Source organism: Blautia sp. MCC269, from assembly GCF_018785655.1.
In the GTDB taxonomy this organism is placed as follows: Bacteria; Bacillota; Clostridia; order Lachnospirales; family Lachnospiraceae; genus Blautia_A.
Genome location: NZ_WQQE01000105.1, coordinates 1 through 112,901, shown reverse-complemented (window position 1 = coordinate 112,901; position 112,901 = coordinate 1). Strand labels below are relative to the sequence as shown.

Annotated in this window: 98 protein-coding genes, 1 pseudogene and 1 riboswitch; of the genes and pseudogenes, 84 read left to right on the top strand and 15 right to left on the bottom strand. The window is 43.5% G+C overall.

The annotated features are described in order from the left end of the window. Positions 1 to 241 precede the first annotated feature (241 nt). The 8 genes from GPK88_RS18385 to GPK88_RS18350 all read left to right on the top strand — a co-directional run bounded on the left by GPK88_RS18385 (position 242) and on the right by GPK88_RS18350 (position 6,458). Positions 242 to 979 (top strand): hypothetical protein, encoded by a 738-nt coding sequence (locus tag GPK88_RS18385; protein ID WP_148445207.1) that lies wholly within the window; start codon positions 242 to 244, stop codon positions 977 to 979. A gap of 43 nt (positions 980 to 1,022) precedes the next feature. Then, positions 1,023 to 2,150, top strand: a complete 1,128-nt coding sequence (locus GPK88_RS18380) for an SGNH/GDSL hydrolase family protein (RefSeq protein WP_174095762.1) — start codon at positions 1,023 to 1,025, stop codon at positions 2,148 to 2,150. A gap of 254 nt (positions 2,151 to 2,404) precedes the next feature. After that, a complete protein-coding gene (locus tag GPK88_RS18375; protein ID WP_174095761.1) occupies positions 2,405 to 3,562 on the top strand; it encodes an MATE family efflux transporter in 1,158 nt (385 codons plus the stop codon). A gap of 177 nt (positions 3,563 to 3,739) precedes the next feature. Continuing rightward, positions 3,740 to 4,237 carry a nitroreductase family protein gene (locus GPK88_RS18370; protein WP_215708125.1) on the top strand — a complete coding sequence of 166 codons (498 nt, stop codon included), beginning with the start codon at positions 3,740 to 3,742 and terminating at the stop codon, positions 4,235 to 4,237. 109 nt (positions 4,238 to 4,346) lie between these two features. Continuing rightward, positions 4,347 to 4,952 carry a hypothetical protein gene (locus GPK88_RS18365; protein ID WP_021977529.1) on the top strand — a complete coding sequence of 202 codons (606 nt, stop codon included), beginning with the start codon at positions 4,347 to 4,349 and terminating at the stop codon, positions 4,950 to 4,952. Between the two features lie 108 nt (positions 4,953 to 5,060). Then, complete coding sequence (locus GPK88_RS18360; protein WP_021977530.1) at positions 5,061 to 5,300, top strand: hypothetical protein; 240 nt, start codon at positions 5,061 to 5,063, stop codon at positions 5,298 to 5,300. A 178-nt stretch (positions 5,301 to 5,478) separates the two neighbouring features. Next, the gene (locus GPK88_RS18355) at positions 5,479 to 5,619 is read left to right on the top strand and encodes a hypothetical protein (RefSeq protein ID WP_252197821.1); all 141 of its coding nucleotides are present in this window, start codon (positions 5,479 to 5,481) and stop codon (positions 5,617 to 5,619) included. Between the two features lie 17 nt (positions 5,620 to 5,636). Then, positions 5,637 to 6,458 (top strand): protein-ADP-ribose hydrolase, encoded by an 822-nt coding sequence (locus tag GPK88_RS18350; RefSeq protein ID WP_174095759.1) that lies wholly within the window; start codon positions 5,637 to 5,639, stop codon positions 6,456 to 6,458. A gap of 96 nt (positions 6,459 to 6,554) precedes the next feature. Here GPK88_RS18350 and GPK88_RS18345 read toward each other — a convergent pair whose 3' ends face one another. After that, entirely contained in the window at positions 6,555 to 7,043 is a 489-nt protein-coding gene (locus GPK88_RS18345) for a DUF2798 domain-containing protein (RefSeq protein WP_173772171.1), read from the bottom strand. Positions 7,044 to 7,686: 643 nt separating this feature from the next. Between GPK88_RS18345 and GPK88_RS18340 the strand changes: the two genes are divergently transcribed. Beyond that, complete coding sequence (locus tag GPK88_RS18340; protein WP_173762017.1) at positions 7,687 to 9,384, top strand: carbon starvation CstA family protein; 1,698 nt, start codon at positions 7,687 to 7,689, stop codon at positions 9,382 to 9,384. Between the two features lie 268 nt (positions 9,385 to 9,652). Here the strand turns inward: GPK88_RS18340 and GPK88_RS18335 are convergent, their stop codons facing one another. Further along, positions 9,653 to 10,855, bottom strand: coding sequence for a helix-turn-helix domain-containing protein (locus GPK88_RS18335; protein ID WP_173762018.1), 1,203 nt, complete (start codon positions 10,853 to 10,855; stop codon positions 9,653 to 9,655). Positions 10,856 to 11,070: 215 nt separating this feature from the next. Here GPK88_RS18335 and GPK88_RS18330 point away from each other — a divergent pair, with 215 nt between their 5' ends. From GPK88_RS18330 to GPK88_RS18295, 8 genes are all read left to right on the top strand, one after another. Then, positions 11,071 to 13,362 (top strand): glycoside hydrolase family 3 C-terminal domain-containing protein, encoded by a 2,292-nt coding sequence (locus GPK88_RS18330; protein ID WP_173762019.1) that lies wholly within the window; start codon positions 11,071 to 11,073, stop codon positions 13,360 to 13,362. 11 nt (positions 13,363 to 13,373) lie between these two features. Continuing rightward, on the top strand, positions 13,374 to 14,762 hold the full coding sequence (locus tag GPK88_RS18325) for an MFS transporter (RefSeq protein ID WP_173762020.1): 1,389 nt from the start codon (positions 13,374 to 13,376) through the stop codon (positions 14,760 to 14,762). Positions 14,763 to 14,835: 73 nt separating this feature from the next. Beyond that, the gene (locus GPK88_RS18320) at positions 14,836 to 17,604 is read left to right on the top strand and encodes an alpha-L-rhamnosidase (protein ID WP_173762021.1); all 2,769 of its coding nucleotides are present in this window, start codon (positions 14,836 to 14,838) and stop codon (positions 17,602 to 17,604) included. A gap of 26 nt (positions 17,605 to 17,630) precedes the next feature. Next, complete coding sequence (locus GPK88_RS18315) at positions 17,631 to 19,421, top strand: S8 family peptidase (RefSeq protein WP_215708124.1); 1,791 nt, start codon at positions 17,631 to 17,633, stop codon at positions 19,419 to 19,421. A 127-nt stretch (positions 19,422 to 19,548) separates the two neighbouring features. Then, a complete protein-coding gene (locus GPK88_RS18310) occupies positions 19,549 to 19,896 on the top strand; it encodes a TnpV protein (protein WP_015541855.1) in 348 nt (115 codons plus the stop codon). Between the two features lie 111 nt (positions 19,897 to 20,007). Next, a complete protein-coding gene (locus GPK88_RS18305; RefSeq protein ID WP_227189162.1) occupies positions 20,008 to 21,846 on the top strand; it encodes a DNA primase family protein in 1,839 nt (612 codons plus the stop codon). 196 nt (positions 21,847 to 22,042) lie between these two features. Beyond that, a complete protein-coding gene (locus tag GPK88_RS18300) occupies positions 22,043 to 22,966 on the top strand; it encodes a ParM/StbA family protein (protein ID WP_215708123.1) in 924 nt (307 codons plus the stop codon). Positions 22,967 to 23,013: 47 nt separating this feature from the next. After that, positions 23,014 to 23,376, top strand: a complete 363-nt coding sequence (locus GPK88_RS18295) for a hypothetical protein (RefSeq protein WP_252197820.1) — start codon at positions 23,014 to 23,016, stop codon at positions 23,374 to 23,376. A 53-nt stretch (positions 23,377 to 23,429) separates the two neighbouring features. On the opposite strand, the gene GPK88_RS18290 is transcribed toward GPK88_RS18295, so the two are convergent. Then, the gene (locus GPK88_RS18290) at positions 23,430 to 23,663 is read right to left on the bottom strand and encodes a helix-turn-helix domain-containing protein (protein ID WP_015540886.1); all 234 of its coding nucleotides are present in this window, start codon (positions 23,661 to 23,663) and stop codon (positions 23,430 to 23,432) included. 106 nt (positions 23,664 to 23,769) lie between these two features. Here GPK88_RS18290 and GPK88_RS18285 point away from each other — a divergent pair, with 106 nt between their 5' ends. From GPK88_RS18285 to GPK88_RS18250, 8 genes are all read left to right on the top strand, one after another. Then, positions 23,770 to 24,033, top strand: coding sequence for a hypothetical protein (locus GPK88_RS18285; RefSeq protein WP_055158244.1), 264 nt, complete (start codon positions 23,770 to 23,772; stop codon positions 24,031 to 24,033). Between the two features lie 717 nt (positions 24,034 to 24,750). Next, complete coding sequence (locus GPK88_RS18280; protein ID WP_442860244.1) at positions 24,751 to 25,164, top strand: plasmid mobilization protein; 414 nt, start codon at positions 24,751 to 24,753, stop codon at positions 25,162 to 25,164. Then, positions 25,113 to 26,354, top strand: coding sequence for a relaxase/mobilization nuclease domain-containing protein (locus GPK88_RS18275; RefSeq protein WP_215708120.1), 1,242 nt, complete (start codon positions 25,113 to 25,115; stop codon positions 26,352 to 26,354). The genes GPK88_RS18280 and GPK88_RS18275 overlap by 52 nt, the downstream gene beginning before the upstream one ends. Further along, positions 26,290 to 26,979 carry a DUF6040 family protein gene (locus GPK88_RS18270; RefSeq protein WP_252197823.1) on the top strand — a complete coding sequence of 230 codons (690 nt, stop codon included), beginning with the start codon at positions 26,290 to 26,292 and terminating at the stop codon, positions 26,977 to 26,979. Before GPK88_RS18275 ends, GPK88_RS18270 begins: the two co-directional genes overlap by 65 nt. Before the next feature lie 197 nt (positions 26,980 to 27,176). Then, positions 27,177 to 28,253, top strand: a complete 1,077-nt coding sequence (locus tag GPK88_RS18265) for a helix-turn-helix domain-containing protein (protein ID WP_252197818.1) — start codon at positions 27,177 to 27,179, stop codon at positions 28,251 to 28,253. Between the two features lie 111 nt (positions 28,254 to 28,364). Continuing rightward, positions 28,365 to 29,135: a hypothetical protein gene (locus GPK88_RS18260; protein WP_215708118.1), complete on the top strand. Its 771-nt coding sequence runs from the start codon at positions 28,365 to 28,367 to the stop codon at positions 29,133 to 29,135. Between the two features lie 73 nt (positions 29,136 to 29,208). Beyond that, a complete protein-coding gene (locus tag GPK88_RS18255) occupies positions 29,209 to 31,026 on the top strand; it encodes an ABC transporter ATP-binding protein (RefSeq protein ID WP_215708117.1) in 1,818 nt (605 codons plus the stop codon). After that, positions 31,019 to 32,767, top strand: coding sequence for an ABC transporter ATP-binding protein (locus tag GPK88_RS18250; RefSeq protein ID WP_019162562.1), 1,749 nt, complete (start codon positions 31,019 to 31,021; stop codon positions 32,765 to 32,767). The genes GPK88_RS18255 and GPK88_RS18250 overlap by 8 nt, the downstream gene beginning before the upstream one ends. Positions 32,768 to 32,870: 103 nt before the next feature. Here the strand turns inward: GPK88_RS18250 and GPK88_RS18245 are convergent, their stop codons facing one another. Further along, the gene (locus GPK88_RS18245; RefSeq protein WP_215708116.1) at positions 32,871 to 33,431 is read right to left on the bottom strand and encodes a helix-turn-helix domain-containing protein; all 561 of its coding nucleotides are present in this window, start codon (positions 33,429 to 33,431) and stop codon (positions 32,871 to 32,873) included. Between the two features lie 644 nt (positions 33,432 to 34,075). On the opposite strand from GPK88_RS18245, the gene GPK88_RS18240 reads away from it, so the two are divergent. From GPK88_RS18240 to GPK88_RS18200, 10 genes are all read left to right on the top strand, one after another. Beyond that, positions 34,076 to 34,321, top strand: a complete 246-nt coding sequence (locus GPK88_RS18240) for a DUF6870 family protein (RefSeq protein ID WP_173907272.1) — start codon at positions 34,076 to 34,078, stop codon at positions 34,319 to 34,321. 129 nt (positions 34,322 to 34,450) lie between these two features. Then, the gene (locus GPK88_RS18235; RefSeq protein ID WP_252197817.1) at positions 34,451 to 35,860 is read left to right on the top strand and encodes a recombinase family protein; all 1,410 of its coding nucleotides are present in this window, start codon (positions 34,451 to 34,453) and stop codon (positions 35,858 to 35,860) included. Then, complete coding sequence (locus GPK88_RS19935; RefSeq protein ID WP_252197816.1) at positions 35,861 to 36,124, top strand: hypothetical protein; 264 nt, start codon at positions 35,861 to 35,863, stop codon at positions 36,122 to 36,124. After that, positions 36,125 to 37,780: a recombinase family protein gene (locus GPK88_RS18230; protein ID WP_215708115.1), complete on the top strand. Its 1,656-nt coding sequence runs from the start codon at positions 36,125 to 36,127 to the stop codon at positions 37,778 to 37,780. Next, positions 37,773 to 39,335, top strand: a complete 1,563-nt coding sequence (locus GPK88_RS18225; protein WP_215708114.1) for a recombinase family protein — start codon at positions 37,773 to 37,775, stop codon at positions 39,333 to 39,335. The genes GPK88_RS18230 and GPK88_RS18225 overlap by 8 nt, the downstream gene beginning before the upstream one ends. Before the next feature lie 278 nt (positions 39,336 to 39,613). Continuing rightward, positions 39,614 to 39,745, top strand: a complete 132-nt coding sequence (locus GPK88_RS18220; protein WP_118071794.1) for a helix-turn-helix domain-containing protein — start codon at positions 39,614 to 39,616, stop codon at positions 39,743 to 39,745. Positions 39,746 to 39,769: 24 nt separating this feature from the next. After that, positions 39,770 to 40,738 carry an alpha/beta hydrolase gene (locus tag GPK88_RS18215; RefSeq protein ID WP_118061855.1) on the top strand — a complete coding sequence of 323 codons (969 nt, stop codon included), beginning with the start codon at positions 39,770 to 39,772 and terminating at the stop codon, positions 40,736 to 40,738. A 239-nt stretch (positions 40,739 to 40,977) separates the two neighbouring features. Next, entirely contained in the window at positions 40,978 to 42,366 is a 1,389-nt protein-coding gene (locus GPK88_RS18210; protein ID WP_117688437.1) for a condensation domain-containing protein, read from the top strand. A 27-nt stretch (positions 42,367 to 42,393) separates the two neighbouring features. Further along, positions 42,394 to 42,624, top strand: a complete 231-nt coding sequence (locus GPK88_RS18205) for an acyl carrier protein (protein ID WP_117688436.1) — start codon at positions 42,394 to 42,396, stop codon at positions 42,622 to 42,624. Between the two features lie 43 nt (positions 42,625 to 42,667). Beyond that, entirely contained in the window at positions 42,668 to 44,212 is a 1,545-nt protein-coding gene (locus GPK88_RS18200; protein WP_118061856.1) for an AMP-dependent synthetase/ligase, read from the top strand. A gap of 62 nt (positions 44,213 to 44,274) precedes the next feature. Here the strand turns inward: GPK88_RS18200 and GPK88_RS18195 are convergent, their stop codons facing one another. Then, positions 44,275 to 44,853, bottom strand: a complete 579-nt coding sequence (locus GPK88_RS18195; protein ID WP_118061857.1) for a TetR/AcrR family transcriptional regulator — start codon at positions 44,851 to 44,853, stop codon at positions 44,275 to 44,277. 98 nt (positions 44,854 to 44,951) lie between these two features. Here GPK88_RS18195 and GPK88_RS18190 point away from each other — a divergent pair, with 98 nt between their 5' ends. From GPK88_RS18190 to udk, 10 genes are all read left to right on the top strand, one after another. Continuing rightward, a complete protein-coding gene (locus GPK88_RS18190; RefSeq protein WP_118061858.1) occupies positions 44,952 to 45,266 on the top strand; it encodes a hypothetical protein in 315 nt (104 codons plus the stop codon). A gap of 385 nt (positions 45,267 to 45,651) precedes the next feature. Continuing rightward, complete coding sequence (locus tag GPK88_RS18185; protein WP_174096211.1) at positions 45,652 to 46,671, top strand: DUF4428 domain-containing protein; 1,020 nt, start codon at positions 45,652 to 45,654, stop codon at positions 46,669 to 46,671. 245 nt (positions 46,672 to 46,916) lie between these two features. After that, positions 46,917 to 48,485, top strand: a complete 1,569-nt coding sequence (locus GPK88_RS18180) for a histidine kinase N-terminal 7TM domain-containing protein (RefSeq protein ID WP_252197815.1) — start codon at positions 46,917 to 46,919, stop codon at positions 48,483 to 48,485. Continuing rightward, entirely contained in the window at positions 48,482 to 49,825 is a 1,344-nt protein-coding gene (locus tag GPK88_RS18175) for a sensor histidine kinase (protein WP_252197814.1), read from the top strand. Before GPK88_RS18180 ends, GPK88_RS18175 begins: the two co-directional genes overlap by 4 nt. After that, entirely contained in the window at positions 49,773 to 50,399 is a 627-nt protein-coding gene (locus GPK88_RS18170; RefSeq protein WP_178704724.1) for a response regulator transcription factor, read from the top strand. Before GPK88_RS18175 ends, GPK88_RS18170 begins: the two co-directional genes overlap by 53 nt. A 113-nt stretch (positions 50,400 to 50,512) precedes the next feature. Then, the gene (locus tag GPK88_RS18165; RefSeq protein WP_118752731.1) at positions 50,513 to 51,037 is read left to right on the top strand and encodes a hypothetical protein; all 525 of its coding nucleotides are present in this window, start codon (positions 50,513 to 50,515) and stop codon (positions 51,035 to 51,037) included. A 420-nt stretch (positions 51,038 to 51,457) separates the two neighbouring features. Continuing rightward, a complete protein-coding gene (gene rsxC / locus GPK88_RS18160) occupies positions 51,458 to 53,422 on the top strand; it encodes an electron transport complex subunit RsxC (protein WP_118168771.1) in 1,965 nt (654 codons plus the stop codon). Position 53,423: 1 nt separating this feature from the next. Beyond that, the gene (locus GPK88_RS18155; protein WP_215708112.1) at positions 53,424 to 54,044 is read left to right on the top strand and encodes a methylenetetrahydrofolate reductase C-terminal domain-containing protein; all 621 of its coding nucleotides are present in this window, start codon (positions 53,424 to 53,426) and stop codon (positions 54,042 to 54,044) included. 63 nt (positions 54,045 to 54,107) lie between these two features. After that, complete coding sequence (locus GPK88_RS18150) at positions 54,108 to 55,007, top strand: methylenetetrahydrofolate reductase (RefSeq protein ID WP_330626729.1); 900 nt, start codon at positions 54,108 to 54,110, stop codon at positions 55,005 to 55,007. A gap of 175 nt (positions 55,008 to 55,182) precedes the next feature. After that, positions 55,183 to 55,803 carry a uridine kinase gene (udk, locus tag GPK88_RS18145; RefSeq protein WP_021976352.1) on the top strand — a complete coding sequence of 207 codons (621 nt, stop codon included), beginning with the start codon at positions 55,183 to 55,185 and terminating at the stop codon, positions 55,801 to 55,803. A gap of 111 nt (positions 55,804 to 55,914) precedes the next feature. On the opposite strand, the gene GPK88_RS18140 is transcribed toward udk, so the two are convergent. Then, positions 55,915 to 57,048, bottom strand: coding sequence for an ROK family protein (locus GPK88_RS18140; RefSeq protein WP_215708111.1), 1,134 nt, complete (start codon positions 57,046 to 57,048; stop codon positions 55,915 to 55,917). Between the two features lie 247 nt (positions 57,049 to 57,295). On the opposite strand from GPK88_RS18140, the gene GPK88_RS18135 reads away from it, so the two are divergent. The 6 genes from GPK88_RS18135 (at position 57,296) to GPK88_RS18110 (ending at position 67,477) form a co-directional block, all read left to right on the top strand. Next, complete coding sequence (locus GPK88_RS18135) at positions 57,296 to 58,912, top strand: mannitol dehydrogenase family protein (protein ID WP_215708110.1); 1,617 nt, start codon at positions 57,296 to 57,298, stop codon at positions 58,910 to 58,912. A 154-nt stretch (positions 58,913 to 59,066) separates the two neighbouring features. Next, positions 59,067 to 59,459, top strand: a complete 393-nt coding sequence (locus GPK88_RS18130; protein WP_119239387.1) for a VOC family protein — start codon at positions 59,067 to 59,069, stop codon at positions 59,457 to 59,459. 302 nt (positions 59,460 to 59,761) lie between these two features. Beyond that, on the top strand, positions 59,762 to 60,772 hold the full coding sequence (locus GPK88_RS18125) for a leucine-rich repeat protein (protein ID WP_215708109.1): 1,011 nt from the start codon (positions 59,762 to 59,764) through the stop codon (positions 60,770 to 60,772). Then, entirely contained in the window at positions 60,769 to 62,121 is a 1,353-nt protein-coding gene (locus tag GPK88_RS18120; RefSeq protein ID WP_173741321.1) for a vWA domain-containing protein, read from the top strand. The genes GPK88_RS18125 and GPK88_RS18120 overlap by 4 nt, the downstream gene beginning before the upstream one ends. Before the next feature lie 145 nt (positions 62,122 to 62,266). After that, entirely contained in the window at positions 62,267 to 64,681 is a 2,415-nt protein-coding gene (locus GPK88_RS18115) for a glycoside hydrolase family 94 protein (RefSeq protein ID WP_015526176.1), read from the top strand. A gap of 96 nt (positions 64,682 to 64,777) precedes the next feature. Next, a complete protein-coding gene (locus GPK88_RS18110; protein WP_215708108.1) occupies positions 64,778 to 67,477 on the top strand; it encodes a GH36-type glycosyl hydrolase domain-containing protein in 2,700 nt (899 codons plus the stop codon). A 137-nt stretch (positions 67,478 to 67,614) separates the two neighbouring features. On the opposite strand, the gene GPK88_RS18105 is transcribed toward GPK88_RS18110, so the two are convergent. Continuing rightward, on the bottom strand, positions 67,615 to 68,355 hold the full coding sequence (locus GPK88_RS18105) for an AraC family transcriptional regulator (RefSeq protein ID WP_118061871.1): 741 nt from the start codon (positions 68,353 to 68,355) through the stop codon (positions 67,615 to 67,617). Positions 68,356 to 68,528: 173 nt separating this feature from the next. Between GPK88_RS18105 and GPK88_RS18100 the strand changes: the two genes are divergently transcribed. From GPK88_RS18100 to GPK88_RS18055, 10 genes are all read left to right on the top strand, one after another. Then, positions 68,529 to 69,896, top strand: a complete 1,368-nt coding sequence (locus GPK88_RS18100; protein WP_015526173.1) for an ABC transporter substrate-binding protein — start codon at positions 68,529 to 68,531, stop codon at positions 69,894 to 69,896. Between the two features lie 72 nt (positions 69,897 to 69,968). Then, positions 69,969 to 70,922, top strand: a complete 954-nt coding sequence (locus GPK88_RS18095) for a carbohydrate ABC transporter permease (RefSeq protein WP_215708107.1) — start codon at positions 69,969 to 69,971, stop codon at positions 70,920 to 70,922. Then, the gene (locus GPK88_RS18090; RefSeq protein WP_044961860.1) at positions 70,922 to 71,767 is read left to right on the top strand and encodes a carbohydrate ABC transporter permease; all 846 of its coding nucleotides are present in this window, start codon (positions 70,922 to 70,924) and stop codon (positions 71,765 to 71,767) included. Before GPK88_RS18095 ends, GPK88_RS18090 begins: the two co-directional genes overlap by 1 nt. Positions 71,768 to 71,787: 20 nt before the next feature. Next, positions 71,788 to 74,247 carry a glycoside hydrolase family 3 protein gene (locus GPK88_RS18085; protein WP_215708106.1) on the top strand — a complete coding sequence of 820 codons (2,460 nt, stop codon included), beginning with the start codon at positions 71,788 to 71,790 and terminating at the stop codon, positions 74,245 to 74,247. A 153-nt stretch (positions 74,248 to 74,400) separates the two neighbouring features. After that, positions 74,401 to 76,002, top strand: a complete 1,602-nt coding sequence (locus GPK88_RS18080) for an ATP-binding protein (RefSeq protein ID WP_215708105.1) — start codon at positions 74,401 to 74,403, stop codon at positions 76,000 to 76,002. A 177-nt stretch (positions 76,003 to 76,179) separates the two neighbouring features. Further along, positions 76,180 to 76,914 (top strand): FadR/GntR family transcriptional regulator, encoded by a 735-nt coding sequence (locus GPK88_RS18075; RefSeq protein WP_118070577.1) that lies wholly within the window; start codon positions 76,180 to 76,182, stop codon positions 76,912 to 76,914. Between the two features lie 128 nt (positions 76,915 to 77,042). Further along, positions 77,043 to 78,218, top strand: coding sequence for an Ldh family oxidoreductase (locus GPK88_RS18070; protein WP_330384883.1), 1,176 nt, complete (start codon positions 77,043 to 77,045; stop codon positions 78,216 to 78,218). Positions 78,219 to 78,274: 56 nt separating this feature from the next. Then, a complete protein-coding gene (locus tag GPK88_RS18065; RefSeq protein WP_118061875.1) occupies positions 78,275 to 79,450 on the top strand; it encodes an NAD(P)-dependent malic enzyme in 1,176 nt (391 codons plus the stop codon). 195 nt (positions 79,451 to 79,645) lie between these two features. Then, positions 79,646 to 80,704, top strand: coding sequence for a histidinol-phosphate transaminase (gene hisC, locus GPK88_RS18060; protein ID WP_173762036.1), 1,059 nt, complete (start codon positions 79,646 to 79,648; stop codon positions 80,702 to 80,704). Positions 80,705 to 80,720: 16 nt separating this feature from the next. After that, positions 80,721 to 81,221, top strand: a complete 501-nt coding sequence (locus GPK88_RS18055; protein WP_059086725.1) for a COG2426 family protein — start codon at positions 80,721 to 80,723, stop codon at positions 81,219 to 81,221. Positions 81,222 to 81,297: 76 nt separating this feature from the next. Here GPK88_RS18055 and GPK88_RS18050 read toward each other — a convergent pair whose 3' ends face one another. The 8 genes from GPK88_RS18050 to GPK88_RS18015 all read right to left on the bottom strand — a co-directional run bounded on the left by GPK88_RS18050 (position 81,298) and on the right by GPK88_RS18015 (position 87,697). Continuing rightward, positions 81,298 to 82,365, bottom strand: a complete 1,068-nt coding sequence (locus tag GPK88_RS18050) for a type IV pilus twitching motility protein PilT (protein WP_148445188.1) — start codon at positions 82,363 to 82,365, stop codon at positions 81,298 to 81,300. A 4-nt stretch (positions 82,366 to 82,369) separates the two neighbouring features. Continuing rightward, positions 82,370 to 82,855 carry a hypothetical protein gene (locus GPK88_RS18045; RefSeq protein ID WP_148445187.1) on the bottom strand — a complete coding sequence of 162 codons (486 nt, stop codon included), beginning with the start codon at positions 82,853 to 82,855 and terminating at the stop codon, positions 82,370 to 82,372. After that, on the bottom strand, positions 82,855 to 83,304 hold the full coding sequence (locus GPK88_RS18040; protein ID WP_148445186.1) for a hypothetical protein: 450 nt from the start codon (positions 83,302 to 83,304) through the stop codon (positions 82,855 to 82,857). The genes GPK88_RS18045 and GPK88_RS18040 overlap by 1 nt, the downstream gene beginning before the upstream one ends. A gap of 189 nt (positions 83,305 to 83,493) precedes the next feature. After that, positions 83,494 to 84,657 (bottom strand): RNA-guided endonuclease InsQ/TnpB family protein, encoded by a 1,164-nt coding sequence (locus tag GPK88_RS18035; protein ID WP_195567434.1) that lies wholly within the window; start codon positions 84,655 to 84,657, stop codon positions 83,494 to 83,496. Between the two features lie 135 nt (positions 84,658 to 84,792). Further along, positions 84,793 to 85,335, bottom strand: a complete 543-nt coding sequence (locus GPK88_RS18030) for a DUF4860 domain-containing protein (protein WP_195567433.1) — start codon at positions 85,333 to 85,335, stop codon at positions 84,793 to 84,795. Then, positions 85,332 to 85,688: a hypothetical protein gene (locus GPK88_RS18025; protein WP_148445183.1), complete on the bottom strand. Its 357-nt coding sequence runs from the start codon at positions 85,686 to 85,688 to the stop codon at positions 85,332 to 85,334. Before GPK88_RS18025 ends, GPK88_RS18030 begins: the two co-directional genes overlap by 4 nt. A gap of 12 nt (positions 85,689 to 85,700) precedes the next feature. Continuing rightward, positions 85,701 to 86,744 (bottom strand): type II secretion system F family protein, encoded by a 1,044-nt coding sequence (locus GPK88_RS18020; RefSeq protein ID WP_148445182.1) that lies wholly within the window; start codon positions 86,742 to 86,744, stop codon positions 85,701 to 85,703. Between the two features lie 29 nt (positions 86,745 to 86,773). Further along, a complete protein-coding gene (locus tag GPK88_RS18015) occupies positions 86,774 to 87,697 on the bottom strand; it encodes a transglutaminase-like domain-containing protein (protein ID WP_173763073.1) in 924 nt (307 codons plus the stop codon). Between the two features lie 137 nt (positions 87,698 to 87,834). Further along, positions 87,835 to 87,924, top strand: a riboswitch (cyclic di-GMP riboswitch). Positions 87,925 to 88,126: 202 nt separating this feature from the next. On the opposite strand from GPK88_RS18015, the gene GPK88_RS19070 reads away from it, so the two are divergent. From GPK88_RS19070 to GPK88_RS17900, 23 genes and pseudogenes are all read left to right on the top strand, one after another. Further along, positions 88,127 to 89,080 (top strand): anthrax toxin lethal factor-related metalloendopeptidase, encoded by a 954-nt coding sequence (locus GPK88_RS19070; protein WP_252197813.1) that lies wholly within the window; start codon positions 88,127 to 88,129, stop codon positions 89,078 to 89,080. A gap of 245 nt (positions 89,081 to 89,325) precedes the next feature. Then, a complete protein-coding gene (gene rho, locus GPK88_RS18005) occupies positions 89,326 to 90,867 on the top strand; it encodes a transcription termination factor Rho (protein ID WP_177290392.1) in 1,542 nt (513 codons plus the stop codon). Between the two features lie 106 nt (positions 90,868 to 90,973). Next, positions 90,974 to 91,177, top strand: coding sequence for a 50S ribosomal protein L31 (rpmE, locus tag GPK88_RS18000; protein WP_015526151.1), 204 nt, complete (start codon positions 90,974 to 90,976; stop codon positions 91,175 to 91,177). A 94-nt stretch (positions 91,178 to 91,271) separates the two neighbouring features. Then, entirely contained in the window at positions 91,272 to 92,270 is a 999-nt protein-coding gene (locus GPK88_RS17995) for a DUF1385 domain-containing protein (RefSeq protein ID WP_173763074.1), read from the top strand. Beyond that, on the top strand, positions 92,257 to 93,132 hold the full coding sequence (prmC, locus tag GPK88_RS17990; protein WP_148445179.1) for a peptide chain release factor N(5)-glutamine methyltransferase: 876 nt from the start codon (positions 92,257 to 92,259) through the stop codon (positions 93,130 to 93,132). Before GPK88_RS17995 ends, prmC begins: the two co-directional genes overlap by 14 nt. 39 nt (positions 93,133 to 93,171) lie before the next feature. Next, positions 93,172 to 94,248 carry a peptide chain release factor 1 gene (prfA, locus tag GPK88_RS17985; protein WP_021976368.1) on the top strand — a complete coding sequence of 359 codons (1,077 nt, stop codon included), beginning with the start codon at positions 93,172 to 93,174 and terminating at the stop codon, positions 94,246 to 94,248. A gap of 74 nt (positions 94,249 to 94,322) precedes the next feature. Further along, on the top strand, positions 94,323 to 95,240 hold the full coding sequence (locus tag GPK88_RS17980) for a nucleotidyltransferase family protein (protein ID WP_173772501.1): 918 nt from the start codon (positions 94,323 to 94,325) through the stop codon (positions 95,238 to 95,240). Between the two features lie 14 nt (positions 95,241 to 95,254). Beyond that, positions 95,255 to 96,601, top strand: a complete 1,347-nt coding sequence (gene glmM / locus GPK88_RS17975) for a phosphoglucosamine mutase (protein WP_021652113.1) — start codon at positions 95,255 to 95,257, stop codon at positions 96,599 to 96,601. An 8-nt stretch (positions 96,602 to 96,609) separates the two neighbouring features. After that, positions 96,610 to 97,668 carry a tetratricopeptide repeat protein gene (locus GPK88_RS17970; RefSeq protein ID WP_215708104.1) on the top strand — a complete coding sequence of 353 codons (1,059 nt, stop codon included), beginning with the start codon at positions 96,610 to 96,612 and terminating at the stop codon, positions 97,666 to 97,668. Between the two features lies 1 nt (position 97,669). After that, positions 97,670 to 98,905, top strand: coding sequence for a GTPase HflX (gene hflX / locus GPK88_RS17965; RefSeq protein ID WP_173763077.1), 1,236 nt, complete (start codon positions 97,670 to 97,672; stop codon positions 98,903 to 98,905). Between the two features lie 214 nt (positions 98,906 to 99,119). Next, positions 99,120 to 101,492, top strand: a complete 2,373-nt coding sequence (locus GPK88_RS17960; protein ID WP_215708103.1) for a ribonucleoside triphosphate reductase — start codon at positions 99,120 to 99,122, stop codon at positions 101,490 to 101,492. 935 nt (positions 101,493 to 102,427) lie between these two features. Further along, positions 102,428 to 102,892, top strand: a complete 465-nt coding sequence (locus tag GPK88_RS17955) for an ACT domain-containing protein (RefSeq protein ID WP_215708102.1) — start codon at positions 102,428 to 102,430, stop codon at positions 102,890 to 102,892. Then, positions 102,889 to 103,560, top strand: coding sequence for a response regulator transcription factor (locus GPK88_RS17950; RefSeq protein WP_118061884.1), 672 nt, complete (start codon positions 102,889 to 102,891; stop codon positions 103,558 to 103,560). Before GPK88_RS17955 ends, GPK88_RS17950 begins: the two co-directional genes overlap by 4 nt. 7 nt (positions 103,561 to 103,567) lie before the next feature. Continuing rightward, on the top strand, positions 103,568 to 104,584 hold the full coding sequence (locus GPK88_RS17945; RefSeq protein WP_215708101.1) for a sensor histidine kinase: 1,017 nt from the start codon (positions 103,568 to 103,570) through the stop codon (positions 104,582 to 104,584). Between the two features lie 218 nt (positions 104,585 to 104,802). Next, complete coding sequence (locus GPK88_RS17940; protein ID WP_021976913.1) at positions 104,803 to 105,570, top strand: ABC transporter ATP-binding protein; 768 nt, start codon at positions 104,803 to 104,805, stop codon at positions 105,568 to 105,570. Next, on the top strand, positions 105,563 to 107,584 hold the full coding sequence (locus GPK88_RS17935) for an ABC transporter permease (RefSeq protein ID WP_215708100.1): 2,022 nt from the start codon (positions 105,563 to 105,565) through the stop codon (positions 107,582 to 107,584). Before GPK88_RS17940 ends, GPK88_RS17935 begins: the two co-directional genes overlap by 8 nt. A gap of 210 nt (positions 107,585 to 107,794) precedes the next feature. Continuing rightward, positions 107,795 to 108,514 (top strand): AzlC family ABC transporter permease, encoded by a 720-nt coding sequence (locus GPK88_RS17930; protein WP_148448482.1) that lies wholly within the window; start codon positions 107,795 to 107,797, stop codon positions 108,512 to 108,514. Further along, positions 108,504 to 108,818, top strand: a complete 315-nt coding sequence (locus GPK88_RS17925; RefSeq protein WP_118168807.1) for a branched-chain amino acid transport AzlD family protein — start codon at positions 108,504 to 108,506, stop codon at positions 108,816 to 108,818. Before GPK88_RS17930 ends, GPK88_RS17925 begins: the two co-directional genes overlap by 11 nt. 346 nt (positions 108,819 to 109,164) lie before the next feature. Then, positions 109,165 to 110,436, top strand: a complete 1,272-nt coding sequence (locus GPK88_RS17920) for an RHS repeat domain-containing protein (RefSeq protein WP_524536005.1) — start codon at positions 109,165 to 109,167, stop codon at positions 110,434 to 110,436. A gap of 112 nt (positions 110,437 to 110,548) precedes the next feature. After that, positions 110,549 to 111,583, top strand: coding sequence for a hypothetical protein (locus GPK88_RS17915; protein WP_215708098.1), 1,035 nt, complete (start codon positions 110,549 to 110,551; stop codon positions 111,581 to 111,583). Between the two features lie 398 nt (positions 111,584 to 111,981). Further along, a complete protein-coding gene (locus GPK88_RS17910) occupies positions 111,982 to 112,200 on the top strand; it encodes a DUF3791 domain-containing protein (protein ID WP_021977916.1) in 219 nt (72 codons plus the stop codon). Continuing rightward, positions 112,197 to 112,545 (top strand): annotated as a pseudogene (locus GPK88_RS17905) (DUF3990 domain-containing protein). Before GPK88_RS17910 ends, GPK88_RS17905 begins: the two are co-directional and overlap by 4 nt. Next, positions 112,535 to 112,759, top strand: coding sequence for a hypothetical protein (locus GPK88_RS17900; protein WP_021977914.1), 225 nt, complete (start codon positions 112,535 to 112,537; stop codon positions 112,757 to 112,759). The pseudogene GPK88_RS17905 and the gene GPK88_RS17900 overlap by 11 nt, the downstream one beginning before the upstream one ends. Positions 112,760 to 112,901: the final 142 nt, after the last annotated feature.

Below are 112,901 nucleotides of genomic sequence, written 5' to 3'. Positions count from 1 at the left end.
GGGGGGGGGGGAGGATGTCGGATTATGGGATAATTTTTGGAATAGTTTTGGATGATTTTCAGGGTGATGCGTGGTATGGTTATTATATCTTATAAGATCTTTGTCTGTATGGACATTCTTGGAGCTTCATATTCTGGAGCATTTTCCATTTTGAGTTACTGTAGAGTTTGTGAAAATCCATTTTATGGGGTTTTTATGTTTGGGTGATGTGGTATAATTTTATATACCAGTAGGAGTGTTAATGACCAACAATACTATATTCGATGATGTTTTCCGGACAATGGCGGTCAGAATGGTTGAGTATGACTTTGCAATTGCATTGGAACACAGAAAAAAAGTTGATGGGAGATATTGTGTAGAATTTCCCAGATCTTGCGTACTATATTTGAGAAATGGAAAAAGAACACCGGATTTTCTGGAGGTAGAGTTAATCCTTCCAGATTCTCAGATGTGTGTATATCGGGTTCCGACGGTGAAAGTGGAGAATTATACAAAAGATAGTATTTTTGAGAAAAAGCTTCTGATGCTGCTTCCATTTTATATTATGAGATATGAGAAGGTTGCGGATATAATAGAGAAAGATTCGGAAAAACTTCAGAGATTATTAAGTGAATATGAAGATATACGTAATAAACTGGGGAAAGAAATTTCGATTTCTGGGAGGGCAGAATTATATACAGATCTGAATAGGCTGATTATCAGAATATCGGATTATGTTTTCAGGAATAAAGAAAAAGTTCGGAAAGGAGTTGGCGAGGTTATGGGTGGAAAAGTTTTGCAGTTGGAATCTGAGAGGCTTCGCGAGGAAGGAATGGCGATTGGAAAAGCGGAAGGAAAAGCGGAAGGAAAAGCAGAGGGTGAAGCGAGATTGAGTGCACTGATCAATCGACTGTTTCTGGAAGGACGGTCAGATGAAGTACAGCGTGTGGTGACGGATGTAAAATGGCGTCAGAAGCTGTATGGTGAGTATAATCTGTAAGAAGTGATGTGTTAGCTATAAACCAAAATTAAGGGGATATTTTATGTGGATTTCTGCCAATGATGAGAGGATTCGATATACGGGGAGGATTGACTGGAGTGTGGAAGGGGAGCCGGTTTGGGTGTTTCCGGGGTCTTCGGCGGAGTTTTGGTTTTCGGGGGAGGTGCTGAGGATTCATGTGGAGAATTTTAATGAGTACTGGCAGAATTATCTGGGGTGTATTCTGGATCAGGTGCAGTCGGCGTTTTATTTGAAAAAGTTCGGTGAGACGGTTATTGAGGTTAAGGTGCCGGAGAATGAGTCAGGGGTGCATCATGTTTTGTTTTTTAAGCGGCAGGATGGGTGTCATGAGTTGAAGATCCTGGGGTTTGAGATCGGGGATGGGGAGAGGTTGATTTATCTGCCTCCGGTTTCGGGGCGGAGGATTGAGGTTTATGGGGATTCGGTTTCTGCCGGGGAGTCGGTGGAGGCGATTGATTTTACTGGTAAAACGGATATGGAGCATGAAGGGGGTTTTTCTAATTGCTGGTTTTCTTTTCCTTGGCTGACGGCCCGGATGTTGGGAGCGGAGCTTCATGATATTGCTCAGGGTGGGATCGCGCTGATGGATGGTCAGGGGTGGTTTCACAGGCCGGTGCAGACGGGGATGGAGACTGCGTGGGATAAGGTGCATTATAATTCTGTGTTTGGGGAGATGACGGAGTGGGATTTTTCGAAATTTGTTCCTCAGGTGGTGATCGTGGCTCTTGGGCAGAATGATAATTATCCGGTGGATTATATGAAAGTGGAGGCTGAGAAGAAAGCGCAAGGTGTCTGTGTTTACGAACAAGAATCAGATCAGGTGACGCAGGTGGAAAATGGTTATTCATATTGTTGTGAGATGGCTGATAAATGGCGCAATCACTATAAAGATTTCCTGAAAAAGCTCCGTGGTGTTTATCCGGAGGCGTGGATCGTCTGCTGTACGACGGTTTTACAGCATGATAAGAGCTGGGATGATGCTATTGACCGGGTTGTAGATTCCATGAAAGATGAGAAGATCTCATATTTTCTGTTCAGCAGAAATGGTGTGGCTACACCGGGGCATCCCCGTATTCCGGAGCAGTTTGAGATGGCGCGGGAGATGGCGGATTATATCGAAAATGTGCTGGGTGTATATAAAAATAAATGAGATACGTAATGTGCAGCTGCAGACAGAAGAGATTACATTTTTGAAACTGAATTGCGTAAGATCAAGGTTGACGTAAAAAATTGCATATAGTATACTGTGAATGTTCATCGGAGGATTGATTGTTCGACGGAAACAATGGCTGGATAAGATGACAGGCTGAGATGCCTGTTGCTTATCCAGCTTTTTTAACGTTTATTAAGAAGAGGAGGATAAGAATGGAAAAAAACAACACTTTTACATAGGGCAAGATCCTGATGACGCTTACCAATCTTGTGAGCAGTTTTGCCATGGGAACGACAGTGCTCCTGGGACAGCAGATCGGCTGTGGGGAGCGGAAACAGGGAGGCCGGACGGTTGGAACTGCGATTGTGATGTTTACGGTGATCGCGCTGGTCATGACTGCGGTGCTGGTGATCTTTGCGCCTCAGGTCAGCAGCATCATGAATGCGCCGGAGGAAGCTTTTGACAAAACAGTTGCTTATGTGCGGATCTGCGGCGGCGGTATGCTGGTGATCGTGGCGTATAATCTGATCGGTTGTATTTTCAGGGGGATTGGAGATTCCAGAACGCCGTTATTTACAGTTGCCGTTGCATGTGTATTCAATATTGCAGGGGACCTGATCCTCTGTGCGGGATTTAAGATGGGAACGTCAGGAGCTGCTTTTGCAACTGTATTTGCACAGGTTATCAGTGTGATCGTTTCCTTTGGCGTTATCCGCAAAAAAGAGCTGCCTTTTGAAATGCATAAAACGGATATCGGGGTCCACGGCCGGACTCTCCGGAAAATGGTGGGGCTTGGTGCGCCTATCGCATTACAGGATCTTCTGGTAAGCATTTCTTTTCTGATCATTCTGGCCATTGTGAATTCCATGGGAGTAACGGCATCTGCAGGCGTCGGCGTTGCAGAAAAAGTCTGTGCGTTTATCATGCTGATCTCATCTGCGTTTATGCAGTCCATTTCTGCTTTTGTGGCGCAGAATTACGGAGCGGGACGCATGGACCGGGCAAAAAAAGCTCTGCATTATGGTGGGGCGGTTTCTTTTGCCATTGGTGTTGGAATGTTTTTCCTGTCATTTTTCCATGGAAATGTGCTGGCGGGAATTTTTTCCTCCGATGCAATGGTCATCGAGGCAGCGGCAGATTACCTGAAAGCTTATGCCATTGACTGTCTGTTTACGGCAATCTTTTTCTGCTATATCGGATTTTATAATGGAATCGGTATGACGAAGTTTGTAATGATCCAGGGAATCATAGGTGCTTTCTGTGTGAGAGTTCCGGTGTCATGGTTTATGAGCCGCAGAGCCGGTGCGACGCTGTTTGATATCGGGCTGGCAACACCGTTTTCTTCGATCCTGCAGCTGGTGCTGTGCCTGGGATGTATGTTGTATCTGAGAAAGAAAAAATGGGTATAGGATACCGTGTAAACGTTTTCAGGAATGTGGTCTGTCCGTCTGCAAAAAACTGTGCTAAAATGAGCAAAGAGGATTTTGTCAGAGAAGGATATGATTAAAGAGACAGAATGTGGAAGTCCCACTGACAAAATAAAACCAGAAAAGTAATGTAGATCATAAAGACGAGGAGGAAATATCATGGAGAATATTTTTCACAGAGTAAGTATCCGTAAATATGAAGATAAACCCGTGGAGAAAGAGAAAATCCTTCAGATCCTGAAAGCCGGTATGCAGGCGCCAAGTGCATGTAATCAGCAGCCGTGGGAGTTTTATGTTGTGACAGATAAGGAGAAGATCAGGGAACTTTCCAAAGCGACTCCTTATTCCGGATATGCGGCAGGTGCGCCGGTTGTGATCGTTCCGGTATATCGGAAAGAGGGACTGGTTGTGCAGGACATGGCGCAGATCGACATGTCTATCGCCCAGGAAAATATCTGGCTGGAAACGGATGCGCTGGGACTTGGCGGCGTTTGGATCGGAATCGCGCCGATGCAGGATCGCATGGATCTGGTCCATGATATTCTGAAACTTCCGGAGAATGTGGAAGTTTTTTCCCTCTTTGCCCTGGGATATCCGGCAGAGAGCAGGAAGCAGCAGGATCGTTTTGACGAGAGCAGGATCCACTTTGTAGAATAATGTATGCATCGGGCTGTGTCAGAATACAATGAAGAATGGCAGAACATATGGTTTTCTGGTACAGCAGGACAGATGTGATAGATAGTAGAACAGAATCGAGGACAGAAAAATGGAACATATAGCAAGAGACGAAGCATTTGCATTATTAAAAAAATACAACAAAGATCCTTTTCACATCCAGCATGCACTGACTGTGGAGGCAGTGATGAAATGGTATGCAAAAGAGCTGGGCTATGGCGATGACGCAGAATACTGGGGCATTGTAGGTCTGCTCCATGATATTGATTTTGAACTTTACCCGGAGGAACACTGCCTGAAAGCACCGGAACTTCTCCGTGAGGCAGGTGTGGGAGAAGATATCATTCATGCGGTGGTTTCTCATGGATATGGAATTACTGTTGGCTGTGGAGCTACTATTGAGACTGCGCCGGAGCATGAGATGGAAAAAGTCCTTTTTGCAGCGGATGAGCTCACCGGTCTGATCTGGGCCGCGGCGCTGATGCGTCCGTCCAAGAGTACCAAGGATATGGAGCTGAAATCCCTGAAAAAGAAATATAAAAGCAAAGGTTTCGCGGCAGGCTGTTCCAGAGAAGTGATCCAGCGAGGCGCAGATCAGCTGGGCTGGGATCTTGCGAAACTTCTTACTATGACACTTCAGGCTATGGCAGAAAGCGAAGATGAGATCCAAAAAGAGATGGATGCGGAAGAAGCCTGAATATAGTGAAAGACACCAATAAATCTTCTGATATTTTGTGCAGAATACATTTTGCAGAGCCGGGATTTTTGCGATAAAATATAAGTATAGGAACCGGAAAACTGCATTATGAAAGAGGTGAAGGGTATGAAGGAATACGAGATCATTATTGAAACCATTAATCCCTGTGGTGGTGATCGCCATTCTCAGCAAGAGATCGTTGAAGCAAAGATTGAGAGCCCGGAAGCTTATGTCAAAGAAAAAGGAAGATTTCCAATCATTGATAAGATTGAGAATCCCGACGGCGGGGTTGTGATCGTGACCGGTGATGGAAAAGGATACATGGTAAGATATACATTTTCTGAATAATGTGTAATGCGGCGTATGTGACGGAAAACGGATCATAAAGTGGAGTATGGATCTGTTTTACATATATGCCGCATTTTTATTGCTTTTTCGTGATCGGGCAAAAAAATCCTTGACCTAAAGCAAGGAGCTTGGAGTTGGTTTTAACACCCCATCCATTATCCGTTTTCCATTTGAAAAAATGGTGCGGGAGAATAAGAATGTAAATCTGGTGCGGCTGAACCTGGATGAGGCAGTGATACCGGAGAGCTTTGGTAAAAGGGGAATCGGGATCAACCGGGATCTTTGTGAGAGCTTGGATGATATCAGGAAGAATATGTAATAGGAGGGGAGAATCTTATGGAGCAGAAACAACGTCTCGATTATCTTGTAGAAAAATTTAAAGAGGATTCTGGAGAATACAGTGATCTTGTAGTACCGGATTCCGAGCCGGAGAAACGAAAGATCCTCCGGTCTTTAATGAATATCCGCATGCCCCGTCATCTGGATGCTGAGGTGCAGGAAGTACAGGATGCATTTCTTCAGGAAGATGCCCGGGAAAAAGGAATCGTGACTCTGGACCAGATTCCCACAGTAAAAGACAGCTGCAACAGCAGAGATGTTTTTGCAGAAAAAATCTCTATCTGGCAGGGAGACATTACCAGACTTCAGGTGGGAGCTATTGTCAATGCTGCAAACTCCCAGATGCTGGGGTGTTTTGTTCCATGCCATCGATGTATTGACAATGCGATACACTCTGCGGCCGGAGTAGAGCTTCGGGCGGAGTGCAGCCACCAGATGAACCAGAAGCGCATCCGATATGGGCGAAACTATGAAGAACCCACAGGCCAGGCTATGCTGACAAAAGGCTACAACCTGCCGGCGGATCATGTGATCCATACCGTTGGCCCCATTGTATATTATGAGGTCACAGATGCACTTCGCCAGGATCTTAAGAACTGCTACGAAAACGTTCTCAGATGCTGCATGGAACATCAGATCCGGAGCGTAGCGTTCTGCTGCATTTCCACAGGAGAGTTTCATTTTCCAAATAAAGAAGCCGCAGAGATAGCAGTGGATACAGTAAAAAGATTCCTGGAAAAACACGGAGATGCTTTTGACCGGGTGATCTTTAATGTGTTTAAGGATATGGATCTGGAATATTATATGCGACAGTTTTAATTGAATCAGATAAGTCCTTAGCGAAGATGCGAAAAGTAAGAAACAACGAATGCGAATGATTTTATCTGTCTGAATATGAAAGGAAGAAGTTTCTGCTTAAGCAGCTTCCGGTGCAGCATTATCCGCCAGCTGACTGCGGAACAGTGTTCGGAAGATCAGTCTCACAAGCGGTCCCACAAAGAAAATCTGCAGGCAGAAAGCAACCGGGAAACAAAGCACTGCCAGCTGCAGCCAGTTGGTAAACCAGTTTTGTACACCGTTATGCAGAAATGTTGCAAACAATGTAATAGTCGGAACAATGAGACATACAGTAAAAGACTGAATGGCAAGGATGATAAAAATCGGTTTATCCACGCCAGGAGTGACAATACGGAAAGCTAGTTTCTGAGCAGTTTTTGTGATCAGGAAAAAGATCAGGCAGAAAACAACCACATACTCAACCCACATCTCCCGGATCGCCATGGAAAACACTTGTGGTGTCAGACTGCCCATATTCAGGGAAATCGTGTAGCAGGTCATGGAAAACACCATAAAGAAAACCATGATCAGTGTAAAAATGATACTTTGAAATTTTGTTTTTGGCATGATGAGCCCTCCTTGTTTATTGAATGAAAGTATGAAATAGGATTTCAGCACAAAAAAAGACACCAAATATGCCCCGGCCATCAGACATCAGCCAAAGCGATATTTAGTGTCAGAAAAATCCATATTCAATTTGCACGAGGATTATTATAGCAGATTTTTTCAGGAAAAGTAAAGAGAAAAATTCTGCGAGAAATAGATGCCTTTTATTTTTGAAATTGAAATGTGCACAAAAAAACGCATGCAAATTTATAAAATATGTATAAATTATTTGTTGAAATTTTATAAAAAAAGGAGTAAAACATTAGATAAATAAAAAAGAGAAATGCATGGAACAGGACAGACCACAAAAAGCATGCCGGATTACAGAGAGCCGCAGGCTGATGAGAAGCGGCAGAAGGTATTTTGTGATATCACCTGGGAGCATCCCGCTGAATAGAAATCTTTAAGTAAGCCGGGACGTAGTCTTCACGTTACAGAAGAGGCTGTTTGAAGAGACAGCACTAAGTGGTTGTATTTAGTGATAAATATGATAATACAAAGTGGTACCACGGAACATTCCGCCTTTGTTATCCGAAAGGATAGCAGGGGCTTTTTTAATATATAAAATAAAAGTAAAAAACACAAAGGAAAGAGAGTTGATATTATGAACGGAATAACAATGATGATCATAGCCATTGTAGTTCTCGGAGGCGCATATCTTCTGTATGGCCGTTATCTCCAGAACAAATGGGGTATTGATCCAAAAGCAAAAACTCCTGCTTATGAGCTGGAGGACGGAGTTGATTATGTACCGGCCGATACAAATGTAGTATTTGGCCATCAGTTTGCATCCATAGCAGGTGCGGGCCCGATCAACGGACCTATCCAGGCCGCAATTTTCGGCTGGCTGCCGGTTCTGCTCTGGATCCTCATCGGTGGTGTGTTCTTCGGAGCTGTGCAGGATTTTGCATCCATGTACGCATCTGTAAAGAATAAAGGACGTACTATCGGATATATCATTGAAGAGTACATCGGAAAACTTGGAAAGAAATTATTCCTTTTATTCTGCTGGCTGTTCTGCATCCTGGTTGTAGCCGCATTTGCAGATGTAGTTGCAGGAACCTTTAACGGATTTGCCACAAATGATGCAGGAGCTGTTACAAAGGTAGCCGCAAACGGAGCTGTTGCAACAACTTCCATGCTGTTCATTCTGGAAGCTGTTGCACTTGGATTTTTCCTTAAATATACAAAGTTCAATAAATGGATCAACACTGCAGTAGCAATTATATTACTGGTAGCCGCAATTGTTCTGGGACTTAATTTCCCGATGTATGTAAGTCTTGGAACCTGGCATATCATCATTTTTGTATACATCCTGATCGCCAGTGTCGCTCCTGTATGGGCACTGCTTCAGCCACGTGATTATCTGAACAGCTATCTGCTCATTTTCATGATCGTCGGTGCGGTTATCGGTGTATTTGTTGCCAATCCTTCCTGTAACCTGAAGGCATTTACAAGCTTTAACGTAGACGGACAGTATATGTTCCCGATCCTGTTTGTAACCATCGCCTGCGGTGCTGTTTCCGGTTTCCATTCACTGGTATCCTCCGGTACTGCATCCAAGCAGATCAAAAATGAGAAAAATATGCTTCCTGTTTCCTTTGGAGCAATGCTGATGGAAAGTATGCTTGCCATCATCGCGCTGATCGCAGTTGCATCCTTTGCAGACGGCGAGGCAGCAGCACAGGGGCTTACAACACAGCCGCAGATTTTTGCAGGTGCTATCGCAAACTTCCTTTCTGTAGTTGGCCTTCCACATTCACTGGTATTTACCCTGATCAACCTTGCAGTATCTGCATTTGCACTGACCTCTCTTGACTCTGTAGCCAGAGTCGGACGTCTGTCATTCCAGGAATTTTTCCTTGATTCTGATACAGATGAGGAAAACATGAGCCCGTTCCTGAAGGTGGTGACAAATAAATATTTTGCAACAGTTATCACACTGGTACTTGCTTACATGCTTACAAAAGTAGGTTATGCGGAGATCTGGCCGCTGTTCGGTTCCGCAAACCAGCTGTTATCTGTACTCGCTCTTGTAGCCTGTGCAGTATTCTTAAAGAAAACAAAACGTCAGGGCTGCATGCTCTGGATCCCGATGGTATTCATGATGGCAGTTACCTTCACAGCACTTGGCATGACCATCACAAAGCTTTCAAAGGCACTGGTAACAACAGGGCTGGATCTTGGAAACACCTTACAGCTTGTATTTGCAGTATTACTGCTGATCCTTGGTGTACTGGTAGCGATTCAGGGTGTGAAGAAGTTGCTTGAGAAGACAGATGATAAAAAAGCAACAGCATAATATTATCGGATGAGATCACGGATATCTGTTTAGCTGAAGAGGCATGAGTCATATAAAAGACTCATGCTTTTTTGCATCCATGGAACCTTGAGATATCTAGTACATCGTTTTCGAAATAACTATACCACTCACTTGTCTGCGAATCCGATTGCACAGGTCTAAAAGCCTCAGCGTAGCCCGCTACGCCTGCGTTTTTATACCAGCACACTCGAATCCGCATCCTACGCGATTGGTATAGTTATTTACGAAACGATGTACTAGAGACGATTTATGACCCCATGCGCCTGCATTCATTGGGAGTCATTCCAAATTGCTTCTTAAAAGCAGTCTGAAAGTGACTTTGGCTGGAAAAGCATAAAAAGGTGCTGATCGTACTGATGGATTTGTTGGTATATTGCAGCAATTCCTTACCTTCCTCCAGTTTACAGCGCAAAATAAATGCGCTGACGGAAAAACCAAGAGTCTTTTTAAAATAAGAAGAGAAATAGGATTTGCTGAATCCTACATAGGCTGCAACATCACCTACCGTAAGATGCTGGTTTGTGTTTTGCTGAATGTAACGGATCGCTTTCTGAATGCATTCGTCTGTGGAGACGGGTGCTTTTGAATTTGCTACTTTTTCCGCAAAAGAATATCCGATTTTTGACAGAAGGTCATACAGTCTCTCAATGCTGTTCAGCCTCTCTGAGGACTGGATAAAATAATCGGAAAGCTTATAAGCGCTGTCATAATCCAGGCCACCCTCTATTGCAGCCCTGGTGCAGATGGTAGTGGTAATGATTATGTCATTCCTAAGCTGACGAAGCGCAGTAGAGCCGGTAATACCGAGATGATAATTGCTGTCACTGAATTCAATATTTTTAAATCCCCGATAGTTACCGGTCCGTACAAGTCGTAAGATCTGTTCTTCAATTGCATAAGTCTGATTATGCTGTTCGTTCTCCTTGGTCTGGTAGGTTTCCTCCAGTAAGGAAGCGTCTGTCAGCGATATCTGCATAGAAGCGTCCGACTCTGAAGCTGTCAGATGCTCAAGAGTCAGTAATTCTTCATGGATACAATAATTAAGGAACAGACATTTTTTTAATAAGGAATTCATGGAAAGACAGGGAATCTGGCGGAGAAAGCTGTTAAAGTCCGTACGATCATTATTCGGAACTGTGTAATCCCTGTATAATTGCTGCAGGTCAGATTCCGTGTACGGAATATTAGTCACAGGTCCAAAAATAAGAGCTCCGTTTTTCAGATGATCTATCTTTAATGAACAGAAAAAAATGCCATATTTCGTGGTGCAGTATGAAATTCTTTTTTCCTGATCCAGAAGTTCCGCTGTATATTTCTCCGGGGGATATGTGAGATTCGTCTGCTCCGGCATACAAAAGATACAGTTTCCACCTTCAAAAAGATACATCGGAATGTTGGAATCCAGATAATATATTTTAATAAAATCTATCAGATTATATGAATCCTTCATAACAACCCCCATATCATGCATTTATATACTCCATCGTAGTTAATTTTCGCATATAAGTCAATAAAAAAACACTCAATAAAAGTATAAAAATATAAAAAATAGTTTAAATATGAAATAAATATATGCTGCTTCAGGCTATTATAAAATCACGATAAAGATAAGACCGGACAGAACGAAATCATACATACAGCATCGTAATAAACGGAGGTAATAGCATGAAGAAAGAGAAAATCCAGGAACTGATCTCCCGGATGACATTGGAAGAAAAAGCAGGAATGTGTTCCGGAGCCGACTTCTGGCATCTTAAGGGGATCGAACGCCTTGGAATTCCCCAGGTGATGGTAACAGACGGACCTCACGGAATCAGAAAACAGGCAGAAGAAGCCGATCATCTTGGAATCAATGAGAGCGAGAAGGCAGTCTGCTTCCCGGCCGGCTGTGCAACTGCATCCAGCTTTGACCGAGATCTGATCCGCAGACAGGGAGAAATCCTTGGCCAGGAATGCCAGGCAATGAATGTCAGCACGATCCTGGGACCGGCAATGAACATCAAACGTTCCCCATTATGCGGAAGAAATTTCGAGTATTATTCAGAGGATCCATTTGTGTCTGCAGAAATGGCAGCTGCAATGATCGAAGGTGTGCAGAGTAAGCATGTGGGAACAAGCGTAAAACACTTTGCGGCAAACAATCAGGAAAAACGACGGATGACAAATTCCTCGGATATGGATGAGCGGACATTAAGAGAAATCTATCTGGCATCCTTTGAGGGGGCTGTGAAAAAATCAAAGCCATGGACTGTCATGAGCTCCTATAACCGCATCAATGGAAAATTTGTCGGAGACAGCAAGGAATACCTGACAGATATCCTCAGAGAGGAATGGGGATTTGACGGATATGTGGTTTCCGACTGGGGTGCGGTCAACGACAGGGTTTCTTCACTGTCAGCAGGACTGGATCTGGAGATGCCTCCGGGGGATTACGAAAATGACAGACTGATCGTAAAGGCTGTTCAGGAAGGTAAGCTTGATGAAAAGACTGTGGATCTGGCATGCGAGAGAATCCTGGATGTGATTTTCCGTTATACAGAGAACCGTGATGAAAACGCTGTATTCGAATATGAAAAGGATCACAAGGCAGCAGCCGATATCGCAGCGGAATGTATGGTACTCCTGAAAAATGATAACCATATCCTTCCTCTGAATGCAGAAAAAAAGATCGCTTTTATCGGAAAATATGCCAGAGAACCGAGATATCAGGGCGGCGGAAGCTCTCATATCAACAGCTGGAAGGTGGAATCCGCACTGGAAGCTGTAAAAACAATTCCGGAGCTTGCAAATGTAACCTTTGCAGAAGGCTATCAGGATGAAAAAGATGAGGTTGTAAAAGACCTTCAGGATGAAGCAGTCAGAACAGCGGCTGATGCTGACGTTGCAGTTCTGTTCCTGGGACTTCCGGACAACTTCGAATCAGAAGGCTATGACAGAAAGCATATGGAGCTTCCGAACTGCCAGAATGAACTTGTACAGAAGATCCTTGAAGTGCAGAAGCATGTGGTAGTTGTCCTTCACAACGGTTCTGCTGTACTTATGCCATGGAAGGATCAGGTAGAGGGTATCCTTGAGGCATATCTTGGAGGAGAGGCAGTTGGAAGAGCAACGGCAGAGATCCTCGCAGGCAAAAAAAATCCATGCGGACGCCTGGCTGAAACCTTCCCTCTTCGTCTGGAAGATACCCCTTGCTATCTGACTTACGGAAAAGGCTTTGACAATGCTGATTATCAGGAAGGTGTGTTTGTAGGCTATCGCTATTACACCTCCAGAAAAATGAAAACAGCATTCCCGTTTGGTTACGGATTATCCTACACAACCTTTGAATACAGTGATTTTCAGCTTGATAAAAAAGAAATGTCTGATAAAGATACTTTAGAAGTAAGCGTCAAGGTAAAGAATACCGGAAACCGTGCAGGTAAAACAGTAGTTCAGCTTTATGTAGAAGCACCTGAGACAGAAGTCATCCGTCCGGTCAGAGAACTGAAAGGATTCGAAAAGATTTTCCTGGAAGCAGGAGAAGAGAAGACAGTTACATTTACACTGGATGAGAGAGCATTCGCTTACTGGAATACATTGATCCATGACTGGTATGCAGAGGAAGGAACTTATAAAGTGATGATCGGTGAAAATGCAGATCAGATGTGCAAAGGTGAAGAGATCACAGTACATACTACGAAAGAACTTCCAAAGACCTATTCATTAAATACCTGTCTTGGAGAGCTGATGCGCGATCCGAAGGCACAGGCTGTGATGGGACCTTTCATGCAGGGAATGGCACAGAATGATGCAGCAAAAGATATGGCAGAAGCACAGGAGAATGATACATCAGGAGCTGTGAATCAGGAAATGATGGCAGCGATGATGGAAGGAATGCCCCTTCGTCAGCTGTTAAGCTTCGTTCCCGGAATTAAAAGAGAAATGCTGGAACAGATGGTTGATGCTTTAAACGCTTAAGGAGAGAAAGAATGGGAAGGACAAAGAAGGAACTTGGTCTGGATTCCATGGGAATCCAGAAGTCAATGAGATTAACGGATTATCTTGGAGATGGTATCGGACAGCTGCCGCTGAATATCATGAGCAGCCTTGTGGGACAGCTGACTTACTTTTATACCGAAAAGGTAGGCCTTGCAGCAGGAATGGTTGCCACCATGCTTCTGATCGCAAAGATCTTTGATGCATTTTCAGATCTTGCAATGGGAAAGATCATGGATGCAGGCAGATCACCAAAGGGAAAATGTCGTCCGTGGTTTTCAAGAATGGCAATCCCGGCACTTGTAGCTATTATTTTACTGTTTACTGTACCTAAAAATATAGGAAGTGGTTTTCAGACGGCCTATGTACTGATCACGAACGTACTGATCACAGCGATCGTATATACAGCAGTAGCGATCCCTTATGGTGCCCTGATGGCTATCCGTACGGAAAGCTTTGAAGAGCGTGGTAAAATGGGAATCTTCCGTACAGCATTCGGATACATTGCAGGAATGGTAATTGCCATCCTTCTTATCCCTATCACAAATATGCTTGGCGGAACACAGAGTGCATGGATCAAGGTAGCTGTGGTCTTTGGTCTCATCTCCATGCTTTCATTGATGATTCTTTATAAAGTATCAAAAGAAAACGTGCAGATCGTAGAAAAAAGTGAAGATGATGATGTACCGTTTGTGGAAGCTATCAAAATGCTTTTCAAAAACAAGTACTGGGTTATTATGCTTGTACTTCAGTTTCTGATAAATATTTCTTACAGCTTAACTACATCCGGTGGAACATACTATGCAAAATACATTCTTGGAAATGACAATATCGTAGCACTTCTGGGAGCAGTGGGACTGGTTCCTACATTCCTTGGATTTATTTTGACAGGTCCTCTGACTTCCAAGTTTGGAATGACAAAAACATGTAAGATTTCCTGTGTGCTTGGAGCAGCAGCCTGCCTGGTAAGAGTTTTTACACCGTACAGCATTGCAACCTGTATTGCAGGTGGAGTTGTAACTACCTTTGCCAACATCCCTATGATGTGTCTGTTTGGAGCAATGGTAAATAACTGTGTGGAATATAATGACTACAAATTCGGAAAACGCATCGTAGGTATGACAAACAGTGCCAACTCTTTCGGAATGAAGATCGGATCCGGTATCGGAGCATCTCTGATCGGATGGCTGTTGGCAGCTGCAGGATACAAAGCATCTCTGGCAACTCAGCCTGGCTCCGTTGATATGGCAATCTTTGCATTTTCCATCTATATCCCGCTTGCGATCTTTGTGATCATGTTTATCTGTCTTATGAAGAATGACCTTGAGAAGAGATATCCTGAGATCATGGCAGAACTGCAGAAAAGAGAAAAGGCAAACTAAATACTGAGACTAAAGGACGGGACTTACAATAAGGTTCTGTCCTTTTGTGGATTTATTAATTGGAGGAAATGAAATGAGATTATATGATTTAAGAACCGAATATCGGGTAAACCCTGTTGGATTAACTGCTGAAGCACCAAGATTCTCATGGAAAATGGAATCACAGGAGAAGGATACTTTACAGACTGCATATGAAATTCATGTAGCAGATGAAAATGGAAAGCTTGTATGGAACAGTGGAAAAAAAGTGTCAGATCAGTCTGTTCTGATCCCTTATGAAGGTGAAGCACTGGTCTCAGAAACGATGTATACTGTGCAGGTATCTGTTGCAGACAATCACGGAAATACAGAATCTGTTGAAGGTACGTTTGAGACAGGAATTTTTGACAATACAGAATTTAAAGCACAGATGATCACAGGTGATTTCCCGGAAGAGGAGACTGCCTGCCCGGTATTTGGAAAGACATTTGCACTGGATAAAAAGGTAAAGAAAGCCCGTCTGTATGCAACAGCACATGGCGTATATGAGGCGACCCTGAACGGACAGACTGTAGGAGACTACCGTATGGCACCGGGCTGGACAAGCTATCACAACCGTCTTCAGTATCAGATCTATGATGTGACAGAGCTGCTTGATACAGAAAACAAAATTGAAATCACAGTTGGAAACGGCTGGTATAAAGGAATCCTTGGCTTCTATTGTATGCCAGATCAGTATGGAACACAGGTGGGAGCATTTGCAGAGCTTCATGTGGAATATGAAGATGGAAGTAAGGATGTGATCGCTACCGATGAAACATGGTCTGTAAAGACCGGAGAGATCCGTTACAGCGAAATCTATATGGGAGAGACCATCGACACGGATGCACCGGAGATCACAGAAGGAAACGTTGTTGTCAAAGATTTTGACAAAGCTGTTCTGACTGCACAGGAAAATGAGCCTGTCCGCATCACAGAGAAGATTGCCGGCAAAGAGCTGATCGTGACACCAAAGGGTGAAAGACTGGTTGATTTCGGACAGATCATCACAGGTGTTGTTGAGCTGCATGTGAAAGGCGAGAAAGGTCAGAAGATCGTGATCCGTCATGCAGAGGTTCTGGATAAAGACGGAAACTTTTACCCGGAGACACTTCGCCAGGCAAAATCCATCGACACCTTTATCTGCAGCGGAGAAGAGCAGATCTTCCGTCCGCATTTCACATTCCATGGATTCCGCTATATCTGTGTGGAAGGACTGGAAGAATTTACGGCAGATCAATTTGTTGCCTGTGTGACACATTCGGATATGGAAAAAACAGGAGATTTTACCTGCTCTGATCAGAAGGTAAATCAGTTGCAGAGCAATATTACATGGAGCCAGAGAGATAACTTCCTTGATATCCCGACGGATTGCCCGCAGAGAGATGAGCGTCTTGGATGGACAGGAGATGCACAGGTATTTTCCTGGACAGCAGCATTTAATAGAAATACAGCATTATTCTACACAAAATGGATGCGTGATGTGGCAGCAGAATCTTCACTGGAAAAAGGAGTGCCCCATGTTGTGCCGGATATCCTGGGACAGTACAGTGCTTCTGCATGGAGTGATGTAGCAGTTATCGTTCCGTGGGTTGTCTATCAGATCTATGGCGATAAAGGTATCCTGGAAGAGAACTGGAAATGTATGCATGAATGGGTAGACTATATCAAAAACAACTGTGAAGAGAGCGGTCTCTGGCAGAGTGGTTTCCAGTATGGAGACTGGCTTGCTCTGGATAAAGAAGAGAGTGCAGACAGAACCGGAGCAACAGATAAGTATATGATCGCAAACGCATACTATCTGTATGTGACAGATCTTGTAAAGAAAACAGCGGAGGTGCTTGGTAAGTCAGAAGAAGCAAAAGAATATGCGGATCTGTACGAAAAAACCCTGGATGCATTCCAGAGAGAATATTATACAGAGACAGGCCGTATCGTAAGTGAGACACAGACAGGAGCGATCCTTTCCCTGTATTTTGATCTTGCAAGAGAAAAAGACAGAAAACGCATTTTAAATACGCTGCTTACGAATATTGCAAACCACAAAAATCATCTGGCTACAGGTTTTGTCGGCACACCATATATCTGCCATACACTTTCTGAAAACGGAGAGCACGAGATGGCGGCAACTCTCTTCATGAAGGAAGATTATCCATCATGGCTCTACGCAGTAAATATGGGAGCAACGACGATCTGGGAGCGCTGGAATTCCATCAAACCGGATGGAACCTTTGATGAATCCGGTATGAACTCCCTGAACCATTACGCATATGGTTCCATCGGAGACTGGATGTATCGCAAGGTTGCCGGTTTATCCCAGTTAGAGCCGGGATATAAGAAATTCCAGGTAAAACCCATGTTTGTGAAAGGCATTGAAGAGTGGGCTACAGAATTTGAATCCGTTTACGGAAAGATCGTGGCAAAGACATCCTGCAAAAATGGAAAGATCCATGTGCATGTAGAAGTACCGGCAAACACTACAGCTGTGATCGTACTTCCGGAGAAAGAAGAAATACTTGAAGTTGGTTCCGGTGTATATGATTACGAATATGCAACAGAGACATGTCTTGCAGTAGAGCGTTTCAGTATGGACAGCACCCTTGGTGAGATCGTGGCAGAACCGCTGGCAGTAGAACTGTTCAACCAGATGGCACCGGGAATGCTGGAGGGACCGATGATCCAGTTTGCTTATGGAATGACACTGGCAGAGCTGCTGGGGGCTGCACCGCAGGCGAAACCGCTTTATGAGGCAGTTGTGAATGCACTGAATCAGAAGGAAGCAGAAGCTGGTTCTTTAATTGAAAGCTATGCATATAATAAATAAAATGTATCAATGGAAATGAAAGCCTTATGCCAGACCAGAAATTAGAGAATCTTCTTAATCTTGCCATGAATGCCCTGCCACATGAGCGGGAGAAATCGGAAAATCTGAATGTGGGGTATGATCCCACCACCAGGCTGTGGGATGTGATCGTGAAGTACAGTGGCCCGGAAAGCGGACTTGGTGGTGAGAGGATTCAGGTGGTCCCGCTGCTTGGCAGCTATGCAGTAGTGACATTGCCGGAATCGGAAATTGCTGCATACTCAGGCAGAGAGCAGATCGAGTTTATAGAAAAGCCCAAGAGACTCTACTTTGAGACCTTTGAAGAGCGGGAAGCAAGCTGCATTTTGCCGGTGCAGAATGGAGTCGATGGCTTAACCGGCGAAGGGATTTTGGTGGGCATTGTGGATTCCGGAGTGGACTATTTCCATCCGGATTTCAGAAACGAGGATGGCAGTACCCGGATCCTGCGACTGTGGGATCAGAGTGTAGCTGGAAATCCACCGGAAAACTATGTATCAGGAACTGAATATACGAAGGAAGAAATTGATGAGGCGCTTGCACTCGGGGAAACCGAAGGCAGGCGCCTTGTTCCGTCTGGAGATTTCAGCGGACATGGAACAGCAGTTCTTGGAATAGCAGCAGGAAACGGGAGAGCATCGGATGGAGTGAATCGAGGCGTTGCGTATAGAAGTGATCTTCTGGTGGTAAAAATGGGAAATCCACGGGAAAATTCATTTCCGCGGACAACGGAGCTGATGGAGGGTATTGATTACCTGATACGGCAGGCAGTGAAGATGAGAAAACCGATGGTCATAAACATCAGCTTTGGGAATAATTATGGTTCACACAGAGGGGATTCCCTTCTGGAAAACTATATTGATACAGTTGCGGCCATGGGGCGGACTGTGATCGTTACAGGAACCGGAAATAACGGCAGCCAGCCCTGGCATGCAGGAGGAATCCTGCAGCAGGGGAAAACAGAAGAAATCCAGCTGGCAGTGGGAGCTTTTGAGCCCACATTAAATGTACAGTTATGGAAGGATTATGAAGATGAGATGGAAATTTATCTGGAAAGTCCGTCCGGAGAACGGATCGGTCCATTATATGAAAGGCTGGGGCCACAGCGGCATCTGCTGGAAAATACAGAGCTTCTGATCTATTATGGAAAACCCGGTCCCTATCAGCTGTCACAGGAAATCTACATAGATTTCATTCCTGAGGGGAATTATGTGGACAGCGGTGTCTGGAAAGTTCTTTTAAGTGGAAAACGTGTGCGCTCCGGACAGTATTTCCTCTGGCTGCCGGGTGGAAATGTACTGAATCGCGGAACTGGGTTTTATTCTCCGCGGGCTGTGGGAACTTTGACGATTCCTTCCACTGCCGGAAAAGTTATTTCTGTTGGAGCTTATGATTCCAGACAGAATGCCTACGCAGATTTTTCCGGAAGGGGAAGTCAGTTCCTGCCGATCCGGAAGCCTGACCTCGCAGCTCCCGGCGTATCCATCACCGCCCCGGTTCCCGGTGGAAGCTACGCCACTGTTACCGGAACCTCCTTTGCGGCACCCTTTGTCAGCGGAAGCGCAGCTCTGCTTATGGAGTGGGGAATCGTGAAAGGAAATGATCCGTTTCTTTACGGAGAAAAGGTAAAGGCATACCTGCGGAAAGGTGCACAGCGTGTGGGCGGGTATGAGGAATATCCGAATGTGGAGGTGGGATGGGGGGGAGGACGTTATAATAAGGTTACATTGAAGAAAGTCAGTAAAATCAAGTGTTTCCGTTCATTTTCCCAACACAGAAACGAAGCACTTTTACCATGATTTTGAAGAAAATCTGCCCGGGTTGGATTCAAAATGATATGGAAAGAAAGATTTGTAGCAATGACGTAACATGAACAGTTGGTTCTGTTACAGATAAAAGTTTAAACGAAAGAGAGGTCATAGGGATATGAAACTGACTTATACAAATGTAAATGGATACCTGATTCCGAATCTCACCTATAAATCCGGTGAGCAGATGGAGCAACTTGGCAAATATGGATTTCTTCGCAGAGATTATCTGAAGAACCATCGAAACTCAACGTATCAGGTGATGCTTTTACAGGATACGATTGGCGAGCATCTTCTGGAAGTGGACAAGGCAGCAAGAGAACGGGAAGAAGTAATCTTGGAGCAGTTGGAAGAAAAAGAACCACTGCCAGATAAGGAGAAAGATCAGATGGCATGGGTAAGAGCAGCTAATCAGCACAGAGCGATTGCAGAGGAGATTATCTTGAAAGAATTGATTTATGCATAAGAATTGCCAGTAACCAATCTGGCAGGTAACTGATAAAAATAGAATATTGTGAGTGAAGTAAGGCGTGAGTCATAAAATATGGCTTGCGTCTTTTTCTTTGTCTGAAAGGAAGTGATAAGTTTGAACAAGAAGTTTTTGAAGCATTATATGGAAACCAATCCGGAAGGGACAGCACAGACCTATATTTTTCTGGTGGACAATCAGGATATCGCATTGAATATTGTGATGTCAGGTTATCAGGCACTTTGTCTGGTGCAGGAAGATGATGGATATTATTTCAGTGCAGATTCTTTTATAGAGGAAATGAGATCTATTCAGTTTACTGGAAGCTGTCAGAGTGCCTATCATTATGTGACTGCCTGTACGGTGAAGTGGATGAATGATAAGTTACAGACATTTTTCAAAGACGCTGGTCTTGATGGAAAAGTGGGCTGGCAGTTGTTCAAAGAGAAGGAGTACCTTGGCAAACTGGATAATCAGAAAGAAGTTGAGAAATTACTGGAAAAGTATATTCTTCGGTTTGAGCGAGATCCGAAAGAAGAACCGGAACTGAGCCGTTTTCACTTATTTGATGCAAAAGGAAATGTGAAAGGTGTCCGGGATATGGAGATTGTAGATTACCTGGTGGAGAATGTTCAGTTTTTTGTGGTGGGAATCACACCGTATTATTATGAGCATGGTGTTTTCCTGGAAGACCATGATGGGGTAAGAATGAAATACCGTATCCAGAAGCTGATCTATCGTGACCAGGTACAGAGTGGAGTGATCAAAAGAATCTATAATCTGCTGATCGCACAGCCAAAAGTTCACCGAGAGGCATATGAACTAAATAAACAACCTGTGAGGTGGATCAACTTCAAAAATGGATATTATGATCCGGTTACGGGTGAAATGCTGGAACACAATCCGGATTATCTGACAATCAATCAGATTCCATTTCCCTATTATCCAGAGGATTGTGAGCAGGTGTTACAAGGTGGAGAAAATATCAAAAAGTATCTTGCATCGTCTCTTCCAAATAAAGAAGAACAGCAGACATTCTGGGAGTATTTTGGATACTGCATGACACAGGATACGCAGTTTCAGAAATTCCTTACACTGAAAGGAAATGGTGGAACCGGAAAGTCTGTGGCAGTATCACTGATCCAGTATGTGGTTGGAATCACCAATATGTCCAGCATTTCTTTACAGGATTTGAACAAACGATTCTATGCGACTGGAATGTACGGAAAGCTACTAAATGCCTGTGCGGATATTCCATGTAAAGCAATGGAGAACACAGATGTATTAAAGAAAGCAGTCGGTGAAGATACACTGATCTATGAGAAAAAGGGGCAGGATGCAATCCATTTTCACTCTTATGCGAAGCTACTTTTTTCTACCAATGAAATGCCGCAGAATCTTGAGGATAAATCAGATGCTTTTTATCGTAGACTACTGATTCTTGATATGAACCGAGTAGTAAAAAGTGCTGAAAAAGATCTGCACTTAAAGGAAAAGGTACAGGCAGAATCCGATTATGCAATTCATATGGCGATGATTGCATTGAAAAATCTGTACGAACAGGGAAAGTTCACGGAGAGCGAACACAGCAAAGAATGTGTAAGAGAAGTGCAACGGACGTCAGATAGTATCTGTGCTTTTATTGATGAGTCATTGGTGCGTGCCAAAGGGAAACGTCTGAAACGAAGTGAAGTGTTCCATATGTATGAGGAATACTGCAAAGAGAATGGCAGACAGGGGCATGGTAAATCCAACTTTTTCAGGAATATGACAGATAAAGGTTTCCTTCTGAAGCAGTACAATGGTGAGTTCTATTATCAGGATATTGCAGTTAAGGAAGAAGATTTTTGTCCTGTAGATCCAGAAGAAAGAATACCTTTTGAAGAAACAGATATAGATTATAAACAGTTACAATTAAATATGAATCAGGGAATTAAGGGCATTTAGGGCAAAATAAGCAAAAAGAAATGTTACCGGAGCAGGAAAAATAACAAAGATAGCTGCCAGAGTACATAAAATTTTGCTTTTTTTACACTGATTGCCCTTTTTTAGGTATCAACGTTTTAGCTGATACAAATATAGGTTTTTCCCGAATTTGGGAAAAAGTAAAAAAATAAAAATTAAGAAAGTGTGAGGTATGATTATGAGAATGATGAAAAACAACAATAATGAAACAGTTATGGTGATCGGGATTGATCATGGTTATGGAAACATGAAAACTGCCACCAGATGCTTTCCATCCGGTGTAGTCAGATATGACAAGGAGCCAATCTTTCAGAATAATCTTCTTGTTTACAATGGCATGTATTACCAGATCGGAGAGGAACACAAGGAGTTCTGTGCAGAGAAAACGCAGGATGAGGACTATTATGTGCTGACACTGGCGGCTATCGCAAGAGAACTTGATGGGAAAGGTATGAACAGGGCAACGGTACATATCGCAGCCGGACTTCCCCTTACCTGGGTAGCTACACAGAAAGAAGACTTTCAGAAATATCTTCTCCAGAATGAAAGTGTGGATTTTACATTCCGTAACAAAGACTACCATGTAGAGTTTGCAGGAGCTGATATTTACCCACAGGGATTTGCAGCAGCCTTCTACCGCTTACAGGATTTCAAAGGAATCAATATGCTGGCAGATATTGGAAATGGAACTATGAATATAATGTATATCAATAATTCCCGTCCATTAGAGAAGAAATGCTTTACAGAGAAATATGGAACGCATCAGTGTGTGCTTGCTGTAAGGGAATCCCTGCTGAAAGAACTGGGAACAGTGGTGGACGATCTGGTGATTGAGCAGGTGATCCGTACCGGGACAGCAGATATTGGTGAGAAATATCTGACAGTCATTCGTAAAGCTGCCGGAGATTATACGAAAGAAATTTTCCATAAGCTGAGAGAACGGGAATATAATCCAGAACTGATGCGTCTGTATGTGGTCGGCGGTGGCGGTTGTATGATCCAGAATTTTGGAGAATATGACAAGAGCCGGGTGACAATTGTACGGGACATCTGTGCCACGGCGAAAGGCTATGAAGCAATGACCGTAAGGAAAATCCTTTGAATCTTTGTGATGAACAGGACAGGCAGGCATGGGAATATTTGCAGACGATGGACAGGGAAAAATATAAATCGTACACCAGAGCAGTTGTAGTTGCTTTAAACGATTATTTTTCCAGAGAGTACAGGAATGAAGCAGATCCGTATCTGGAAACCAGAGAAAAGGAAGATGCTTTTCTGGAAAGAGTGGAAACAGCTGTCCGGGATGGAGTGAAAGAATCTGCCCCGATGGCTATAGCGAAGAATCTGATGGAAATGCTTGTACCGTTTGTAAAAGAATCGGTAGGAGAAAGTAAGCTGTCGGACAGAATACTAACAATGGAAAAAAAGGATGGAGAGATCGCAGAAGATAATCTGGACTGGGAGAAAGAAGCTGATATGGATGCAGCACTGGATTTTGCGGATAGTTTTTAGCTGTCTGTAAAAAGGAAAAGCAGTCCGGTTTGCATAAAATAAATCGGACTGCCTTAAGTGGAGCTATTCTTTTTTCTTGGGTAAGGACGTTTATCATCTGTCAGGTTTAGCAGATAGTCAACGCTGGTGTTATGAAATTCAGCCAGTTTAATCAGAATGTGAGTAGGGATATCGACATCACCACATTCATAATTACTGTAAATACGCTGACTGCAATTCAGAATTTCACCCATATTCTTCTGCGTAAGGTCACGATCTTCACGCAGATCCCGTATTCTCTGATACATGCGTTTCACCTCTAGCATAATAATAACTTAGCGAGATATTCACTATTGAAATATAGCGAGAAATTCGCTACACTGAATTTAAAAATGCAGGAGGGAGAAGTACAGAGTGAAAGAGAAAGTGAAAAAGGTGCTGGTGTGGATTTTTGAATTTGTTTTATTTTGTGGATATTTCTATGTTTTATTCGTGAATCTGGTATGTGGATTTGGATATGGAGGGATAAGCAGCAGAGGACAGGCAATAAAGATTTTATGTGCTTCGTTCTTCCTTGCAGTGGGACTTCCCGGATTGATCTGGTATCAGCATCGCAGACTTATGAAACTGGAGAATTTATTGCATGACCTGTTTGAAATTTGCGACAAAATAAAATAGCAGTAATAGAAAAATAGACTGACAGTAAGGAAAGCTTTACGGAAACAGAATAGCAGAAAAAGGTAATGGCAGTGATGGCATTTCTATTGGTAAAAATCAGTGAAATGTTCATGACTGCTATTTTTATGCTTTTCAGCAGAAATGGAAAGTGATTCAGAAAAAGAAAAGCAGAAATAACAGCGAAATATGGCAGAGAGGCATTTGCAGATGGAAAACGTTGTATAAGCAAGGCAAAGAAGAAATATAGAGTGCCGGATACGGCACATGATTGTCCGATACTTCGCATCGGAGTGGTGCATGACTAGCCTGTTTCAGAAAGGAAAAATCTATGGAATGTGGAGATTTTCTCTTTCTTTTACAGTCAGTTCCTGCAACACAAAACCACTGTCATCTCAATTTTGGCTTAATAACGCAGAGGAGAATGTTGCTTACTTGGTGCTGGTTCAGTGGTGGGGAGATGACAGGCAAGTTTCGCAAAGTGGCAAGCCACTCTGCACCGGAGCCAGCCTTTGGGCTGCTCCTAAACTTGCCAGAGGGCTCTGCCCCTTGGAACCCCGGCACGTTAATGGCGTAAGTATTCCTGCGAAATGTCCACCGGACATTCCTACGGAACACTTACTGATTGACTAGGGTTTCACCCTGCACCCACCAAAGGGGCGTTGCCCCTTATGGAATCCCTGTAAATTTTAGCCGAAACGCTGTGTCTGTTGATAAAGAATGAAAATGAAGCAAGGAAGGAGACAAAAGCCTATGAGAAAACGAAATCATACAGTAACCATACGGATGAATAAAGCAGAATATGAGCTACTTCAAAGCAAAGTAAAGGAATCCGGAAGAACACAGCAGGAAGTTGTAATAAAAGCAGTCGCAGATTTGAAGATAGCTTCTACAGAGGAAGTGGAAGAACTAAAAAGATTGAACCAGATGTTTGCAGATATTCTCAGTCAGCTTCGTGGAGCTACTACAAATATCAATCAGATTGCAAGAAAGCTGCATATAGATGGAGAAGTTCCAAATGACAGTACGCTGTATTTCCTCAATAAAAATATTCTTAAGTACCGGAAGGAGAGTGAAAAGATATGGCTATTAATAAGACGATTAATAAGCGGACAAATACACATGGAGCAATGAGAAATTGTATCGAATATGTATTGCGTCAGGACAAGACCAGTGAGCAGCTTACCTATATGACTGGCCCGTATTGCCATGATGCAATCAATTATGATCTTGTGTATCAGACATTTCTGGAAGAAAAGAAATTATGGAATAAAGACTCTGGAAGGATGTACGCCCACAATATTATTTCATGGCATAAGGATGAGCAGATTACACCAGAGCAGGCATTTGAATTTGGAAAAGAGTTTGCAGAAAAATGGTTCCAGGGATTCCAGACCTTAGTGGCAGTTCACAAGGATAAAGACCATATTCATTGCCATCTGGTGACGAATTCTGTCAGTTATGAGGATGGAAAGAAACTGCATACTACGAAAAAAGATCTGGAGCAGATGAAGCAGTTTACCAACCAGATGTGCCGGGAACGTGGGCTGACGGTTGCAGAAAAAGGAAAACATTTTGATGGCAGTCAGATTGAAAAGGGCGAAATCATTGCATGGAGCAAGGATAAATATAATCTGTTCCGGCAACAAGTAAAGGACAGCTTTGTGGCTGACTGTGCAATGGCGGTGTTAAAAGCACTGGAGAATTGTATCAGTAAAGAAAAGTTTATAGAAAAAATGAAACAGCTTGGATGGAGTGTGAACTGGACAGAAAAGAGGAAGCACATCACGTTTCAGAATCAGGATGGAAAGAAAGTGCGTGACAGCAATCTGTCCAAAACCTTTCATCTGGACATCAGCAAGGAGGGGTTAGAGAATGAATTTAATGGAAATTACGAAAGGATACAAGCCGAAGCAGAACGAACAAATGGATCAGACGATGTATTCGCTGGATACTACCGACAAGTGGAAGCAGCTTGCGAAGGAGCAGGCAGAAACGCTGGAGAAAGTGACGGCAGAGAGGGACGAGTTGCAGGTGAGAAATCAGAAGATGAACGAGTTTATTCAGGAATTTCAGGAAAGGACGCACAAGTTGAAAATAGAAAAACAGAAGTTGTTCTTCGAGAATCACGAAATGCAAGAAGAAATGCAAATGTCGAACGCCGAAATTCAGCGGATGACAGCAGAACTGTCCGAAATGCGGAAACTCAATCAGTCTTTACAGCAGAGCAACGACGACTTGAGGAACAGAAACGGATTGATGAGCAGGAGCGAGCAAGAGCATCTCGAAGAAGAAATAAAAGACGTTCGGGACCGGAACTCTAAATTACAGACACAGGTGAACCAATCGTCGGTGAAAGCGGTTGAACAGGCACAGCAAAAACAGGAAGAAGCAGAAAAACAGGCAAGACAGGCAGAGTATCAGGCTGAAAGGGAAAAGAAACGGGCAGATATGGAGATACAAAAAGCCAGGAGAAAAGCAAAATCGGAAATGGAGGATATGAAAGAAATACAGTTTTTCTGGACTTGGGGATATCTTTGTGTCATATTCTTTTCACTTATTCAGAATGGAGCATTTCAAAGGGATTTAATGCAACTGATCATGTTGCCAGTTAATTGGTGCAGAAAGTATGCGATATGGTTTGAACAGCTGGATTATATGGGATATTCTACGGGAGAGGTAGTTTTTGAACGAATATTTTCAAGTGCTGTGATTATGGCGGGAATTGTCGGGGGTGTATTTCTTGTATGGGGCGGAATTGAACGGTATCGAAAGATATGGGATGATATTTATAAAATGGTTTTGATAGCCAGCTTTTCCTTTATTGCGGTATTAGGAAACTTGATACGGGAATATTTGCCATTTAATCTGCTGTTTGTGATTTTTGTCATAAATGTAGGGGCTGTTCTGATTAGAATATATTTGAATAATAAGAATGTTGGCTATTGAACAATAAATCGAATTTATTTGCTATAATGAATTTCTATATTTTCTTGTCAGTCAGTCCTAACGGTGTTACACTGAAAGAGTATAGAAACTCAAACAATGTTACCTATTGTAGGGACTAGAGCTTTATAAGGTAACATTTTTTTATATGAGAAAGTTAGATGAAACTAATTACTGAAGGAGATAAGCTATGATGTTTTATGAAAGAGGAGACAAAAGTAAGAAAAGCAGCGGAAGAAAGTGGACAGTGTAATATGAGAACAGTAACAACAGAGGACAATCCATATAAGGTTGCTGGAGATATACTTTTTGCGTCTTCGGAAGTGGAATCGGATTTCAGAAGTGTTGATTTATATGGATCTTCTGTCCGGAGAAAAAAAGAAGATGCTATATGTTCAAGATTTCATCTTGAGAATGAAAGTGGTACAGGAGATATCGCCGTATATCAGACATTTCCAGGAATGGAGCTGGTCTATAATGATATGCATATGGAATATTGTAATAAGATGCAGAGTCCACGTCCTGGATTTATTGAAATTAATTATTGTCGGGAGGGGCGGTGTGAGTGTGCGTTTGGAGAGAGTAGTTATTGCTATATGGCAGCGGGAAATTTATCCATTTGTACCTTGCATAAAAAATCACATACATCAACATTTCCTACTTCCCATTATCATGGGATAACGATAACGATTGAGTTGGAAGAAATTACAGATGAGATGAGAAGAATCTTGAAACTTCTTTCTATTAATCTTACCCGAATTTCAGAGTTTGCAGGAAAACAGGATTTTTATATGGTTCGTGCAAATGAAACTGTCCAACATATATTTTCGGAATTATATACTGTTCAGGAACATATAAAGCCTAGTTATATCAGAATAAAGCTTCTGGAGCTTTTATTGATACTAACAGAAATGGATTTTGACAGGATTAAGAACGACTATGTTTATTTCTCAAAATCGCAAAGGAACTGTACCAGACAGATTCATGATTTTATTGTAGGACATATCAAAGAACATTATACAATTGAGGAGTTGGCAGAGCGTTTTGAAATATCACCTACGGCAATGAAACGTTGTTTTAAGGGAATGTATGGTGCACCTGTTTATGCGTATCTCCGGACTTATCGTTTACAAATTGCTGAAAAATTATTACGGGAGGGGAATTTATCTGTAGGTGAAATCGCAACAGAAATCGGATATACAAATCCCAATAAATTTACTTCGGCATTTCGAGGTGAATATGGAATGACACCAACGGAGTATAAAAAGAATGTCTGATTGGATAGAAACTAGTCTGCCAGGTCATTGAGTTTCATATTAGTACCAGATAAAATATGTATTGGTTAGATAAGACTGACTAATGCATATTTTTTATTTAGGAGGATTATAATGAAACAGAGAAAATTATTAACAGGTTTGTTTTTAGCAGCAACTTTGTCTATTTCTTTATTGACGGGATGTGGAAATACAAGCAGTAGCACATCTGAAACAAAGCAAACAGAAAACAGTGCTACAGAAGAACAGACTACAAGCGTACAGAAGGAAAGTGAAACTGATGAGAATCAGGATGCAGCAGATCAGCTTTTATGCGATCTGAAAGGTACTTATCAGGAACTGTGGCCGGTTATTCTGGCAGATGAATACGATCAGCTGTGGCTCGATGACAGTGCTGCAATTGTAGGAGAGGATAATGCTCAGGCGGCTGTTGAAAAAATGTCTTCTATGGTAACTGGAACAGTCACCGGTGAAGAGGCAGTGGAAACCTACAAGGATGGAAATATGGCATACGACTGTGAATTTTTACAGAATATAGATCAGTTCACGTTTGACGGAACAACAATATCTGGTGTGGATGAAGAGGGGAATGATGTATTCAGTCATTCTTATCATTACGTAGGTATGGAAGAAACGCGTGGTCTGTACATCTACGAAAGTGATGATGCTGATTCCGGCGAGTTTACCTATTTCTGTATCGCTCCGGATACGATGAAAACTACATGGCACATTGAGTTCAGATATGGAAGTGACCTGGATGCATTGGAAAAATATGATGCAGGTGAATATGCTTATTGGCTGGCAGCAGGAATTTCTGTTGACTATACGAAAGCCGATGTTGAGAACTGTATACAGTTATTCTGTAAAGAGAATCTGTCTGAATAGTGAAAATAAATTTGAGTCGGTGGAAATCGGAGAGATTCTGATGCCACCGGCTTTTTGAGGAGGATATAAGGTCATGAGCAAAAAGAAAAATGCCGAGTTATCCCGGATGTGGGGATTTGCAGGGAAACGTCATTGGTTGACTATTGCCAGCTGCATTCTGGCAGGAATATCCACGGTGCTTTCTATTATTCCATTTGTCTGTATCTGGTTTGTGATTCGGGATATCTTGTATGCGATGAAAAAGGGAGATTTGTCACTGGCAGCTTCCAGTGGGCATTATGCGTGGCTTGCAGTAGCATTTTCGTTACTTAGTATTTTATTATATTTTGTAGCATTATGTTGTTCGCATCTGGCAGCATTTCGTACAGCTACCAATATGAAAAAAGAGGCAATGCACCATATTGTCACGTTACCGCTTGGATATTTCAGTCAGAATGCCAGTGGCAGACTTCGGAAAATTATTGATGACAATGCTGGACTGACCGAAGGGTTTCTGGCACATCAGTTGCCGGATCTGACCGGTGCAGTTGTTATGCCGGTTGCAGTCATCAGTTTGTTGTTTGTCTTTGACTGGAGACTTGGAATCTGTTGTTTGATTCCACTGGCAATCAGTGTATTTTTCTTAAAGAAAATGATGGGTGGAGATAATGCCGATTTTATGTCGGGATACATGACCGCACTGGAAAATATGAATAAAGAAGCGGTAGAATTCGTTCGTGGAATCCCGGTTGTAAAGGTATTCCAGCAAACCATTTACTCATTCAAAAACTTTCATGCAGCGATTGAAGAATACAAAAAATATGCCAGTGGATATGCAATCTGCTGTCGTATCCCATTGACGGGATTTAACATTACTTTAAATGGAACTTTTATTTTGCTGATCCCGACTGCACTGATGCTTTTTTCGGCAGCAAGTGGACAGGCGGATCGTCAGAAACTGTTTTTAGATTTCCTGTTTTACAGTCTGTTTACGCCAGTTTGTACAACAATGATGAATCGAATCATGTTTGCAAGCGAACAGTTAATGGCGGCAAAAAGTGCAGTAAGCAGAATAGAAGCAATTTTGCAGGAAAAACCGCTTAAAGAATCAAATACACAAAAACAGCCAAAGGATGCTTCTGTTGTATTCGAGGATGTTTCTTTTACTTATCCAGGTGCTAAGAAAAAAGCATTGTATCATGTAAGCTTCGAAGTCCCTGATGGTAAGAAAATTGCATTAGTCGGAGCTTCCGGTAGTGGCAAATCTACAGCGGCCAGTCTGATTCCACGTTTTTATGATGTGCAGGAAGGAGACGTTTTAGTGGGTGGTGTGGATGTTCGTGAGATTGCTAAAAATGACCTCATGGATCAGATTGCATTTGTGTTCCAGAACACCCGTCTTTTCAATGATACCTTACTTGAAAATATCAGAGCTTCCAGGCCAGATGCCACACGTGAAGAAGTGATGAGAGCGGCAGAAGCAGCACAATGTCAGGATATCATAGAGAGACTTCCAAATGGTTTGGATACTATAGTTGGAAGTGGAGGAACCTATCTGTCGGGTGGTGAAAATCAGCGGATTGCATTAGCACGTGCAATTCTGAAAGATGCACCAATTATTATACTTGATGAAGCGACAGCTTTTGCAGATGCGGAAAATGAGCATCAGATCCAGCTTGCCTTTGAAGGACTGACCAGCGGAAAAACAGTACTTATGATTGCACATCGTCTGTCCACGATTCAGGATGCAGATATGATTCTGGTCTTTGGTGATGGAAAAATAATAGAACGAGGCAATCATGATGAATTGCTGAAACAGAATGGTGCCTACGCATCCATGTGGAAAGAATATCAGACACAGATTATCTGGAAGGTTGGAACGACTGTGAGAAAGGAGGAAAATCATGATTAACAGATTACAGAAAAAATACGCTCTGAGTGTCCAGGGTGCAAAGGATCTTTTTAAAGCAATTGTTTATTCTGTACTGGCAAATATCAGTCTGATGCTCCCGGTTGCCCTACTTGCAATAGTATTAAATACGATGCTTCCTATGGCTCTTGGAATGGAAGAAAAAGTGGCAGGATTTGCAGGATATACAGTTGTTGGAATTATCATTTTAGTGATTATTTTTGTCCTTCATTATCTGCAGTATACAAAAGCCTATATTGGTACCTATGAGGAAAGTGAACGTAGACGCATTACACTTGCAGAAAAGCTCAGGACGTTACCGCTTGGATTTTTCCATGAACGTGACCTTGCTGATCTGACAAGTACAATTATGGGCGACTGTGCCAGTTTTGAGCATGCGTTTTCCCATACAGTTCCGCAATTTTTTGGAGCACTTATTTCTACAAGTATTGTGTGTCTGGTACTTCTTGTTATGAACTGGAAAATGGGAATTGCTCTTTTGTGGGTTGCACCGGTGGCATTTGCAATTGTTCTTCTTTCACGCAAGTGGCAGGAACTGCTTGCAAAGAAATATATGACAACAAGAATTGATCTGTCAGAAGGAATACAGGAATGTCTGGAAACGGTACAGGATATTAAGGCATGTAATCAGGAGAAAACTTATCTGGAGAAACTGGATGCGAAATTGGATGCAGCAGAAAAAGCGCAGATTTCCAGTGAAATGGTCAGTGCGAGTCTTCTTACAACCGGTCAGATGGTCTTACGGCTTGGACTGGCAACGGTTATTGTTGTGGGAAGTTCGCTGATTTTAAAGGAAAAAATTGATCTGTTTACTTATATTCTATATTTGATCGCAGCCTCCCGTCTGTATGATCCACTTTCTGGAGCTATGGCGAATATGGCAGAACTTTTTGGTGTGAATTTACAGGTAAAACGCTTGAAAGAAATCCAGGAATATCCGTTAGAAAATGGGCAGACAGAGTATCACACCAAAGGATATGATGTGATTTTTGACCATGTGAAGTTTTCTTATGAAACAGGAAAAACAGTTTTAAAAGATGTATCTTTTACTGCAAAACAGGGACAGGTGACTGCATTAGTAGGACCATCCGGCGGTGGTAAGAGCACCATAGCAAAACTGGCAGCTAAATTCTATGACGTGGATGGTGGGAAAATTACACTTGGTGGTGCAGATATCGCAAAAATTGATCCGGTCGCATTGATGAAAGATTTTTCGATTGTTTTTCAGGATGTTGTTCTTTTCAATAATACAATTATGGAAAATATCCGTGTCGGACGAAAAGGTGCAAGTGATGAGGATGTTATTGCTGCAGCAAAGGCTGCAAAATGTCATGATTTTATCGAAAAATTGCCGCAGGGTTATCAGACGGTAATCGGAGAAAATGGTTCTACGCTTTCTGGCGGGGAGTGCCAACGTCTTTCCATTGCCCGTGCACTTTTAAAAGATGCACCTGTTATTTTACTGGATGAAGCAACTGCTTCTTTAGATGTGGACAGTGAAACACAGATACAGGAAGCGATATCTGAACTAGTCAGTGGGAAGACAGTTCTGGTAATCGCTCATAGGATGAGAACGATTGAAGCAGCGGATCAGATCGTTGTTCTGGATAAAGGTGTTGTGGCAGAAAAAGGAAACCATGATACGCTTATGAAGAAAAATGGTCTATATCGTAAGCTGGTTGATCTGCAGACGGAAGCAGCAAATTGGAAACTTAGTGTATAGAACAAAAGGCACTGAAAACCATAGAATTATTGGTTTGCAGTGCCTTTTTTGAGCAAGGAGAAAAAATACAGTGAATTTAAGTTTTGCTAAGTTTCACTAAATTCTATTCGTTTGATTTCCGCCACTGTTTTGAGGATTTCCGTTTTCCACAATCATCACAAGTCTGTGGCCAGTTAATTTTCCATTCAAAATATTCATCTCTGGTAATCGCACCAGATTTCAGTTCTTCTTTTCTAAGAGTCCATTCTTTCAGAAAATCGTTGAGAACTCTATAATTAAACCACATACCAACAGGCGAATGTGCAGGCCAGCTATCAGAATCATGGTAGCGGATAGCGGCATCGTCACTGGAATTTGATTTTTCACCTGGATATGTCTCTAGTTGAAAGAGATTAATCATGCCGGGATTAAATTCATCAATCCAGAACAGAATTTCCATCAGTTCAGAGGCGTCCATCGTGGTTGGCTCATGTAGTGTCAGTGGGTTTACGTCCAGAATCTTAGCCATTTCAGTTACCAGATCTTTGCGGGGAACCCGGTAATTCGTTTCATATTGGGCAAGACGATTTGCACCTTTATCGCCCCAACCGAGGGCAGCACCAAGTTCTGCCTGTGTCATATTCCGGAATGTCCGGATTTTTTTTATTTTATCACCGATTGTCATATCAGATTTCCCACTTTCTTTTTGATAAATCCATTTTACTACCAAAAACAGTGAATGTAAACAGAAAGATTCGCATTGAAGCGAACAAAACACTTGACATTCGCATGAATGCGAATTAAAATGACAGTACGATAAAGGTTCGCATGAAAGCGAATGTACAGATGAGGATAAATACTTTTTGCAAATTATTGCAAAATGAGGTTGGTAAAATCCTTCTGTCAGGCTTTATTAGTGAGAGGATTTTTTTGAAGTGAACAACATTTTGGTGTTTCCAGGCTGTAATAAGTGAAAGGATATTCAAAAAAACTCTTTTGCACCTTGAAAATTACATGAGCTGTATAATCTGATCTCACAGATGCCATAACCCTGTAAATGATTTTATGGGCGAGCGTCGAAGATACTCCGGAAACGACTGGTAGGCTTGCGAAGAAGCTGGCAGTATTCAGAAATACTCTGATAGAGGTTGACTGTGACGTTGACAACGGGTTATACAAATGGAAGCCAACACGCCGAACAGAATATGCAATGCCATAGTAATAGATAAAATTTGAGAACAAAATGTGAAAGGTAAGGTGATGTGATTGAGAAAATTGTAGGTATAGGACGACTTATACAAAGAATATGTTGGAAAAGAGGTGAGCATCATGGTGAATCAGTCAGTGATAGATTCCAGTGTTAATCTGGAGCAGTTAAAGGACATTGAAGATTTAATTCCTGATATGGATAAAGCTATTTCTGAAAAAGTGGAAACTTTTCTGGATAAATCTGGCGATCAGCCGTATGCTCACATGAATGAAGGGTATGTGGTGATTGTGGAGATGACAGGAGAAATGGATGCTACAGATGCTATTAGTGATTATCTAAGAAAAAGAACGGAGTTGATGTATTAGATGCAAGTCTTGAAAAAATATCTTGCGAAGCTACAGATGTTATGTTAATGTGAGGTCAGGGAAAATGAACGTGATACATGGTTTCTGACTTCAAATTCAATGGAATAAGTAAGTTGGGAGCGATGTAAAATGGAACAAATGCAAATGAATATGCCAGATATATACGATGCTGCATTGTATCTTCGCTTATCGAAAGATGACGTGGAAGAGGGCGATGCGAAGTCAGAGAGCAACAGCATTGCAAATCAGAGAGAGTTACTTCGGAGCTTTGTAAAAAGCCAGCCGGATATTCAGATCTTTGATATATATGTGGATGACGGATACTCAGGAGGAAATTTTGACCGACCTGAGTTTAAACGAATGACAACTGATATAGAAGCTGGAAAAGTAAACTGTGTGATTGTAAAAGACTTATCCAGATTCGGAAGAGAATATATAGAAGCCGGGCGATGGATCGAAAAGACCTACCCGGCTTTAAATGTGCGTTTTATTTCAGTTACAGACCAGTTTGACAGTAAAACAGCAGATTTTTCAGAGAAGTCATTTGTAGTTCCAATCAAAAATTTTGTAAATGAAAGCTATTGCCGAGACATTTCCGGTAAAGTGCGAAGCCATCAGAAAATCAAACGTGAGAAAGGTGAATTTATTGGAGCATTTGCACCGTATGGTTACTGCAAAGATCCGGAGAATAAGAACTGTCTGGTGATTGATTCTTATGCAGCGGATATTGTAAGAAAAATATTTTCATGGAAAATTGATGGGTTCAGTCTTGGAGCAATCGCAGAAAAACTGAATGTACGTCATGTGCAGTCGCCAAAAGAATATAAAAAGGCAAATGGTGAAAATTACAATTCCGGATTCCATAGTTCAGATACACCAAAATGGTCGGCAGTGCAGATTAAAAGGATTCTGACTAACGAGGTTTACATTGGAAACATGGTACAGGGCAAGCAGGAACGAATCAGCTATAAAGTAAAGCAACGTCTGGATAAGCCAGAATCAGAGTGGGTGAAAGTAGAAAATACGCATTCGGCGATTATCCGGCAGAATGATTTTGATGTGGTGCAAAAGTTACTTCAGTATGATGGCAGAGCATCGAAAACATCGGACAGTGCAAACCTTTTTTCGGGTTTTGTATTTTGTGGAGATTGCCATACACCGATGATACGCAGGGTAAATCAATATAAGGGGAAGAAAAAAGCCTTTTATATTTGCCAGACAAAAAATAAAGGTGGAGATTGCACTAGACATAGTATTCCGGAAGAGGTGCTGAAAAGGATTGTATTGAAAGAGATTCAGGCATATACGGCACTTTTCGTAGACTATCAGATGATTATGGAAGAACTTTGTGAGATGCAAGTCAGTTACGATCAGGTAATTGGTTATGATACGCAGATTAGTAAGTTGCAGGAAGAATATAACCGTTATCACAGCCTGAAAGCATCTTTGGGTGATGACTTGAAAGAGGGACTGATCAGTAAAGAGGAGTTCGATGATTTTCGGGAAAGTTACGGAAGAAAATGTGAAGAACTGGAGTAGATGATTGAAAATCAGAAAAAGCTGGTGAAGCAAATGTTTGAGGGTGGAGTGTCTGCAACTGTTCAGTTGGAGGACTGGAAGAAATCACTGGAAATCAAAGAACTGGATCGCACATTGCTGGCACTGACCGTAGATAAAATTTATATTTATGAAAATAAGCAAATTAAAATTCACATCCGTTATCAGGATATGATTGAGAAAATGAAAGTCATAAGACGGTTTTATGCGGAACACCGGACAGAGTGCAGGAAAGAGGCGAGATAAATGGCAAGGACAGCAAAAAGATATAAGAAAAACACAGAGAAGAAAGTTCTTGGGATTCCGGTATGTATGGCTGCAATTTATGCCAGATTATCCGTAGACAGTGATGAAAAAAAGTCAGAATCTATTGAAACACAGGTTACGCTGATAAAAGAGTTCATTCAGAAGCACAATGAAAATCCAGACAGAGAGTATGAAATTGCTGTATATGACATTTATTCTGATCTGGGAAAAACTGGAACAAATTTTGACAGACCGGGATTTGAACGGATGATGAATGATGTCAGGGCAGGTAAAATAAATTGTATTCTGGTAAAGGATTTCTCACGATTTGGAAGAAATTACATCGAAACTGGTAACTATCTGGAAAAGATTCTTCCTTTTATGAAAGTACGGTTTATTTCTGTATGTGACAACTATGATTCATTTGCACCGGATGCCAAGAATCAGGAATTATCCATGAATATCAAGAATCTGGTGAATGATGCTTATGCGAAAGACATTTCCGCAAAAGAACGTGCAGCGAAACGTATTGCACAGAAAAATGGTGAGTATGTGGGATCTACAGCTCCATACGGATATTGTGTGGAAAAGATAAATGAAATTTATAAGTTGATTGTGGAACCAGAAGCTGCAAAGATTGTCCGCAGGATTTTTGAAGAGTATGCTTCAGGAGATGGGATACAGAGCATTATTGACAGGCTGTTTGAGGATGGAGTACATCGTATTTCAGACTATAACCAATATCATCATGTGTACTGTAAGGACGGAGAAAAGCTTCATCAGTGGGGAAATTCTTCGATACGTGCGGTGTTGAACCGAAATAATTATTATGGTGATCTGGTTCAGAGAAAATACGAATCAAGATTTCAAAGAGGGGAAAAATGGTGTGACATACTGGATGAAAGTCAGTGGATTATTACGCCAAATGCCCATGAAGCGATTATCAGTCGAGAATTGTTTGACAAAGCACAGGTCAGGTTAAAAGCAGCACAACAGAAAGCAGCAAAAACTACAGCAGGATGGGAAGAGGATGAAAGAGCATTTTACAATGTATTCTATTGTGGAGATTGTAAGCGAAAAATGTGCACACGCAGATACGGAAATGATGTGCTTTACTTTTGCAATGCTGCCCAGTATCGGGATGAAAGGAAATGTAGTCATAAATCTATTTCCGAAGGAAAACTGCAGAAAATTGTCCGTTCGGAGCTGACCAGACAGTTTCAGTTATCCGACTTACGGAAAAAGGATATGTCTGCTATAAGCAGTGCAGTCTTTCTTGCCAAAATCAAAGAAATTCAAGCAGAGATCAGGAAACTGGATGCAGATATGGAAAAACGTTCAGAAAAACTGGCACAGGCATTCATGCAATATAAAGAGGGTGAACTTTCCAAAGAAGCCTATATAGAAATGAAAGATGACCGTAATAACTGGAAAGCATTCTGCGAAGAGAGAAAGAGAACTCTGGAGCATACCATACAAAAGCTGGAAAAACAGCAGAAAGAAGAAGCCAGATTTTTACGAAGTCTGCTGGAACTGGATGGGACAACCAGAATCAATGCGGAACTTGCGGAGAGCTTGATTGAAAGTATGTATCTATATGGTGATGGCAGACTGGAAATCAACTTCGGGTTTAAGGGGGCGGTAGAACATGAGTGATCAGAAACTGATTATTGGATATTATCGTCTTTCCATGGAAGATGATTCAGAGGGAGAAAGTAACAGCATTATCAATCAGAGAAAACTGGTAAAAGATTATATTTCCAATATCCCGGAACTGGCTTCTATGCCATTTCAGGAGTTCTACGACGACGGGTATTCTGGTTCCAGTATGGATCGTCCGGCAATTAAGCAGGTTTTGGAATTTGCCAGAGAGAACAAAGTACAGTGTATTGTGGTAAAAGATTTTTCACGTTTTGCCAGAAACTATATTGAGATGGGAACTTATCTGGAACAGATTTTTCCATTCCTGGGAGTACGATTCATTTCTATCTCAGACCGATATGATTCTAAAGATTATAAGGGAAAGAGTTCGGATATTGAAGTACAGTTTAAAGGACTGATAGCAGATTTTTATGTGAAAGACCAGTCCGTAAAGGTAAAAGCGGCAGTCAGTACCAGACGAGGAAAAGGTGAGTATTGCTGTGGCTCTGCACCGTATGGGTATCGAATCAATCCTGAAAATAAGAAAGAACTGGTGATTGTAGAGGACGAAGCGGAAGTGATTCGCAGAGTATTTGAACTGACCAATCAGCGATATTCCAAGATGGAGATTTGTAAGTTATTCAATGAAGAGGGTGTATTGACTCCCTTGCAGTCTATGAGCAGACGGCAGAAATCAGACAGCAAGAAAGCTGCATCAAGAGGATTGCAGTGGACGAGTGATATGATACGGAAGATTGTGGATGATAAGACTTATATAGGCTGTATGGTCTATGGAAAGACAAAGATTCCAGATCCCGGAACAGGGAAAGAAGTACCAGTGCCGAGAAATCAGTGGAAAGTGATGGAAAATCACCATGAGCCGATCGTATCAAAAGAAGTTTTTGAAAAAGCACAGTCCCTGCAGATCAGATACACAAAGAAAAGTAAATTTGACAGGGAAACAACACTGTTAGGTGGCTATGTGAAGTGTGGAAATTGTCGCAGAAGTCTGACTTCAAGCAGTCCGGTTCATGGTCATATCCTTTATAGCTGTGCTTACAGTAAAGGAAAAGAAGATACAGGATGTTTTGCAGGGAAAGCTGATAACAAAATGCTGGAGTATATCGTACTGGCAGAAATAAAGGCATATTTACGTCAAAATATTAGTCAGGAACAGATGCAGCAATCTATGAGAAAACAGCATGAGGACAGCATAGAAGCCTATAAGACGGAAAATGCAGATTGTGAAAAACGTCAGGAGCAGATAAAAATTCAAAACCGTCAGAACTATGAGAAATATCACGAAGGACAGATGAATCAGAAACAGTTCATGGAATCCAGGAAGCAGTTGGAAGAAGAAAGAGAACGACTGCAGAAACGTGTACAGGAACTGGAAGAACTGATAAATGGTGAGAAAGAAATCCTGATGAAAAAGAATGTTCCAGTGGAGCAGATGTTGAAGTATTTAGGCTATGAAAAGCTGACACGAGAGATGCTGGAAGAATACGTGCAGGGAATATATGTATATGATGACGGGAGAGTGGAGGTAGAGTGGAAATCATTGACTTGATTTGTAGCAATAATGTAACGTCCACTACTACTGAACTTGTAGCAATGACGTTACATCCTCCCTGCTGATTTTGTGACAATTATATAACGTCCTCTATACAGAAATATGCGGTTTTAAGCCATTTCGGTGGCAAAAAAGCCGCATATTTTTTGTGGCAATGACTTGACATCCTCGGGACGACTCTGTTTGGAAAGTAGTCTGCCAGATTAAAATATTGTATTTATAGAAAAATATGCTATGATATATACACCATGTGTGTATGTAGAGGCAGAATAAATATGGAAATAAAAGAATTACGCGAAAGCACAGGAATGAACAGAAAAGAATTTTGTGAGTACTTTGAAATTCCCTACAGAATTGTAACAGAATGGGAAAGGGGAACAAGAAAAATGCCAGGATTCTTATTCTAAAATGTGGACTGCGGGGAAATCGTGATGAAGAAAAAATTAATTAAGCCATTTGCAATACTGCTGGCTGTCTTTCTGGGATCACTGGAGGTGGGATGGCGTTTTTTTAATATGGTGGTCTGCTGCAAAAGAGGAGAGCACAAAAAGGAAAGAAAGAAATGGTTTGAACTGTCTCATATCAGGGAAAATCATCCCAGGAATGGTTATGCAAGAGAATATAATGAGAGTAAGGCCTGGTGCCTTGAACAGAAGATGCAGAACTGTTATATCAAAAGCATTGACGGATTAAAACTGCATGCATTATACCTGCCGACAGAATATGCAAAACGGATTGTCATATTAAGCCATGGATATCGTGGCAGCCGTTTTGGCACATTGTCATTCATGGCAAAATATCTGCATGAACATCAGTGTGATGTCCTGTTTATAGAACATCGCTGCTGCGGCGACAGCGAGGGAAAATATATTACCTTTGGAGCAAAAGAACAATGGGATGTGCAGCAATGGGCAGTCTATGTATCTGAACGAAACAAAGAGAAGCTTCCAATTTATCTGTATGGACAGTCCATGGGGGCGGCTGCTGTACTGATGGCAGCAGGACATACACTCCCGGCGGAGGTAAAAGGCCTGATCGCGGACTGTGGTTTTCAGTCTATGGAAGGACAGATGCGTGATATGGCAGCTAACTGGTTCCATTTGCATCATATTCCACTGCTTCTGATGGAACTGGACTGGTTCTGTTCTCTTCTGGCAGGATTTCATATGAAAGATGCAGATACTGCCGAAGCTATGAAAAAAAATACAAGACCGGTTCTCTTTTTCCATGGAGAAAAGGACACCTATGTGTATCCGAATAACTCTTTTCAGAATTATATGCTCTGCAGGGCAGAGAAGGAACTGGTGATCATACCGGGAGCACGGCATCTGTGCAGTGCCTATGTGGATCCGGAACTGTATCAGCGCAAGATGATGGAATTCTTTGAGAAATACGATTAAACGGACATAAAAAATCCTGACCGGGATTTATCAGACATAGTACATAGCAGAAATACACCTTTGAACTGTTATGTTAAATGTATGATAAGTCCCGGTCATTTTTTTGTAAAGTGTTCATTAAGTCCTGGGGGTACTGGTATTTCCTGAGAAGATATGATATTTTTTCACCTGAAGCATATATACAATGTTTTCTGTCTCGGATAAAGAAGAAAAACGGGACAATGGAGGTTATCTATTATATGAGAAATTATTATCCTTTGACGGCAGCTCAGAAGATGCATCATAACTGGATCATGGATTATGGTACACAGCAGGTATCCGGTGTAAGTGTTGTGGCTTCTGTACAGGCAGAACTGGATTTTGGATTATTAAAAAAATGTATTCAGATGGAAACAGAGCGTTCAGGCTGTACCAGAGTCCGTTTTACAAAGCCGGATAAAGATGGAAATGTAAAACAGTATATAGAGAAGCAGGATTCGCGAGATATTGAGCTGAAGGATCTGTCGGGAATGGAAAGTCTGGCAAAGGCAGATGAGCTGATGCAGCAGTGGGCTTATGAAACATTTGACGGAGATAATATCCCGATGTGTGAATTTATTATGTTGAAGCTTCCGGAAGGATACAATGGTTTCTTTTTGCATATGGATCACAGACTGATCGATTCCTGTGGGCTTGTAGTTATGATTGAAGACCTGTTCCAATTATATACGCATTACAGATATGGAACAGCCTGCCCACAGGAACTGGTTGATTTTGAGACGGTCCTGAAAAAAGATCTTGCAAAAGCGGGCAATGAAAAGCGTTTTGCAAAAGACAAAAAATTCTGGGATGACCAGCTGGATGCACTGGGTGAGCCGTTATATTCTGATATACAGGGACCGTCTGTACTGGAGGGAGCAAGAAAACGTCATGGAGATCCAAAGCTTCGTGCTTCTGATATTGAAATGAACGAGCTGTTTGTTGCAGTAAAGGATTATCATCTGGAACCGTATGCGACACAGAACCTGATGGATTTCTGTATGAATCATCAACTTTCCATGACGAATCTGCTTCTGCTTGGTATTCGTACTTATCTGTCAAAAGTAAATAACGGACAGGAAGATATTACGATCCAGAATTTTATATCCAGACGTTCTACCCATGACGAATGGACTTCAGGGGGAAGCAGAACCATTATGTTTCCGTGCAGAACAGTGATCTCACCGGAGACAGATTTTCTTTCGGCAGCTTATGAAATCCAGAATATGCAGAATCGAATTTATATGCACAGCAATTACGATCCGGCACTTATCGTGGATGAGATGAGAAAGAGATACCATACACCGGAGCATACCAGCTATGAAAGCTGCTATCTGACCTATCAGCCAATGCCGGTGAAGGTGGAGAATGAAATGCTTGGGACTGTTCGTCAGCATGCCAAATGGTTTGCAAATGGTGCCGCAACCAAAAAAATGTATCTGACCGTATCTCATACTGAGGATGGCGGCATGAACTTCTCCTATCATTATCAGACTGCTCATCTGGAAGAGCATGACATGGAACTGCTTTATTATTATATGATGCGTATTCTTTTTAAGGGGATCGCAGAGCCGGATATGAGCATCGGAGAGATTATGGAACAGGTATAGAAATCAAAAATACGAGGAGGAAATGGAATGAATCAGGAAATGGAATTTAAAAATATTGTAGCGCAGTACAGCAAAGTGAAACCGGAGGAGATGACGGGGAAAATGAGATTCCGTGAGGATCTGGGATTCACTTCTCTGGATTTCATGTCTTTTCTGGGAGAGCTTGAGGATACCTTTGACATTGAACTTGAGGAAACCGAAGTGACCCAAATTACAACTCTTGAAGAGGCGCTTAAGCTTCTGGAGGAGCTTCAGTAAGAATGAAGCTGTTGTCTGCAGAAAAGTGAAGGAGGAGAAAAACATGCTGATCAGGGATATATTAGAAGAAAGTGTACAGAAATTTGGCGAAGTCAAAGCAGTAAAATGGCTTAACAGGAAAGAAGTTCTGGAGAGAAGTTACAGCGAAATATTGAGAAACGTGATTTCCACCAGAAAAGGACTTCTTGCAGAAGACTTTGCAGGAAAGCATATTGCATTGATCGGAACCAGTTCTGTAGAATGGATCGAAAGTTATCTGGGAATTATTACAGGATGTATTACAGCGGTGCCGCTGGACGCAGCACTCCCATGTGAAGAACTGATCGATCTGATAAACCGATCCGATTCTGAAGCACTCTTCTTAAGTCCGAAACACAGACCTTATCTGGAAGCGTTCCTTGCAAACTGTCCGAAACTCCAGAAAGTATGGATGCTTCAGGAAGAGGTGGAGGATGTACCTTCAGGCGTGTACAGTATCAATGAGCTGAGAAACACAGGAATTAACGCATCAGCAGATGCTTCCTGCCCGTCAGCAGAAGATATTGCGACGATTATCTTTACGTCCGGAACGACAGGAAAGAGCAAAGGGGTTATGCTGACACAGAATAATCTGGCATCTAATGTTGAGGCAGTTAAGATTTCAGCAGAACCCGGAACTGCCATGCTCAGTGTACTTCCAATCCATCATGCATTCTGTCTTGTCATGGACTGGCTGAAAGGTTTTTCTCAGGGAGCAACTATCTGTATTAATGACTCTCTGCTTCATATGGTCAGAAATATGAGCATTTTTAAACCCGATATCATGCTCATGGTTCCGATGATGATTGAAACAATTTATAAGAGACTGGCAGCAGCTGATCCACAAATCCCGAAGGCAGTTCTTGCAGAAAAAGTTTTCGGTGGAAAACTGCAGACGATTTTTACCGGTGGCGCACATCTGGATCCGTACTATATTGATCGTTTTGCAGAGTATGGTGTTCAGATTCTGGAAGGATATGGCATGTCGGAATGTTCTCCTGTTATCAGTAATAATACGCCGGAAAATCATAAGCCGGGTTCTATTGGAAGACCACTTGAGAATGTGGAGATAAGATTTGAAAATGGTGAGATTCTGGTAAAAGGCACAAGTGTTATGAAAGGGTATTATCAGATGCCGGACGAGACAGCTGAAACACTGAAAGATGGCTGGCTGCATACTGGCGACAAGGGTTATATGGATGAAGATGGATATCTCTTTATTAATGGCCGGGTGAAAAATCTGATCATTCTATCCAATGGAGAAAATGTATCTCCGGAAGAAATCGAGAACAAGCTTGCACTGAATCCGCTTGTGGGTGAAGTTATTGTAACAGGTGAGGACAATGGTCTTACAGCCCGAATTTATCCGGAACAGGCAGTTGTGGAGGCAAAGGCACTGGATACGGAGATGATTCGTTCACAGCTTCAGGAATTTCTGGATGAATACAATAAAAATCAGCCGACCTACCGTCGTATTACAGGTCTGGTGATCCGGAAAAATCCGTTTATACGCAGCACGACAAAGAAAATCAGGAGACAGGATGTCCTGATCGATGAGCCACAGGCATAATAAAAACCCGTTTGAGTGAATTGCTCAGACGGGTTTTGCTATGCTGTTTATATGCAGGACACTCAGGATAAAAGAGGCAGCATGCCAGACAGGAAAATCTGAGTCAGAATTCCTGCAATTACTTCTGGTGCAAGATCAAAATTATCCCTTGTCCATTTGTGAAGGACACCGATCGTACTGCCGATCGCACAGGTGATCACGTAAGATATTTCCTCTTTTGTATGTCTGCCGGGTCTGGCACTGGAGGTAGTAGCGGTGACATAGTGATGAAGCATAGTCAGCATTTTTTCGAATAGATCATTCCCGTGAGGTGTACTCAGAAGACTGGAAAGAAAAGGATTTTCCATTGTATAGCGGCAGATCGTCAAAAAATAGGACTGACAGATATCGCGGTCATTTTCAGGATGAAATTTTTCCATTATGGAGAAAACATCATGGATCGTCTTTTCTTCAACAGCAGATACAAGAGAGGGGATGTCCTGATAATGATTATAAAAAGTGCTTCTCGCGATACCAGCTGTTTTTGTGATATCGGATACAGTGATCTGGTCAGGAGTTTTTTTCTTTATTAGTTTAAAAAAAGCGCCCAGGATGGCTTCATCTGCCACAGAATATCTTTCGTCAGGAACTGGATTTTGCATAGTCGCTTCCCTCCCATAGCTTATCAGCATTCTTGAATAAAGTATAACACAAATCCATTTCTTTATATAGTAAAGAAAAAGCGGAATGTGAAAAGCGATTGGAGCAAATAAAAACTCAGAACCTTCAGGGGTATGAAGAATATCGAAATGGGGAAATTACTCGAGATCAGTTCGCTTCAACCAAAACTCAACTGGAAAAAGAGAAACTAAATTTACAGAAACGTATTCAAGAAGTTGAAAATCTAATCGGTGATGAGAAAGAAATATTGTTGAAGAAAAACATACCGGTTGATCAGATGATTGAATTTATGGGATTTGAAAAGTTGACACCGGAAGTGCTTCAAAAATATGTAAAAGCCATTTATATGCATGATGATGGAAGGATAGAGATGTGTTGGAAAGAATTGAAATAATAGATTTTGTAGTCTTTATACAACATCCACTATATGAAAGTCTATAGCATTTATATAACGTCCACCCCCTGTATTTTTGTAACCTTAATGAAACGTCCTCTGTATGAAAACAACGGTTTTATGGGAAAAAAACGCAAAAAAAATAGTAAAAACTTTGTGGTTTTTACTTGACATCCTCGGGACGGTTGTGTCTGGCAGAGAGTATCCCATACGGTATATCCTGAACATATAGAAATGGACAGGATTTTTAGATACGATCCTGAGATCCTGCCATTGATGTGGAGATGAATTCAGTTACTGTCAGAGGTGCTAGTGCAAATATTGAAGCATTCACGCATAATGTAGATAAACAAAAACACAACTATAAAAAGAAGGAGGATAGGGTATGGGTTTATTTGATAAGAAGATCTGTGATATCTGCGGAGAGAAAATAGGTTTATTGGGAAACAGAAAACTGGATGACGGAAATCTGTGTAAGGATTGTGCAAAAAAATTGTCACCATGGTTTGAAGACCGGCGGCACAGTACGGTAGAGGATATAAAACGTCAACTGGAATATCGTGAAAAGAACAAAAAAGCCGTAATGGATTTTTGTATAACCCGTCAGATCAATACCAGAAATTATAATGTTTTTATTGATGATAATAAGGGGAATTTTACTGTTGCACGGAAGCTGGATGTCAATGAAAATCCGGACATAGTTCCTTTATCCGCTGTTGTGCAGTGTAGAGTTGATGTGGAACGACAGCAGAACGAGGAAACATATACAACAAAGGATGGAGAAACCGTAAGCTATCAGCCACCGGTATATAAGTATGAATTTGATTATACTATGCGTATTAAAGTAAAAACTCCATGGTTTGATGATATGGATTTTCGTCTGAATACTTTTTCCATAAGCAGCGATAACAGAGGCGAATTGATGGAAGTGGAGCAGACAGGTCATCAGATCATAGCCGCCTTGACACCAAATGCGGCTGGAATGCAGGAGCCCGGGATGCAGATGAATAACGGAATGCAGCAGCCTGGGATGCAGATGAACAGCAGAATGCAGCAATCTGGAATGCAGATGAATAACGGAATGCAGCAGTCCGGGATGTACATGAACAATGGAATGCAGCAGCCTGGAATGAATATAAACAATGGAATGCAGCAGCCCGGGATGAATATGAACAACGGAATGCAGCAGTCCGGGATGAATATGAACAACGGAATGCAGCAGCCTGGGATGAATATGAACAATGGAATGCAGGAGCCCGGGATGAATATGAACAACGGAATACAGCAACCCGGGATGCAGATGAACAATGGAATGCAGCAGCCCGGCGGTTTGTGGAAATGTCAGTGCGGTGCAGAGAATACCGGAAGGTTCTGCGAATACTGTGGCCAGCCAAGACCATTTTGAGTGATGATAGACAGAGTGGACAGAATTGTTCACTCTGTTTGTGATAACAGGGGTTGAGAATGGATGATTTCTCTGAAAACTATATAATAAAATAGAGTTTTATAGTATACTTATCACAGAGGTGTATTAATGAGAGAGGAATTTTCATGACATACAATAAAAAAAGGGCACTGTCGTATGGAGGAATCCTGATAAGTGTATTTCTGGCGTATTTCTGCAGGCTGGGAAGACCGGAAAATGTTTTTATGAGAAATCTCGCAGATCAGTGTCGTAACTGTATTTATCTGGGAATGTATTGTGCCTGGGTGATCTATCTGGAAAAGCATGTAGTGCATAGAAAAACGCGCAGATGTCTGACTGCAATTGGCTGTCTGATGGTATTCTGGTTCTTTGTGCGGACAGTAAAATTCCATATTTTTTATGATCCGCTTGGAGAACATATCTGCTGGTATCTGTATTATATTCCGATGATCCTGATACCGGTCCTTGGACTGGCAGCAGCAATGTTTCTGGGTGAAAAGGACGGCGAGAAAACAGGCAGAAAAATCATTGCGTTGCTGGCTTTTGCGGTGGTTATGATCGTCTGTGTTTTTACAAATGACCTGCATCAGCTGGTGTTTCGGTTTTCCGGGCGGCCTCCGTTTTCGGACAGAGATTACAGCTATGGTATTCTTTTTATAGTGATCCAGGGATGGATCATATTTTGTCTGATATGGATGGAAATTATGCTGATCAGAAAAAGCAGGATCCCGGGAAGGAAACAATTCTGGCTGCCGGTTATTCCGGGAATATTGCTTCTGGGATGGAATATCGGGAATTTACTCCGCCTGCCTCTGATCAAAACAATTGCCGGGGATATGACAGCAGTATGCTGCCTTTTAATGGCGGCAATTTATCAGGGGTGTATATTATGCGGCCTGATACAGACAAATAATCGATATTTTGAATTATTCCAGACCTCCGGAGGACTGGATGCAGAGATTACGGATGATTCTTTTCAGTGTTATTATCATTCCGGTGATTTTCCGGAGCTGTCACCGGAACTGCGTAAAATTGTAATAAACAGATCAGCTGTACAGGAACAGGGAATCCGGATCAACCATATTCCTATAAGAGGAGGGCATTTGTTCTGGTCGGAAGATATTTCAGTACTTTTGGATCAGTATCAGGATATCCGGGAACAGCAGGAGGAGTTGACTGCCAGAAATCGTCTGCTGCAGAAAACCTATCAGAAAGAGGCTGAGCGAAGAAAAACGGAAGAACAGAACCGGCTTCTGAACATGATACAGAATCAGACAGCCGGGCAGCTGGAATTGCTGTCACAGCTGATGGATGAGTTGGAAAGAACGGAGTCAAGGGAACACTATGACCGGATCCTGGGAAAGATCGTGGCTGTTGGTACATATTTAAAGAGAAGAAAAAATCTGGTATTGACACAATATGCATCAGACGGAAATCTGCTTACAATGGAGGATCTCAGACAGAGTCTTGCGGAATCCTGTGACAGCTTAAAATTATGCAAGATCCGGGCGGCTTATTATGTCGAAAATGGGGAAGTACAGCTGAATGCAGATGATATACTGAAATGCTATGATACCTTTGAATGGCTTGTGGAACGATTATTTGATACAATGCAGTCTGTTTTTTATCGTGTGTCGCAGATCGATGATGCTCTGCGTATTTCAGTTCATATTGTAGCAGAAGAAGATCTGCGGGGATTAATGTCAGAAAGACCGGAATTAGATGTGCAGCAGGAAGATGAAAACGAATGGTTTATCGGATGTATCGTATTCAGAAAGAGAGGCGGAAGATGACTGATTTTGCGGAATGCAGTATGGCAATGCAGGATTTTCTGATGATCCTTCTTGAAATCTGCCTGATTCTGGAATTGATCCTTCTGTTGATAAGGATAACCTGTTTTTACGGGAAAAAGAAAATTATAACAGCAGTGACTGTTTTTGCAGTTTCTTTTATGCTTATGGGCTTTCTGATGAATGATCACAGATATTGCCAGGATGAAAGTGCATATCAGCTAATGCTCCGGGGGTGTCCGGTCAGTGTTTTGATGGCAGCGATGGTGGTATTGTTGCTTTATCTTTGCCGGGCAATCTGTAGAGAGAGACGCAGATATCAACATTCTTTGTCTTACTGGTCCGTGAATGAAGCTGTTGATGATGTTCCCTGCGGGGTGTGTTTTTCGGATCCTCTTGGAAGAATCGTTTTGTGCAATACCAAGATGCAGGAACTGAGCAGGATAATGACAGGCTCCTATCTGCAGGATTATGAGGTATTGCGGAAAGTAATAGATGGAGTATCCGAAGCAAAGGGACTTCGCAGATTAAGCAGCGACAGTAATGTATTTTATTTTCCGGATGCTTCCGTCTGGATGTTTCAGGAATATCGTCTGCAGGAGCCGGATTGTGCAGGATATCTGCAGACAGTGGCAGTTAATGTATCAGAAATTTATTACAATGGTGAAAAGATCAGAGCAAATAATGAAAAGCTGGAAATCCTGAATCATAAGCTGGAGGAAATGTATGAAAAAATCGGAGATAAAATAAGAGAGCAGGAGACACTTGCCATGAAAATGCAGGTTCATGACAATTTTGGCCGAAGCCTTCTGTCAATACGCAGGATATTGGAAAGAAAAGAAACTCAGGATAAAATGGATAAACAGTTATCTGCATTAAAGCATCTGGTCTATATTCTTACAGATTCTTCTGTTGAGAATATGGAAGAATTATGCGCGGATACGATCAGGCATGCAGAAGAGCTTGGAATTTGTGTTCAGATCAGCGGAAATTTGCCTCAGCATCCCTCCTACAGGCTGCTGACAGACAGAGCGATCCGTGAATGTGTGACAAATTGTGCCAGACACGCCCATGGCAGTACGGTTCTGGTGAAGATAGACAAAGGTGCAAATGAATACAGCATCCGGATAACGAATGATGGAGATGCACCTGAAAAAAATGCAGAAGAAGGTGGTGGTCTGTCAGCACTGAGAAAAGCAGCGGAGTCAGAGAAATGTATTATGCAGGTTTCTTTTTCACCGGAGTTTTGTCTGGTGTTAAAAATGCCGCTGGCAGAAAGGATGGGAGTCTATGGTACGGATACTGATAGTAGAAGATCAGAGGATCATGCAGAAGTATTTTGAAAGTATTATTATGCGGGAACCGGAATTCCGACATGTCCAGACAGTTTCGGATGCCTGTGAAGCTGTAAAGATCTGCTCTTACTCGGCAATTGATCTTGTACTTATGGATGTGCAGACATTTCATAATCATGATGGGCTAAGTGCTGGAAAGATCATCAGGGAAAAATATCCATATACAAAGGTATTGGTCGTTACTTCGCTGATCGATCCCAAGGTGCTGGAAAGGGCAAAGAGCGGATGCGCAGACAGTCTCTGGTATAAGGATCACGGTGAAGAGGAAATACGGAGTGTGATCTACAGAACGTTAAATGGGGAGCATGTATTTCCGGATGTGTCACCGAGGGTGGAACTTAACTGGATCACAAGCGGTGATATCAGTCCCAGACAGCTGGAGATGCTGCGTCTGTACATTCACGGGATGTCATATTCCGAGATCGCAAGAAAAATGGACTGCTCTGCTTCAGGAGTGAGATGGAATTTTCAGGAAATGATCGCCAAGGCGGGATACAGCTGCAAAGAGGATCTGATAGCAGCTGCACTGGAAAGTAAACTGATCGTAACCACACTGAAATAGAAGATCCACAGAATGCAGAAACATATTCAGATAGAGGAAATTTGGCGTGAGCTGACGGAGCATTCATAAATACATCATAAAATTTTGAATAATAGAAGAAAGAGGAAACAGACATGAGCGATTTTTTGACAGAAAAAAATAAAAAAACAGGAATACTGGGGAAACTGAAATGGGTTCTTTGTGGCTTTTTTATACTTTTTTCCCTGGGAGCTATTGGCGCATCGGAGAAGTATATCCGTGAAGGGCGCTGGGGAATGGCAGCAACAGAGATCATACTTGGATTGCTGTTTCTGTATCCGACCTTCCGGGAGATACAAAAAACATTAAAGAAGAAAAAAGCCGGAGAAATTGCCTGCTGGTTTGAATCCTATGCTCAGAATACCGTCTCATTTGAAAAGCTTGAGCAGGAACTGGGAAAAGGTGCAGTGAAAAAGCTGGAAAAATTTATTGCCGGGGGATATATCCGGAATATCCAGATAGACAGAGAAGGAAATTATATTATGATCACTGCACCGAACAGACGCGTAAATGAGAAGATCTATATTACAGTTACCTGCCCCAGCTGCGGTGCAAAGAATCAGGTAATAAAAGGTCGTCTGAGCACCTGTGAATATTGCGGACAGCGTCTTACTCCATGATAAAAGACACCTTTCGGATCTGTCCTGTTAAAGGTAAAATCCTTGTGCAATATGCTCAATGTATAAAAAGGATATTTTATAAACAAAATTATATAAGTTGCATATAACTAACGTATGCAGCATAACAGAAGTTGTACAAATATCCGTACACCCATAGACGATTGGGATGAAATCATAGAATAAATTTATAAAAATAGCTAATAAAACTGGATAATATGTTCAAATTATGGTACATTTATTGTAGCAGTCAGAGGAAATATTGCGGCCTTTTTTAGGAACCGGGATTTTCGAAGGGCTGAACAAATAACATAGAACTTATTTATTTGGTTTTATTGTTTCTTTCCTGGGAGTGCAGAGAAGGAGGGAACGGATAAGAGCAGATAATCATAAGGATATAATCTTTATAAGGAAGGTGAGCAATTGGAAAACTATACTAAGTACAAGCTGAAAAGCAGTGATGAGCTTGCATCAGTGCTGAACGGCAGGGACAATCTGTTCGTAATCGCCTGTAACAAGTGTTTTAAGGAATTTGAGACCGTTGACGAACCGGATTGCGAGGAATTCCTGAAATTTGCTGCGGAGCAGGGAAAAACCGTCACAGGCAGTGCGAAATTCGATTTTCTGTGCAACAAGATGCACACAGAAAGAAAATTACAGGATCTGCTGCCGGAAGGTACAGAGAATGTAGTTGTGATCTCCTGTGGTCTTGGTATCCAGACTGTTGCAGATCTGGCCGGTAAGCCGGTGATCGCAGCAAGTAATACCCTTAACTACAGAGGACATCACGGCATGGCACTTACCAAGAAGAGCTGCGATGCATGTGCACAGTGCTATCTGAACATTACCGGAGGCGTCTGTCCTATCGTCGACTGTTCAAAGAGTCTTGTCAATGGACAGTGCGGCGGAGCAAAGAACGGTAAATGTGAAGTAGACCCGAATAAAGACTGTGCATGGGAAAAGATCTACCAGAGACTGGCAAAACAGGGCCGTCTGGAAGAGTTCCTGAACCAGCCGGTACAGGTACGTGATTACTCCAAGGTTAACTTCAAGGTGATCAACGATTACGTGAAGTCTATCAGAGAAGACAGACTGAACGGATACTATGGCGGCGTTCATCCGTCAGAGCACAAGGAATTCAGCGAGCATATCGCACTGAAGAAATTCCCGGATCCGAAGACTGTAGTGATCTCCATGTCCCAGCATCTTGGTGCACCTGCCAACCCGATCGTAGAGGTAGGCGACACTGTAAAAGTCGGACAGAAGATCGGCGAAGCTGCCGGATTTATCAGCGCACCGGTACACTCCAGCGTAAGCGGAACCGTAGTTGCCGTTGAGCCACGTATGCATGGCACAAGAGGCAGTGAAGTCATGGCTGTTGTCATTGAATCGGATGGAAAAAATACTCTGCACGAATCCGTACAGCCACATGGTGACCTTGATAATCTGACTCCGGATGAGATCATTGAGATTGTAAAAGAAGCAGGAATCGTTGGTATGGGTGGTGCAGGCTTCCCGACCTGTGTCAAACTGAAACCAGCCAAACCAGTTGATACCATTCTACTCAATGGATGCGAATGTGAGCCATATTTAACAGCAGACCACAAGGTTCTCCTTGAGTTTGCAGATGACATTATTTTTGGTCTGAAAGCGATCCTGAAGACAACAGGTGCCGAGAAGGGTATCATTGTCATTGAGGATAACAAGCAGGATGCCATCGAATTAATGCAGGAAAAAGTTGCCAATATCGGAAACATGGAAGTATTTGTCGCAAGAACCAAATACCCGCAGGGCGCTGAGAAGACTCTCATCAAGCGCGTTATGGGCAGAAAAGTTCCAAGCGGCGGTCTCCCGGCAGATGTTGGCGTTATCGTAGATAATATCAGTACCGTAAAAGCAATCTCCGATGCAATCCAGAAGGGTATGCCTCTGATCGAGCGTGTTACAACAATAACAGGCGAGAAGATCAAGAATCCTGGCAACTTTATCATCAAGATCGGTACTAGCGTAAAAGAGCTGATCGATTACTGCGGCGGATTTACAGATGACGATGTTCTGGTCAAGATGGGCGGACCTATGATGGGATTCCCTCTGAACACTCTGGATGTACCTATGATGAAGGGCTCCAACGGTATCATCGCCATTGATACAGACGAGACCAAAGAGCAGCCATGTATCAAGTGCGGACGCTGCGTGGATGTATGTCCGATGGAACTTTCTCCTCTGTATTTCGTTAAATATGCGAAAGAAGAGAACTGGCAGGGCATGAAAGACATGAATGTCATGGACTGTGTTGAGTGCAGATGCTGTCAGTATATCTGTTCTTCCAAGATTCCGATCATTAACAGTATCAAAGCCGGAAAAAATGCAGTAAGGGGGATGAAGTGATATGTTGATTACCCAGTTAAAAGCAAAAGAAACTATCGTATCACTGGCAGCCGGAAAGAAAGTTTTTATCATCAACTGCCATGGATGCAAGGAAGTTCGTTTTCCGGAAAAAGAAGCTGTTGAACTTCAGAAGGAGCTTTCCGCTGAAGGAAATGTGACAGGAATCATGACAACGGATTATATCTGTAATCCGGAAAATATGCAGTTACGTCTCCAGAAACACATGAGCAAGATCCAGGAAGCTGACCTGGTTCTGGTATTCTCCTGCGGCGTTGGTGTTCAGACCATCGCAGAATATCTGGAAGACAAGATGGTATGTGCAGCCTGCGATACATACCCGGTACCTGGTTTCCAGGGTGTAACACCGTTAGAATATAAATGTGACCAGTGCGGTGAGTGTTATTTGAACCTTACCGGCGGAATCTGCCCGATCACAGCATGTTCCAAGAGTCTTGTAAACGGCCAGTGCGGCGGTTCCAAGAATGGTAAATGCGAAGTGGACAGCGACATGGAGTGTGGATGGGAGCGCATCTACAGACGTCTGAAAGAGATCGGACGCCTTGACGCACTGAAATGCCCGACACAGATCCATAATTTCGCTACAGATGATGAAGTGAAATAAGAAGCTTGATGAAATTATGATATTGTCCGCCTGGAACATGGCGGCCAATACCCCAAATTTATAATGATTGGAGCAAAGTATAATATGAAAATGAAAGAATTATTCGACCGTGGTGAATTTGTAGTTTCTGCTGAAGTAGGACCGCCAAAAGGGATCCATGTAGATGAGCTGGTAGAAGAAGCCAAAACTTACCTGAAAGGTGTTCATGCAGTTAATGTAACAGATAACCAGTCTTCAGTAATGCGTCTTGGATCTCTTGCAATGTGTAAAGTCCTCAAAGATGCAGGAATGGACCCGATCTTCCAGCTGGCATGCCGTGATAGAAACCGTATCGCACTGGAGTCTGATCTTTTAAGTGCAGCTATGCTTGGTATCGAGAATATCCTCTGCCTCACAGGTGACCACACAAAGATGGGCGACCATCCGCAGGCAAAACCGGTATTTGACCTTGATTCTGTATCTCTTCTTCATACAGTACAGCTTCTTGAGTCCGGTGTAGACCTTGGTGGAAACCAGCTCGTTGGCGAGCCTCCGAAATTCTCCAAAGGTGCCGTTGTATCTCCATGCAGCGATTCCGTTGACGCTCAGCTTGCAAAGATGGAAAGAAAAGTTGCCGCAGGTGCAGACTACTTCCAGACACAGGCTGTATTTGAGCCGGAGAAATTCATCAAATTCATGGAAAAAGCGAAACAGTTCGGAAAACCGGTACAGGTTGGTATCATCATTCCGAAGTCTGCTGGAATGGCTAAGTTCATGAACAACAACGTTGCCGGCATTCATGTTCCGGATGAGATGATCGAGGAGCTGAAAGCTGACAAAGAGAAGACAAAAGCTGGTATCACAGGTGTTGAGATCGCTGCACGTATCATCAAAGAGTGTAAGCCATACTGCCAGGGTGTACATATCATGGCACTTGGATGGGAGTCCAAGATCCCGGCACTTCTGGAGCAGGCTGAGATCTGATCAGAACGATTGCTTTATAAAAAATAACCAGAAAAGCTGTCCGGAACCGGATGCAGGAGATGCACACCGACCGGGCAGCTTTTGTGTAAGAAAAAGCTTCTCTATACGGAAAAACTCTTCGGGAAGCCTGCGTGATCCACAGCGGAAGAATTCTAGATTAAGAGGTAAAGAGACGATGGAAAGTATTATTATCGGGATCGCCGGAGGATCAGGTTCCGGCAAATCTACATTTACAAACAGACTGAAGAAGCATTTCGGAGACGATGTGGTGGTGATCTATCATGATAATTACTACCGCAGACAGGACGGAATTCCCTTTGAAGAACGTGTGAAGGTGAATTACGATCACCCGGATTCACTGGAAACCGATCTTCTGGTAGAGCATCTCAAAGAACTCAAGGAGGGCAAAACCATCCAATGTCCGGTATACGATTACAGTCAGCACAACCGCTCCGACAAAGTGCTGAAGATCGAACCAAGACCGGTCATTCTGGTAGAGGGAATCCTGCTTCTTGCAGATCCCCGTATCCGAGATCTTCTGGATATCAAGGTTTATGTGGAAGCAGATGCAGATGAGAGGATCTTAAGACGGATATCCAGAGATGTGGAGGAACGTGGACGGGATTTAAACGGAATTATCGATCAGTATCTTACCACAGTAAAACCGATGCATTATCTGTATGTGGAGCCTACAAGGGCGAAAGCAGATATTGTGATCAACAGCGGTAAGAATAATGTGGCCTTTGATCTGTTTGTGTCAAAGATCGGGCAGCTGCTGAAAGAACTGAAAAAATAATAAGTAAAATAAAAAAAGCATGTCATACTTTAGGACAGAGCGGATCAAGTTATATCCGTCTGGCTGTGTATGACATGCTTTTTTGAGCGGTTCAGGTGAAGCTGCCTGTATTCACACGCTCTGTATAAATTTTTCCACATAATATAAAGCTGCACCAATGGCAGGTGTATACTGTCCGTGGGTACCGACCAGAATCTGATCTTTATCCAGGGTAAAGGGTGCGCCTGTGTTGATGTGTTCCAGCAGATAAGAGATGTCTTCTTCCGTAAAATAAGGTGCCAGATATCCGCTGATGATGATCGGCGCATCGATGATCAGGTTCAGGTTTTTCATGGCAAATGCCAGATGGTTCAGGTAATCTTCCCAGTGCTCAGTAAGCCGGGGAGATTTTTTTTCGCGGAGCAGCGGGAAAAATTCCTTCACAGGCATCCCCGCAGACTGTTCCAGAGCATTGGCAGAGCAGTAGGTCTCCAGACAGCCACGGTTTCCGCAGTAGCATAAAGGGCCATCCGGGTTCACGCATATATGCTCAAGGGTTCCGCTGTGCATGGAGCTTCCCTGATGGATCTGATGATTGGTGATAATGGCACCGCCCAGGTTTCGGTTCAGAAGGAACACGACAGCACTGTCGAGCTCCGGGTGATTCCACAGCTCCAGAAAAGCGGCGGATTTGGAATCGTGTTCCAGATGGCAGGGGTAAGGAAGATGCCGGGAAAAATCCTCCAGCTTCATGCCGGTATTGTTCATGATGTTTCCATAGATCACAGTGGAATTATCCGGAGAAGTGATCCCCTGTGTGGCAATGGAAATACCCAGGATCTTTTCTTCTGGATAGTGATTCTCTGCGATGAATTCCCGTACTTTATCGGTCAGCTGTCTGTAATACTCTTCTGTGTTGGAATAGGGAAGAGCAATGGTTTCTGTATAAAAAGCATTTCCATATAAGTCTATGGCTGTGATATGGAACATGTTTTTCAGAATCCCGATGCCAATGGAAATCCGAAAATCCGAGGCAATCTGGATGGCCTGTGCCTTCCTTCCGCCTGTGGAATCAAAATATCCGTTTCTGTCAATAAGCCCTTCTTTTTCCAGTAGGTTCAGATTTTGGCTTACGGTGGAAAGCCCCATCTGAAGATCCTGGACGATCTGCATTTTGGAAGTCTGGTGTGTTTGGTATATATATTGGTAAACCTTGGAGCGGTTTATTTTCTTTAAATTGATGGTGGTTAATCCTTTTTCACTCATGAGATTCTCCTGATAAAAGTAATTATAGATATGTTTAAGTCTTAAATGTATTTTAGTATAAATCTGCGGGAAATGCAATGCAGGAGCGCCTGAGTAAAAGTAAACAAAAATATAAGAGGAAAATTAGGTGTTTTGTCAATGGATTTTTTAAAAAAATAGTTTTATACTCTACTTACAGTTAAGACATAAGCATAAGTGAAAGACATAAATAATAACGAAATATAAGAAAACAGGGAGGTTCAAGATTATGAAATTAACAAGAAATGGAATCAAGGAACGTGAAGCATGGAAGAAAGCAGGCATCGATCTTCCGGGATACGATGTAGAGGCTGTGACTGAGAAAGCGAAAAAAGAGCCAGGCTGGGTACATTTCGGAATCGGAAATATCTTCCGTGTATTTATCGGCGGTATTGCAGATGGTCTTCTGGAAGAGGGAGTTCTTGACAGAGGTATCACATGTGTAGAGACTTTTGATTATGACGTAGTGGATAAAATTTACGCGCCATATGACAACCTTGGCTTAAATGTCATCCTTCACGGTGATGGAACCCGTGAGTACAAAGTTCTCGGGGCACTTGCAGAAGCAGTGAAAGCACAGTCTTCTGATGCTGAACAATGGAACCGCCTGAAAGAAATTTTTGCGGCTAAATCTCTGCAGCTGGTTTCTTTCACGATCACAGAGAAGGGCTATGCACTCCAGAAAGCAGACGGAACATGGTTCCCGTTTGTGGAAGCAGATATTAAAAACGGACCGGATAAGGCAACGGGAGCAATGGCAGTTCTTGTGGCTATGCTGAATGAGAGATATAAAGCAGGGAAATATCCGATCGCTCTGGTATCTATGGATAACTGCTCACAGAACGGCGCCAAGCTTCGTGAGTCCGTGCTGACTATGACAGAGGAATGGCATAAAGCAGGTTTTGTAGATGATGGCTTTGTAGATTATGTAACGGATGAGAAGGTGGTTGCATTCCCGTGGACCATGATCGACAAGATCACACCTCGTCCAAGTGAGCAGATCGCAGCAGACCTTGAGAACCTTGGCGTTGAAGATATGCAGCCGGTGATCACAGGAAAGAAAACATACATTGCACCATTTGTCAATGCTGAGAAGCCACAGTATCTTGTTATCGAGGACAGCTTCCCTAACGGACGCCCTGCTCTGGAAAAAGGCTTCGGCGTATATATGGCGGACAGAAATACCGTCAATCTCTCCGAGAGAATGAAAGTAACCGTTTGCCTGAATCCTGTACATTCCGCAACCGGCCCTCTTGGTGTGGTACTTGGATATGATCTCTTTGCACACATGCTGAACACCAACGAAGATATGATGAAAATGGCCCGTATGGTTGCTTATGACGAGGGACTTCCGGTAGTTGCAGATCCTGGAATCCTTTCCCCGCAGGCATTTGTGGATGAGCTTTTCAATGACCGTTTCCCGAATGAGTATCTTGGAGATACAAACCTTCGTCTGGCTGTAGATGTGTCCCAGATGGTAGGTATCCGTTTCGGTGAGACTGTAAAAGCATATGTGAAGAAATTTGGAGATGCTTCCAGGCTGACAGCAATCCCGCTTGGAATCGCAGGATGGCTGAGATACATGCTGGCTGTAGATGATGAAGGAAACAAATTTGAGCTTGCACCAGACCCGATGAATGAGGAGATCACAGAGCAGCTTGGAGATATCGTGATCGGAAAACCTGAGACCTTCAAGGATCAGCTGAAGCCGATCCTTTCCAATGAGAGACTGTTCTTTACAGATCTTTACAAAGATGGTGTGGGTGAAAAGATCGAGGACATGTTCCGCGAGATGATCGCAGGACCTGGAGCTGTGAAGGCAACCATTCATAAATATGTAAAATAAAACCAGGGTTACGAAAATAGCTTATGTAGGTATTGAATAAAGAGAAATCCAGAGCTTGCACAGGTAGAACGCAGAATTGCAGAGTGATCGCATTTCTGAGCATGCAGTAAAGCGGGATGCGAACACCGGATTTATGAAAGGATGGGGTTTTGAAATGAATTTAAAAGATCAGATGAACGGAGTTCAGCACGTAGGTGTGCCGACCAATGACATTGAGACAACCATTAAATTTTATGAAGCACTGGGATTTGAGATTGCTTTTCAGACCGTAAACGAAGCTGCCAATGAGAAGGTTGCTTTTCTGAAACTGGGAAATCTTGTGATCGAGACTTACGAGAACAAAGCAGCAAAAATGGAATCCGGTGCCATCGATCATGTTGCCATTGATGTGAAGGATGTGGAGAAAGTCCACGAGCTGGTGACAGCAGCCGGACTGAATACTACCAATGATGAAGTCCATTTCCTGCCGTTCTGGGAGAATGGTGTGAAGTTTTTTACTATTGAGGGACCGAATAAGGAGAAAGTGGAGTTTAGCCAGTACCTATAAGAAGTAAATAAAATTGTGTTCATGAGTGTGAAACAGAGTACAATACAGAGGTTCGTTTTGTGTTGCATACAGCCTGTCAGATATAAGATGATCAAAGATCATCGTGTATCCGGCGGGCTGTTTTCTGTATTAGACAGAATTTGGGGCCGAGGGAAAATTTCTTGCATGAAATGGATAATGAGACTACAATGAGATGCAGATGTGCTATAGAAGATCGGGATCAGCAGTAGATGAGATGATTCCTGAAGAATAAAAACGGGAAATGGATTTCGGATATCTGTTTCTTGGTATGATGGAGAATTATGAAAATACATTACAGAGTCAAAAAGAATACAATAGAAATTATCCGTTGTTACGGAACAGACAGCCGGGTGGTGCTGCCGGAAGAGATCAATGGCCTTCCGGTAGTCAGTGCGGCGCCGTATGCGTTTTCCGCACACAAGGATGGAGAAGAAGATGCAGAAACCTGGGAGAGCGAAGAAGCATTTTCGTTCGGAGAGGAACGACTTCTTGCCGGAGAGGAAGTGCAGGAGATCGTTTTTCCCGATACACTGAAGGAAATTGGAAGATATATTTTTTATGGGTGCAAAAAACTGGAACGGCTGGAATTTTCGGATACGCTGATGCAGGTGGGAACCGGGGCGTTTACGGGATGCAGCGGGCTGAAGGAGCTTGTGATCCATCAGAAAAAGGGAATCAAATCCTGTGCAAAGGAAATCCTTGGGGAACTGTGGCAGAAGATCGATGTGGATTTTCTGTATGAAAACGGCGAGGCAGGTGGAAAACGTGCGCATATGGTTTTTCCGGAGCATTATGATGAGGCGGTGGAGAACACGCCTGCGAGAATTTTGTTTACGGAGTATCATGGTTCAGGGACCAATTACCGGCAATGCTTCTATAATAAAGAACTGGATTTCGCAGAGTATGACAGCCTGTTTGATATGGCAGTGGTAATGGATAAGCTGGAGGTTCTGGTTGATATGAGCTTTGGGCGGCTTCGTTATCCGTGGCAGCTGAGCGAAAAGGCGAAGAAGCAGTATGAGGATTATATCCGGGGAAATCTTAAGGATATCGGGGAATACCTGGTGGAAAGCGGAAACTTAAATGGTCTGGAGCTGCTTTCACGGGAAAAGCTCTGGAACAGAGAGGGCCTGGAACATAGTATTGATGTGGTGTCCGGGAAGAAGGATATGGAGATTTCCGCATTTCTGATGAATGAACGCAGCCGGATGCTGAAGGAAGAGCAGAAGGTTGCCGGGGAGACAGAAAATGAGAGGTGCCCTGTTAAAAGGAGAAAGAAGTTTCAGTTATGAGTGATATAGAAACAACTGAAAAAAATAAAAATAACTTCCTGCCCGGTCAGGGATCCAATCCCCAGGAGGCGGCCCAGCGTCTCCAGGACATCGGCAGCAGCATCCTCCGGGCGGCAAGAGACGAGCTGTATCTTGGCATGCGTTTTCTGGATGTGGCGCTGAGCAGCTTTATTTATCAGATGGATGGTTCGGTCAGTCCGTTTGGAACAGACGGGGCTGTGATGTATTTCCATCCGGCACAGCTTGGCGGGCTTTATAAAGAAAACAGGATTCTTGTGAATCGAGGATATCTCCATATGGTATTTCACTGCATTTTCCGGCACTTTGGGAAGCCGGGAATAGAGAAGCGTTTGTGGAATTTAAGCTGCGATATTGCAGTGGAGCATATGATCGACGGGATCTACCACCGCTCAGTCCGATATTCCAGAAGTCTTCTCCGGAGGGAAACCTACCGTCTTCTGGAAAAGGAAAAGAAGACGCTGAATGCAGAGAGAATCTACAAGATTCTGAAAGAAGAATTTCTGAAAGAAAAAGAACTGGCACAGCTTGAAAAAGAGTTCTACGTGGACGACCATAAATACTGGGCAAACCAACAGCCCGACCGGAAACCCAATCCCCTGATGAGCAAAAAATGGGGAGATATCAGCGATGGGATCGAAACAGACCTTGGGACTTTTTCCAGAGAGTCAGGAGAGCAGGACGGAGATTTTCTGGACCAGCTGAAAATAGAGAACCGGGAACGATATGATTATCGGGAATTTCTGCGGAAGTTTGCAGTATTTCGGGAAGAACTGACTGTAGATCCGGACAGCTTTGATTATAATTTTTATACCTACGGGCTTTCCCTTTACGGGAATATGCCGCTGATCGAACCCCTGGAAACCAGAGAAGTGAAAAAAGTTTCGGAATTTGTCATTGTGATCGATACCTCCATGTCCTGTTCAGGAGAACTGGTACAGAGATTTCTGGAGGAAACCTATGGGATCTTAAGCGACAGCGGGAATTTTTTCCAGAAGGTAAATATACACATTATCCAGTGTGATGAGAAGGTGCATTCGGATGTGAAGATCACCAGCAGAGAAGAACTGCAGGATTACATGGACAGCCTGGAACTTTACGGTGATGGAGGTACAGATTTCCGTCCGGCTTTTGCTTATGTGGAAGAGCTGATGGAAAAACGTGAGTTTGAAAATCTTAAGGGCCTGGTGTATTTTACAGACGGTTACGGTATTTTTCCGGCAAAGATGCCTCCATACCGGACAGCATTTGTATTTATGGAGCAGGAGCCTGAGGATGTGGATATCCCGGCCTGGGCCATGAAGCTGGTGATCACGGAGGAAGAATTGTAAAGAATTATATCCATATCTTATGTCATGAATCTGATATTTTAATCTTTTATTTTGTATATTGCTATCTGCATATCAGTTATAGTGTAGAAAATAGGTAACAACAGACAATGTTACGGAAAATATACAGAACAGGAGATTGTATGGCATGAGATATGGGTATTTTGATGAAGAAAAAAAGGAATATGTAATTACCAGGCCGGACACACCTGCTCCGTGGGTGAATTATTTGGGATCGCCGGAATACGGAGCAATCGTTTCCAATAATGCAGGGGGATACAGCTTTGCAAAATCCGGGGCGAACGGCAGAATCCTGAGATATATTTTTAATCAGTTTGATCAGCCGGGAAGATATATTTATCTCAGGGATAATGACACAAAAGATTATTGGTCAGCATCCTGGCAGCCGGTTGGCAAAGATCTCAGTGAGTATAAAAGTGAATGTCATCATGGCACAGCCTATACTAAAATGATGGCAGATTACAGCGAGATACATTCAGAGGTGAGATACTATGTACCGCTTGGGCAGTCCTACGAGGTATGGAATCTGAAAGTTACCAACTGCTCAGACAGAAAACGTGAGATCAGTGTGACTGGATATGCAGAGTTTACAAATAACAGCAATTATGAACAGGATCAGGTGAATCTGCAGTATTCCCAGTATATTACAAGAACAGTATTCTGTGGAGATCGTGTACGTCAGATGATCCATGCGAATCTGGACGGCCTTAAGGATGGGGAAGAGGTTGATAACAAGAACGTGTTCAACCGATTCTTCGGCCTGGCTGGAGAGAAGGTTTCTTCCTGGTGTGGTGACAGGGAAAAATTCCTTGGAAGATATCACGGATACAACAATCCGGCAGGGGTTGAAGCCGGTGTATTATGTAATGAGGGAAATTATAATGAAAACAGCTGTGGAGCTCTTTCAGCTGTAATTACTCTGGAACCGGGAGAAAGTCGGGAAATGGCTTTTTTGGCAGGAATGAAGGAGGATAATGAAGCAGCGGAGATTATAGCACATTATGCAGACTGTGAAAAAACATGCGCGGTGGAGCTTGAAGAACTGATCAGTTACTGGCACGGACAGCTTGCACATTTTCAGATCAGAACACCAAGTCCGGAATTCGATACCATGATCAATACATGGAACGCATATAACTGTTTTATGACATTTATCTGGTCACGTGCAGCATCTTTTACTTATTGCGGACTTCGTAACGGATATGGATACCGTGATACTGTACAGGATATCCAGGGTGTGATCCATCTTGCACCCCAAATGGCACTGGATAAGATCCGTTTCATGCTGTCAGCACAGGTAGATAACGGCGGCGGTCTTCCACTTGTGAAATTCACACATAATCCGGGACATGAGGATACACCGGATGATGCGTCCTATGTACAGGAAACTGGTCATCCGGCATACCGTGCAGATGATGCACTCTGGCTGTTCCCTACTGTATACAAATATATTTCAGAGACAGGAAATTTTGCATTCATCGATGAAGTGATCCCGTTTGCAAACAAGGATGAAGGAACTGTATACGAGCATCTGAAAAGAGCTATTGACTTCTCCATGAACCATCTTGGCAGACATGGAATGCCGGCCGGACTTTATGCAGACTGGAATGATTGTCTGAGACTTGGAAAGGATGGGGAATCTACTTTCGTTGCATTACAGTTCTATTATGCAATGACTATCCTGAAAGAGTTTGCAAAGTACAAAAAAGATGAAAAATATATAAAATACCTGGAAGAAAAACAAGAGCAGCTTGGAAAATTGATCCAGGAACTCTGTTGGAATGAAGATCGTTTTATCCGTGGTTTTACGGAGCGAGGAGAGGTTATCGGAAAGAGAACTGACCCGGAGGCAAATATGTGGCTGAATCCACAGAGCTGGGCTGTGATCAGCGGCCTTGCAACAGAGCGGCAGGCAGATCTGGCTCTTCAAATGGTTTATGAAAGATTGAATACAGAATACGGTGCAATCCTTATGGATCCTCCATATCATGCAAATGCTTTCGACGGAGCACTTGCGGTTATCTACAATGCAGGAACAAAGGAAAATGCGGGAATCTTTTCACAGTCACAGGGATGGCTCATTCTGGCAGAAGCACTTTGCGGACATGGTGAGCGTGCATTTAATTATTTCCTGGAGAATGCTCCGGCAGCGCAGAATGACAGGGCTGAGATCAGACAGCTGGAGCCATACTGCTATGGACAGTTTACAGAAGGAAAAGCAAGCCCGAATTTCGGACGATCTCATGTGCACTGGCTGACAGGAACAGCATCTACTGTGATGGTAGGATGTGTAGAAGGAATTCTTGGCATGCGTCCGGATTTCTATGGCTTACGTATAGCACCATCGATTCCAAAAGAATGGGAGAAGTTTGAGATAAGCAAGGATTTCCGTGGATGTCATCTCCATATCACTGTGAAGAATCCGGGACATGTGGAAGCCGGATGTAAAAAACTCTATGTAAATGGAGAAGAGCTTCCGGGTAATTATATTCCGCAGGAGAAACTTACCGGTGAGACAGAAATTGAATTCTATATGTCATGACATAATGGATATAAATTGCGAGGAGATCACATTTATGAATACAAAGTAAAATGGAATATAAATACCGTTTTATTTTGGCAGGAAGGAGATCACAGAATGAAATATATAAAATTTCAGGATAAAAATGGAAGCTTTTCCATAGAAAATCCGGAGAATTACAGCGGTTTATATATACCTCTGGCCGGAGAAAACGGATTGAAATCCGCGATCACCCCTTCTCTGGGAGGAGACAGCAAACTGGATCAGAATCATTTTCTGCTGGAACCGGTAAGCATTGAGAATCTTCATAATAATCGAAACACCAGAAATTTCTGGTGCAAGATAAAAGGAAAAGGTTACTGGTCAGCATGCGGAGTTTCGGCAGAACAGGAATTTCAGAAATATACTGATAAACAGGATAAAAGCAGCCTGGAAGCCGGATTTATGTGGCAGAAGCTGCACAGAACTTCTGAGAAATACGGACTTCAGTCAGAGATTTTGTCTTTTGTGACAGTGAAAGGTGATGCGGAGGTCCATCTTGTAAAGATTACCAATATTGAAGAGGAAGAACAGGAAATCACACCGGTTGCTGTAATACCTGTATATGGAAGAAGTGCAGACAATCTCAGAGATCACAGGCATGTGACTTCCCTTTTGCACAGGATAAGAACAACGGAGTACGGTGTTGAAGTAAAACCGGTGCTTTCTTTTGATGAAAGAGGTCATCAGAAGAATAATACTGCATATTTTGTATATGGATCTGAAGGCGAGGGAACGGAACCGGAAAGCTTTTATCCTGATGTGGAAATGTTTATCGGAGAAGGCGGTTCTTTCCTGATTCCGGAGGTGGTCAGAGAAGAGAAAAAAGGTGTTCCGGCAGGAACAGAAATTGAAGGAAAGGAAGCTGTCGGTGGTATTCGTTTTGCATCCAGGGTTCTGAGACCACATGAAACAGCTGTATATGTTGTGACAGCGGGAATATCTGAAAGAAATCAGCTGCCGGAGGAGACTGCACGGTTTTACAGAACTGAAAAACAGGTTGCAAGAGAATTTGAACATGTAAAAAAACACTGGACAGAAAAAGTGAATGTTTCTTTTGAGACAGGTGATGAGGACAGAGATAATTATCTGAAATGGATCTGTTTCCAGCCGATATTAAGAAGAATTTACGGTTGTTCATTCCTCCCATATCATGATTATGGAAAAGGTGGAAGAGGCTGGCGTGATCTCTGGCAGGACTGTCTGGCACTTCTGATCATGGAGCCTTCTGTTGTACGTCAGATGATCGTCGATAATTACGGTGGAGTACGCATCGATGGAACCAATGCCACGATCATCGGAAACAGACAGGGTGAATTTATCGCAGACCGCAACAACATTGCCCGCGTGTGGATGGATCATGCTTTCTGGCCATTTGTGACAACGCAGCTTTATATGGATCAGACCGGGGATATGAATGTCCTTTTTGAGAAGATTCCATATTTCAAGGATCTTCAGACAAAAAGAGGAACTGCGCATGATGAAAAATGGAGCAGTGCCTATGGAGAAAATCAGAAAACAGAATCCGGTGAGATTTATTACGGAACGGTTCTGGAACACATTTTGCTGGAAAATCTCTGTGCTTTTTATGATGTAGGAGAGCACAACGAGATGAAACTTCACGGGGCAGACTGGAACGATGCCATGGATATGGCATGGGAAAATGGTGAGAGTGTAGCATTTACCTGTGCATATGCTGGAAATATGAAGAACATCGCAGAATATCTGAGAAAACTTCAGGAAAAGGAAATGTTTGACAGGATTGAAGTTGCGGAAGAAATGGAAATCTTGTTTACCGGAGACCGTGAGCTTTATGAAAGCCCGGAGAAAAAGCAGCAGCTTCTGAGACAGTACACAGAAAAATGTGCACATGATATCAGCGGAAATACTATTGTGATCCGTCTGGACCAGCTTAGCCGGAATCTGGATGAAAAGGCAGATTGGATGATGGAAAACATCCGCAGAAGAGAATGGGTAAAAGACGGAGAAAACGGCTGGTTCAACGGATATTATGATGATCATAAACGTCCTGTGGAAAGGGCAGAGAACAGCCAGGTACGTATGATGCTTACCAGTCAGGTATTTGCGATCATGAGTAAAACTGCACAGAAAGATCAGATTGAGTCTATCTGTAAAAGTGCGGATAAATATCTTTTTGACCGTCAGGCAGGAGGATATCGCCTGAATACCAATTTCCATGAAGAAAAATTTGATCTGGGAAGAATGTTCGGGTTTGCTTATGGAGAAAAGGAAAACGGAGCGGTATTTTCCCATATGGCTGTTATGTATGGCAATGCACTGTATAAAAACGGCTATGCAAAAGAAGGACATAAGGTTCTGGAAACGCTTCTGGACGCTGCCATGGATTTTGAGAACAGCAGGATGTATCCTGGAATTCCGGAATATTTTGATAATCAGGGAAGAGGATTGTATGCATATCTTACCGGTGCTGCAAGCTGGTATATGCTGACTATGATCACAGAGGTATTTGGCGTCAGAGGAGATCTTGGAGATCTGGTGATCGCGCCGGCACTGATGCCGGAGCAGTATAATGAGAATGGACAGGCATCTCTTACTATGGAATTTGCCGGAAGAAAGCTGGAGATCTGTATCTGCAATCCGGAGAAAAAACTTCCTTCAGAATATAAAATAAAAACAGTATGGTGCGATGAAAAGGAAATGAAAAACAAACAGAGTACCTGTGTACGTATAGATCGGGAACTGCTCGAAAAGCTTTCTGTAAAAGAAACACACAGGATCAAAGTGGAACTGATGTAACCGAAATCGGTTATACATAATTGTTAAATTACAGAAACAGAAGTATCAATAGGAAAACGGCATCCCACAGTTGTAAAAAGCTGCGGGATGTCGTTTTTGATGCTGATAAAAAATATCAGCCATAATAATAAGGATGTTTACCACATGGATTTGTAATATTTGTCACGGTACTTCTTTGGGGTAAGGCCGGTGAAGTTTTCAAAGATCTGGATAAAATGACTCTGTGAAGAGAAATTCAGATAATTGGCGATATCAACGACTGCTTTATCAGAGTATCGGAGCAGGTGAGTGGCTTTTTCGATTTTTTTCTCGCGGATGTAATCACTTATGGATACTCCAAGATTCTGTTTGAATACTCTGGACAGATAACTGGGAGAGAGTCCGGTATGTTCTGACAGATCCTGAATGGTGATACGCTCCTTAATGTGACCGTAAATATAGTCCACGCATTGCATGACCGGTCTGGAAAGAATAGAGCTTTTTTTCTGGAGGATCATTTTTCCGGTAAAATCTCTGGCCATAATATGATGCAGATCTGCAATCTGGCGTACAGTGGTGCAGGAATCCATTTTCAGAATGTAAAAATCGCTGAGACGATATGCCTGTTCAGGCTCCAGTCCACCGTCAATACAGTAACGGGTGAGCATGGCAGTAGTGACAACGAAATGATACTTCAGGTTGGTCAGAGGATTTTTGGAGAGGATACCGGTTCCCTTCAGATGAAGAAAAGAGTCTTCCTCGCAGTTTTTGTTTACAGTTTCCATATCACCGGCTCTTACGGCATTGTAAAAAGAATATTCCACAGAGGGAGAGCGATGAAGAGCTTCCGGTTCTGTATCTTTCAGCTCATTAGTAATCCAGTCTTGGGAAATGGACATATTGATATCCTCCTTATATGTTGATGTTTAAGGAATGTGTTGGTTTTTTATATTATGACATGAATCTGACATTTTGTTAAGATTAATAATATAATCGCAGATAAAAAAATGGTATATTTTCATCATCAAAGGTAAAGCATCGGGGATGCTACAGAAAAAGGAGGATTTATACTATGAAAAAAAGAGCGGTATCTATGATCCTTGCAGCAGCAATGGTTTGTGGAATGATGGCAGCAAATGTAAGCTGTGTATCTGCAAAAGGATCGGATGAGGGAAAAGTGATCAATATTTATTCCTGGAATGATGAGTTCCGTCAGAGACTGGAAGCTATTTATCCGGAAGTAGAGTCCACTTCCAAAGATGGTACAGTTACAAAACTGAAAGATGGTACAGAGATCCACTGGATCGTAAATCCGAACCAGGATGGCGTATATCAGCAGAAACTGGATGAGGCACTTCTCAACCAGGCTGATGCAAGTGCAGATGATAAGGTAGACATGTTCCTTTCTGAGACAGATTATGTATTCAAATATACAGACAAAGATGCAGATGTTGCAATGCCTCTTACTGATCTTGGCATTGATCCGGACAAGGATCTTGCAGATCAGTATGATTTCACGAAAACAACAGCTTCTGATGCGGATGGAGTACAGAGAGGCGCCACATGGCAGTGCTGCCCGGGTGTCCTTGTATATCGTCGTGACATTGCGAAAGATGTTTTCGGTACTGATGACCCGAAAGAAGTTGGCGAGAAGATGAAAGACTGGGATACAGCTAAAGAAACAGCAGCTCAGCTGAAAGAAAAAGGATATTATACATTTGCTTCTTATGCAGACACTTTTCGTTTATATGGAAACAGCATTGAGAATCCGTGGGTAGAGTCCGGTGATTCTGTGATCAAAGTAGATTCAAAGATCATGGACTGGGTAAAAGATTCCAAAGAGTGGCTGGATGCAGGTTATCTTAACAAAACTGTAAAAGGTCAGTGGAACGATGACTGGAACAAGGCAATGAGTTCTGAGTCCAAGGTATTCGCATTCCTCTTCCCGGCATGGGGTATCGACTTTACTCTGAAACCAAACTGGGATGGAGCAGAAGGTGACTGGGCTGTTACAAATCCTCCGCAGGAATACAACTGGGGTGGCTCTTACATTCAGGCTGCAACAGGAACAGATAATCCGGAACATGTCAAAGATATTATCCTGGCAATGACGGGAAATCAGGATAATCTTCTTAAGATTTCCAAAGAATACTCTGATTTTACAAATACAAAATCCGGTATGAAAGATGCAGCTACAAATGCAGATTTCGCATCTGATTTCCTTGGTGGACAGAACCCGTTTGAGTATTTTGCACCGGTTGCAGAGAATATCAAGATCGCACCGCTTTCCGCATATGACCAGGGTTGTGTAGAGCTGATCCAGAACGCTTTCAGTGATTACTTCCAGGGTAAAGTAGACTTTGACAAAGCAAAAGCCAACTTTGAGACAGCTATTCAGGAGCGTTATCCGGAGATCACAGAGATCCAGTGGCCGGAATAAATACCACATGAGGATAATTGTTAATGCTGCAGGATCTTTGGATCCTGCAGTTTGCTGGAAAGGAAGAGCATTATGAAGAAAAAGAGCGTTAATTACGGAAAATGGGGATACATATTTATTCTTCCGTTTTTTGTGATCTATTTTATCTTTTCGCTGATTCCGCTGTTTGATACAGTGAGATACAGCTTTTTTGAATATTTCCGTTCTGGAATCAAGCAGATTGGTCCTAATTTTATAGGACTTGCCAATTATGTCAGTCTTCTGCATTCTGACATGCTGAAATACGGACTGAATACACTGATCCTTTGGGTGATCGGATTTGTTCCGCAGATCGTTGTTGCACTGGTGCTTGCATGCTGGTTTACTGATGCCAGGCTGAAGCTTCATGGCAAGCAGTTTTTTAAGGTTGTAATTTATCTGCCGAACCTGATCATGGCATCAGCATTTGCACTTCTGTTTTTTACCATGTTTTCCACAAACGGACCTGTAAACTCCATTTTGTGTTCACTGGGCTGGATAAAGGAACCGATTGATTTTCTGGGCTCTGTTCTGGGAACAAGATCATTGGTAGGTTTCATGAATTTCCTGATGTGGTTCGGAAACACGACCATCATGCTGATGGCAGCAGTAATGGGAATCAGTATGGATGTTTTTGAAGCATCGGATCTGGACGGATGCAACAGCATTCAGCGTTTCTTCTATATTACGCTTCCACTGATTCGTCCGATTCTTTCCTATACTCTGATCACTTCCATCATCGGTGGCCTTCAGATGTTTGATGTACCGCAGATTCTCACAAACGGACAGGGTAATCCGGACAGAACATCCATGACACTGATTATGTTCCTGAACAGCCATCTGAAGAGCAAGAATTATGGTATGGCCGGAGCATTGTCTGTATACCTGTTTATTATCAGTGGAATCCTCTGCTTCTTTGTATATCGTATGACTAACGACAATGATCCGGACGGATCTAAGAAAGCAGCGAAAAAGAGAGCAAGAGCAGAAAGGAGAAAAACAAAATGATGAAAGATAAGACAGCCAGCAGGATCAGAAGTATCGTGGCACATGTGGTACTTATTATTCTTTCCTTTATGTGTCTCTTTTTCTTTTATGTACTGATCGTGAATGCGTCTCATTCTCATGCAGAGCTTCAGAAGGGATTTTCTGCTCTTCCTGGAAAATATTTCTGGAAAAACCTGATGAATGTTGCAAATGACGGAAGCTTTCCGATGTTCAGGGGAATTCTTAACAGTATTATCGTGTCCGGATGCAGTGCAGTATTATGTACATATTTTTCCTCACTGACAGCATATGGTCTTTATGCCTATGATTTCAAGGCAAGGAATGTAGCGTTTACATTTATCATGGCGATCCTCGTCATGCCGACACAGGTAACTGCAATGGGCTTCCTTCGTCTGATCACAAAGATGGGATTATATGATTCCCTGCTTCCGTTGATCATTCCGTCTGTTGCGTCACCGGCCGTATTCTATTTTATGTACAGCTATCTGCAGTCCTCACTGCCGATGTCACTGGTAGAAGCAGCCAGAATTGACGGCTCCGGAGAGTTCCGTACTTTCAACAGTATTGTCCTGCCAATCATGAAGCCAGCAATCGCTGTACAGGCGATTTTTACATTTGTAGGCTCCTGGAACAATTATTTCGTTCCTGCTCTGGTTATCCAGTCTAAAAGCAAGATGACTGTTCCAATCCTGATTGCAACACTTCGTGGAGCAGATTATATGAATTTTGATATGGGTAAGATTTACATGATGATCACGGTTGCCATTGTGCCGATTATTATCGTATATCTCCTTCTTTCCAAGTTTATCATCGCAGGAGTGACACTTGGAGGCGTAAAAGAATAACAAAAGGTAGCAGGTAAGATATGACAGTTAAGAAATGGAAACACAGCGGAACAAAGAAACACAGCATGTCAGACCGTGAAATACGAAACGGTCTTCTTTCGGAAAAAGCAGCAGAGGAGGGTATTGTACTGCTGAAAAATGATAAAAAAATACTCCCTCTGAATATTTCCACGAAAATAGGTTTATACGGCGCCGGTGCGGGAAAGACAGTGAAAGGCGGAACAGGTTCCGGTGATGTGAATAACAGAAGTAACATTTCTATTTATCAGGGACTGAAAGAAAACGGTATTCAGATCGTAAGCGAGAAATGGCTGGCCAATTATGAGTCAATATACGCAGAAGCACGCCGGGCATGGAAAGAAAAAATACTGGAAGAAGCAAAGTTTGTGGAAAATCCTTTTGATGCCTATGCGGAAAATCCCTTTGCAATGCCGGAAGGCCGTGCAGTCACAGCAGAAGATACTGTCGATGCCCAGACAGCAATCTATGTGGTAAGCAGGATTTCCGGTGAGGGAAAGGATAGGCGCAGGGTCGAGGGAGATTATTATCTGAGCAGACGGGAGCGGGAGGATATCCGGTTCCTTGATGCACAGAAGATTCCTACAGTACTTATCCTGAATTCCGGCGGTCCGGTAGAACTGACAGATATTCTGGAAGAAACAGAAAATATCTGTGCTGTCCTGAATATTTCCCAGCTTGGACAAAGAGGCGGACTTGCCCTCGCCAATGTCCTTCTGGGAAAGGTAACTCCAGGCGGCAAGCTGACTGCAACATGGGCCAGAAGGTATGAGGATTATCCGTGTGCAGAGGAATACAGCTATCTTAATGGCAAGCTTGAAAGAGAAGAGTACAAGGAAGGAATTTATACAGGATATCGTTATTTTGATACTTTTGGTGTAAAACCGCTGTTTCCGTTTGGATATGGACTTTCTTACACAGAAATGCAGATACGCTTCCATGGGATGAAAACATCAGGGGATGGCGTTGAAGTTGAAGCAGAGGTAACGAATACAGGAGAAACTTTTTCGGGAAAAGAGGTCGTGCAGGTCTATGTGTCTCTTCCACAGGATGAATCAGGGAAGGAATACCGTCGGCTGGCTGGCTTTGCAAAAACAAAACTTCTGAAGCCGGGGGAAAAAGAACTGCTGAAAATTAGGATCGACAGAAAGACACTGGCATATTTTTCCGAAGAGCAGCATGCCTGGATTGCTGAAAAAGGTTATTATGCTGTCTGGGTCGGAAACAGCATTGCATCGCTTACGCTGGCTGCAATGCTTGAAGTGCCGGAGAGTGTGATCCTGGATAAAACGAATATCCTTGAGAATCAGACTGATATTACTGAAGAAGTTTATGACCGCCAGAATCTTTCTGCCAGAACTCTGAAATGGAAAGAGAAGGCAGAGAATGAGAAGATTGGAAGATATATCTATTATCCTGAACCAGAGAAGAGAACAGAATGCACCTGCCAACCGGAAAATAAGATTCCTGCAAAGGATCTGCTCCCGCTGTTTTATGGAAATATTGCTGGAATCTCCAGTAATCTGGGGGCGGCAGGAATCCGTGTTCCTGGCTCTGCCGGTGAGACCACGGCTGCTCTTTATGAGCAATATGGCGTTTCCCCACTGATCATGGCCGATGGGCCGGCAGGACTGAGACTTCAGCAGAATTATGAAGTAGACAGAGAAACAGACACAGTATATGGAATCGGTGTCCTTGGATCTCTGGAAAACGGATACCTGAGAACAGATGAGACTCACGAAAACGCAGACAGATATTATCAGTTCTGTACGGCATTTCCGGTTGGAACTGCACTGGCTCAGACCTGGGATACTGCCCTTGTGGAAAAAGTTGGAATAGCAGTTGCAGAAGAAATGGAAGAATTCCACATAGATCTCTGGCTAGCACCTGGTCTTAATATTCAGAGAAACCCTCTGTGCGGCAGAAATTTTGAGTATTATTCCGAAGATCCGCTGCTTTCCGGAACCATGGCAGCAGCCATGACAAAAGGAGTGCAGAGCAGACCTGGCTGCGGTGTTACCGTTAAGCATTTTGCCTGCAACAATCAGGAAGATAATCGTATGGGCGTAGATGCACAGGTATCAGAACGTGCCCTGAGGGAAATTTACCTGCGTGGTTTTGAGATTGCAGTTAAAGAAAGCAGACCAGTGGCAATCATGTCTTCCTATAATTTACTGAATGGTGTCCATGCTGCAAACAGTGTTGATCTCTGTACAGCCATTGCCCGAAAAGAATGGGGATTTGACGGTGTGATCATGTCAGACTGGAATACAACGGTTCCGGAAGATGGAAGTATTCCGTGGAAATGCGTGACAGCAGGAAATGATATTATCATGCCTGGTAATGCAGCCGATGCAGAAAATATCCGAAAAGCTTTTGAAGACGGAAAGCTTTCGGAAGAAGTTGTCAGAATGTGTGCGGGACGTATTCTGAACCTGATACACACACTGACAGCAGAATAAAAAAAATATATAGTAGTGAAAAACTTGCCTGAATTCAATTTTCGATTTATCATTGGATTCAGGCATATTTTTTGCAGATGTCGCGCAAGGCAACCCGTTTTAGGCGGAGGATCCTGCAGGCAGTTTTTTATATGCCGTGAAAAGGAGAATACCATGAACATAAAACGAGCAAAGCAGGAGATAAGAGATTCCATAGAAGCATATCTTTCAAAGGACGAATTCGGTGAGTACCGGATCCCGGCGATCCGACAGAGACCGATCCTTCTTATGGGCCCTCCGGGAATCGGAAAGACACAGATTATGGAACAGATAGCAAGGGAATGCGGGATTGCTCTTGTTTCCTATACCATTACCCACCACACCAGGCAGAGTGCTGTGGGACTTCCTTTTATTGTAAAAAAGAATTACGGTGAGGAAGAATTTTCTGTCACAGAATATACCATGAGTGAGATCATTTCGTCCGTTTACGATAAGATGGAAAAAACAGGCCTGAGAGAGGGAATCCTGTTTATTGATGAGATCAACTGTGTATCCGAGACACTGGCGCCGATGATGCTGCAGTTCCTTCAGGGAAAAACCTTCGGAAACCAGAAGGTGCCGGAAGGCTGGGTGATCGTCACAGCAGGCAACCCGCCAGAATATAACAAATCCGTCCGGGAATTCGATGTGGTCACTCTGGACCGTATCAAGAAGATCGATGTGGAGGCAGACTTTGATGTATGGAAGGAATACGCCTACCAGCAGGGAATTCATCCGGCGGTGATCTCCTATCTGGAGCTTCGCAGAAAAAATTTCTACAGGGTGGAGAATACCGTAGACGGAAAGATCTTTGCCACAGCCAGAGGTTGGGAGGATCTTTCCCGTCTGATCCAGGTTTATGAGATCCTTGGAAAAACCGTAGACCGTGAGGTGGTCAGCCAGTACATCCAGCACAGGATGATCGCGAAGGATTTCGCCAGCTATCTGGCTCTTTATTATAAGTACAGAACGGACTATAAGGTGGAAGACATCCTGAAAGGAAAGTGGGATTCCATCACTCTGGGCAAGATTCACACAGCTTCCCTGGACGAGCATTTGAGCATTGTAAGCCTTCTTAATGGAAAACTCGGCGAGCTTTTTACAGAATGCTGTCTTACTGATGCCTATCTCACGAAACTGTATGATTATATGGTGTACTTCAGAGAAAATCAGGACGGCCTTACAGCAAAAAATCTCCTGGAAAAAGCAGAGGCGGATCTTGAAAAGGATAAAAAGAGTGAGCTTCTTACAAAACAGCAGGAGCGTATACAGAAACGTGTTGTGTCATTCTTTGAAAATGCGTCCGGATCGAAATCAACCTCGGGATCAATTGGATCGGAATCAACCGGATCAGATAAAACCGGATCAGGTTCAGAGCTGGCAGGAGGCGGAAGTGCCGCAGCAGAATCGGAAGTTCCATCATCAAACCGGAACTATGAGTTTGTGAAAGCCCTCTTTGAATCCGAAACCGAAGCCTACGAAAACCGAACTGACGAAATATCCTTTACTCTTCAGAACGTCTTCGACTTTATGGAAGCTGCCTTTGGGGACAGTCAGGAAATGGTGGCATTTATCACAGAACTGAATGCCAACTATTATAGTCTCTGGTTCATTCGGGAGAACGGTTCTGACCAGTATTACAGGCATAATAAAGGTCTTCTTTTTGACGACCGCCAGAAAATGCTTCTGGGTCAGATGGAGGAAGTGGAAAATATTCTCAATAATGGGATAAAGTGATAGTTTGTCTGACCAATTGCTTATTTACTATTGATTAAATTGGTAAATTACAGTATAATATTTACCATAAAAGTCCCAAAAGAAGGTGCGTAGATAGTCAAATTGCACAGATATTAATACATTCCGGGACTTTTAAAGACAACACAATAATAAAGGAAGGCGGCCGAAACGGACGACATGTTTACAAAGATTACAGAAGAACGAGCATTTGACGGAATATTAGCGCAGATCATAGAAAATATCCGGCGGGGAGAACTGAAGCCGGGGGACACTTTACCTGCGGAACGTGTTATGGCAGAATCACTGGGAGTTTCCAGACCTGCTGTCCGTGAAGTCCTGCGGGCACTGGAGCTGATGGGAATTGTCACAACGGTCCGCGGCGGAGCCAACTATATCACCGAGAATATGGATCAGTGGCTTTCTGCACCACTGGCCCTTCTTTTTCAGCTGAATAACAGCCATGTACAGCAGGTGCAGGAGCTTCGTTCTGCGCTGGAGCAGGAGGCTGCTCTTCTTGCAGCCGGGAATTGTACGGAGAAGGACGCATTAGATCTGCGTTCCATTCTGGCACAGCTGGAGAGCGCAGAGGATGAGAAAGCTCGTGCAGGTCTTGATAAGAAGCTTCATACGAAGATCGGCAGGATCGCAGGAAATCCTATGATCTATAATGTTCTGGATGCGGCAGCACAGCTGACAGAGGAGATCATTTCCGGTACTCGAGCCTATATTATGCAGAAACATAATTCCGCTCTTGAGGTGGATGACCAGCACAGAAGACTGGTGGAAGCCATTATTTCCGGAGACCGGAACCAGGCGGAGAAGCTGATGCGCGAACATATGGAAACCATTGAGAAATATATAATTGAGATCGCACAGCAGCAGGGTGAGAACAGCCTTGTATTTCATCGCTGATCCACCTGACAAAAATTAAATAAAATTTCAGTAAAAATCCCGTTGATCTGGTAAGACCACTATTGATTTTGGTAAGACCGAGTGCTATAATAGGGACTGTATTGGTAATACCAAAAAAGTTTGGTATTATGGCAGTAACCTGCCGGAAATATCAGGAGAAAGGACTTACGATCATGGGATATGTAAAATGGAGTTATGACACACTGAACCATTTCTGCGGAGACGTTTTCAAAGCGTTTGGCTTTTCTGAGGAAGAAGGAAGCATCATTAAAGATGTTCTTCTGACTGCTGATCTGTATGGAATCGAGAGCCACGGAATGCAGAGGATGGTTCGTTACCATAAAGGAATCGAGAAGGGGACTATTCATCCCCAGGCGAAACCGGAAGTTGTTTTTGAGACACCGATTTCTGCCGTGATAGACGGACATAATGGAATGGGCCAGCTGATCAGCCATTTTGCCATGGAAAAGGCAATTGAGAAGGCAAAGACAACTGGTGTGGGAATCGTAAGTGTACGAAATTCCAACCATTTCGGTATTGCAGGATATTATGCGAACATGGCCTGTCATGAAGGACTTCTTGGAATGGCATGTACCAACTCCGAGGCGATCATGGTACCGACCTTCGGAAGAAAGGCTATGCTGGGCTCCAACCCGATCGCAGTCGCTATGCCTGCAGATCCGTATCCGTTTTTCTTTGACTGTTCTACGACAGTTGTAACCAGAGGTAAACTGGAAATGTATAATAAGATGGGCAAGCCTCTTCCGGATGGCTGGGCACTTGACAAAAACGGTCATGCCAGCAATAATGCACCGGATGTACTTGCAAACATCGTAGCCAAGAAGGGCGGCGGGATCATGCCTCTTGGTGGAAACGAGGAAGTCAGCGGAAGCCATAAGGGATATGGCTATGGAATGCTCTGTGAGCTGTTCAGCTCTATTCTTTCCATGGGCGTTACCTCTGACAAATGCTGTACATTCCCGGATAAGACCGGTATCTGCCATGGATTTATGGCGATCAACCCGGCGGCATTCGGAGATCCGGATGCAATCCGCAAGCATTTTTCAGAATATCTTGAGGCACTTCGGGAGAGTCCGAAGGCAGACGGTCAGGACAGGATCTATACACACGGCGAGAAAGAGGTAGCTGCTGAAAAAGACAGAAAAGAGAATGGCATTCCGGTCAACGACAATACCATGGTAGAGCTTGCTGATCTCTGCAGTTATCTGAAGCTTGATTTTGGCTCTTATTTTGAAGGCTATGAGCTTCCGAAGGACAGTAAATTCTTCAATGGTAATTATTAATTCAGGTAATCCTTTTGAAATGAAATATATCATAATTATCCAAGGAGGAAAAGAAAATGGATTATGCAAAAGAGTCATTAAGACTGCACGGAGATTGGAAAGGTAAGATCGAGGTTGTTACAAGAGTTCCGGTTGAGAATAAAGACGACCTTTCTCTTGCATATACACCAGGTGTAGCTCAGCCTTGCCTTGAGATCCAGAAAGATATCAATAAATCCTACGAACTTACAAGAAGATGGAATATGTGTCTTGTTGTAACAGATGGTTCCGCAGTTCTTGGTCTTGGTGACATCGGACCGGAAGCTGGTATGCCTGTAATGGAAGGTAAATGTGTGCTTTTCAAGGCATTCGGTGATGTAGACGCATTCCCGCTTTGCATTAAGAGCCATGATGTAGACGAGATCGTAAATACTATTTACATGATCTCCGGATCCTTCGGTGGTGTTAACCTTGAGGATATCTCCGCTCCGAGATGCTTTGAGATCGAGAAAAAACTGAAAGAGAAATGTGATATTCCGATCTTCCACGATGATCAGCACGGAACTGCAGTTATCACACTTGCAGGTCTGACAAACGCTCTGAAGGTTGTCGGAAAGAAGAAAGAGGATGTTCGTATCGTTATGAACGGTGCAGGTGCAGCTGCTATCTCTATCTGCAGACTTCTTCTGAAAGCAGGCTTCAAGGATGTTACACTCTGCGATAGAAAGGGAGCCATCTATGAGGGACGTACAGAAGGAATGAACCCGGTTAAGGAAGAGATGAGCAAGCTCACAAACCTTCAGAAGAAACAGGGCTCCCTTGCAGATATGCTTGTTGGCGCTGATGTATTTATCGGTGTTTCCGCTCCTGGAGCAGTTACAACAGAGATGGTTAAGACCATGAACAAAGATGCCATCATCTTCGCATGCGCAAACCCGACACCGGAGATCTTCCCGGATGACGCAAAAGCAGGCGGAGCAAAGGTTATCTCAACAGGAAGAAGTGACTTCCCGAACCAGATCAACAACGTTCTTGCATTCCCTGGAATCTTCCGTGGTGCATTTGACGTAAGAGCAAGCGATATCAACGATGAGATGAAGATCGCAGCTTCCAAGGCTCTTGCAGATCTGATCACAGACGAGGAGCTTTCTCCGGAGTATATCATTCCGAAGGCATTCGACAAGAGAGTCGGACCGGCTGTAGCCAAAGCAGTAGCAGAGGCAGCAAAAGCAACAGGCGTAGCACGTATCTGATTACAGATACAGCACGGATATCCGTCCGATACAGACCAGAACAGCCCTTCATAAGTTAAGAAAATAAATCAGACACCCGTACCCTGTAACCCGGTACGGGTGTCTTTTTGCATCTGACAGGTGGTATTACCCTTTGACAAATGTCCTCTCAGTGAGTACAATAGCAAAAGAATATGATAGGAGGTTAAGCACAGCATGAAACCATGGGAAGCTAATATACGAAAAGTAGTGCCGTATACTCCTGGCGAGCAGCCAAATGAGAGTGGCATGATCAAACTGAATACAAATGAGAATCCATATTCACCGGCTCCGGGTGTGGAGAAGGCGCTGAAGGCCCTTGATGCCGATACCCTGAGACTTTATCCGGACCCGACAGCAGGAGACCTGGTACACAGTATTGCCGCGTTCTACGGACTGAAGGACGAGCAGGTATTTACAGGCGTTGGTTCCGATGATGTACTGGCTATGTGTTTTCTCACATTTTTTAATTCAGAGAAACCGATCCTGTTCCCGGATATCACCTATTCTTTCTATGATGTATGGGCAGATCTTTTACGGATCCCATATGAACGCCCGGCATTGGATGAGGAGTTCCATATCCGTAAGGAAGATTATTTCCGTGAAAACGGCGGGATCGTATTCCCTAACCCAAATGCACCGACCGGCGTAGAAATGCCTCTTTCCGAGATCGAGGAGATCGTGGCAAAGAATCCGGAGAGTATCGTGATCGTAGATGAGGCGTATGTGGATTTCGGAGCAGCATCCGCACTGCCGCTGATCGAAAAATATGATAATCTGCTTGTTGTGCAGACCTTCTCCAAGTCCAGATCCCTGGCAGGCATGCGTATCGGATATGCCTTCGGAAATCCGGAGCTGATCAAATATCTCAATGATGTGAAATATTCTTTTAACTCCTATACAATGGATCGTACTACCATTGCAGCTGGTGTGGCATCTATGGAGGATAAGGCATATTTTGAGGAATGCTGCCATAAGATCATTACAACAAGAGAGTGGACGAAGGCAGAGCTCAGAAAGCTTGGATTTTCCTTCCAGGATTCCAGATCCAACTTTATCTTTGCCACACATGAGAGCTGTCCGGCAAAAGAGCTTTTCGCAGCACTGAGGGAGAAACATATCTATGTAAGATATTTCCCGAAGGACAGGATCGACAATCATCTCCGTATCACCATCGGCACGGATGAGGAGATGAAAAAGCTAGTAGAATTCTTGAAGGAATATCTGCAGAAATAACGATTAAGGAGATATTATGGAAGTATTGGTACAGTGGTTTTCACACCACCTTGCACAGTTTATCTCTCCTGAGGGAGCTGTGTTCATCATTTCAATGATCCCGATACTGGAGCTTCGAGGCGGCCTTCTGGCAGCCTCTCTGCTGAAGATATCGGCTGCAAAGGCACTGCCGATCTGTATCGTGGGAAATATCATTCCGATTCCGTTTATCCTGCTTTTTATCCGGCAGATCTTTAAATGGATGAAAAAAACAAAGACGTTCAGAGGTCTGATCACAAAGCTGGAAAACAGGGCTATGGGAAAGAGTGACCAGATCAAGAGATATGAATTTCTGGGACTTCTGCTGTTTGTGGGAATCCCCCTTCCGGGCACCGGCGCCTGGACAGGTGCACTGATCGCCTCTCTTCTTGAGGTGGATATCAAAAAATCCTCCATTGCGATCCTGTGCGGACTTTTTATGGCAAGTGCCATTATGTATATTGTTTCCTATGGAATTGTAGGAAATGTAGTGCACTGATTAAGAAAAATAAAAATTCCTCATCACTGTCACGAAGTCTGGTAGGTGATGAGGAATTTTGTATTTTCAGGCATTGTTACATAAGCCGGCGTTTCAGCATATCCGGATTCATTGCATAGCTCACGGCTGTATCCTTAGTGATACGGCCTTTTTTGTATAATTCCAGAAGACTCTGGTCCATGGAACGCATCTGATCCTGGCTGGAAGTGGAGATTACGCCTTCGATCTGATGAACTTTGTTGTCACGGATCATATTTCGGATGGCAGGTGTCAGGCGCATAATCTCAAAAACAGGAATGTTGCGGCCGTCCACATCCGGGATCAGCTGCTGGGAAATAACCGCCTGAAGGACCATGGAAAGCTGGATAGCGATCTGACGCTGCTGGGAAGGTTCAAAGACATCCATGATACGCTCGATGGTGTTGGCAGCGCCCAGAGTATGCAGACTGGAAAAAACCAGATGTCCGGTTTCTGCGGCAGTCATGGCGGTCTGTATGGTTTCATAATCACGCATCTCACCCAGAAGGATTACATCGGGGCTCTGGCGGAGGGTGGCACGAAGAGAAGTCAAGTAACTCTCGGTGTCGGTGCAGATCTCTCGCTGGCTGACAATGCAGCGGTCATGGCGGTGAAGATATTCCAGAGGATCTTCCAGGGTAATAATGTGGCCTTCCCGGGTATGGTTAATCCGGTCAATGAGGCAGGCCATAGTGGTAGATTTACCGCTTCCGGCAGAACCGGTAACAAGAACCATACCACGGGTATAATCGGAAACACTCATCACATCCTCCGGAATGGAAAGCTCTGCAGGATCCGGCAGTTTGAAGGCGATTACACGGATCACGGCAGCCAGGGAACCACGCTGTTTATAAGCGTTGACACGGAAACGGGAGACGCCGGGAATGGAAAACGAAAAGTCATCGTCACCGGTTTCCAGAAGCCGGGATATATCACGGTTTCCGGCAAGTTTGTAAATGATGCGAAGCAGATTTTCGGTTTCCGCAGGCATCAGTCGTTCTCCACTGCTTAGAAGATGACCGTCGATTTTTTCGGCCAGAGGGCGGCCTGCAATGATGAAGATATCAGAAACGCGTTTATTGGCTGCTTCTGTCAGAAAATCGGGAATAGGGGTTTCTATATCCATAATTTCACTCTCCTTTAAAAAGATTCTGGCGTGTATCCGGATCCCAGGAATTGGTAAGATCAGTATTCCACTGCCGGATTTCCAGAACGGAACCATTGTTTTTTGCTGGGTAAAAAATTTCAAGTACAGTACAAAGCTGCTGGGTATCTGAGATTTCAGTAGAAAAAGTTAAGGTATGTTTCGTGGAATCCCAGGAAAAATTCCTGTCAGTATCTGCTTTTGCCTGTATCAGGGAAAAATATTTTGCTTCATCAGAAGCGTTATCTGCGTACTGAGACAGCTCATTTCGAATTTCAGATACGGTTTCTGTGGCTTTGCTGCAGGCGTTATAATATTTTTCAGTCTGTTCCATGGAATACCTGGCGGTGTTCAGGCCAGACCGTGAACTTCCAAGAGTGAGAAGAGCCAGTACACAGAGACACAGAACAGAAAAAATCAGAAACAGAGAGGGAATTCCCACGGTTACAAAAAAAGTATGCTTCTGTTTCATCAGGAACCCTCCTTTTCGCTGTATTCAGCCGGAAAACTTAAGGGAATCCGGTAAATCATATGCTTGTCCGAAACCTGGAGGAAAGACAGCTCTCCGGATTTTTCAGAAGAGGAAGTATCCGGAGAAAAAATCATTTCATAAGACGCGTTTTTTTCGGAGCAGTTTTGCCAGGTGTCGTCATAATACCAGATCAGATTGTCCTCTTTTTGGATGCCGCCTGGAAGAAGGGACAGAAGTTCTGCCGGAGAACCATCGGTACCCTCCAGTGCTTCCCCGGCGGAAGTAGTGAGTGCCTGGATCTGGTTCCACTGTTCTGCCTGAATACGGTTTTTCCGGGCTGCCGCAAAAATCTGAATACAGGCAGCAGAGGAAAGGGACAGGAATAAAAGAGCCAGGATCATTTCCATGAGAAAAAGGCTGGTGCCGGAATTATGCTGTGTTTTTTTCATGATGCCTGCCACTCAAAATATGATTAAATATACTCACATTGAGATAATGTGGCTTCTCTCGAATACCACTTACTGTTTCTTCGTGTATGTTTTTGAGCAACCGGAGTTATCTCTACTCACAGATCCTAAGTACACTCCACAGTCGTAAATTCCCGAAATAGCCTTCGGTACATGCTTACGTTTGCGGGATCATGCAATTTCGTAAGTTTCTGCATCTCTCAGATTCAGTGCTGCATTGAAATCTCTGTCTTCCGTATAACCGCATGCACATTTGTAGACTCTGTCTGAAAGTTTCAGGTCTTTTTTGATGTGTCCGCAGCAGTGACAGATCTTTGAAGAAGGATACCATCTGCTGACTATCCGTAATTCAATTCCAAATTCCTCACATTTTGTCTTCAGTTTTGTGCGAAATTCGTAAAATTTCTGTGATGCAACTGCTTTTGAAAGATGCCGGTTTTTCATCATCCCGGATACATTCAGATCCTCAACCGTTATATGAGATGGCTTGGTTTTCGCAATCTCAGATATCGTCTTATTGATATAATCTGTACGAATATTTTCCAGACGCTGATGAAGCTTCTGTACTTTAAGCTTTTGTTTACGTATATTTGCTTTTTGAGTGGGCTCTCCTTTCTTTAAATTTTCATATTTACGGGAGAGCTTTCGCTGTGCCCGCCTTAATTGTTTTTCAAGTTTTCTTATTCGTGCTGTTTTATTAATATTTCTATAGACAGTTCCATTTGATATGAAGGCAAGATTTTTCAAACCCAGATCGATCCCTACACCATCGCTAAAGCAGCTGTCTCTCACCGGATCTGTCACTTCTACCAGTGCAGAAACATAATATCTGCCGGCTTTCATAGAAATAGTTCCGCTTTTGATTATGTATCCATCCTTAGATGTTGGGATGTAACCTTTCTCTTTCAGCCTTACCCATCCAAGCGTCGGAATCTTAATCCGGTGCCTTTCGCAAAGACAATCTTTGGGATTGTTTCTTACAAAATACATTTTTACATTCGATCGTCCTTTTTTCTTATACCGTGGAAAACCACTTTGATGATGGAAAAATCTTGAAAAAGCTGTACAGGAATCTTCAATCGAATGTTTTACCGATTTGGAACTGACTTCCCTGATCCAGGAATATTCCTGATGGTTCGGAAGATAGTCATTATTCAACCATACGCTGAACGATTTACCGCTCATAAATTTTTTACCCAAAGTATAAAGTTCTTTATTATGAAACAGGTAAAAATTATAGATATATCTGCATGTGCCGATTGTCTTATGTATTTTAATCTTCTGCTCTTCTGTAGGATTGATCTCTGTTTTGAAACTTTTTAGCAATCTTATCATCCTTTTCTGGCTGATTCCTGTTATTATTGGCTAATATGTTTATGAACTATTTGTTCTATTTCATTATACCATGATTAAACATGCAGAACAAGTGTTTTGACCTTGGTAGAAATTAATAAGTATATTTAAACATGTTTAATATCTTTTTGTAATATATTCAGTTACTTGTAGATCCTCCTTTTTGCCTGAGCCGGAAGAAACAGCTGTACTGTGCAGCAGAAACTGAGTGGAAACCCCGGAAGTATTTTCAAGGGAAAGACGGTAGAAACCATGTTCCATTTCTTTTACCTGAAAATCAGAAAGAGAGGAAATTACGGTGCCTGCAGAGGAACTGGCCTGGGAGTCTGAAGCGGTAAAAAGTTCCATAAGGTTTTCATCTTTCAGGTAGATGTAGGTGATGTAGTCTTTTTCGTTAATTTTATCCCGGAAACATAGTGCAGGGGTACCGTCCAGAGTCCCGGAAAAAATTTCGTCCGCCTGGTCATGCTGCCGGAATTTGGTAGTCAGATAGGTGATAGCGGTTCCAAGTTCGGAATCGGAGTCGGTCTGTTTTACTGTCTGCTGATAGATTCTTGCGGAAAAAAGAAGCATCAGCATAAGAAACAGGACAAAAATACCAAACAGAAGGAGAGAAAAAAGGGACGAAATGGAATGATCCGTATTTTTCTTTAGCTTCATGAAGCACTTCCTCCCTTCGTGCTGCCGGAAAGGGCGATAACGCTGATAGATGGCAGCAGATTGGAACCGTTGGGAACGTACTCCACAACGAATTTGCTTTTGTCATAGGTAATATGGTAATCACGAAGAATCTGCGAAAGATCTTCCGGATATTCTCCGGTCAGCGCATAAGTACGGACAGCACTGGCTTTTAATGTTTTTTCCAGAGCATCCTGTTCTTTCTGAAGAGCCTGCCCGGAAGTATGGCTGATTCCTGCCACAAAGAGAATACAGGCAAGAATCAGAAGCAGTACGGGAAAAAGAAGAAGAAATCCCCGTAAAAATTTTTTTCTGCGGCTTTCAAAAAGTTCCATTCTGTCACCACCTTACATTGCAAAATCAGAAAGAATTCCAAGAAGAGGCATCATTACGGAAAGCAGTACAAGCCCAACCAGAAGCGAAAGCAGAATCACAATGGTAGGTTCTACAATGGAAACTGCCTGAGAAATCAGGTTTAAAGATTTCTCAGAGTACTGTTCGGAAAGGCTGTGTAAAGTTTCATCGCTGGATCCGGAATAAAACGATACACGGATAAGACGGCCCTCCATGCCTCCAAAAAGTCCGGATTTTGTAAGCGCTTCTGAAAAAGCTTCCCCTTCCTTAAGAAGGTCAGAGGTTTTCTGGAGTTTTGTGAGAAGCTCCGGCTGTGAAAGCAACGCTTTTGTAAGTTCAAGGCTTGTTTCCGGGGAGAGACCGCTTCGAAGGCCAAGAGACAGTCCCTGGGCCAGACGGCTGTAATCCATGGCAACGGGGATCTCACGAAATATGGGCAGATGGGTAACCAGTTTCCGGAGGCTTGAGCGGCCTTTTTCGGTAAGGCTGAAAAAAAGGGTGAAGCCAATCAGAACAGCGGCAAGAATCAGAAAAACGGCAGAGTAGTGACTGATTACATTGCCGGCATTGAGGAGTCCCCGGGAAACCCCGTTCATTTCCAGTCCCATCTGCTGAAACACCTGCTGAAAAACAGGAAGGACTTTTACCAGAAGAACAAGAATTACCACTGCCATCATGCCAAGCATGATCAGAGGATAGGTGACAGCGCTTCGGATCTGCTGGGAGATTTCCTGTTCCTGTTTATAATGTTCGGAAAGACTGTTCATAATTTCATCCAGGCAGCCGGTTTCCTCGCCTGTTTTTACATAGGCAGTCATAGATGCAGGGAAACAGCCGACCTCTTCCAGTGCCTGGGAAAGAGAACCGTTTTCTTCCACAGAACGGATCAGAGGGGTAAGTATTTCACGGTCTGTATCGGTTTTACTTTCATCACAGAGAATATGAAGGCCTTCTGTGGTGGATATGCCGGAATGCAGAAGCATTCCCATCTGCCCGCAGAAACTGGATAATTCCCGGGCGGTCAGTTTATAGTTCATAATAAAGTCTCCTTTTTGCTGGGAATCGGTCAGCGTGAAAACTGTACCGTATAATTACTTTCATCTCCGATGTATTCCTGGATGGTTTCGTCATCATCACTGTTGGCGTCAAAGGTAGGGTCCATCAGCTGCCAGGTGTCTCCGTCAAAAGAAACGGCCTTTGTTGCCCAGCCTTTTCCACGGATATAGACATCAATCCATGCGTGCTTGATTTCTCCTGAATAGCCGATTTCGAGCTTACAGGGAATATCCTGGCTTCGAAGCATGGCAGTAAGCAGTGCGGCGTAATCAAAACAGATTCCGGTACCTGTGCGGAGGGTTTCATCAATGTCCGGAAGGTAACCGGCTTCTACAGAATTTGCTTTATCATAGTCATAGGTGATATGGCTGGTGACATAGTTGTAGAAGGTTTTCAGGATATCCACATCTTTCATTTCTTCCGTGACAAGGGACTGAGCCAGTGTGCAGGCTTCGCTCTCGGCGGAAAAATTTACATACTGGTTCGGGTACAGAAACGGAAGAAATTCATTTTCAAGATTTACAGTGAGAGTTTCTGAATACAGTGCGGCATACTGGCTTCCGTTGATCTGCTGATAGCAGGTGATTACATAATCTCCCGAGCCTTCGGAAAAGGGGATGACGGCCTGTTCCTTTGGCGCCAGAAAATAGGAATAGAGAACACCGGACGGTGTGGTAAGCTGTATACTCATCCGGGAGTCTTCGGAGTCAGACTGTGCGGTCAGATATCCCTGATCCTGATTGGAAATATCCAGAACCAGAGGGGAACTTCCGAGCGTCTGTGTGCCGGGAGCCTCAGGCGTGAGGACACGGGCAGGGGAGTAAACGGGAGGTTCTTCACCGGAATTTTCGGATTTCGCACATCCGGGGAGAAAAATTATGATCCCGGAAAGCAGCAACACAAAAAAGAGACGGACAGATAAAGTTTTTGACATATTTGCCGTTCTCCTGTTATATACTTTTTTCTTCCTTTTTTACAGATAACAGTATAGCAGATTCTGGAAAAAAAGGACAGAAGCAGGGCCAAAATAAGCGGGAAATGTTGACATTTAAGGGAAAAAAACATATACTGTATATATAAAGGCAAACCTGTTGAAAAGCAGGGACGCAAAGCCAAGGGTCTAAGGTCACAAAAGAAGGACTATGACAGCCGGTTGCCGCATTAAATTCCGATTTAGTGACGTACTCAGAAATTACATCCAGGTGAAAAGGATTTATGTGTTGACGCGGCCGTTTATTTTTCAGAATAAGCGGTTTTTTTGATGCAGTAAATTCTGCGGCCACCATACTGGGATGACGTTCTGGACGTCGGTTTTCAGAAAGGTGTGAAAAGTATGAAAAAAATGAACCTTAAAAACTTCTTTATGAAGAAGAAGGTTGCAGCCGGATGTATCGCGGCGGCTGCATTGATCACAGCAGGAAGCTTTGCAATGGTATGGCAGGACTCACAGGTGCCGGAACTGCCAAGTTACACAGATCCGGTAGTGGAGCAGACGCTTACCGATGATGATACTCCTCTTGCATCCAAACCGAAGGTAACAACCAAAACAACCAAGAAGAGCAAAACAACCAAAAAAACAATCAATTTAAAGAAAGCAGCAACAAAAACTTACAGCAAAAAACTTCCAACCAAGAAAAAAACAACAACAAAAACAACCAAAAAGAACCAGACAACAACAGTAAAAACCCAGACAACAGTACAGACAGATACAAATCAGAAATTCACCAAGAAATCCAAAAAGGTCGTACAGACACAGAAGGTTACAACAACTGTAAAAACAACCACAACCGTTGTTGCGGCAGCGCAGACCACAACAAAATCCACAACTGCAAATACAAATGTAAAAAAAGAGAAATACACAATCAGCAATGTAGCATCCATCGCGCCACAGATGGACAGCAGAGTACTGAATGCCTACACAAAGATGGGATTTACTGTAACTGTTGATCCAAGCGTATCCTATGCGGGACACTTTGATGCCAAGACAAGAATGATCACACTTCAGTGTGAGGATTCCACCATTTATCATGAACTTGGACATTTCCTTGCTTTTGTAGCCGGAAACGTGGATACAACCAGTTCCTTTGAAGCTGTATACAACAGCGAAAAATCCAAATTCACAGGCGTCAGAAAAGCGTATGCAACACAGAATGCTTCCGAGTATTTTGCAGAGTCTGTTCTGAATTATGTAGAGAATCCGTCAGCTCTGAAGTCTCAGCGTCCGCAGACCTATGAGGCAATTGTCAATGCACTCTCAAAGGTTACAGACGCACAAATAACAAAAATCATGAATGTTTATAAAGTAGTCTGGAAATAACAAGCTGTTATATGGAACACCCGGGAAATTCCCGGGTGTTTTTGTGTTATAATAAAATTTCTCCGGTGAAATTGTCGATAAAAATTTCTTGCATTGCTTCAAAAATAGTGTATATTAATATCATAATAATAATCACATTACATTCAATAACGGTTCAGACACCAGTGCAGCCATGTCAGGCTGTATCGGATTTCCAGAATAAATAATTAAATTACATTTTATAAGAGTTAAGGGTAGAGGTATTTATGAGAGAAAAGTATGAATCATTATCTCTGGCAGTGCTGAAAGACCTGGCAAAAGCGAGAGGGATGAAGGGGATTTCCACTTTGAGAAAACCGGCACTGATTGAGAGAATGCTGGAAGAAGATGCGAAAGAAACCGCAAAAGGGAACCCTGAAGAAGTACGCAGGAGCACATCCGGAGAAAATAATCTGAAAGAAAAGAAGCAGGAAACAGAAAAAACAGAATATCATACACGTCCCGCAGGAGAGACTCTGCAGGAGCGTAAAGAATACCGGACAGAAAGAACGGAACAGGAACACAGAAATGTAAATGTCCGGAGAGACTATAACAGAGATTATAACAGAGAGGCCAACCGGGATTATAACCGGGAATCTGCCAGAGAGAATGGAAATGTTCCTTCAGAGTCCACACAGCTGGACAGTGGTGAGAAGGCAAATGGAATTCTTGAAGTACTTCCGGATGGCTACGGATTTATCCGCTGCGCCAATTATCTTCCAGGTGAGAACGATATTTATGTTTCTCCTTCCCAGATCCGCCGCTTTAACTTAAAGACCGGTGATATCATCCAGGGAAATATCCGTATCAAGACCCAGGGCGAGAAATTCAGCGCACTTCTTTACGTATCCTCCATCAACGGATTCCACCCAAGTGAGGGGCAGAGAAGGTATAATTTCGAAGATATGACGCCGATTTTCCCTAATGAGAGACTGGTTATGGAACGTGCAGGCGGCACAACTGCCATGCGTATCGTAGACCTGATCAGCCCCATCGGAAAGGGACAGCGAGGAATGATCGTATCCCCGCCGAAAGCCGGTAAGACAACCCTTCTGAAAGATGTTGCCAAGTCCATCCTTAAGAATAATAAGGATATGCATCTCATTATCCTTCTGATCGATGAGCGTCCGGAGGAGGTTACCGATATCAAGGAAGCAATCCAGGGACCTAATGTGGAAGTGATCTATTCCACGTTTGATGAACTTCCGGAACATCATAAGAGAGTTTCCGAGATGGTTGTGGAGCGTGCCCGTCGTCTGGTAGAACATAAACAGGATGTGATCATCCTTCTGGATTCCATCACACGACTTGCCAGAGCCTATAACCTGATTATCCCGCCAAGTGGAAGGACTTTATCCGGTGGTCTTGACCCGGCAGCCCTTCATATGCCTAAGAGATTTTTTGGCGCAGCCCGTAATATGCGTGAGGGCGGAAGCCTGACGATTCTGGCAACGGCACTTGTGGATACCGGAAGCAAGATGGACGATGTCATCTACGAGGAGTTCAAGGGAACCGGTAATATGGAGCTTGTCCTTGACCGTAAATTACAGGAAAAACGTGTATTCCCGGCTATCGACATCCAGAAATCTGGAACCAGAAGAGAGGATCTTCTTCTCAGCAAGGATGAGCAGGAAGCTGTTTATATTATGCGAAAAGCACTCAACGGAATGAAGTCCGATGAGGCGGTAGAACAGATTCTGAATACCTTTGCCAGAACCAGGACCAATGCGGAGCTGGTACAGACTGTAAAGAAACAGAAATTTTTATAAAGTCCTTGCATTTTCAGGAAAGCTGTGTTATACTTAACAAGCTGTTTAAAATGGAATTCGTCAATTGTATACGAATAATATTAAATTATATAGAGAGGTGAAAATCATGAGAGAAGGAATCCATCCGAACTACTATCAGGCAACTGTAACCTGCAACTGCGGAAACACTTTCGTAACAGGTTCTACTAAAGAGGACATCCACGTTGAGATCTGCTCCAAATGCCATCCGTTCTACACAGGACAGCAGAAGGCTACACAGGCTCGTGGACGTATCGATAAGTTCAACAAGAAATACGGCCTGAATAAGTAATTATTGCGAATACAGGAAATGAGAAGGTTGAGGTTGGGAAATCTCAACCTTTCTTTAACTGAAAAATTTTTTCAGTTTGCACAGGAGAGAATGAATGAAATCATCGAATATTGGCGGACAGGCCGTGATGGAAGGCATCATGATGCGCCACAAGGACAAATATTCTATCGCAGTGCGCCGTCCGGACCAGGAGATCGAGCTGAAAGTAGAAGACTATAAATGTACCTTCGGAAACCATGCGTTTCTGAAGAAGCCCATCATCCGTGGTGTGGTAAGTTTTGTGGATTCTCTTGTGGTAGGTACGAAATGCCTGATGTACTCTGCGGAGATCGCAGGTGATGAGGAAGATGAAGAAACCGCGAAGAAGAATGAGCAGCTTACAGAAGAGGAGCGTTCCGCAAAGAAAGCCAAAGAAGATAAGCAGTTCAAGTGGCTTCTTTACATTACGGTAGCTGTTTCTATGGTAGTATCTGTGGCTGCTTTTATGTTTCTTCCGTATATACTGGCCAGTCTGATCCGCAAGGTAGGGGCTTCGGAATTCCTGGTTACTGTAGTAGAAGCTTTTGTAAAGCTGGCACTGTTTATGGGATATATGTTCCTGATCTCCAGAATGAAGGATATCCAGAGAACATTTATGTATCACGGTGCGGAACATAAATGTATCAACTGTGTGGAACACGGACTGCCATTGACTGTGGAGAACGTGCTGAAGAGTTCCAGGCTCCATAAGCGCTGTGGAACCAGTTTCCTGTTCCTGGTCATGCTGGTAAGTATTGTGCTGCACTTTGTGTTTGTGCTGGTTCCGGTTTACTGGGTAAGACTGTTTGGAAGACTTCTCATGGTGCCGGTAGTTGCGGGAATCTCTTTTGAGATCATCCAGTGGGCAGGAAGAACAGACAGTAAATTTGCGGACATTATGAGTAAACCAGGTCTTGCCATGCAGAAATTCACCACCAAGGAACCAACCGCAGATATGGCAGAAGTAGCCATCAAGGCTGTTGAGGCGGTTTTTGACTGGAGAGCCTATCTGAAAGAGGAATTTGACCTGGACATCCCTTATGAGACAGAGGAGACAAGCCATGCAGACTCTTGAGTCACTTCTCAAAAAAGGAACAACGATACTGAAAGATAACGGATTGGAAGAAGCCGGGCTGGATGCCTGGCTCCTTCTGGAATATAAGACCGGAAAGAACCGGGCATACTATTTTGCACATGGTGATGAACCGGTGTCTGATGAGACCGCAGCAGAGTATCTTGAGCTGATCGGCAGGCGGGCAGGACATATTCCTGTACAGCAGCTGACTCATCAGGCTTTTTTTATGGGCTATGAATTTTATGTAAACGAAAATGTGCTGATCCCGAGACAGGACACGGAGACACTTGTGGAAGAAGGGCTGAAATGCCTTGATGATGTGGAAAAACCGGAGATTCTGGATATGTGTACGGGTTCAGGCTGCATTCTCATAAGCCTTCTTCTGGAACGGCAGGATGCCCATGGTGTCGGTGTGGATGTTTCGCCGGAAGCACTGGAGGTGGCCAAAGAGAACGCCAGTCTTCTGAATGTGGAGAACCGGGCGGATTTTGTGGAAAGTGATCTGTTCTCGGCACCGTATTTTTGCGAAAAAGGTGGAAAAGAGGGGGGAAAATATGATATCCTTATTTCAAACCCGCCTTATATCGCGACAGAAGAAATTGAAACATTGATGGAAGAAGTCCGCCTTCATGACCCAAGGAAGGCTCTTGACGGAATGGAAGACGGGCTTTATTTTTACAGAAAGATCACCGCAGAGGCCGGAAAGTATCTGAAACCGGGCGGATGGCTTCTGTATGAGATCGGCTGCACCCAGGGGGAGGCAGTCAGTGAAATGCTGAGAAATGCCGGTTTTGAAAAGGTTCAGGTGGTAAAAGATCTTCCGGGCCTTGACCGTGTAGTGATGGGGCAGAAGCCTTTGTAAAAATTGTGATTTACAGGTATCAGAAACAGGAGGAAATACATGTTTGATAAACTGGATGATCTGTTGGTACGTTTTGAGGAGCTTCTCAATGAGCTGGGAGAACCGGGGGTAACCGATGATCCGGCGCATTTTCAGAAGCTGATGAAAGAGCAGAGCGACCTGCAGCCAATCGTTGACGCATATAAAGAATATAAGAAAAACAAAGAAACCATCGAGGACAGTCTTTCCATGCTGGAGAGCGAGAAGGACGAAGAGATGCGTGAGATGCTGAAAGAGGAGCTTTCTGATGCAAGAAAGAGAGTGGAGGAGCTGGAGCATGAGCTGAAGATCCTTCTTCTTCCGAAAGATCCTAACGACAGCAAGAATGTTATCGTTGAGATCCGTGGAGGCGCAGGCGGTGATGAGGCAGCTCTCTTTGCGGCAGAGATCTACCGTATGTATGTGAAATATGCGGAATCCCGCCGCTGGAAGACTGAGATGCTCAGCCTTAATGAGAACGGTATCGGCGGTTTCAAGGAAGTTACTTTCATGATCAAAGGTGAAGGTGCATATTCCAGACTGAAATATGAAAGCGGTGTGCATCGTGTACAGCGAGTACCGGAGACAGAGTCCGGCGGAAGAATCCATACTTCTACCTGTACTGTAGCCATCATGCCGGAGGCAGAAGAGATTGATTTCCATCTGGATCTCAATGAATGTAAATTCGACGTATTCCGTGCTTCCGGAAACGGTGGTCAGTGTGTCAACACCACAGACTCTGCCGTACGTCTTACCCATATTCCTACAGGAATCGTAATTTCCTGCCAGGATGAGAAATCTCAGCTTAAGAACAAGGATAAGGCACTTCGCGTGCTCCGTTCCCGTCTGTATGAGATGGAACTTGCCAAGCAGCACGACGCTGAGGCAGAGGCAAGAAGAAGCCAGATCGGTACCGGTGATCGTTCCGAGAAGATCCGTACTTACAACTTCCCGCAGGGACGTGTGACAGACCACAGGATCAAACTTACCCTTCATCGCCTTGAGAATATCCTCAACGGAGACCTGGATGAGATCATCGACAGCCTGATCGCGGCAGACCAGGCAGTGAAGCTGACCAAGCTCAATGAGCAGGAGTAATCGTTAATTACAAATAAAGAACTATATAAATTATAATGAAGCAGGAGTCATAATAAATCAGGAGGAATCGAAACATGAAAAAAACAGCACTGGTAATCATGGCGGCAGGAATTGGAAGCCGTTTTGGAAAAGGAATCAAGCAGCTTGCACCGGTAGGACCGAAGGGTGAGATCATTATGGACTATTCTATCCATGATGCACTGGAGGCAGGATTCAACAAGGTTGTATTTATTATCCGTAAAGACCTTGAGGATGAGTTCAAAAAAGTGATCGGAGACCGTATCTCCAAGATTACAGAGGTTGCTTATGCATTCCAGGAGATCGATGATCTTCCGGGAGATTTCCAGAAACCGGCAGACCGTACCAAGCCATGGGGAACCGGACATGCCGTACTGGCAGCAAAGAAAGTCCTTTCCGAGCCATTCGCTGTTATCAATGCAGATGACTACTATGGAAAAGAAGCCTACGTAAAAGTTCACGACTATCTTGTACAGGATCATCCACAGGATGGCCCGATGCACATCTGCATGGCAGGTTTCCGCCTTGGAAATACATTAAGCGACAACGGAAGTGTTACAAGAGGTGTGTGCCACATTGAGGACGGCAAGCTTGTCGGCGTTACAGAGACACATAACATCTTCAAGACAGCAGACGGCGCAGAAACAAGAAATGACGACGGTACAGCAGAAGCACTGGATACCAAGAGCCTTGTTTCCATGAACATGTGGGGACTGACACCGGAATTTATGGAAATCCTTGAGAAAGGCTTCATTGAGTTCCTTGGTGGAATCAAAGAGGGAGACATCAAAAAAGAATATCTTCTTCCAGAGCTTATCGACCAGCTGATCCATTCCGGAAAAGCAGCCGTAGATGTTCTTGAGACAAAGGACGAGTGGTTTGGTGTTACTTATCAGGAAGATAAGGCATCTGTACAGGCTGCATTCAAAAAACTTACAGATGACGGCGTTTATCCGGAAGGACTGTATCAGTAATAAAGGAGAGCATTATGGGTAAATATTTCGGAACAGATGGTTTTCGTGGTGAAGCAAATGTAAAACTTACAGCAGATCATGCATTTCGCGTGGGACGTTATCTTGGCTGGTATTACGGCAGAGATCACAAGGCGAAGATCGTGATCGGCAAGGATACAAGAAGAAGCAGTTACATGTTTGAGTATGCCCTTGCGGCAGGACTTACCGCATCCGGAGCAGATGCTTATCTGCTTCATGTAACCACAACTCCAAGTGTGTCCTATGTGGTACGTACAGAAGATTTTGACTGCGGTATCATGATTTCCGCAAGCCATAATCCGTTTAATGATAATGGAATCAAAGTCCTCAATGAGAACGGACAGAAGATTTCCGCAGATATTGAAGCACGTATCGAGGCTTATCTGGATGGTGAGATCGAGGAACTTCCGCTGGCAACCGGAGAAGATATCGGCTGTACTGTGGATTTTGCATCCGGAAGAAACCGTTATATCGGACATCTGATCTCTATCCCATGCCACGATTTCAAGAATATCAAGGTAGGACTGGACTGCTCCAACGGAAGTTCATCCGCTATTGCCAAGAGTGTTTTTGACGCACTTCGTGCAAAAACTTACGTAATCAATAACGAGCCGAACGGAACCAACATCAACCGTGGATGCGGTTCCACACACATTGAAGTCCTGAGACAGTTTGTGGTAGATAAAGGCCTGGATATCGGTTTTGCGTACGATGGTGACGCGGACCGCTGTATCGCCGTAGACCACCGTGGAAACATCATTGACGGTGACAAGATTATGTATGTCTGCGGTAAATACTTAAGAGAAAAAGGCCAGCTGAACGGAAATACCGTTGTAACAACCGTTATGTCCAACCTTGGTCTTTACAAATCTCTGGAGCGGGAAGGCATCGACTATGAGCAGACTGCAGTTGGTGACAAATACGTTGCCGAGAACATGATGGAAAACAATTACAGCATTGGTGGCGAGCAGTCCGGACATATTATTTTCAGCCGTTATTCTGCTACCGGTGACGGAATTCTCACATCCCTGATGATTATGGAAGCATGTGTGGACCAGAAAGCCACACTCTGCGACCTTGCCAAGGAGATGAAGGTTTACCCGCAGCTTCTCCGCAATGTGCGTGTTTCCGACAAGAAAACAGCACTGGAAAATGAGAAGGTAAAAGCATCCATCGAAGCTGCAGCAGAGGCACTTGGCGATGATGGCCGTATCCTGGTACGTGAGAGCGGTACAGAGCCGCTGATCCGTGTTATGGTAGAAGCAGGAACCGATGAACTCTGCCATAAATATGTAGACAGTGTTGTTGATGTGATGGAAGCCGAAGGGCTTGTTGTAGAATAAGGAATTCCATGAAAAATACAAAGACCGTATTGATTCTTGCAGCCGTTACAGGAGCTTTGCTTCTGGGCGGCTGCGGCAGTGAAAAAACAAAAACATACGAGCAGGCCGGAAAAGATCTTTCCCAGGGAAGCTACAAGTATGCCCTGGAGGAGTACCAGAGTTCCATCCAGAACGGGGTAAAACTGGCACAGTCCTACCGTGGGGCAGGCATTGCAAGCCTGCGTCTCGGTAAATATGAGGATGCCGTGAATAATTTTACAGAGGCACTGAACTGCGATAATGTGAGCAAAAACCTCCGCAAAGATATCCTGTCCTACCGTGCTACCGCAGAACTGAAATGGGGCAAGTATGAGGACGCCATGGCAGACTGCCAGACACTTGGAGAAGATTTTTCCATGGATGCAAGCAGTTATTTCCTCACCGGAAAAGTTGCTCTTGCTATGGATTCCTACGAGGAAGCTGCGTCTAACTTCAAACAGGCTTACGGAGAGGATGCCACCTATGATATGGCGATCCAGATTTATGAGGCATACCTGGATAAAGATATGGAAGCAGACGGAACCAGATATCTGGAGGCAGCTCTTTCTTCTGAGGCCAAGGACGCCCAGGAGCACTGTGACAGAGGCCGTGTCTACTACTATATGGAAGACTACACCAATGCAAAAAAAGAGCTCCTGGAAGCATCCAAAAAGGATAATACAGATGCCCTTCTTCTCATGGGAATGGTATATCTGGCCCAGGACGATGTGGAAAATGCCCAGGCAATGTACAAACAGTATATTTCCGCAGTGGGAGATTCCGCCAAGGGATATAACGGCCTGGCACTGTGTGATATCCGGAACGGGGATTATGATTCCGCTCTTGATAATATTACAAAAGGCCTTCCTACTGCTACCACAGACGAGATGCAGAGCCTTCTGTTCAACGAGATCGTAGCCTATGAGAAAAAACTGGATTTTGCCACTGCACTGACCAAGGCGCAGGAATATATTGATATGTTCCCGGAAGATTCCGCCGCAAAAAAAGAGCTGGCTTTCCTGAAAACCAGAACGTCTTCGGAGGGCTGATATGGAATATTTTGAGGAAATACAGGACCGTGTCATCCTGATCGGTGTCCAGGCGAATCTGGGGGATGACATGGAGGAATCCCTGGATGAACTTGGGGAGCTTGCGGCTACAGCCGGTGCGGCCGTTGCTGGCAGGATCATCCAGAACCGTGAGGCAGTACATCCCGGTACCTATATCGGAAAAGGCAAGATCGAGGAGGTAAAAGGTCTTCTCTATGCTTTGAATGCCAATGGTGTGATCTGTGACGATGAGCTTTCTCCTGCACAGATGAACAATCTGGAGAGGGAACTGGAATGCAAAGTCATGGACCGTACATTGCTGATCCTTGATATTTTTGCGAAGCGTGCCGTCACAAGCGAAGGTAAGATCCAGGTAGAGCTTGCACAGCTCCGTTACCGTTCCGCACGTCTTGTGGGACTTCGTTCTTCCCTTTCACGACTTGGAGGAGGAATCGGAACGAGAGGTCCCGGTGAGAAGAAACTGGAGACAGACCGCCGTCTGATCCGAAACCGGATCTCCGCACTGAAGCAGGAACTTTCTCAGGTGGAGAAACACAGGGAGCTGATCCGTTCCAGAAGAGCGGTAGGCAATCTGAAGACTGCGGCTATCGTCGGTTACACAAATGCCGGAAAATCCACGCTTCTGAATACTCTGACCGGTGCGTCGGTGCTTTCGGAGGATAAGCTTTTTGCCACACTGGATCCTACCACACGTCTTCTTACACTGGATGACGGGCAGCAACTTCTTCTCACGGATACCGTAGGATTTATCCGAAAACTTCCACATAATCTGGTAGAAGCCTTCAAGAGTACCCTGGAAGAAGCCAAATATGCGGATTATATCATTCATGTGGTAGATGCATCCAATCCTCAGGCGGAGATGCAGATGCATATCGTATATGAGACCCTGAAAGAGCTGGGCGCCCTTGGGAAAAAAACGATCACGCTTTTTAACAAGCAGGACCGTGTCTCCGGGGAGAGCCTCCGGGATCTCCGTGCAGACCATACGCTGAAGATTTCCGCACGGACAGGAGAGGGACTTGGAGAATTTAAACAGCTTCTTTCTGAAATCCTGGCAGAGGGACAGATCTATATGGAGCGGCTTTTTCCATATTCAGAGGCCGGTCAGATCCAGCTGATCCGTGAGTATGGACAGCTTCTTTCGGAAGAGTATACCGAAGGAGGGATTGCTGTAAAAGCAAGAGTTCCGCGGGAAATCTATCCGAAAGTCACATAATGTTAAAATATCTACTCAGTACCATATATAGTACCGTGAACAAAACGGGCACTATATATGGTACTTTTTATGTTGACGCAAAGAGGCGTGTCTGATACAATAAGCCTACAGCGCTTTGAACACAGATCGTGAAACGGAGTGTGTTCGTAAGCAGGCAAGTGAGGCGGAATGGAATATCCGCTTATAAATAAATGCATGAGGGAGGCATTTTCTTATGTTTCAGGTAGTAAAAAGAGACGGTGAATTAGACGAATTTAAAATGGGGAAGATCACCGCGGCAATTGATAAGGCATTTGATGCCAAGGGTAAGAATTACAGTTCGGATATGATCGATCTTCTGGGACTTCGTGTTACAGCGGATTTTCAGAATAAGATCGAGAACAACCGGATTTCTGTTGAGGATATCCAGGACAGTGTGGAGAACGTACTGATCCAGGCCGGATATTCTGATGTTGCCAAGGCGTATATCCTTTATCGTAAGCAGCGTGAGAAGATACGCAATATGAAATCCACCATCCTTGACTATAAAGAGATCGTAAACAGCTATGTAAAGGTTGAGGACTGGCGTGTAAAGGAGAACTCAACGGTTACTTATTCTGTAGGAGGTCTGATCTTAAGCAACTCCGGAGCAGTTACCGCAAACTACTGGCTGTCTGAGATTTACGACAACGAGATCGCAGATGCACACAGAAATGCAGATATCCATATCCATGATCTGTCCATGCTGACCGGTTACTGTGCAGGCTGGTCCCTGAAGCAGCTGATCCGAGAGGGACTTGGTGGTATTGAGGGTAAGATCACTTCTGCACCTGCAAAGCATTTAAGTGTACTCTGCAACCAGATGGTTAATTTCCTGGGTATCATGCAGAACGAGTGGGCGGGCGCACAGGCATTTTCATCCTTTGATACTTATCTGGCACCTTTTGTAAAGGCAGACAACCTTTCCTATCCGGAGGTTAAGAAATGTATTGAGTCCTTTGTATATGGCGTAAATACTCCAAGCCGTTGGGGCACTCAGGCACCATTTTCCAACATTACACTGGACTGGACCGTTCCGGACGACCTTGCAGAGCTTCCGGCTATCGTAGGCGGCAAGGACATGGATTTCAAATATAAGGACTGTAAGAAAGAAATGGATATGGTCAACAAGGCATTTATTGAGACCATGATCGAGGGAGATGCCAACGGACGTGGATTCCAGTATCCGATCCCGACCTACTCCATCACAAAGGAATTCGACTGGTCTGATACCGAGAACAACCGTCTTCTCTTTGAGATGACTTCCAAGTACGGTACTCCGTATTTTTCCAATTATATCAACAGTGATATGAAGCCAAGCGACATCCGCAGCATGTGCTGCCGTCTCCGTCTGGATCTCCGTGAGCTCCGCAAAAAGAGTGGTGGATTCTTTGGCTCCGGTGAGAGCACAGGCTCTGTAGGCGTTGTTACCATCAATATGCCGCGTATCGCATACCTTTCCAGAACGCCGAAGGAATTTTATCAGCGCCTGGACCACATGATGGATATCTCCGCAAGATCTCTTCACATCAAGAGAGATGTGATCAGCAGGCTTCTGGAGGAGGGACTGTATCCGTACACGAAGAGATATCTTGGAAGCTTTGACAATCATTTTTCCACCATCGGTCTTGTGGGAATGAACGAAGCGGGCTTAAATGCCTGCTGGCTGAAAAAAGACATGACAGATCCGGAAACCCAGAAGTTTACAAAAGAGGTTCTGGAGCATATGAGAAACCGTCTTTCCGACTATCAGGAGCAGTATCCGGGAGAGCTTTTCAACCTGGAGGCAACACCTGCAGAGTCCACTGCATACCGTCTTGCCAAACACGACAGAAGTCGTTATCCGGATATCAAAACAGCAGGAAAAGAGGGCGACACCCCGTATTATACAAACAGCTCTCATCTGCCTGTTGATTATACCGCGGATATTTTTGACGCACTGGATATTCAGGATGATCTGCAGACTCTGTATACATCCGGAACCGTATTCCACGCATTCCTGGGTGAGAAACTTCCGGACTGGAAGGCAGCAGCGTCTCTGGTACGTAAGATCGCAGAGAATTATCGTCTGCCGTATTACACCATTTCTCCGACCTATTCCGTATGTCAGGAGCATGGCTACATCAGCGGCGAGCATTTCACCTGCCCGAAATGTGGAAAGAAGGCCGAGGTTTACAGCCGTATCACCGGATACTACCGTCCGGTACAGAACTGGAATGATGGTAAGACCCAGGAGTACAAGAACCGTACTCTCTATGATGTTACCCATTCCCAGCTGAAAAAAGTCCATACCAGCATGATGACTATGAAAGGTGACGAGGTTGAGATCCAGCCGGTGGCATCTCATAAATATCTCTTTACAACCAGCACATGTCCAAACTGCCGTATGGCAAAGAAAATGCTGGAAGGCGAAGAACTGGAGATCATCGATGCCGAGCAGAATCCTGAACTTGTCAAGCAGTATGGAATCCGTCAGGCACCTACACTTGTGATCACTGACGGGGCACAGGTTAAGAAGTATGTGAATGCTTCTAATATACAGAAGTATGTGGATGAAGAGCTGGATTGAGTTTTTTCAAAATAACTGCAAGTAAAAAATGTATAGCTGGACGCATGTCTGTTGGATGTGCGTTCGGCTTTTTTATATGTTATTTTTGTTTTTGGGAAAGGTGGTTGACATTTCTTGTCGGGATGGTATACTTATATCTGAAATTTAGCGATTAAAAGCGTTACGCTTTAACGTATGAATGTGTATATATCGCTGTGATACAGCGTGGGGAGATACGGGAATTGTTTCCCGGCGGAAATTTGCGAGGGGGAAAGCACTCAGAGTTGCGAAGCCCGTTTTTCCCCCTCGCGCTCCCCCTTTCTGGGCACGCATTTTGAGGCGTACGTTGTGGAATGTGCTACGTTATTGGTAGGGCGATGTACTCCAGGGTGTCGAAGCCGTCAGGCTGAGCCGATGGATGAGGGCGGACGGGAAAGCGGCCCGCGTAGCGGGCCTGTTCCCTGTTTTTTGCTCAAATCGATAAAAATAAACCGCGGGTTATAGCGTAGTGCATTCATCTATATCGGCATAGCCTACAATATCCAACACCGTAAAATCCATCGCCCCGCCAGCAAAGCAACACATTCCACAACGCAGAACAGCGGCGTGGCCGGGAGGGGTGGAGCGCGAGGAGGGGAGTATGGCCTTCGCAACTATGAATGCTTCCCCTCCTCGCACCTGCCGCATGCAAAATGCTCCCGCCGGAAGGAGATACACCTGCCGCATGCAAAATGCTCCCGCTGGAAGGCGATATACCTGCCGCATGCGAAATGCTCCCGCCGGAAGGCGATATATCTGTCGCATGCAAAATGCTCCCCTGGAAAGGAAACCCGCCACATGCGAAATGCCCCACCCCGGGAGGGGATTCACTTCCCACAAATTTCATGCTAAAATAAACAAGAAAATAACAAAAGAATAATAAGAAAAGAATAACAAGAAAAGAGGAAAACATTATTATGGTAAAACAGAACATCGTCTTCGTAGAAAACACCCCAGGCAGTCTTCAGAAAGTTACAAAGATTCTTGCAGAGAATCAGATCGACATCTACGGCTTCGGCTGCTTCGACGCACCGGAATTCGCAAACTTCCGTATGGTATGCGATGATCCTGAAAAAGCAGATCAGATCATGGCAGAAAACGGATACATGACCCGTATCACCCAGGCCATCCTGGTGGATCTTCAGGATGAGATTGGCGGCCTGGACAAACTTTTAAGTGTCATGGGCGACAGCAACGTAAACCTTCATTACATCTACACCTTCTTCCACAGAGGCCTGAAAGTCCCGGTAGCGATCATGCACTGTGAGGATCTTCTGGTTGCAGAGAGCGTTCTCCGTAACAATGGCTTCAAGGTTCTGAACCGCCTGGTAGATCCGGATGGATGGAAGAAGCGTAAACACAAAAAGGACGAACAGGAATGAAGTATCGCATTTTTATTGTAGAAGATGACGAAACAATCGCGAATCTTCTGAAAAAACATCTCAGTTCCTGGGGATATGAAGTTTTTCTGGCTGAGGATTTTTCCAATGTACTGCAGGAATTTGCGGGGAAAGATCCTCAGCTTGTTCTTCTGGATCTGAAACTTCCGTTTTATAACGGCTTCCACTGGTGCGAGGAGATCCGAAAAGTCTCTCAGGTGCCGGTGATCTTCATCTCCTCCGCAGCCGACAATATGAACATGGTCATGGCCATGAGCCGTGGAGCAGATGATTTTATCGCCAAGCCTTTTGACATGGATGTACTGGTAGCCAAGATTCAGGCAATCCTCCGCAGGACCTATTCCTTTGGAAATCCGGGAAATGTACTGGAACATAAAGGAGCAGTGCTCAACCTTTCCGGGGCTACGCTGACCTGGAACGGGGTGGAGCTGGAACTGACCAGAAATGAACTGCGTATTCTGGAGTTGCTTTTTTCCCAGGCAGGCAGACCGGTATCCAGAGATGCCATTATGACCAAACTGTGGGAAAGTGACAGCTTTGTGGACGACAACACCCTGACTGTAAACATTACACGCCTTCGCAAAAAGCTGGAGGCAGCAGGCCTTGTGGATTTTATTATCACGCGAAAAGGTTTGGGCTACATGGTGTGAGGTTTTTATGGAATTATTACGCGCATATTTGAAACAGACAAAAATTTTTCTCATTGCCTTTGTTTTTGCGGTAGCCGCATCGGCAGCAGTGGTCTGCCTGTATCAGCTTCCTGCTGAGGCAGTGATCTATATGGCAGTTCTGTGGCTGGGAGCAGGAGCTGCCGCTTTTTTATATGGGTATGTCCGCTACAGACAGAAGGTGCAGACACTCTGCCTGGTGGAAAAAGCTCCGGAGGTCAATCTGGATCGTCTGGATGAGACCACCGATGAGGTGGAACTTGTTTACCGGGAGATCATCCGCAGGCTGGATGAAATGCGGATGGGCGCGGAAACAGACCGGCAGCGTTCCCTGGAGGAGATGACGGATTACTATACCATGTGGGCGCATCAGATTAAGACGCCGATCTTTGCCCTGCGGCTGTTACTTCAGGAGGAACCGGAGCGGAACCGGGAATCCCTGGCGCAGCTTTTTCGCATTGAACAGTATGTGGAGATGGTTCTAGGGTACCTTCGAACAGAAGACATGTCCGCAGACCTGAAGCTTGCCCGGTGCTCTCTGGATCGGATCATCCGGGAACAGATCCATAAATATGCAGGGATCTTTGTGGCAAAAAAGCTCTCATTGTCCTATGAGGGGACGGATGCGACCGTTCTCACTGATGAAAAATGGCTCGGTTTTGTTATCGGACAGATTCTTTCCAATGCGTTGAAATATACAAGAACGGGCAGTATTGAAATCTGGCTGGAGGATGAGCGTGGAAAACGGACATCGAATACAGCACCGGCAATCCTTGTCATCGCAGACACCGGCATCGGAATCCAGGCAGAAGACCTTCCACGGATCTTCGAAAAAGGCTACACAGGAGTTAACGGCCGGGAGGACAACCGGGCCACCGGGATCGGCCTGTATTTAAGCCGGAAGATCCTGAAAAAGCTGGGCCATGAGATCACTGTGGATTCCCAGGTGGATAAAGGCACGGAAGTCCGGTTGAGCCTGTGGAAAAAAGAGCTGGATATGTATTGAAATTTTTTTGCAGAAGCCAACCTTACATAAATGTAAGCTTCCCCCGCAAAATGTAAGCCACTTCGATGGCAGCCGCCGGAGAATTTTCTTATACTGAAAACATAAAGTAGCGTTCCAAATAATTATTACATTGAGTGCAGTTCTTTAGAACATGAATGATACCATGAATGTACGAATCCCTGGAACGCTGTAAATACAGATAAGAAAGGAATTGGCATATGGCATTACTGGAAGTAACAAATGTAAAAAAGATATACAGCACCCGCTTCGGCGGAAACAAAGTACAGGCACTTTCCAATGTGACTTTTTCGGTGGAAGAAGGGGAATATGTGGCGATCATGGGAGAGTCCGGTTCCGGAAAAACAACGCTTCTGAACATTCTGGCAGCCCTGGATCGCCCCACATCCGGTGAAGTTCTTTTGGAAGGAAAAAGCATCACCCACCTGACAGAAAAAGAGATTTCCGCATTTCGTCGGAAAAACTTAGGCTTCGTATTCCAGGATTTTAACCTTCTGGACACCTTCAGTCTCCGGGATAACATCTATCTTCCCCTTGTGCTGGCAGGCGAAGATTATCAGGAGATGGAACAGAAGATCCGCCCCATTGCAAAAGCCCTTCACATTGACCAGCTTCTGGAAAAATTTCCCTACGAGGTTTCCGGCGGACAGAAACAGAGGGCGGCAGTTGCAAGAGCGCTGATCACAGATCCCAGGCTGATCCTTGCGGACGAACCAACCGGAGCGCTGGACTCCCGTGCGGCGTCCGATCTTCTTTCCATGTTCAATGAAGTGAATCAGGAAGGCCAGACCATTCTCATGGTAACCCACAGTGCACAGGCAGCCAGCCATGCATCCAGAGTTCTTTTTATCAAGGACGGACAGGTGTTCCACCAGATCTACCGTGGCACAAAAACGAGACAGGAAATGTACCAGATGATCGCAGATACCCTGACGATCCTTACGACAGGCGGTGAGAGCCATGCGTAGAGGACTGTTTGGAAAACTGGCAGTACAGAACATCCGCAACAACCGGAGCACCTATATTCCCTATATGCTTACCTGCATTTTCTGTATTGCCATGATGTATATGATGGAATTTCTGCGGGACTGTCCCACATTGGAGAAAGCAGTGCCCCAGGCATCAGAAGTGCGGCTGATCGTGGGAACCGGTGAAGTGGTTGTTGGAATTTTCTGTGTCATCTTTCTGATCTACAGCAACAGTTTTCTTATGAAACGGCGCCAGAAAGAGATTGGACTTTATAACATTCTGGGCCTGGAAAAAGGCCATATCGGAAAAGTGATGTTTCTGGAAACGATCATGACGTCTCTGCTTTCTCTGGCAGCAGGTATCGGGTTTGGAATCCTTGGAAGCAAGCTTTCCCTGCTTTTGCTTTTCCGTTTTCTTCATGTTCCGGCGGTGTTGGGATTTTATGTTTCCATTACTGGAATCCTGTTTTGTATCGCAGGATTTGGAGGGATTTTTCTTGTGATCCTGGCACTGAATCTTACCAGAGTAAGAATGAATAATCCGGTAGAACTTCTGAAAGGCGGAAACACAGGAGAGAGGGAGCCCCGGGCAAAATGGCTCATGGCATTTCTGGGTGTGATCTGTCTTGGCGTGGGATATTATCTGGCAGTAACCACGGAATCTCCGATCCAGGCGATTTTTATTTTTCTTCTGGCGGTAATTCTGGTCATGGCAGGAACATATCTTCTTTTTACAGCAGGAAGTATTGTGATCCTGAAACTGCTTCGGAAGAACAAAAAGTTCTACTATAAAACCAGCAACTTTATCAGTGTTTCCGGCATGATCTACCGTATGAAACAGAATGCGGCAGGTCTGGCAAGTATCTGTATCTTAAGTACCGGCGTGCTCCTGCTCCTTTCTATGACGGTATCGCTGTATTTTGGAATGGGGGACATTATGATGAACAGGTATCCTTTTGATACAGATGCCAAAATCTCCGGTATCAGTCAGGAACAGAGCGAACAGTTTCAGAAGTTTTTTGCACAGGCAATGGAAGATCATCAGGTGCCGGCAGAAAAAACAGTGACCGAAACGTATCTCGAGATCGGCTGCAAGCAGGGAAAAAACGGCATTATGATTGGACAGGCTTACAGTTACCCGGAAGATGGGAATTCCGTAGACTTGTATACGATCCGCCAGTCTGAGTATGAGAAACTTACCGGGGAAAAAACAGATCTCCACGACGGTGAGATCTTTGCCTGGTATCCGTCTGAAAAGGAAAAAGATATATTAAAAATTGATGACCGGGATTTTGCAGTAAAGAAATGGCTGGAAAAAGCACCTTTAAGTGCGATGACCAATCTGGTATCCAATATGGCGGCGATTGTTGTGACGGATTCGGACTTTGAGTATATTGACGGACTTCGGACAAAAATGTACGAAGGAGTTGATGCCTACGAGGCGGGAAAAGATCTCACAGTTCATCTGGGTGCAGATATCTGTGGCAGCAATGAGGAAAAGATCCGGTATGGTCAGGCTGTTTATCAGGTGCTGAAAGATTACTGCCGCAGTGGTGGCTTTTCTGAGAATACCATCGTGATCGGTGGTGTCCGCCAGGTTGAGTACGAAACTTATTATGTGGATAACGGAAGTATCCTGTTTATTGGAATCTTTCTGGGAGCACTCTTCCTTATGGGAACGGCGATGATCATTTACTATAAACAGATCTCAGAGGGCTACGAAGATCAGGGAAGGTTCCAGATCATGCAGAAAGTGGGCATGAGCCGCAGAGAAGTAAAAGGTGCCATCCGCAGACAGATCCTTCTGGTATTTTTTATCCCGCTTGTGATGGCGATGGTTCATATTTCCATGGCATTTCCGCTGATCCGCCGGCTCCTGCTGCTGTTTGGAATGGCCAATACAAAACTGTACGTGGGCGGTACGGCAGGAACGGTTCTGGCTTTTGCGCTGGTCTATGGACTGATCTACTCCATGACAGCAAGATCCTACTATAAAATCGTAGAAAAAGCATAAAATCAGGGAAAAAGCACAGGTGTGTTTGCTGTGAAGTATTGAAGTTTTGATATGTCGATGCTACAATGAAAGAGCGTGTCAGGAAGCGAAAAAAGTTTCCAGGCACGCTCTTATTTACGTGTGCAACCGGGTTCGTAACAGTACAGGATCAGGCCGTAAACGCGGATGATCTTATGTGCCTGGCTAACATACATACAATGGAGGAAATCGATGAAAAGAGAAAGTTTCAGAAAAGGTATGAAAGATGGCGTGCCCATTGGACTGGGATATTTCGCGGTGTCGTTCACCTTTGGCATGATGGCCGTTGCCGGAGGCTTAAGTATCTGGCAGGCAGTTCTGATCTCACTGACCAACCTGACATCCGCCGGTCAGTTTGCGGGACTGGACATTATTTTTGCGGGAGGTTCCATGTGGGAGATGGCAATGACTCAGCTGATCATCAATTTGAGATATTGCCTGATGTCTTTTTCTCTGTCCCAGAAATTCCGGCGTGAGGAGTCTGGCATCCTGAAGTATATCGCCGCCTTTGGTATCACCGATGAGATCTTCGGAATCAGTGCGGCCCAGGAGGGAAAAGTCAGCGTATTTTACAATTATGGAGCCATGTGCGTGGCGATCCCCGGATGGACTCTGGGAACTCTGGTAGGAGGTATCTCCGGTAGTCTTCTTCCGGATTTTATGCTCAGTGCCTTAAGCGTTGCCATTTACGGAATGTTCCTGGCCATCATCATCCCGCCGTCCAAAAAGAGCAGACCGGTTCTTGGAGTGGTTGTGGCATCCATGGCAGTCAGCACCATTTTTGCGGTGACACCGGTATTAAAACAGGTATCATCCGGATTTATGATCATTATCACAACACTTCTGGTAGCAGGCCTGGCAGCTTATTTCTGCCCGGTGGAAGAGAAGGAGGAAGCAGCACATGAGTCATAACGTATATCTCTATATCCTGGTGATGGCAGCAGTCACCTATCTCATCCGTATGCTGCCCCTTGCTCTTGCAAAAAACGAGATCCGAAGCCCGTTTATCAAGTCCTTTCTGTACTATGTGCCATATGCCTGTCTGGCAGCCATGACCTTTCCGGCCATCCTGAAAGCCACAGACAGCATCATTTCCGGCGCCGCGGGATTCTTCGTAGCCCTTATTGCGGCATATAAAGAGAAAAGTTTGATCACAGTAGCGCTGTTGGCGTGTGCGGCGGTGTTTATTGTGGAGCGGGTTCTGGTATTTATCTGAATGACTGATTTAACCAAATCAAGTAAGTCCCCTGCGGGGTTGCGAAAAGCGATAAGCAGTGGGTGGGGACTTGCTTGCACATACGGGTGCTTCTTTACAAAGCGAAATACCATTGCTGACTAGAAAATTTTGTGGGAAGATTCCATCCGTCTCTCCGCAGGCATTTTCAAAAGCCAGAAACAAAATGAATTACACTTCTTGCAAAGAACTTTTTGAATTTTCTGCAAAAAAATTAATATTACCGATTCCTATCAGTATGATGAGCGGAATCAGCTTGTAGTATACATATACAACCGGTGATGTTCAGGGAGCTCCTGTAAGTTTAGGAACAGGAACTTTTGACAGTATATGGAGAGATAAGCTTCTGAAATGGAATACTACGGAAATGAAATATGATGCCGTGGGAAACATGCTGAAAAAAGGAACAACTGTATTTACCTGGAATCAGGGGCGAATGCTGGCAACTGTTGACAACGGAAAGAAGATCAGTTATGGTTATGACCATACAGGGAATCGAGTACGAAAAACGGTAGACGGAGTAACTACGGACTATTGTATGGCAGGAGATCTTCTTGTAGCAGAAACAAGCGGGGATAAAATTATCTGGTATAAATATGATTCTGCAGCAAATCTGATTTCCATACGTGCATACGGAAAAGAATTCTTTTATATAAAGAATCTTCAGAATGATGTTATTGCACTTGCCGATGCTTCCGGAGAAATTGTGACAGAGTATAAATATGACAGCTGGGGAAAAATTCTGAGCATCACAGGAAGCAAGAAAGATACCATCGGTAAGACAAATCCATTCCGCTATAAGAGTTATTATTATGACAATGAAACAGAAATGTATTATCTGAGAAACCGGTATTATGATCCGATAATAAAAAGATTTATCAATGCAGACAATTTTTTTGCCGTACAGGGATCACCGGAAACTTTGCATAATCGTAACCTGTTTGCATATTGTGACCATAATCCGCTTACACGTTCAGACTCAGATGGAGATGCATGGATGGTTGCAGCAGCCAGCTTTGCTGTTGGAATGGCTGCCTCCGTTGCCTGCCAGATGGTAATTGAAAGAAAAAGCTTTGATGAAGTGGACTGGTTGTCAGCAGCTGTGTCAGGTTTGGGAACTGCAGTTGGATTTATGGGAATTGGAGGAGCAACAGGAAAATTAGTTGTAGCGACTATAAGTGGAACCGTAACAGGAATTAGCGAGTATAAAGAGAGCAGAAATTTAGAAAGTGCGATACTTAATGGAGGAATTGATTTTGCTATGAATGCGGCAGGCAAATTCACTGATGGGTACTTGCAATTTAAAAGAGGTGATTATTATAAAAAGGCCATAAGAGGAATAAAGAATTTAAATTTGGGCCCAATCAAATCAATTCCCTTATATGTACAGGCACAAAAATATTCACAAAAACATGTTAATACATTGATAAAGTCAAATGCGAAATCCTATGTTAAAGATTATTTTAAGGGAAAAACAAGAGAATATGTACTTTCAAAAGGTAGACTGGTAGGCGGTGGATGTGAAGCTGGGGCAGGAAAAGAGACAAAAAGATTTCTTATTTATGAAAAAAATGGATTGCTTAATTACGTGTATATATAAAGTATATCTTATAAACTGGGAATATAGATAATAAAGAGGTAAAATTACTATGTTTTCTGTTGAGTACATAAACATTCCAAAATTTATAGCAATAATGGTTATAGCATATCTTATGAATGATGTATTTCTTTTTATGAAATTTGGCAATGATGCTACAAAACAGCTTATGGCAATTATGCTAGGGTATATAATTGTTGTTCGGAATTTTGGATCTCTCAGAAATGAACCATTTGCGAACTGCTTTGGGGAAGAGAATCCTTTGTATGCGATGGGATTTATGCGGGAAAAATCTCAGAAATCCAAATGGGCGGCATATCAGCGAGGAATTTTTTTCTGGCAGGCGTTTGCACTGGTTCTTGCAATTATGTCTAACATTGCATTTATATTGGTACGACGTTTGGTGTTCAGTGATTTCGAAGAAATAGCTGTATATATGAGTGCTTTTTTACGTATTTCCTATGTCTCTTTTGTTATAATCCTGATTGGCTATGTAATTACATGGAGTTATTATATGGTGACCTATCGCCGGAGCTTCCAATATTACACAGGCAGGAGTAGAGTTTGGAAGCCATTCAGCTTTGTAGGACAGGATCATTATTGTGACTGGCCGGAAGAGTTGAGTATTTTATCACGAATCTGTGCAAGTACATATCCATACGAAGAAGATGACAACGTAAAAGAAAATATAAAGAAATCCTGTGTATTGGATGGTTATGAAAAAGCGTGTGAATTCGATTTTTCAGATCAGGGAAAGGTTACTTTTTATAAGAAAACCGAAGTAGCAGAAGTTCATATATTATCTGTAGCAGAAACAGAAATCTTGTGGGACGAGCATACAAAACAGCTGAATGATTTTTTCGGGGAATTCTGGAGGGATAATATTGGAAAAGAAGAGGAAAAACAGCCAATATACTTTACATTTGTAATTTTCTGCAGAAGAACAGATTCACTGCTTGCAAAACAGATTCTGGAAGAGGCGAATGGATTGCTCATGTACAGGAACCGATACCGCCTGGGTGCAATATTCAGTGAGAAGGAATACAAACTAAATATTAAACAGGTATCGCCCAAGTCACACTACAAAGATATCTACCGCAAAATGTCCGGAGAACTGAGACGCTTTGCCGGGGGAGATGCAGAAATATAACGGAAGTATAATATGCCAGGAGGGAGCTCGTCAGAGCTTCTTCTATTCCATTGTAACCGCAAAATAAAAGGAATAAATTAAGACAAACAAACTATAACTGGGAAAATCTTTTCTGAGGAATGCTTGTATTTCTTGCAGATTGGATTTTCCCTCTTTTATATTGTAGGGGAGAAATATTCAGGTTATAATAAAGAAAACGGCAGTAAAACAATAGAGAATGAGAGGTGATAAGATGTTGACCAATGCAATGAAAGAAGAGAAAAATTCATCCGTTGGTCTGCAGATTTGGATCTCCGGTATGACAGAGTCTTTTCTATTATTGATATTCAGGAAAAAAATATGTAGAAGTGAGGAAGAATTCTTCCGTTTTATCAGAACGTGCAAAAGGAGGAATGCATATGTGTAATAAAAAAGAATTAAGCTTTTCAATATTTATGATATACAGTCTCGCAGATAAATGGAAGATGTCTCCGGCCAAAGTATATAAAATATTAAATTCAACAGGGATTTTAGATGATTACATTATTAAATGTTATGATGTGCTTCATACACAGGGAAAAGAATATTTGGTGGAAGACATTACAGATTTTGTGAAAGAAAAAGGTGTCAATGTATGATTGTATATCATGGATCAACAGAAATTATAAAAAATCCAGATGTAGTTCATTCAAAAAAGTATTTGGATTTTGGCAGAGGATTTTATATTACGACATTCGAAAATCAGGCAAAGAAATGGGCAGTCGCTGAATAAAGAATATGATATTATCATCGGAAATGTTGCGGATGATGATGTGTTCAAAACCGTAGATATGTATTTTAGAGGATTGTGGAATAAAGAAAAAGTTTTGAATGAATTAAGATATTACAAAATGAATAATCAAATATGTATTGTAAAGCAGGAGGCGTTGGATTGCCTTCTTACTTTCCAAAAGGCATATGAGGTGAATAGTAATGGTAAATAAAAAGCAACTGGAAGAATTTTATAAACAGAATTTGGAAAATGATATTATTAATACAATTTCGGAGATGAAAGGGATTGATTTACGAAAAGCACTTGATATTTATTATTCCAGTAGACTATCTGAGCAGATTTTAAATGACAGCTATGGAATAGAAAATATGGATGCAAAATATCTTGCAGAAGATTTGATAGAAAATGAACCGGAATTATTTTGAAATTAAAAGAGGCAGTTATGGAAATGGAGGGAGCTCCCAAAAGCTCCCTCCATTTCCATTTATTTGTGTGACAGTAAAAATAAACCCCCTGCTATGCAGGGGGAGGGAAGATCTTTAGATATAAGTAATCTCCTGTGTTAAA

Excerpts from the sequence above, each read along its gene's own strand:
- GPK88_RS18385 (WP_148445207.1), top strand. The coding sequence starts at position 242 with ATGACCAACAATACTATATTCGATGATGTTTTCCGGACAATGGCGGTC.
- GPK88_RS18380 (WP_174095762.1), top strand. The coding sequence starts at position 1,023 with ATGTGGATTTCTGCCAATGATGAGAGGATTCGATATACGGGGAGGATT.
- GPK88_RS18375 (WP_174095761.1), top strand. The coding sequence starts at position 2,405 with ATGACGCTTACCAATCTTGTGAGCAGTTTTGCCATGGGAACGACAGTG.
- GPK88_RS18370 (WP_215708125.1), top strand. The coding sequence starts at position 3,740 with ATGGAGAATATTTTTCACAGAGTAAGTATCCGTAAATATGAAGATAAA.
- GPK88_RS18365 (WP_021977529.1), top strand. The coding sequence starts at position 4,347 with ATGGAACATATAGCAAGAGACGAAGCATTTGCATTATTAAAAAAATAC.
- GPK88_RS18360 (WP_021977530.1), top strand. The coding sequence starts at position 5,061 with ATGAAAGAGGTGAAGGGTATGAAGGAATACGAGATCATTATTGAAACC.
- GPK88_RS18355 (WP_252197821.1), top strand. The coding sequence starts at position 5,479 with ATGGTGCGGGAGAATAAGAATGTAAATCTGGTGCGGCTGAACCTGGAT.
- GPK88_RS18350 (WP_174095759.1), top strand. The coding sequence starts at position 5,637 with ATGGAGCAGAAACAACGTCTCGATTATCTTGTAGAAAAATTTAAAGAG.
- GPK88_RS18345 (WP_173772171.1), bottom strand. The coding sequence starts at position 7,043 with ATGCCAAAAACAAAATTTCAAAGTATCATTTTTACACTGATCATGGTT.
- GPK88_RS18340 (WP_173762017.1), top strand. The coding sequence starts at position 7,687 with ATGAACGGAATAACAATGATGATCATAGCCATTGTAGTTCTCGGAGGC.
- GPK88_RS18335 (WP_173762018.1), bottom strand. The coding sequence starts at position 10,855 with ATGAAGGATTCATATAATCTGATAGATTTTATTAAAATATATTATCTG.
- GPK88_RS18330 (WP_173762019.1), top strand. The coding sequence starts at position 11,071 with ATGAAGAAAGAGAAAATCCAGGAACTGATCTCCCGGATGACATTGGAA.
- GPK88_RS18325 (WP_173762020.1), top strand. The coding sequence starts at position 13,374 with ATGGGAAGGACAAAGAAGGAACTTGGTCTGGATTCCATGGGAATCCAG.
- GPK88_RS18320 (WP_173762021.1), top strand. The coding sequence starts at position 14,836 with ATGAGATTATATGATTTAAGAACCGAATATCGGGTAAACCCTGTTGGA.
- GPK88_RS18315 (WP_215708124.1), top strand. The coding sequence starts at position 17,631 with ATGCCAGACCAGAAATTAGAGAATCTTCTTAATCTTGCCATGAATGCC.
- GPK88_RS18310 (WP_015541855.1), top strand. The coding sequence starts at position 19,549 with ATGAAACTGACTTATACAAATGTAAATGGATACCTGATTCCGAATCTC.
- GPK88_RS18300 (WP_215708123.1), top strand. The coding sequence starts at position 22,043 with ATGAGAATGATGAAAAACAACAATAATGAAACAGTTATGGTGATCGGG.
- GPK88_RS18295 (WP_252197820.1), top strand. The coding sequence starts at position 23,014 with ATGGACAGGGAAAAATATAAATCGTACACCAGAGCAGTTGTAGTTGCT.
- GPK88_RS18290 (WP_015540886.1), bottom strand. The coding sequence starts at position 23,663 with ATGTATCAGAGAATACGGGATCTGCGTGAAGATCGTGACCTTACGCAG.
- GPK88_RS18280 (WP_442860244.1), top strand. The coding sequence starts at position 24,751 with ATGAAAATGAAGCAAGGAAGGAGACAAAAGCCTATGAGAAAACGAAAT.
- GPK88_RS18275 (WP_215708120.1), top strand. The coding sequence starts at position 25,113 with ATGGCTATTAATAAGACGATTAATAAGCGGACAAATACACATGGAGCA.
- GPK88_RS18270 (WP_252197823.1), top strand. The coding sequence starts at position 26,290 with ATGAGCAGGAGCGAGCAAGAGCATCTCGAAGAAGAAATAAAAGACGTT.
- GPK88_RS18265 (WP_252197818.1), top strand. The coding sequence starts at position 27,177 with ATGAAAGAGGAGACAAAAGTAAGAAAAGCAGCGGAAGAAAGTGGACAG.
- GPK88_RS18260 (WP_215708118.1), top strand. The coding sequence starts at position 28,365 with ATGAAACAGAGAAAATTATTAACAGGTTTGTTTTTAGCAGCAACTTTG.
- GPK88_RS18255 (WP_215708117.1), top strand. The coding sequence starts at position 29,209 with ATGAGCAAAAAGAAAAATGCCGAGTTATCCCGGATGTGGGGATTTGCA.
- GPK88_RS18250 (WP_019162562.1), top strand. The coding sequence starts at position 31,019 with ATGATTAACAGATTACAGAAAAAATACGCTCTGAGTGTCCAGGGTGCA.
- GPK88_RS18245 (WP_215708116.1), bottom strand. The coding sequence starts at position 33,431 with ATGACAATCGGTGATAAAATAAAAAAAATCCGGACATTCCGGAATATG.
- GPK88_RS18240 (WP_173907272.1), top strand. The coding sequence starts at position 34,076 with ATGGTGAATCAGTCAGTGATAGATTCCAGTGTTAATCTGGAGCAGTTA.
- GPK88_RS18235 (WP_252197817.1), top strand. The coding sequence starts at position 34,451 with ATGGAACAAATGCAAATGAATATGCCAGATATATACGATGCTGCATTG.
- GPK88_RS19935 (WP_252197816.1), top strand. The coding sequence starts at position 35,861 with ATGATTGAAAATCAGAAAAAGCTGGTGAAGCAAATGTTTGAGGGTGGA.
- GPK88_RS18230 (WP_215708115.1), top strand. The coding sequence starts at position 36,125 with ATGGCAAGGACAGCAAAAAGATATAAGAAAAACACAGAGAAGAAAGTT.
- GPK88_RS18225 (WP_215708114.1), top strand. The coding sequence starts at position 37,773 with ATGAGTGATCAGAAACTGATTATTGGATATTATCGTCTTTCCATGGAA.
- GPK88_RS18220 (WP_118071794.1), top strand. The coding sequence starts at position 39,614 with ATGGAAATAAAAGAATTACGCGAAAGCACAGGAATGAACAGAAAAGAA.
- GPK88_RS18215 (WP_118061855.1), top strand. The coding sequence starts at position 39,770 with ATGAAGAAAAAATTAATTAAGCCATTTGCAATACTGCTGGCTGTCTTT.
- GPK88_RS18210 (WP_117688437.1), top strand. The coding sequence starts at position 40,978 with ATGAGAAATTATTATCCTTTGACGGCAGCTCAGAAGATGCATCATAAC.
- GPK88_RS18205 (WP_117688436.1), top strand. The coding sequence starts at position 42,394 with ATGAATCAGGAAATGGAATTTAAAAATATTGTAGCGCAGTACAGCAAA.
- GPK88_RS18200 (WP_118061856.1), top strand. The coding sequence starts at position 42,668 with ATGCTGATCAGGGATATATTAGAAGAAAGTGTACAGAAATTTGGCGAA.
- GPK88_RS18195 (WP_118061857.1), bottom strand. The coding sequence starts at position 44,853 with ATGCAAAATCCAGTTCCTGACGAAAGATATTCTGTGGCAGATGAAGCC.
- GPK88_RS18185 (WP_174096211.1), top strand. The coding sequence starts at position 45,652 with ATGGGTTTATTTGATAAGAAGATCTGTGATATCTGCGGAGAGAAAATA.
- GPK88_RS18180 (WP_252197815.1), top strand. The coding sequence starts at position 46,917 with ATGAGAAATCTCGCAGATCAGTGTCGTAACTGTATTTATCTGGGAATG.
- GPK88_RS18175 (WP_252197814.1), top strand. The coding sequence starts at position 48,482 with ATGACTGATTTTGCGGAATGCAGTATGGCAATGCAGGATTTTCTGATG.
- GPK88_RS18170 (WP_178704724.1), top strand. The coding sequence starts at position 49,773 with ATGGTACGGATACTGATAGTAGAAGATCAGAGGATCATGCAGAAGTAT.
- GPK88_RS18165 (WP_118752731.1), top strand. The coding sequence starts at position 50,513 with ATGAGCGATTTTTTGACAGAAAAAAATAAAAAAACAGGAATACTGGGG.
- GPK88_RS18155 (WP_215708112.1), top strand. The coding sequence starts at position 53,424 with ATGTTGATTACCCAGTTAAAAGCAAAAGAAACTATCGTATCACTGGCA.
- GPK88_RS18150 (WP_330626729.1), top strand. The coding sequence starts at position 54,108 with ATGATTGGAGCAAAGTATAATATGAAAATGAAAGAATTATTCGACCGT.
- udk (WP_021976352.1), top strand. The coding sequence starts at position 55,183 with ATGGAAAGTATTATTATCGGGATCGCCGGAGGATCAGGTTCCGGCAAA.
- GPK88_RS18140 (WP_215708111.1), bottom strand. The coding sequence starts at position 57,048 with ATGAGTGAAAAAGGATTAACCACCATCAATTTAAAGAAAATAAACCGC.
- GPK88_RS18135 (WP_215708110.1), top strand. The coding sequence starts at position 57,296 with ATGAAATTAACAAGAAATGGAATCAAGGAACGTGAAGCATGGAAGAAA.
- GPK88_RS18130 (WP_119239387.1), top strand. The coding sequence starts at position 59,067 with ATGAATTTAAAAGATCAGATGAACGGAGTTCAGCACGTAGGTGTGCCG.
- GPK88_RS18125 (WP_215708109.1), top strand. The coding sequence starts at position 59,762 with ATGAAAATACATTACAGAGTCAAAAAGAATACAATAGAAATTATCCGT.
- GPK88_RS18120 (WP_173741321.1), top strand. The coding sequence starts at position 60,769 with ATGAGTGATATAGAAACAACTGAAAAAAATAAAAATAACTTCCTGCCC.
- GPK88_RS18115 (WP_015526176.1), top strand. The coding sequence starts at position 62,267 with ATGAGATATGGGTATTTTGATGAAGAAAAAAAGGAATATGTAATTACC.
- GPK88_RS18110 (WP_215708108.1), top strand. The coding sequence starts at position 64,778 with ATGAAATATATAAAATTTCAGGATAAAAATGGAAGCTTTTCCATAGAA.
- GPK88_RS18105 (WP_118061871.1), bottom strand. The coding sequence starts at position 68,355 with ATGTCCATTTCCCAAGACTGGATTACTAATGAGCTGAAAGATACAGAA.
- GPK88_RS18100 (WP_015526173.1), top strand. The coding sequence starts at position 68,529 with ATGAAAAAAAGAGCGGTATCTATGATCCTTGCAGCAGCAATGGTTTGT.
- GPK88_RS18095 (WP_215708107.1), top strand. The coding sequence starts at position 69,969 with ATGAAGAAAAAGAGCGTTAATTACGGAAAATGGGGATACATATTTATT.
- GPK88_RS18090 (WP_044961860.1), top strand. The coding sequence starts at position 70,922 with ATGAAAGATAAGACAGCCAGCAGGATCAGAAGTATCGTGGCACATGTG.
- GPK88_RS18085 (WP_215708106.1), top strand. The coding sequence starts at position 71,788 with ATGACAGTTAAGAAATGGAAACACAGCGGAACAAAGAAACACAGCATG.
- GPK88_RS18080 (WP_215708105.1), top strand. The coding sequence starts at position 74,401 with ATGAACATAAAACGAGCAAAGCAGGAGATAAGAGATTCCATAGAAGCA.
- GPK88_RS18075 (WP_118070577.1), top strand. The coding sequence starts at position 76,180 with ATGTTTACAAAGATTACAGAAGAACGAGCATTTGACGGAATATTAGCG.
- GPK88_RS18070 (WP_330384883.1), top strand. The coding sequence starts at position 77,043 with ATGGCAGTAACCTGCCGGAAATATCAGGAGAAAGGACTTACGATCATG.
- GPK88_RS18065 (WP_118061875.1), top strand. The coding sequence starts at position 78,275 with ATGGATTATGCAAAAGAGTCATTAAGACTGCACGGAGATTGGAAAGGT.
- hisC (WP_173762036.1), top strand. The coding sequence starts at position 79,646 with ATGAAACCATGGGAAGCTAATATACGAAAAGTAGTGCCGTATACTCCT.
- GPK88_RS18055 (WP_059086725.1), top strand. The coding sequence starts at position 80,721 with ATGGAAGTATTGGTACAGTGGTTTTCACACCACCTTGCACAGTTTATC.
- GPK88_RS18050 (WP_148445188.1), bottom strand. The coding sequence starts at position 82,365 with ATGGATATAGAAACCCCTATTCCCGATTTTCTGACAGAAGCAGCCAAT.
- GPK88_RS18045 (WP_148445187.1), bottom strand. The coding sequence starts at position 82,855 with ATGAAACAGAAGCATACTTTTTTTGTAACCGTGGGAATTCCCTCTCTG.
- GPK88_RS18040 (WP_148445186.1), bottom strand. The coding sequence starts at position 83,304 with ATGAAAAAAACACAGCATAATTCCGGCACCAGCCTTTTTCTCATGGAA.
- GPK88_RS18035 (WP_195567434.1), bottom strand. The coding sequence starts at position 84,657 with ATGATAAGATTGCTAAAAAGTTTCAAAACAGAGATCAATCCTACAGAA.
- GPK88_RS18030 (WP_195567433.1), bottom strand. The coding sequence starts at position 85,335 with ATGAAGCTAAAGAAAAATACGGATCATTCCATTTCGTCCCTTTTTTCT.
- GPK88_RS18025 (WP_148445183.1), bottom strand. The coding sequence starts at position 85,688 with ATGGAACTTTTTGAAAGCCGCAGAAAAAAATTTTTACGGGGATTTCTT.
- GPK88_RS18020 (WP_148445182.1), bottom strand. The coding sequence starts at position 86,744 with ATGAACTATAAACTGACCGCCCGGGAATTATCCAGTTTCTGCGGGCAG.
- GPK88_RS18015 (WP_173763073.1), bottom strand. The coding sequence starts at position 87,697 with ATGTCAAAAACTTTATCTGTCCGTCTCTTTTTTGTGTTGCTGCTTTCC.
- GPK88_RS19070 (WP_252197813.1), top strand. The coding sequence starts at position 88,127 with ATGAAGAAGAAGGTTGCAGCCGGATGTATCGCGGCGGCTGCATTGATC.
- rho (WP_177290392.1), top strand. The coding sequence starts at position 89,326 with ATGAGAGAAAAGTATGAATCATTATCTCTGGCAGTGCTGAAAGACCTG.
- rpmE (WP_015526151.1), top strand. The coding sequence starts at position 90,974 with ATGAGAGAAGGAATCCATCCGAACTACTATCAGGCAACTGTAACCTGC.
- GPK88_RS17995 (WP_173763074.1), top strand. The coding sequence starts at position 91,272 with ATGAAATCATCGAATATTGGCGGACAGGCCGTGATGGAAGGCATCATG.
- prmC (WP_148445179.1), top strand. The coding sequence starts at position 92,257 with ATGCAGACTCTTGAGTCACTTCTCAAAAAAGGAACAACGATACTGAAA.
- prfA (WP_021976368.1), top strand. The coding sequence starts at position 93,172 with ATGTTTGATAAACTGGATGATCTGTTGGTACGTTTTGAGGAGCTTCTC.
- GPK88_RS17980 (WP_173772501.1), top strand. The coding sequence starts at position 94,323 with ATGAAAAAAACAGCACTGGTAATCATGGCGGCAGGAATTGGAAGCCGT.
- glmM (WP_021652113.1), top strand. The coding sequence starts at position 95,255 with ATGGGTAAATATTTCGGAACAGATGGTTTTCGTGGTGAAGCAAATGTA.
- GPK88_RS17970 (WP_215708104.1), top strand. The coding sequence starts at position 96,610 with ATGAAAAATACAAAGACCGTATTGATTCTTGCAGCCGTTACAGGAGCT.
- hflX (WP_173763077.1), top strand. The coding sequence starts at position 97,670 with ATGGAATATTTTGAGGAAATACAGGACCGTGTCATCCTGATCGGTGTC.
- GPK88_RS17960 (WP_215708103.1), top strand. The coding sequence starts at position 99,120 with ATGTTTCAGGTAGTAAAAAGAGACGGTGAATTAGACGAATTTAAAATG.
- GPK88_RS17955 (WP_215708102.1), top strand. The coding sequence starts at position 102,428 with ATGGTAAAACAGAACATCGTCTTCGTAGAAAACACCCCAGGCAGTCTT.
- GPK88_RS17950 (WP_118061884.1), top strand. The coding sequence starts at position 102,889 with ATGAAGTATCGCATTTTTATTGTAGAAGATGACGAAACAATCGCGAAT.
- GPK88_RS17945 (WP_215708101.1), top strand. The coding sequence starts at position 103,568 with ATGGAATTATTACGCGCATATTTGAAACAGACAAAAATTTTTCTCATT.
- GPK88_RS17940 (WP_021976913.1), top strand. The coding sequence starts at position 104,803 with ATGGCATTACTGGAAGTAACAAATGTAAAAAAGATATACAGCACCCGC.
- GPK88_RS17935 (WP_215708100.1), top strand. The coding sequence starts at position 105,563 with ATGCGTAGAGGACTGTTTGGAAAACTGGCAGTACAGAACATCCGCAAC.
- GPK88_RS17930 (WP_148448482.1), top strand. The coding sequence starts at position 107,795 with ATGAAAAGAGAAAGTTTCAGAAAAGGTATGAAAGATGGCGTGCCCATT.
- GPK88_RS17925 (WP_118168807.1), top strand. The coding sequence starts at position 108,504 with ATGAGTCATAACGTATATCTCTATATCCTGGTGATGGCAGCAGTCACC.
- GPK88_RS17915 (WP_215708098.1), top strand. The coding sequence starts at position 110,549 with ATGAATGATGTATTTCTTTTTATGAAATTTGGCAATGATGCTACAAAA.
- GPK88_RS17910 (WP_021977916.1), top strand. The coding sequence starts at position 111,982 with ATGTGTAATAAAAAAGAATTAAGCTTTTCAATATTTATGATATACAGT.
- GPK88_RS17900 (WP_021977914.1), top strand. The coding sequence starts at position 112,535 with ATGGTAAATAAAAAGCAACTGGAAGAATTTTATAAACAGAATTTGGAA.